General features: G+C 50.4%; 106 protein-coding genes and 4 pseudogenes (2 of these 110 cut by a window edge). 49 read left to right on the forward strand and 61 right to left on the reverse strand.

Features of this window, described 5'->3' with window-relative positions:
* A protein-coding gene (locus tag H8K38_RS05940) for an alpha/beta fold hydrolase (RefSeq protein WP_370587071.1) crosses the window boundary here: on the reverse strand, positions 1–265 show its beginning. 614 nt of this gene lie to the left of the window's left edge; 265 of the gene's 879 nt are visible here — the first part of the coding sequence; the start codon lies at positions 263–265; its stop codon lies off the left edge, out of view.
* Positions 266–922: 657 nt separating this feature from the next.
* Here H8K38_RS05940 and H8K38_RS18395 point away from each other — a divergent pair.
* Positions 923–1042: pseudogene (locus tag H8K38_RS18395) on the forward strand (ATP-binding protein); the annotation flags it as partial.
* A gap of 88 nt (positions 1043–1130) precedes the next feature.
* On the opposite strand, the gene H8K38_RS05945 reads toward H8K38_RS18395, so the two are convergent.
* From H8K38_RS05945 to glmS, 3 genes and pseudogenes are all read right to left on the reverse strand, one after another.
* Positions 1131–2087 (reverse strand): hypothetical protein, encoded by a 957-nt coding sequence (locus H8K38_RS05945; RefSeq protein ID WP_186883889.1) that lies wholly within the window; start codon positions 2085–2087, stop codon positions 1131–1133.
* Between the two features lie 208 nt (positions 2088–2295).
* Positions 2296–2634, reverse strand: a pseudogene (locus H8K38_RS05955) (transposase domain-containing protein); the annotation flags it as partial.
* Between the two features lie 142 nt (positions 2635–2776).
* Positions 2777–4594 (reverse strand): glutamine--fructose-6-phosphate transaminase (isomerizing), encoded by a 1818-nt coding sequence (gene glmS / locus H8K38_RS05960; protein WP_186883890.1) that lies wholly within the window; start codon positions 4592–4594, stop codon positions 2777–2779.
* 159 nt (positions 4595–4753) lie between these two features.
* Here glmS and H8K38_RS05965 point away from each other — a divergent pair, with 159 nt between their 5' ends.
* The gene (locus H8K38_RS05965; protein ID WP_186883891.1) at positions 4754–5215 is read left to right on the forward strand and encodes an Lrp/AsnC family transcriptional regulator; all 462 of its coding nucleotides are present in this window, start codon (positions 4754–4756) and stop codon (positions 5213–5215) included.
* On the opposite strand, the gene H8K38_RS05970 is transcribed toward H8K38_RS05965, so the two are convergent.
* Together H8K38_RS05970 and H8K38_RS05975 are read right to left on the reverse strand one after the other, a co-directional pair.
* Positions 5212–5973: an ABC transporter substrate-binding protein gene (locus H8K38_RS05970; protein ID WP_186883892.1), complete on the reverse strand. Its 762-nt coding sequence runs from the start codon at positions 5971–5973 to the stop codon at positions 5212–5214. The two genes, H8K38_RS05965 and H8K38_RS05970, sit on opposite strands and share 4 nt — an antisense overlap.
* Positions 5974–6237: 264 nt before the next feature.
* Positions 6238–6927: a Crp/Fnr family transcriptional regulator gene (locus H8K38_RS05975; RefSeq protein WP_186883893.1), complete on the reverse strand. Its 690-nt coding sequence runs from the start codon at positions 6925–6927 to the stop codon at positions 6238–6240.
* A 117-nt stretch (positions 6928–7044) separates the two neighbouring features.
* Here H8K38_RS05975 and H8K38_RS05980 point away from each other — a divergent pair, with 117 nt between their 5' ends.
* The 3 genes from H8K38_RS05980 to H8K38_RS05990 are packed head-to-tail and all read left to right on the forward strand — an operon-like array spanning position 7045 to position 9224.
* On the forward strand, positions 7045–7632 hold the full coding sequence (locus H8K38_RS05980) for an HD domain-containing protein (RefSeq protein WP_186883894.1): 588 nt from the start codon (positions 7045–7047) through the stop codon (positions 7630–7632).
* A gap of 18 nt (positions 7633–7650) precedes the next feature.
* On the forward strand, positions 7651–8406 hold the full coding sequence (locus H8K38_RS05985; RefSeq protein ID WP_186883895.1) for a class II aldolase/adducin family protein: 756 nt from the start codon (positions 7651–7653) through the stop codon (positions 8404–8406).
* On the forward strand, positions 8403–9224 hold the full coding sequence (locus H8K38_RS05990) for an SDR family oxidoreductase (protein WP_186883896.1): 822 nt from the start codon (positions 8403–8405) through the stop codon (positions 9222–9224). The genes H8K38_RS05985 and H8K38_RS05990 overlap by 4 nt, the downstream gene beginning before the upstream one ends.
* A 114-nt stretch (positions 9225–9338) precedes the next feature.
* Here H8K38_RS05990 and H8K38_RS05995 read toward each other — a convergent pair whose 3' ends face one another.
* From H8K38_RS05995 to glmU, 3 genes are all read right to left on the reverse strand, one after another.
* Entirely contained in the window at positions 9339–9662 is a 324-nt protein-coding gene (locus H8K38_RS05995; RefSeq protein WP_186883897.1) for an AzlD domain-containing protein, read from the reverse strand.
* Positions 9659–10402, reverse strand: coding sequence for an AzlC family ABC transporter permease (locus H8K38_RS06000; RefSeq protein WP_186884191.1), 744 nt, complete (start codon positions 10400–10402; stop codon positions 9659–9661). The genes H8K38_RS05995 and H8K38_RS06000 overlap by 4 nt, the downstream gene beginning before the upstream one ends.
* Positions 10403–10610: 208 nt before the next feature.
* Positions 10611–11969 carry a bifunctional UDP-N-acetylglucosamine diphosphorylase/glucosamine-1-phosphate N-acetyltransferase GlmU gene (gene glmU / locus H8K38_RS06005; protein WP_186883898.1) on the reverse strand — a complete coding sequence of 453 codons (1359 nt, stop codon included), beginning with the start codon at positions 11967–11969 and terminating at the stop codon, positions 10611–10613.
* Positions 11970–12117: 148 nt separating this feature from the next.
* Here glmU and H8K38_RS06010 point away from each other — a divergent pair, with 148 nt between their 5' ends.
* Positions 12118–13548: a tetratricopeptide repeat protein gene (locus H8K38_RS06010; RefSeq protein WP_255422843.1), complete on the forward strand. Its 1431-nt coding sequence runs from the start codon at positions 12118–12120 to the stop codon at positions 13546–13548.
* A 39-nt stretch (positions 13549–13587) separates the two neighbouring features.
* Here the strand turns inward: H8K38_RS06010 and H8K38_RS06015 are convergent, their stop codons facing one another.
* The 4 genes from H8K38_RS06015 to H8K38_RS06030 all read right to left on the reverse strand — a co-directional run bounded on the left by H8K38_RS06015 (position 13588) and on the right by H8K38_RS06030 (position 16216).
* Positions 13588–13929: a zinc ribbon domain-containing protein YjdM gene (locus tag H8K38_RS06015; RefSeq protein ID WP_186883899.1), complete on the reverse strand. Its 342-nt coding sequence runs from the start codon at positions 13927–13929 to the stop codon at positions 13588–13590.
* Positions 13930–13993: 64 nt separating this feature from the next.
* Entirely contained in the window at positions 13994–14953 is a 960-nt protein-coding gene (locus H8K38_RS06020; RefSeq protein WP_186883900.1) for a hypothetical protein, read from the reverse strand.
* A gap of 44 nt (positions 14954–14997) precedes the next feature.
* Positions 14998–15261 (reverse strand): DUF2164 domain-containing protein, encoded by a 264-nt coding sequence (locus tag H8K38_RS06025; RefSeq protein ID WP_186884193.1) that lies wholly within the window; start codon positions 15259–15261, stop codon positions 14998–15000.
* A gap of 100 nt (positions 15262–15361) precedes the next feature.
* Positions 15362–16216 carry a DUF4062 domain-containing protein gene (locus H8K38_RS06030; RefSeq protein WP_186883901.1) on the reverse strand — a complete coding sequence of 285 codons (855 nt, stop codon included), beginning with the start codon at positions 16214–16216 and terminating at the stop codon, positions 15362–15364.
* 620 nt (positions 16217–16836) lie between these two features.
* On the opposite strand from H8K38_RS06030, the gene H8K38_RS06035 reads away from it, so the two are divergent.
* On the forward strand, positions 16837–17481 hold the full coding sequence (locus H8K38_RS06035) for a 2OG-Fe(II) oxygenase (RefSeq protein WP_370587066.1): 645 nt from the start codon (positions 16837–16839) through the stop codon (positions 17479–17481).
* Between the two features lie 81 nt (positions 17482–17562).
* On the opposite strand, the gene H8K38_RS06040 is transcribed toward H8K38_RS06035, so the two are convergent.
* The 10 genes from H8K38_RS06040 to H8K38_RS06085 form a co-directional block, all read right to left on the reverse strand.
* Positions 17563–18072 (reverse strand): energy transducer TonB, encoded by a 510-nt coding sequence (locus H8K38_RS06040; RefSeq protein WP_186883902.1) that lies wholly within the window; start codon positions 18070–18072, stop codon positions 17563–17565.
* A 126-nt stretch (positions 18073–18198) separates the two neighbouring features.
* Positions 18199–18579 carry a hypothetical protein gene (locus H8K38_RS06045; protein ID WP_186883903.1) on the reverse strand — a complete coding sequence of 127 codons (381 nt, stop codon included), beginning with the start codon at positions 18577–18579 and terminating at the stop codon, positions 18199–18201.
* Positions 18580–18623: 44 nt separating this feature from the next.
* The gene (locus tag H8K38_RS06050) at positions 18624–19064 is read right to left on the reverse strand and encodes a hypothetical protein (protein ID WP_186883904.1); all 441 of its coding nucleotides are present in this window, start codon (positions 19062–19064) and stop codon (positions 18624–18626) included.
* Between the two features lie 314 nt (positions 19065–19378).
* The gene (locus H8K38_RS18675; protein WP_186883905.1) at positions 19379–20683 is read right to left on the reverse strand and encodes a glycosyltransferase; all 1305 of its coding nucleotides are present in this window, start codon (positions 20681–20683) and stop codon (positions 19379–19381) included.
* Positions 20684–20819: 136 nt separating this feature from the next.
* Entirely contained in the window at positions 20820–21239 is a 420-nt protein-coding gene (locus H8K38_RS06060; RefSeq protein ID WP_186883906.1) for a DUF4019 domain-containing protein, read from the reverse strand.
* Positions 21236–21655 (reverse strand): DUF6404 family protein, encoded by a 420-nt coding sequence (locus tag H8K38_RS06065; protein WP_186883907.1) that lies wholly within the window; start codon positions 21653–21655, stop codon positions 21236–21238. The genes H8K38_RS06060 and H8K38_RS06065 overlap by 4 nt, the downstream gene beginning before the upstream one ends.
* Before the next feature lie 150 nt (positions 21656–21805).
* Positions 21806–22186: a VOC family protein gene (locus H8K38_RS06070; RefSeq protein ID WP_186883908.1), complete on the reverse strand. Its 381-nt coding sequence runs from the start codon at positions 22184–22186 to the stop codon at positions 21806–21808.
* A 91-nt stretch (positions 22187–22277) separates the two neighbouring features.
* Entirely contained in the window at positions 22278–22493 is a 216-nt protein-coding gene (locus tag H8K38_RS06075) for a hypothetical protein (protein WP_186883909.1), read from the reverse strand.
* The gene (locus H8K38_RS06080) at positions 22490–22825 is read right to left on the reverse strand and encodes a YbjQ family protein (RefSeq protein ID WP_186883910.1); all 336 of its coding nucleotides are present in this window, start codon (positions 22823–22825) and stop codon (positions 22490–22492) included. The genes H8K38_RS06075 and H8K38_RS06080 overlap by 4 nt, the downstream gene beginning before the upstream one ends.
* A gap of 30 nt (positions 22826–22855) precedes the next feature.
* Positions 22856–23245: a GFA family protein gene (locus H8K38_RS06085; protein WP_186883911.1), complete on the reverse strand. Its 390-nt coding sequence runs from the start codon at positions 23243–23245 to the stop codon at positions 22856–22858.
* 402 nt (positions 23246–23647) lie between these two features.
* Between H8K38_RS06085 and H8K38_RS06090 the strand changes: the two genes are divergently transcribed.
* A complete protein-coding gene (locus tag H8K38_RS06090; RefSeq protein ID WP_186883912.1) occupies positions 23648–24358 on the forward strand; it encodes a hypothetical protein in 711 nt (236 codons plus the stop codon).
* A 91-nt stretch (positions 24359–24449) separates the two neighbouring features.
* On the opposite strand, the gene H8K38_RS06095 is transcribed toward H8K38_RS06090, so the two are convergent.
* The 5 genes from H8K38_RS06095 to H8K38_RS06115 form a co-directional block, all read right to left on the reverse strand.
* Positions 24450–24683 (reverse strand): hypothetical protein, encoded by a 234-nt coding sequence (locus tag H8K38_RS06095; protein WP_186883913.1) that lies wholly within the window; start codon positions 24681–24683, stop codon positions 24450–24452.
* 54 nt (positions 24684–24737) lie between these two features.
* Complete coding sequence (locus tag H8K38_RS06100) at positions 24738–25310, reverse strand: hypothetical protein (protein WP_186883914.1); 573 nt, start codon at positions 25308–25310, stop codon at positions 24738–24740.
* A gap of 1207 nt (positions 25311–26517) precedes the next feature.
* The gene (locus H8K38_RS06105; protein ID WP_222610776.1) at positions 26518–27075 is read right to left on the reverse strand and encodes a hypothetical protein; all 558 of its coding nucleotides are present in this window, start codon (positions 27073–27075) and stop codon (positions 26518–26520) included.
* 366 nt (positions 27076–27441) lie between these two features.
* Positions 27442–30804: a fused isobutyryl-CoA mutase/GTPase IcmF gene (gene icmF / locus H8K38_RS06110; RefSeq protein WP_186883915.1), complete on the reverse strand. Its 3363-nt coding sequence runs from the start codon at positions 30802–30804 to the stop codon at positions 27442–27444.
* Positions 30805–31091: 287 nt separating this feature from the next.
* On the reverse strand, positions 31092–34706 hold the full coding sequence (locus H8K38_RS06115; RefSeq protein WP_255422844.1) for an indolepyruvate ferredoxin oxidoreductase family protein: 3615 nt from the start codon (positions 34704–34706) through the stop codon (positions 31092–31094).
* Between the two features lie 574 nt (positions 34707–35280).
* Between H8K38_RS06115 and H8K38_RS06120 the strand changes: the two genes are divergently transcribed.
* The gene (locus H8K38_RS06120) at positions 35281–36642 is read left to right on the forward strand and encodes a cystathionine beta-synthase (RefSeq protein WP_186883916.1); all 1362 of its coding nucleotides are present in this window, start codon (positions 35281–35283) and stop codon (positions 36640–36642) included.
* A gap of 78 nt (positions 36643–36720) precedes the next feature.
* On the forward strand, positions 36721–37869 hold the full coding sequence (locus tag H8K38_RS06125; RefSeq protein ID WP_186883917.1) for a PLP-dependent aspartate aminotransferase family protein: 1149 nt from the start codon (positions 36721–36723) through the stop codon (positions 37867–37869).
* 16 nt (positions 37870–37885) lie between these two features.
* On the opposite strand, the gene H8K38_RS06130 is transcribed toward H8K38_RS06125, so the two are convergent.
* Both H8K38_RS06130 and H8K38_RS06135 read right to left on the reverse strand, forming a co-directional pair.
* Entirely contained in the window at positions 37886–38824 is a 939-nt protein-coding gene (locus tag H8K38_RS06130; protein ID WP_186883918.1) for a LysR substrate-binding domain-containing protein, read from the reverse strand.
* Between the two features lie 2 nt (positions 38825–38826).
* A complete protein-coding gene (locus tag H8K38_RS06135; protein WP_186883919.1) occupies positions 38827–39273 on the reverse strand; it encodes an Lrp/AsnC family transcriptional regulator in 447 nt (148 codons plus the stop codon).
* A 133-nt stretch (positions 39274–39406) separates the two neighbouring features.
* Between H8K38_RS06135 and yedA the strand changes: the two genes are divergently transcribed.
* Complete coding sequence (gene yedA, locus H8K38_RS06140; RefSeq protein WP_186883920.1) at positions 39407–40279, forward strand: drug/metabolite exporter YedA; 873 nt, start codon at positions 39407–39409, stop codon at positions 40277–40279.
* Positions 40280–40470: 191 nt separating this feature from the next.
* Here yedA and H8K38_RS06145 read toward each other — a convergent pair whose 3' ends face one another.
* From H8K38_RS06145 to H8K38_RS06155, 3 genes are all read right to left on the reverse strand, one after another.
* A complete protein-coding gene (locus H8K38_RS06145) occupies positions 40471–42183 on the reverse strand; it encodes a sensor domain-containing diguanylate cyclase (RefSeq protein WP_186883921.1) in 1713 nt (570 codons plus the stop codon).
* 470 nt (positions 42184–42653) lie between these two features.
* On the reverse strand, positions 42654–43163 hold the full coding sequence (locus H8K38_RS06150) for a DUF1993 family protein (RefSeq protein ID WP_186883922.1): 510 nt from the start codon (positions 43161–43163) through the stop codon (positions 42654–42656).
* A gap of 290 nt (positions 43164–43453) precedes the next feature.
* Entirely contained in the window at positions 43454–44068 is a 615-nt protein-coding gene (locus H8K38_RS06155; protein ID WP_186883923.1) for an OmpW family protein, read from the reverse strand.
* Positions 44069–44250: 182 nt separating this feature from the next.
* Here H8K38_RS06155 and ettA point away from each other — a divergent pair, with 182 nt between their 5' ends.
* The 6 genes from ettA to H8K38_RS06185 all read left to right on the forward strand — a co-directional run bounded on the left by ettA (position 44251) and on the right by H8K38_RS06185 (position 49695).
* Positions 44251–45918: an energy-dependent translational throttle protein EttA gene (gene ettA / locus H8K38_RS06160; RefSeq protein WP_186883924.1), complete on the forward strand. Its 1668-nt coding sequence runs from the start codon at positions 44251–44253 to the stop codon at positions 45916–45918.
* Between the two features lie 68 nt (positions 45919–45986).
* Positions 45987–46418 (forward strand): flagellar basal body-associated protein FliL, encoded by a 432-nt coding sequence (gene fliL, locus H8K38_RS06165; RefSeq protein WP_186883925.1) that lies wholly within the window; start codon positions 45987–45989, stop codon positions 46416–46418.
* Between the two features lie 112 nt (positions 46419–46530).
* Entirely contained in the window at positions 46531–47112 is a 582-nt protein-coding gene (locus H8K38_RS06170; protein WP_186883926.1) for a YigZ family protein, read from the forward strand.
* A gap of 127 nt (positions 47113–47239) precedes the next feature.
* Entirely contained in the window at positions 47240–47542 is a 303-nt protein-coding gene (locus H8K38_RS06175; protein ID WP_186883927.1) for a DUF2288 domain-containing protein, read from the forward strand.
* A gap of 156 nt (positions 47543–47698) precedes the next feature.
* Positions 47699–48289: a hypothetical protein gene (locus tag H8K38_RS06180; RefSeq protein WP_186883928.1), complete on the forward strand. Its 591-nt coding sequence runs from the start codon at positions 47699–47701 to the stop codon at positions 48287–48289.
* A 128-nt stretch (positions 48290–48417) separates the two neighbouring features.
* On the forward strand, positions 48418–49695 hold the full coding sequence (locus H8K38_RS06185; protein WP_186883929.1) for a lipopolysaccharide assembly protein LapB: 1278 nt from the start codon (positions 48418–48420) through the stop codon (positions 49693–49695).
* Between the two features lie 198 nt (positions 49696–49893).
* Here H8K38_RS06185 and H8K38_RS06190 read toward each other — a convergent pair whose 3' ends face one another.
* Genes H8K38_RS06190 through H8K38_RS06200 form a run of 3 tightly spaced genes read right to left on the reverse strand, consistent with a single transcriptional unit; the run spans position 49894 to position 52589 of the window.
* Positions 49894–51468 carry an ammonium transporter gene (locus tag H8K38_RS06190; RefSeq protein WP_186883930.1) on the reverse strand — a complete coding sequence of 525 codons (1575 nt, stop codon included), beginning with the start codon at positions 51466–51468 and terminating at the stop codon, positions 49894–49896.
* A gap of 21 nt (positions 51469–51489) precedes the next feature.
* Positions 51490–51828 carry a P-II family nitrogen regulator gene (locus H8K38_RS06195; protein WP_186883931.1) on the reverse strand — a complete coding sequence of 113 codons (339 nt, stop codon included), beginning with the start codon at positions 51826–51828 and terminating at the stop codon, positions 51490–51492.
* A 14-nt stretch (positions 51829–51842) separates the two neighbouring features.
* Entirely contained in the window at positions 51843–52589 is a 747-nt protein-coding gene (locus H8K38_RS06200) for a TorF family putative porin (RefSeq protein ID WP_186883932.1), read from the reverse strand.
* 434 nt (positions 52590–53023) lie between these two features.
* Here H8K38_RS06200 and H8K38_RS06205 point away from each other — a divergent pair, with 434 nt between their 5' ends.
* The 5 genes and pseudogenes from H8K38_RS06205 (at position 53024) to H8K38_RS06225 (ending at position 58782) form a co-directional block, all read left to right on the forward strand.
* A complete protein-coding gene (locus tag H8K38_RS06205) occupies positions 53024–53263 on the forward strand; it encodes an accessory factor UbiK family protein (RefSeq protein WP_186884197.1) in 240 nt (79 codons plus the stop codon).
* A 15-nt stretch (positions 53264–53278) separates the two neighbouring features.
* Positions 53279–54151: pseudogene (locus H8K38_RS06210) on the forward strand (YifB family Mg chelatase-like AAA ATPase); the annotation flags it as partial.
* A gap of 122 nt (positions 54152–54273) precedes the next feature.
* Positions 54274–56094: a hypothetical protein gene (locus tag H8K38_RS06215; RefSeq protein ID WP_186883933.1), complete on the forward strand. Its 1821-nt coding sequence runs from the start codon at positions 54274–54276 to the stop codon at positions 56092–56094.
* A 450-nt stretch (positions 56095–56544) separates the two neighbouring features.
* Entirely contained in the window at positions 56545–57792 is a 1248-nt protein-coding gene (locus H8K38_RS06220; protein WP_186883934.1) for a hypothetical protein, read from the forward strand.
* Between the two features lie 501 nt (positions 57793–58293).
* Positions 58294–58782 carry a hypothetical protein gene (locus tag H8K38_RS06225; protein WP_186883935.1) on the forward strand — a complete coding sequence of 163 codons (489 nt, stop codon included), beginning with the start codon at positions 58294–58296 and terminating at the stop codon, positions 58780–58782.
* A 45-nt stretch (positions 58783–58827) separates the two neighbouring features.
* On the opposite strand, the gene H8K38_RS06230 is transcribed toward H8K38_RS06225, so the two are convergent.
* From H8K38_RS06230 to H8K38_RS06250, 5 genes are read right to left on the reverse strand one after another with little or no spacing between them, the layout of a single operon-like run.
* Positions 58828–59793 (reverse strand): hypothetical protein, encoded by a 966-nt coding sequence (locus tag H8K38_RS06230; RefSeq protein ID WP_186883936.1) that lies wholly within the window; start codon positions 59791–59793, stop codon positions 58828–58830.
* A gap of 7 nt (positions 59794–59800) precedes the next feature.
* On the reverse strand, positions 59801–61675 hold the full coding sequence (locus H8K38_RS06235) for a hypothetical protein (RefSeq protein ID WP_186883937.1): 1875 nt from the start codon (positions 61673–61675) through the stop codon (positions 59801–59803).
* Between the two features lie 9 nt (positions 61676–61684).
* A complete protein-coding gene (locus tag H8K38_RS06240; protein WP_186883938.1) occupies positions 61685–62932 on the reverse strand; it encodes a metallophosphoesterase in 1248 nt (415 codons plus the stop codon).
* Positions 62892–63839, reverse strand: coding sequence for a Dam family site-specific DNA-(adenine-N6)-methyltransferase (locus tag H8K38_RS06245; protein WP_186883939.1), 948 nt, complete (start codon positions 63837–63839; stop codon positions 62892–62894). Before H8K38_RS06245 ends, H8K38_RS06240 begins: the two co-directional genes overlap by 41 nt.
* The gene (locus H8K38_RS06250; RefSeq protein WP_186883940.1) at positions 63839–64174 is read right to left on the reverse strand and encodes a helix-turn-helix domain-containing protein; all 336 of its coding nucleotides are present in this window, start codon (positions 64172–64174) and stop codon (positions 63839–63841) included. The genes H8K38_RS06245 and H8K38_RS06250 overlap by 1 nt, the downstream gene beginning before the upstream one ends.
* A gap of 541 nt (positions 64175–64715) precedes the next feature.
* On the opposite strand from H8K38_RS06250, the gene H8K38_RS06255 reads away from it, so the two are divergent.
* Positions 64716–65429, forward strand: coding sequence for a hypothetical protein (locus H8K38_RS06255; RefSeq protein WP_186883941.1), 714 nt, complete (start codon positions 64716–64718; stop codon positions 65427–65429).
* Between the two features lie 179 nt (positions 65430–65608).
* Here H8K38_RS06255 and H8K38_RS06260 read toward each other — a convergent pair whose 3' ends face one another.
* From H8K38_RS06260 to H8K38_RS06285, 6 genes are all read right to left on the reverse strand, one after another.
* Entirely contained in the window at positions 65609–67348 is a 1740-nt protein-coding gene (locus H8K38_RS06260; protein WP_186883942.1) for a reverse transcriptase domain-containing protein, read from the reverse strand.
* 762 nt (positions 67349–68110) lie between these two features.
* Entirely contained in the window at positions 68111–68968 is an 858-nt protein-coding gene (locus H8K38_RS06265; protein WP_186883943.1) for a hypothetical protein, read from the reverse strand.
* Between the two features lie 578 nt (positions 68969–69546).
* Positions 69547–70668, reverse strand: a complete 1122-nt coding sequence (locus H8K38_RS18680) for a TniQ family protein (RefSeq protein WP_370587067.1) — start codon at positions 70666–70668, stop codon at positions 69547–69549.
* On the reverse strand, positions 70626–71516 hold the full coding sequence (locus H8K38_RS06275; RefSeq protein WP_186883945.1) for a TniB family NTP-binding protein: 891 nt from the start codon (positions 71514–71516) through the stop codon (positions 70626–70628). Before H8K38_RS06275 ends, H8K38_RS18680 begins: the two co-directional genes overlap by 43 nt.
* Entirely contained in the window at positions 71513–73441 is a 1929-nt protein-coding gene (locus tag H8K38_RS06280; RefSeq protein ID WP_186883946.1) for a Mu transposase C-terminal domain-containing protein, read from the reverse strand. The genes H8K38_RS06275 and H8K38_RS06280 overlap by 4 nt, the downstream gene beginning before the upstream one ends.
* On the reverse strand, positions 73434–74177 hold the full coding sequence (locus H8K38_RS06285; RefSeq protein ID WP_255422847.1) for a TnsA endonuclease N-terminal domain-containing protein: 744 nt from the start codon (positions 74175–74177) through the stop codon (positions 73434–73436). Before H8K38_RS06285 ends, H8K38_RS06280 begins: the two co-directional genes overlap by 8 nt.
* Positions 74178–74238: 61 nt before the next feature.
* On the opposite strand from H8K38_RS06285, the pseudogene H8K38_RS06290 reads away from it, so the two are divergent.
* From H8K38_RS06290 to H8K38_RS06305, 4 genes and pseudogenes are all read left to right on the forward strand, one after another.
* Positions 74239–74895, forward strand: a pseudogene (locus tag H8K38_RS06290) (ATP-binding protein); the annotation flags it as partial.
* A 72-nt stretch (positions 74896–74967) separates the two neighbouring features.
* On the forward strand, positions 74968–75657 hold the full coding sequence (locus H8K38_RS06295) for a DUF2076 domain-containing protein (RefSeq protein ID WP_186883947.1): 690 nt from the start codon (positions 74968–74970) through the stop codon (positions 75655–75657).
* Positions 75658–75780: 123 nt separating this feature from the next.
* Positions 75781–77373 carry a DUF1800 domain-containing protein gene (locus tag H8K38_RS06300; protein ID WP_186883948.1) on the forward strand — a complete coding sequence of 531 codons (1593 nt, stop codon included), beginning with the start codon at positions 75781–75783 and terminating at the stop codon, positions 77371–77373.
* A gap of 69 nt (positions 77374–77442) precedes the next feature.
* Complete coding sequence (locus H8K38_RS06305) at positions 77443–78657, forward strand: DUF1501 domain-containing protein (RefSeq protein WP_186884200.1); 1215 nt, start codon at positions 77443–77445, stop codon at positions 78655–78657.
* Here the strand turns inward: H8K38_RS06305 and H8K38_RS06310 are convergent.
* Positions 78629–80821 (reverse strand): ATP-binding protein, encoded by a 2193-nt coding sequence (locus H8K38_RS06310; protein ID WP_186883949.1) that lies wholly within the window; start codon positions 80819–80821, stop codon positions 78629–78631. The genes H8K38_RS06305 and H8K38_RS06310 overlap by 29 nt on opposite strands.
* 188 nt (positions 80822–81009) lie before the next feature.
* Here H8K38_RS06310 and H8K38_RS06315 point away from each other — a divergent pair, with 188 nt between their 5' ends.
* Together H8K38_RS06315 and H8K38_RS06320 are read left to right on the forward strand one after the other, a co-directional pair.
* Positions 81010–82491, forward strand: coding sequence for a M20 family peptidase (locus H8K38_RS06315; RefSeq protein ID WP_186883950.1), 1482 nt, complete (start codon positions 81010–81012; stop codon positions 82489–82491).
* Positions 82488–82748, forward strand: coding sequence for a DUF1161 domain-containing protein (locus H8K38_RS06320; protein WP_186883951.1), 261 nt, complete (start codon positions 82488–82490; stop codon positions 82746–82748). The genes H8K38_RS06315 and H8K38_RS06320 overlap by 4 nt, the downstream gene beginning before the upstream one ends.
* A gap of 111 nt (positions 82749–82859) precedes the next feature.
* On the opposite strand, the gene H8K38_RS06325 is transcribed toward H8K38_RS06320, so the two are convergent.
* The gene (locus tag H8K38_RS06325; protein WP_186883952.1) at positions 82860–83363 is read right to left on the reverse strand and encodes a GNAT family N-acetyltransferase; all 504 of its coding nucleotides are present in this window, start codon (positions 83361–83363) and stop codon (positions 82860–82862) included.
* 11 nt (positions 83364–83374) lie between these two features.
* A complete protein-coding gene (locus H8K38_RS06330; RefSeq protein WP_223826780.1) occupies positions 83375–83776 on the reverse strand; it encodes a hypothetical protein in 402 nt (133 codons plus the stop codon).
* A 188-nt stretch (positions 83777–83964) separates the two neighbouring features.
* Between H8K38_RS06330 and H8K38_RS06335 the strand changes: the two genes are divergently transcribed.
* From H8K38_RS06335 to H8K38_RS06380, 10 genes are all read left to right on the forward strand, one after another.
* Positions 83965–84912, forward strand: a complete 948-nt coding sequence (locus tag H8K38_RS06335; protein WP_186883953.1) for a DMT family transporter — start codon at positions 83965–83967, stop codon at positions 84910–84912.
* Positions 84913–84947: 35 nt separating this feature from the next.
* Positions 84948–85445, forward strand: a complete 498-nt coding sequence (locus H8K38_RS06340; RefSeq protein WP_186883954.1) for a hypothetical protein — start codon at positions 84948–84950, stop codon at positions 85443–85445.
* A gap of 162 nt (positions 85446–85607) precedes the next feature.
* On the forward strand, positions 85608–85946 hold the full coding sequence (locus H8K38_RS06345; protein ID WP_186883955.1) for a DUF1840 domain-containing protein: 339 nt from the start codon (positions 85608–85610) through the stop codon (positions 85944–85946).
* Between the two features lie 3 nt (positions 85947–85949).
* Positions 85950–86837, forward strand: coding sequence for an alpha/beta hydrolase (locus tag H8K38_RS06350; protein WP_186883956.1), 888 nt, complete (start codon positions 85950–85952; stop codon positions 86835–86837).
* A gap of 29 nt (positions 86838–86866) precedes the next feature.
* A complete protein-coding gene (locus tag H8K38_RS06355; protein ID WP_186883957.1) occupies positions 86867–87505 on the forward strand; it encodes a LysE family translocator in 639 nt (212 codons plus the stop codon).
* Position 87506: 1 nt separating this feature from the next.
* Positions 87507–88919: a 16S rRNA (cytosine(967)-C(5))-methyltransferase RsmB gene (gene rsmB, locus H8K38_RS06360; protein ID WP_186883958.1), complete on the forward strand. Its 1413-nt coding sequence runs from the start codon at positions 87507–87509 to the stop codon at positions 88917–88919.
* A 56-nt stretch (positions 88920–88975) separates the two neighbouring features.
* The gene (locus tag H8K38_RS06365; protein ID WP_186883959.1) at positions 88976–89563 is read left to right on the forward strand and encodes a DUF4390 domain-containing protein; all 588 of its coding nucleotides are present in this window, start codon (positions 88976–88978) and stop codon (positions 89561–89563) included.
* A complete protein-coding gene (locus H8K38_RS06370) occupies positions 89560–91914 on the forward strand; it encodes a PAS domain-containing sensor histidine kinase (protein WP_186883960.1) in 2355 nt (784 codons plus the stop codon). The genes H8K38_RS06365 and H8K38_RS06370 overlap by 4 nt, the downstream gene beginning before the upstream one ends.
* Before the next feature lie 99 nt (positions 91915–92013).
* Positions 92014–92736 carry a response regulator gene (locus tag H8K38_RS06375; RefSeq protein ID WP_186883961.1) on the forward strand — a complete coding sequence of 241 codons (723 nt, stop codon included), beginning with the start codon at positions 92014–92016 and terminating at the stop codon, positions 92734–92736.
* A 13-nt stretch (positions 92737–92749) separates the two neighbouring features.
* Positions 92750–93118: a GTPase gene (locus H8K38_RS06380; protein WP_186883962.1), complete on the forward strand. Its 369-nt coding sequence runs from the start codon at positions 92750–92752 to the stop codon at positions 93116–93118.
* Between the two features lie 58 nt (positions 93119–93176).
* Here the strand turns inward: H8K38_RS06380 and H8K38_RS06385 are convergent, their stop codons facing one another.
* Entirely contained in the window at positions 93177–93359 is a 183-nt protein-coding gene (locus H8K38_RS06385; RefSeq protein WP_186883963.1) for a hypothetical protein, read from the reverse strand.
* A 24-nt stretch (positions 93360–93383) separates the two neighbouring features.
* On the opposite strand from H8K38_RS06385, the gene H8K38_RS06390 reads away from it, so the two are divergent.
* The 4 genes from H8K38_RS06390 (at position 93384) to H8K38_RS06405 (ending at position 96577) form a co-directional block, all read left to right on the forward strand.
* Positions 93384–93641, forward strand: coding sequence for a DUF3567 domain-containing protein (locus H8K38_RS06390; RefSeq protein WP_186883964.1), 258 nt, complete (start codon positions 93384–93386; stop codon positions 93639–93641).
* Between the two features lie 121 nt (positions 93642–93762).
* A complete protein-coding gene (gene xdhC / locus H8K38_RS06395; RefSeq protein WP_186883965.1) occupies positions 93763–94647 on the forward strand; it encodes a xanthine dehydrogenase accessory protein XdhC in 885 nt (294 codons plus the stop codon).
* 5 nt (positions 94648–94652) lie between these two features.
* A complete protein-coding gene (locus tag H8K38_RS06400) occupies positions 94653–95681 on the forward strand; it encodes an adenosine deaminase (RefSeq protein ID WP_186883966.1) in 1029 nt (342 codons plus the stop codon).
* 365 nt (positions 95682–96046) lie between these two features.
* Positions 96047–96577, forward strand: a complete 531-nt coding sequence (locus H8K38_RS06405; RefSeq protein WP_186883967.1) for a hypothetical protein — start codon at positions 96047–96049, stop codon at positions 96575–96577.
* A 96-nt stretch (positions 96578–96673) separates the two neighbouring features.
* Here H8K38_RS06405 and H8K38_RS06410 read toward each other — a convergent pair whose 3' ends face one another.
* From H8K38_RS06410 to H8K38_RS06425, 4 genes are all read right to left on the reverse strand, one after another.
* A complete protein-coding gene (locus H8K38_RS06410) occupies positions 96674–97765 on the reverse strand; it encodes a porin (RefSeq protein ID WP_186883968.1) in 1092 nt (363 codons plus the stop codon).
* 91 nt (positions 97766–97856) lie between these two features.
* A complete protein-coding gene (gene uraD, locus H8K38_RS06415) occupies positions 97857–98375 on the reverse strand; it encodes a 2-oxo-4-hydroxy-4-carboxy-5-ureidoimidazoline decarboxylase (RefSeq protein WP_186883969.1) in 519 nt (172 codons plus the stop codon).
* Complete coding sequence (gene puuE / locus H8K38_RS06420) at positions 98372–99352, reverse strand: allantoinase PuuE (RefSeq protein ID WP_255422848.1); 981 nt, start codon at positions 99350–99352, stop codon at positions 98372–98374. Before puuE ends, uraD begins: the two co-directional genes overlap by 4 nt.
* A 3-nt stretch (positions 99353–99355) precedes the next feature.
* Positions 99356–100063, reverse strand: coding sequence for a GntR family transcriptional regulator (locus H8K38_RS06425; protein WP_186883970.1), 708 nt, complete (start codon positions 100061–100063; stop codon positions 99356–99358).
* A 269-nt stretch (positions 100064–100332) separates the two neighbouring features.
* On the opposite strand from H8K38_RS06425, the gene uraH reads away from it, so the two are divergent.
* The 6 genes from uraH to H8K38_RS06455 all read left to right on the forward strand — a co-directional run bounded on the left by uraH (position 100333) and on the right by H8K38_RS06455 (position 106162).
* Positions 100333–100686, forward strand: a complete 354-nt coding sequence (gene uraH, locus H8K38_RS06430) for a hydroxyisourate hydrolase (RefSeq protein WP_186883971.1) — start codon at positions 100333–100335, stop codon at positions 100684–100686.
* A 73-nt stretch (positions 100687–100759) separates the two neighbouring features.
* Complete coding sequence (locus H8K38_RS06435; protein ID WP_186883972.1) at positions 100760–101965, forward strand: urate hydroxylase PuuD; 1206 nt, start codon at positions 100760–100762, stop codon at positions 101963–101965.
* Positions 101966–101993: 28 nt separating this feature from the next.
* Entirely contained in the window at positions 101994–103004 is a 1011-nt protein-coding gene (gene alc / locus H8K38_RS06440; protein WP_186883973.1) for an allantoicase, read from the forward strand.
* A 30-nt stretch (positions 103005–103034) separates the two neighbouring features.
* Positions 103035–103529 (forward strand): ureidoglycolate lyase, encoded by a 495-nt coding sequence (locus H8K38_RS06445; protein WP_186883974.1) that lies wholly within the window; start codon positions 103035–103037, stop codon positions 103527–103529.
* A 795-nt stretch (positions 103530–104324) separates the two neighbouring features.
* On the forward strand, positions 104325–105533 hold the full coding sequence (locus tag H8K38_RS06450; RefSeq protein WP_186883975.1) for a M20 aminoacylase family protein: 1209 nt from the start codon (positions 104325–104327) through the stop codon (positions 105531–105533).
* A 50-nt stretch (positions 105534–105583) separates the two neighbouring features.
* Complete coding sequence (locus H8K38_RS06455) at positions 105584–106162, forward strand: ATP-dependent Clp protease proteolytic subunit (protein ID WP_186883976.1); 579 nt, start codon at positions 105584–105586, stop codon at positions 106160–106162.
* A gap of 190 nt (positions 106163–106352) precedes the next feature.
* Here H8K38_RS06455 and H8K38_RS18630 read toward each other — a convergent pair whose 3' ends face one another.
* The 6 genes from H8K38_RS18630 to H8K38_RS06485 all read right to left on the reverse strand — a co-directional run.
* Entirely contained in the window at positions 106353–108107 is a 1755-nt protein-coding gene (locus H8K38_RS18630) for a methyl-accepting chemotaxis protein (RefSeq protein ID WP_186883977.1), read from the reverse strand.
* A 394-nt stretch (positions 108108–108501) separates the two neighbouring features.
* Positions 108502–108915 (reverse strand): hypothetical protein, encoded by a 414-nt coding sequence (locus H8K38_RS06465; RefSeq protein WP_186883978.1) that lies wholly within the window; start codon positions 108913–108915, stop codon positions 108502–108504.
* A 10-nt stretch (positions 108916–108925) separates the two neighbouring features.
* On the reverse strand, positions 108926–110116 hold the full coding sequence (locus H8K38_RS06470) for a hypothetical protein (RefSeq protein ID WP_186883979.1): 1191 nt from the start codon (positions 110114–110116) through the stop codon (positions 108926–108928).
* 309 nt (positions 110117–110425) lie between these two features.
* Positions 110426–112681 carry a TonB-dependent receptor gene (locus tag H8K38_RS06475; protein WP_186883980.1) on the reverse strand — a complete coding sequence of 752 codons (2256 nt, stop codon included), beginning with the start codon at positions 112679–112681 and terminating at the stop codon, positions 110426–110428.
* 171 nt (positions 112682–112852) lie between these two features.
* Positions 112853–114286, reverse strand: a complete 1434-nt coding sequence (locus tag H8K38_RS06480) for a metallophosphoesterase (RefSeq protein ID WP_186883981.1) — start codon at positions 114284–114286, stop codon at positions 112853–112855.
* An 88-nt stretch (positions 114287–114374) separates the two neighbouring features.
* A protein-coding gene (locus H8K38_RS06485; protein ID WP_222610778.1) for a serine hydrolase crosses the window boundary here: on the reverse strand, positions 114375–115343 show its 3' portion. Its footprint extends 210 nt past the window's final position; 969 of the gene's 1179 nt are visible here — the last part of the coding sequence; its start codon lies beyond the right edge, outside the window — the gene reads right to left on this strand; it ends in the stop codon at positions 114375–114377.

Here is a 115343-nt window from a genome sequence, read left to right on the forward strand (position 1 = left end):
TCGCACCGCTGGACGCGCCGATACCACGGTTGTTAAATACGATAACGTGATGTTTTGCCGCGATGCCATCCACAACGCGCGGGTCCCAGTTATCGAGTACGGCAGCTAGATGGTTGAGTAGCACCACTGGTGTACCACCATGTTGCTTTCCTAACTCACGATAGGCAAACTTGATTCCGGCAGCAGATATCGTTTGCGTCGGAGTCTTAGCCCAGGCGAATGAGGCATTGGAGGCATCGATAACTGGTGCAGGGTTGTCTGCCATCACAGCAAATGGTGTCACCAATGTTCCAACAACGATGGACGCGTGTAAAAGCGCTTTTTTTAACTTCATTACATAGTGCATGAGATGACTCTCCTGGTTAAATTTTCTCTGACATTTATTGTGGCTCTCATGTGAGGCACCTGATAGATTTCCAGACGCTTATTACAGGAATATCCAACTAGCCCAGAGGCCTGGCTCGTTAGAATGGGGCCGATATGTGTGTTGCCATAAAAATCAGCCATGTTGGAACCTCCTAATCAGATGTTCAAAAATCCGGGTCGCCAGCAAATATATGACGATCATAATATATTATGATCGTCATATATTCAACCATTCAATGATGCGATCTTAAAAAAATACGATGTGGCTGAAATTTCGTGCCGGATAAGGCAACATCACGGCTTGCGAACGGACTGGCGAACCGCTCGAACCGAATGCCCTGGCTCATCAAAAGATAAGGAAAGCTGACGATCCGGATCAGGCCCTGAATCTGGATAACATCGAAGTCATAAATGCGGATCCTCACGTAGTGCACCATGCGAACGAGAGAAAGATCGACTTCAATTGATTCGGTAACGTCGTCCCAGGTATGCGCTTGCTGTTCGCACGTGATTCGTCACCTTACTCTGGACTGAAACTCCGCGCAGCCCTATAGCTCGAATCACGCATCATTGCGATATCGTGGAAACCGGCAACGACAGCTACCGTTTTAAAGAGAGTGCCCAGCAAACAAAAAAGGAGAGAAAAACATCCAAGTTATCCACATCCCAGACGTAAAATAGTAACGAAAAGGGTGGGTCAAAATTCAATGCAAAGCTGGGTCAGTTTTAAATGCAAATCAACAGCCTAACCCTTGAAAACACAACTACTTGTCAGAATTAAGTAGACATTTATATCCCGAAGCGATTGAATAAGCATGGTTGCGGCCAGCAAGTGCTATCACTGCACTCCCTTCAGATACTTTTGACAAAAGTAGTTGCGCATAGTGAAAATCTCTGAATGTCTTCTCACGTCTTATGATTTCGTTCGTAAATCGACCGCCAGTGTCTTCCGATGATAGCAAGGGATTAAACCAAGTCGCGGGCGTTTGACGCCAATCGAAGTCAGGCCAAATCTTTCTAACTGCGACAGTTAGGTCGAAAATGTTTTTAATTGAGACAACATCGTCCAATTCCCTGGCGATTTGATTCCACATCCTAAGCTTTTCGAACGTCGCATCCTCGAGTCTCTCGCCTGAGGCCCTGTGTCGATCTCTTACGAGCTGAGCCTCGCGTAGAACCAATGTGAGTATGATCTGATCCGCGGAAAAGTACTTGCGTAGATTTACATAAAGATCAATATCGCGAGGTTCCAAAGGAAGTACGGTAACCCTGCGCTCCCTCGCTATAAATCCGAGGTAGCTCGGCTCGCCGCGAGTTGCTATGACGGACTCCTTTTCTTCCGGCAACTTGCGCAAGTAGGACACGTCATTTACCTCTATGTATGACTCGCTGGGCTTTTCTTTATCGAAGGTGCTTTCGATTAAGTTGAAAAGACTGCGATCCGGCGATGTAACGTGTGGCCCGCCTAAAAATATCAATTGTCCATTCGAAAGACTAGAAATCATCCGCACTTCGTAAATGTCGTCGCGTGGCTTCTGCGCACTTAGGTTTAGTGAACGTGTCCGTGCGATCGTTCCAATAGGCGCATTAACAGCGGTAGCGTTCTGCAATTGGAAACATCTTTCGAGTGCATCCGGTGCAAGCTCATGCCCCTGACTTACTTGGGCGTGCGATGGGAGACAAAACAGCAAACTACCCAACAAGCGCATTACAAATTTCATTGCGGTACCACCTTTCCTTGAATCTCTAGTGCAATTTAATACTACCTGATTAGTCACGACTCTCAGCCCCCTTGCGAATCTGCCGCTCACGCTTTGGCGCAGTAAGTGCAGCGTGACTGAGCAGGTTACGCAGAAGTTCCGCGAGGTTGAAGCGCGAGTTGAAGCGGTATGCGAAGGCACCGAGGTACTGTCGGGCGTACGTAAGCAGTTATTTCCGCCCGATATTACCCCGCCGATCCGCGTCATACAAGTCTGAGCGCAGAGAATTGTTGGCAAACATCTGTTTCCAGACGCGTGGCGTCAGCCGATGCACCAACGACGCAGGATGTTGACTGATACGCTGGAGCACATCGACAAAGTAGTCGTACGAATTGATATCATGCATACGGCAAGTCGTGATCAGGCTTTGGACGATCCCAACTTGCTTGGCACCAAGCTCTGTCCAACAAAAAATCCAATTCTTTCTTCCCATGGGAATAGCACGTAGGGCTCGCTCAAGATGGTTGGTGTCGATTGCGACATCAGGATCATCCAGATACACCGACAATCCAACCCGGCGCTCACGGATAGCGAGCAAGTCTTATTAGGCTTTGCGGGAAGTAAGCCCCCCGGCAAATAACCTATCGATTCGACAGCGCGCTAACCTATCTTTTAAGCTCGGACAACAAGTCAAAATTCCCGATTTTTCCCTATTCGACTGTGACACTTTTTGCTAAATTTCTTGGCTTATCAACGTCGGTGCCGCGAGCAAGGGCGGTGTGATAGGCGAGTAATTGTAGTGGCACGACGTGCAGGATAGCGGATAGTTGTCCGTAATGTTCAGGCAGGCGAATCACATGCACACCTTCGCTGGAGGTGATGTGCGAATCGGCATCGGCGAATACAAACAGCTCGCCGCCACGGGCGCGAACTTCCTGCAGATTGGATTTGAGTTTTTCAATCAGTGCGTCATTCGGTGCCACTGTTACCACTGGCATTTCTTTAGTCACCAGCGCCAGCGGGCCGTGTTTCAACTCACCTGCGGGATACGCTTCTGCATGAATATAAGAAATTTCCTTGAGCTTGAGTGCGCCTTCAAGCGCGATTGGGTAATGCAAGCCGCGACCGAGGAAAAGGGCGTTTTCTTTTCTGGCGAATTCTTCAGACCAAGCAATGATTTGCGGCTCCAGTGCAAGTACGGCGCTGACAGCCAATGGCAAGTGGCGCAGCGCTTTAATATGTTCGGCCTCGTCCGCATCACTAAGCCGGCCTTTGCTTTGTGCGAGTGTCAGCGTCAGTAAAAACAGCGCTACCAGTTGCGTAGTAAATGCTTTAGTCGATGCGACGCCAACTTCAATACCGGCGCGTGTGATATACGACAAAACACACTCTCTGACCATCGCGCTGGTGGAGACATTGCAGATCGTCAGCGTGTGCTGCATCCCCAGCGAACGGGCATGTTTTAAGGCAGCCAATGTATCTGCCGTTTCACCACTCTGCGAGATAGTGACGACCAGCGAATTGGGATTCGGCACGCTGTCGCGGTAACGGTATTCGCTGGCGATTTCTACATTGACCGGAATTTTTGCAATCGACTCCAGCCAGTATTTTGCGGTAAGCCCAGCGTAATAGCTGGTGCCGCAAGCGAGTATCAGTACCGAATCAATTTGCTTGAAAACGCCGTAGGCTTTATCGCCAAATAACTCAGGCATGATGCTGGTGACGCCTTCGAGTGTGTCACCGATAGCACGTGGCTGTTCGAATATTTCTTTTTGCATGTAATGACGATACGGGCCGAGTTCAGCCGCACCGCTGTGCGCATGAACGGTACGCACTTCGCGTTCCGCCGCTTTGCCATGCACATCGACAATCCAGCAGCGCTGCAATTGCAGATCAACGACGTCGCCCTCTTCCAGATAAATGATCTGGTCGGTTGTTCCTGCCAGCGCCATTGCATCTGAGGCGAGAAAATTCTCACCTTTGCCGACGCCAACGATTAACGGCGAACCCTGACGTGCACCGATCACGCGATGCGGCTCGTCCCGGCAAAATACCGCAATCGCGTAAGCACCCGTCAAGCGTTTCACTGCTTGCTGCACTGTCTCAAATAAATCGCCCTGATATAAATGATCAACCAGATGGGCAATGACTTCGGTATCGGTCTGGCTTTCAAAAACATAGCCGAGCGCTTTTAATTCGGTGCGTAATTCTTCATGATTTTCGATGATGCCGTTATGCACGAGCGCAATCCGATCGCGTGAAAAATGTGGGTGGGCATTGGCGGAAGAAGGCACTCCGTGGGTCGCCCAGCGCGTATGCGCGATGCCGGTAAAGCCGGATAAGCCACTCTGCTCCACCTGCGCCTGTAATTCGGCAACACGGGATGTGCTGCGTGAGCGCTGCAACTGACCATTGACATGCAAGGCAATACCGCAGGAGTCATAACCACGGTATTCGAGACGCTTGAGCCCTTCAAGCAGGATAGGCGTGATGTTACGCTGAGCAACTGCACCGACGATACCGCACATAATGACCTCGTGAATGTGAAAATAGAATGTATCTATGCTAATGTAGTTTGATTGATTATTTATTTCAAAATTTGAGTTATTATGAAATTTGTCGAATGACAAATTTCAATTTGATTTTTTATTTCACAACTAAATAAAAATTAATAATTTATTTCAATCATGACGATGTTAGATGAGCTTGATAAACGCATCCTGCAGCAATTGCAGCAAGATGCATCACTGACCAATCACGAACTGGCGCAGCGCGTGCACGCATCGGCACCGACCTGCATGCGACGGGTGAAACGCCTGATTGAGGAAGGTGTGATTGCGCGTCAGGTGGCGATTCTGACACCGGAAAAAGTAGGCGCGGGATTAACTGCGGTTGTCGAAATAACGCTGGATCATCAGGCAACAGAAAAACTGATCGAGTTTGAACAGAGAGTCGCTCTCGAGCCTGCCGTCCAACAATGCTACCGGGTGTCACCGGGGCCGGATTTTATTCTTATCATTCAAGTCGCTGACATGACCGCATATCATGCGCTGGCGCATCAGTTGTTTGCGACCCAGAGCAATATCAGAAACGTCAGAAGTTTCTTTTCAATTCTGCGCAGTAAATTTGAAACCAGAATTGCAATCTAGTCAGGAATCTGACCTGATGAGCGTAAAGTATCGCGCGGACGGACACTATCTTTCAGAAATTCTTTTTTGTAATAACGCTGAAAGCCTTTCCAGATCAAACCATCACTTGCAGCACGTTCAAAAATTTCCTGTAGTGCCTGCACATCCGCAGTGCTTAATGATTTTTTAGAAAAATAGACGCCGCTTTCACCCCAGTTCAATTCTTGCAGCGGCTGATATTGCAATTTATCTTCGAGATCAGTAACGCGTTCATCAATCTGTACTGAACCGGCGAAAATCGACGGCGCCATCAGCGTGTAATCGGCCGCACCGGACTTCAACAGACGGGCAACCGAGACCGGATCAGCTTCGAAGCGGAGCCGGTTCCGCTTCTGTAATTCCTTAAGAAACGCCTGATACTTTTCTCCGTAATCAAAACCGCGTACTACCGCTATTTTTGCCGCTTTCTGCTCCAGTAGTTCCTTGAAATTTTTTACAGGAATACTTTGCTCCTGAACAGAAATCAGCATCGCCCGATTAGAAATGAGTGGGATAAAAAACCCCAGCTTATCGCGCCTGGCCGTACGCGTTGCCGGTATAAGAATATCCGCATAACCATTTTCAAACATCATTTCAAGCCGGGCACGCGGCACAATTGAAAGTTCAAAATTACATTTTTCTTTTGCAGATAAATCACTCAGTATTTCAGGATACACCCCAGAAATATTTTCTCCGCTGACGATAACACTTAAACCTGTCGCAGCCAGGGGAACCTTCATAGTGCGAGAACAATTGCCATATGCTGCAGAAGTGCCGGCAAAAATAATCGTTAAACAAAAACACACTGTCTTGTGCAGAATTCGCATAGAAGAGCCTGTGGAAAAGCGGGATAAATATCCAAATACGAAGCTATTTTTTGTGACGTGAAATGAAAACTATAGTGCTGGATTTTGCAAAGAATAACAAGGAAAACAAAACCAAAAAATATTGTATCAATTGATTAATATAGCCTTAATTACATTATCTTTCACTTATCTCCGGCTTTAATCTTTTTCACACAGCGTGCTCAGTTTATCCAGCGATGAAATCCGGATAGAGCGATACCCGAGCCGGATCAATCCTGCTTGCTCAAAAAATTTCAATTCCTTGGAAAGGCTCTGGCGACTCATTCCCAGCATCATTGCCAGCGATTCCTGCGATACCGGAATATCCATTTTTTCTGACTCGCCTTGTTCTTTCTCGCTATTCGCCAGCAATACCAGGCGTCTCGCGACCCGCGCTCTGGCTGAACGTAAATGCGCATCTTCAACGATGCCGTACAACAAACGAATACGTTTCGCCAGCATCTGCGCAACGGCCAGGGCAAAGTCTGCGCCTTGCATCAGATGATCAAAACAGGCCGGAGTCATCATCAACACTTCAGCACGCCCAATCGCCGTTGCATCATGCGTTCTCGGTTTGCCATCAATCAGGGAAATTTCACCGAACCACGTGCCAGGCTCAAGAATGGTCAGTATCGCCTCGCGCCCATCTTCACTCAAGGTCGACATTTTCAGCTTGCCGCCCAGCAAAGCATAAAAACCGGCTGGCGCATCGCCCTGACGGAACAACATTTCACCAGGTTGCAGATAATGTTTTTCGCTGCAATCCAGCATTTCCTTGCGGGTCGCTGCGGGTAATGCCGCAAACCAGTCATCACCGACAAGTGAACTGAGTACAGAAGATGGTGGCATAAGCTGGATTCGTGGATAGTGGGCGCTGGATCGATACGGGTAATTGTAAAATATTTGACAGTTTGCTGCCGGGTGCGCCTGTATGGTGAGAGTACAAAAATTAAACAGGAGACAAAAATGCCTCATCGCGCTCATTTCCAGCGTATGGAAGACAGTACGCAACAAGACTGGCAACTGATAGCCGGCGAATTTATGCAATTCGCGCAAAAATTACCTGATCGCGTCATCCAGCATCTGCAGTTACTCGAAGGTGATTACGGCGGCTTCCCGATTGATCGTTACACCCACTCATTACAAACCGCCACCCGCGCGATGCGCGATGGCCGTGATGAGGAATATATCTGTTGTGCTTTGTTGCATGACATCGGCGACACGCTTGGTAGTTTTAATCACCCGGATATCGCTGCGGCAATCCTGAAGCCGTTTGTCAGCGAAGAAAACCTATGGATGGTGCAACATCACGGCATCTTTCAGGGGCATTATTTCTTTCACCATCTGGGTATGGACAGGGATATGCGTGAACAATTCCGCGACCACCCACACTTTGAACGCACCGCGGAATTCTGCGCGCTGTATGACAACCCGTCGTTCGATCCGCACGCAGAAACTTTTCCGATGATTGAATTTGAACCCATGCTGAAGCGCTTGCTGGCACAGCCCAAAAATACGATTTACAAAGCCGCAGTTACACCTAAACACCAATAAAAATGAACAGGAGACACCATGCAAATACCTTCCCTCAAAGATAAAGTCAGCCCCGAAGAATGGCAGTTACGGGTCGATCTGGCCGCCTGCTATCGCCTCGTCGCCGCTTACGGCTGGAGCGATCTGGTGTTCACTCACATCAGCGCGCGTATACCTGGGCCGGAGCATCATTTTCTGATCAACCCTTATGGGCTGATGTTCGATGAAATCACCGCATCCTCGCTGGTGAAAGTCGATCAGCAATGCAATAAGGTGATCGACTCACCTTTCCCTGTGAATCCAGCCGGTTTTGTGATTCACAGCGCGGTACATGCCGCGCGCGAAGACGTACAGTGCGTACTGCATACCCATACCAAAGCAGGGGTTGCGGTCAGCGCCCAGCGCTGCGGCATTTTGCCGCTTTCTCAGCAATCGACATTTGTACTCGCTTCGCTCGCGTATCACGATTACGAAGGCGTGGCTTTCCGCGACGATGAAAAACCACGTCTGCAAGCGGACATGGGAAATGCGAATTTTCTGGTGCTGCGCAATCATGGTCTGCTCACTGTGGGTAAAAGTATTGCCGACGCATTTTTATCGATGTACACGTTTGAAGCCACTTGCCAGATACAACTGGCGGCGCAGGCTGGCGGCGAACTGATTCATGTCAACCCGCAGATCGTGCAAGGTGTTGCGGAATCGATGCGGGTGCAGACCGGTGGTCTTGGCGGCGCATTCGTCTGGCCATCACTGATACGCAAGCTCAACCGCATGGATGAAAGTTATCAGTCATGAGCGGACAAAATAAAGTCATCGTCATTACCGGTGCGTCTGACGGCATCGGTGCAGAAATTGCGAGGCAACTGGCGAAATCCGGCGGCAGCCAAACCTCGCTGGTACTGGCTGCGCGTAATGAAGAAGCATTGAAAAAAGTAGCCGCAGAGTGCCAGACCTATGGCAGCGTGTGTCTGGTCGTCAAAACCGATGTCGGCGTCGAAAGTGAGTGTCGCCAACTGATCACGAAAACAGCAGAAACCTTTGGTCATATTGATGCACTCATCAACAATGCAGGTAAATCCGCGCAAGCCTTATTCAGCGAAGTCGCTGATCTTGCCTGGTATCAGGAATTAATGCGGATTAATTTCTGGGGCAGCGTCTGGTGCACGCATGCTGCACTGCCTTACCTGAAGCAAACTCGCGGGCATATCGTTGCGGTGTCCTCGCTTGCCGGACTCATCGGCGTTCCGGGTCGTACCGCCTACAGCGCCAGTAAATTCGCGATGAACGGCTTTTTTGAAAGTTTGCGCAGCGAAGTCAAAGAAGCGGGCATCAAAATTACGCTCGCCTATCCCGGTGTAGTGGCCACCCGCATCCGCTATCACGGCTATAACGCGGACGGAAATGTAGCAGGCAGCAGCGGTCTGAAAGAAGACGATGCGATGTCGATTGAAGAATGCGCACACCTGATCATTCAGGGCATGGAACATGGCAAGCGCGAAGTCGTCATGACAGGTAAAGGGAAACTCGGCCGCTGGCTCAAACTGATCGCTCCCGGTCTGGTGGAAAAGCTGGCCATGGCGGCACTGAAAAAAGAAGTACGTCCGCCGCAATAAAATAGCTTTCAACCGTCTCGCGACACCATAAAAAATGCCGGACAATATTCCGGCACTTTTTTATTCTGAAACTAATTTCCGCATCTGTTTTCTACGTCTGTCAGCCAGCACAGATTACATAGAAAACTGCCACTGAAAAAAGAAAAAACTCAGAAGCCCAACGACGATCGTCAGTAATTGTCTGCGGCTCAGCACGCAAACAATAACGGCAATCAGCGATGCCAGTAATTGCGGATTCCGCCAATGCAGCTCCAGTCCGTTGCCATGCGGTGCCAGTATCATCGGCGTGATAATTGCTATCAGCACGGTTACCGGTACAAAGCTCAGTGCCAGATTCAGCCATGGTGGAAAAACCAGTCTGTCACCAAGAATAAAAAACAGGGCTTTAATCAGCACCGTCACCACCGCCATACCGCCTATCATCAGCACGTAATTCATACTGCCACCTTCGTTCTGGCAGCGATGCGTGTCAAGGCCATGCCGACCGCGACACCAATCATTACAGCACTCAGCAAGCCTAGCTTATACGGCAATCCCTGCAACAGATAAGCACAACTACCGGCGGCCAGTGCGGCGGAAAATTGTGGAAACCGGTTCAGCTGCGGCACGATAATCGCAATAAAGGTTGCCACCATCGCATAGTCCAGACCCAGGGTTTGCAAAGCAGGAAACAAGGTGCCGAACAGTAAACCGACCAGCGTCCACAACTGCCAGTTCGCATACATCGCCAGACCGGAACCGAGAAAATACCAGTGCGAATAGCGGCGTTCTTCGCTGCTCAATGCTTGCTGATGGTAACCAGCAACGACGGCGAATGTTTCGTCCGTCAGCAAAAAGCCCAGACACCAGCGCCAGCGGGCAGATAAATGAGCAACATGCGGCAGCAACGTTGCGGCATACAGCATGTGGCGCAGATTGACGATGAATGTCGTCAACCAGATCACCAACATACCTGTATGACTAGCCACCAGGCCGGTTGCAATGAACTGACTTGATCCGGCAAACACCGACATCGACATCAATTGCCCATGCCACGGCAGCATAGGGCTGGTGGAAATCAGCGCGCCAAAGATCATGCCAAACGGCGCGGCACCGATCAGCATCGGTATCGTGTCACGCGCACCGCGCATCAGGCTGCGGCGCTTCTGGTCGCGTATATCGGGTAAATCAAACTGCATATCAGGCATCGTCATGCTTACTCCTTTGCCGCGAAGTATACATGGTGAGTGCAAGCTTCCGGTTTGGCATACGGTGAAATAAGGTCAAATGCGCGCGACATCAATGCAGGCAGAAATTCTAAGGAATAAAAAAAGCCAGCCTGGTATCAGACTGGCTTCAGGCTGGCTGCATATTCAACTCTTGCGACCCTTGCGACGCAGGTGCAGCTTATTTCTTTTGCTTCACTGGCCGCTGCCAGTTTTCTATCGTGATTTGTTTCGCTCTTGAGACGGTCAGCTTTCCTTCCGGCGCATCTTTCGTCAGCGTGGTACCAGCACCCAGCGTTGCGCCTTTGCCTACGCGCACCGGCGCCACCAGTTGGGTGTCGCTGCCGATGAAGGCATCGTCTTCGATAATCGTGCGGAATTTATTCGCGCCATCGTAATTACAAGTAATCGTACCCGCACCGATATTCACGCGGCTGCCAACGGTCGCATCACCAACATACGCCAGATGATTGGCTTTGCTATGCGCCGCGATCTGGCTGTTTTTGATTTCAACAAAATTCCCCACGTGCACGTCTTCAGCCAGCTCAGTTCCGGGACGCAAGCGCGCGTAAGGACCGATCTGCGATTGCGCGCCCACTTTGGCCTCTTCGATGTGGCAAAACGCCTTAATCGTTGCGCCGGCGCCAATATGCGCGTCTTTGATCACGCAATTCGCAGCAATCGCGACGCCATCTTCGAGTGTGACATTGCCCTCAAACACACAACCGACATCAATGCTGACGTCGCGCCCGCAGACCAGCTTGCCACGCACATCGATACGCGCCGGATCAAGCAGGGTTACTCCTTGTTCCAACAACTGCCTTGCGATATTCGCCTGATGTACACGTTCGAGTTCAGCCAGTTGCACTTTGCTGTTCACGCCCAGGGTTTCCCAGATCGCATCAGGCTGCGCTGATACCACCGCCACACCATCCGCCACTGCACGGGCAACGATATCGGTCAGATAGTATTCGCCCTGCGCATTGTTATTCGACAGAGTTGCCAGCCATTCCTTCAGCTTCACGGTCGGAACGATCATGATGCCGGTATTAATTTCAGTGATCTGACGCTCGGCTTCGGTCGCATCTTTTTGTTCGACGATACGACGGATCTCACCGTTTTCACGGACGATACGCCCCAGCCCGGTCGGATCGCTCATTTCCGCGGTCAGTATCGCCAGTTTGTCGTTGCCAGCAACGCTGATCAGACGTTGCAGGGTAGCTGCCGTCGTCAGTGGCACATCTCCATACAGCACCAGCGTAGGCTGACTATCATCAAGTACAGGAATAGCCTGTGCCACCGCATGACCGGTGCCGAGTTGCGGCTCTTGTCTGGCAAAACGCAAATCATCTGCTGCGACCGCTGTCAACACCTGATCACCGCCGTGACCGTATATAACGCAGATAGCTCCCGCATTCAGGCTGCGCGCAGTATCGATCACATGCTTCAGCAAAGGCTTTCCGGCCACAGAGTGCAATACTTTAGGCAAGGACGATTGCATGCGTTTGCCCATACCGGCAGCGAGAATAACGACGTTCATAAGTAAGCGTGTTTGAAAAAAAGGTGAATGAAGAAACCGCGCCAGGGACGCACTAAAGCGGCGAAATTTTAACATGCGCATGATCCCGCATTCGTTGAAAACGGGCGATACCAGCAAACAGACAGGCTGAATTAATCCGCTGCGGACGATGCACGGCGCTATGATGTCGGTTATCGACGCTCATTACTTTGCACTTATGTCTGCTGACTATCTTTCCGCCGAACAGTATTTCGTGGCAGCAAATCAGGCGATGGCGGCCGGTGAGCTATCACAGGCAGAGCATTTATTTCAAGAAGCGCTGCAAGCTGATCCTGCCTGCGCCGAAGCGATGGCGAACCTCGCTTATCTGAAAACGCAGCTCAGACAATACGATCTCGCTGACCAATACTACCGACAGGCACTCAGTTTATTGCCTGATAATGTACAGATCCATCTGAACTATGGCGCTTTGCTGATGTTGCAGTATCGCTTTGATAAAGCCGAAAAACACTACCGGCAAGCCTTACAGATCGCACCGGCATCAGCGGCGGCTTGGTCAAATCTCGGCGTGCTGCTGGCGAGCACGCAGCGTGAAGCTGAGGCCGAAGAATGTTATCGCAACGCATTGCTATGCGATCCGGCGTATCAAAAAGCCAGTTTCAATCTGAGTTATATCCTGCTGAAACAAGGGCGTTATGAAGAAGGCTGGCAAAGGCTGGAAGCGCGTGCGCAGGATGCGGTGCTGAATACGTATTTTCACTTTCCGCGCTGGCAGGGTGAAGCGCTCAGTGGCAAGCGCATACTGATTGCCTATGAAGGCGGCTTTGGCGACATGATGCAATTCTGCCGCTATGCCAGTCTGCTCAAAGCAGCCGGTGCGACCAGTGTCAGTCTGGTTTGCCACCCACCGCTGACGCGCTTGATGCGCAGTCTGCACGATATCGATGAAATTTATTCTTATGAGGATGACGTGCCTCACAGCGGCTGGGATTATTGGGTGCTGCCCATGAGTCTGCCATTTTTGTGTCAGACCCGTTTGCATAATATTCCCGCCAGTCTGCCGTATCTTTATGCCGATCCGACACGCTCAGTGTCATTACCCGGGCTTGCACCTGATGCTCGTTTGCGTGTCGGCCTGGTGTGGCAGGGAAATCATTTATTCGATAACGATGCGGCGCGCTCCATCGTCACGCCGGAAATATTGCACCCACTGTCAGCTATCAGCAATGTGCAATTCATCAGCCTGCAAAAAGGAGCGACGGACGAACAACTGCGCGCGCTGCAGGCGCAACTGCCCGTCGTTGACGCGGCACCTTTGCTACATGACTTTGCTGATACGGCGGCGCTGATACAGCAGCTTGATCTGGTCATCAGCGTCGATACTGCGGTGGCCCATCTGACAGCCGCAATGGCGAAACCATGCTGGGTGCTGCTGCCGCATTATCAGCCAGACTGGCGCTGGCTCAGCAAGCGCACTGACAGCCCGTGGTATCCGGAAGTGATGCGCTTATTCCGCCAGCCAGCGATGCATGACTGGGCGTCTGTGATTGCTGAAGTTGTTACCGCGCTCAACAGCTTACAAAAACAAAACCCGGCGTGATCTGCGTCAACGCCGGGTTTTGTTTGTGGTCTGAAAAAATCAGACTTTTTTCAGGTAACAAGCTTTCAGCATATAGCTGCCGCTATCGGTTTTGCAATCGACTTCATGGTCGCCACCAACGATGCGTATGCTCTTGATTTTGGTTCCCATTTTCAGTGTTGTGGAAGAACCTTTCACTTTCAAATCCTTGATCACCACCACGGCATCGCCATCAGACAAGACATTACCGTTTGAATCTTTGACGATACGTTCATCATTATCATCGGCGCTGGCTGCGGCGACCATAGGCCATTCGTGACCACAATCGGCACACACATAGTTTTCGCCGTCAGGGTAAGTATTTTCCATGCCACATTGTGGGCAGGCAGGTAAGCTGGACATAATTTCTTTCAACAATTGCGGATAAGTGTCCGTATTATATCCGATCAACCCCGTAAAATCGGCGTTATTGAGGTACAACAATCTCCCGTACCGAAGGATAAGCGAAGTCCACATCATGAAAACCATCGGTACGGAACGTCGTTTCCCAGCCGCCCCAGTTCACCAGTTTGCCGTACTGACCCGTGCGTTTTCCTTCTACATCAATGTATTCGCTGAATAAGCGCCAATTGTTTTTTGGCAGGCCGGTGCTGAGATCGAAAGGGTCGGTATCAAGATACAAGCGATGAATCACGCGCTGAGTATCGTGCGGGTCATTCCAGCTGATCAGCTTCATGCCTATCCAGACATTCTCCTGCAAGGCAGCGGTAAACTCGGGTTTGAGTGTCACGTAATCGTAGCGCGGATGCCGCAGCTCTTTACCGAAACGCGTTACGCTGCCGTGTCCCTCAGGTGATAAAGTCAGCATGACACAGGAAGCCGCATCCGGATTTTTATCGCTATGTGCGCCGCCTCTGATTTTCAGCGAAATCTGCGCGCGTGCCGGATCAAGGATCTGATGCACCCGCATAAAGATCGTCATTTCCTGATTTTTCAACTCGGCCGGATGGCTCAGAAAACCGCGCTGGTTTTTCCAGTTAAATTTTTGCTGGCCGCCGCTGGCGTAGATATGCAAACGGCTGCTCCAGCCTTCTCCGCCGCTGGCGTAACTGAGCGGGTGCGACGGCAGATTCCAGAATTCGAGCGCACCATCCTTGCCTGCGGTCGCTTTGGTTTTTTTCTCAATAACGAAACCACGCGTGCTGTTAGGATTCCGTTTACCGAGCCGGAATTGTGCACCCGGTGCCGACGGGTAAAACATCAACACATGGTCGTCATCAAACAATTCAGCAATCGAGGGAACCTGCGCGCCATCCGGCTTTTTATCTTCGGCCTGAATCGCAAACGGCAAAGCAAATGTCGCCGCCAGTAATAAAGAAAGAGAGCGGCGGCGATGATGATGTTGAAGCGGATGAAGCAGAGACATGTCTTTTCCTTGTGACGATGATGCCGGTACGGCGACAGAATATATCAGCGGCGTCTGCCTTGTTTTGGCCAGTATTGAAACGCTTCTTCATGAACCTCGATATCGACTTCCATCACCCGCGCCTGCAAACGTTCCTGCACATCAGCGACTGCTTTGTTATACACCAGAGGGCCGATTTCTTCGAGAAAAAAACTCAGCAAACCATCCGCTTCCAGACCGCTGACAGGTTCGGGGAAATTTTCGCGGCAATAGCGCTCTATTGAGGCAATCGCTTCTTTGCGCGATTCTTTAGCAATCTGGATAGTCATGGCAGAAAAAGAAAGAATAAAGGCAGGCAGCATACTATGCGGCCTGCCTTGCAATCAACAGCGGAGGATATCAGCGTAACACCCATATCCAGCCATCAAGTTATTTAACGGCACCTGTCTGCGCCTGATGGCGCTGTACCGTATCGACAATCACGAGTTCAGTTTTCCTGACTTCTTCAATTGCGTCTTCGAGTGAAATTCCGGCGCCACGACGTAGTGCCGAGGCGGCCGACATCGTATTTCCCGCCAGCAGATATTCAATCACATCCTGCAACACCGCGTCCGGCATTTCACGCTGAAACAGGTGCGCGACTTTCTCTTTAAAGAAGGCAAATCGCGGCGGCGTCAGCGCATAACGTTTCGATGCCGCCGTACCGGTCAGACCTGAGGGCATTTCATTTGCTTCAACGACCGGCTCTACTACTGCATCTGCTTTCGTGCTCTCAGCAACCGCCGCAGGAGCGACTGGCGCGGGCACTGGTGCAGGTGCAGGTGCAAAGACACGTAATAAATCGTTTTCTAATTTGGCGACCAGATCGTCTGCAGACTCATAAAAACGCACATCCTGCGTCTGACTCAGGTGTGACTTTAATTCACTCAGAGACAGCGCCGGTGTTCTGGTATCCACATGTTTAGGCAATACCAGATGCTCATCTTCATCCATGATGTAAATCAGTATCGGCAAGCCCGCAGCCAGCGCCGCTTCGTATTCAAGCTGCACCAGCGACTTGCCGGTGGTCGCATCCACGTTGCCATACACCATGCCGAACACGCCCACATACGCGGATGCCTGACGCACCAAGCGCAGCCGCTCAGCAAGACCGGTTTCCGGCGCTGCCAGCACAACTCTCAACGCAGGCGAACCTGATTTCGCCTGTGACAACGCGTCAGCTATTTTATTTCTGTGTAACGCCAGGTCAAACGGCGTCGAGCTGATAAACAGAGATGCGCTCATACAATTTCTCACGAAAAAATTAATCCACAACGAAGGCAGACCATTGCATATAAAAATGGTCAGTAACAGCCTCGCCACCGAAACCGACACCGGCACTTGATACTAGCACGAAGGGAGAAGTGGATGAAGACAGTCCGGTTGAATTCCGCTTGTAACAGCGACGGTGCAACAGACATCTGGCACCACATCCAGCGCAGTCAAACTGTCTCAGATACGCGCCGAAATCAGAAATTACCCAGAAATTTCAATGAATTGGGGGAGTATGTGTATTTTTGTGCCTGATGTCCTTATAAACAAAGGCTGTTAAAAAATACTCCCCCCAGTATTTTTTGGGTCAAAAACATGCCTGACCAGGCTGGCTGGCCTCATGCTGCAGCCCACTGTGGGCCTGAGTAACAAAATTGATCACGGCAAAAAACACCAAAGTGCGACCTCACAGCAAAGAGCCGGGATCAGCCCGCGTTTGTCTGACGAGCCGCGTAATGTAATCAATTCTGGTCAGGCTGCACGTTTATAGCGTACATTGAGTCACGCAATTGAATCACGCAAAATTCCAGCCACATTCCCTGTCGGTCCCGGGTTAATGCCTTGCCACGCAGTATTCACCCCGAAAGACATCTGTGATTGCCCTTGCACCGTACACATCCTCTTCAACGCCAGACCAGCTCAACGATACTGTTCATGCCAGCCTCTGTGACAATCTGGCGCAACACGGCTGGTCACAGCACAATCTCTTTTTAACGCCAGCGCTGGCGCTGACACTGGCAACAGAATGTGTGGCATTACGACACAACGATCATTTGCATTCTGCGCGGGTGGGGCGTGGTGACACGCCGACACTGCAAACGACGATACGCAGTGATCAGATCGCGTGGCTGCAAGCCGGACAATCCGTCGCCTGCGATGCCTATCTGCTGCTGATGGAACAACTGCGCATGTCGCTGAATCAGAAACTGTATTTAGGGCTGGAAGAATACGAAAGCCATTTTTCTTTTTATCAGCCCGGCGCTTCGTACAGCAAACACTTGGACCGCTTTCATGACGACGACGCACGTACTATTTCCGTGGTCATTTATCTCAATCAAGACTGGCAAGCAGAACATGGCGGCGCGTTGCGCCTGCATCCGCAAAATTTACCGACACAAGATATCTCGCCCATCGCTTGCCGCATGGTCGTTTTTCTATCCGCAGAAATACTGCACGAAGTGTTGCCCACCACCCGCAACCGCATGTCGCTGACCGGATGGTTCCGGCGGCGTGACTGATGTTGGATAGACAGATTTTATGTTTTCCACCTGCATGGTTGCTTGCTTATTGTTTCTGAGCTGATAGCAATCGAGAGCACATCACTCAAACGACAACCGGACAGGAAAATCCATGACACAGGCTTTCCCTCCGCATTTTGCTGGTTTAAAACGTATCAGGTACAAGAGATTTGCCGCGAATCTGGTCATTTCCGGGCTAGGCGACTGCAAAAGCTTAACTTCTTGAACCGCTCCCTCGGCATCCACGGTCGCCAACATGCTGAGCTGTCCGCGGTCATACAACTTATTATTTGCTTCCCGCAAGGGTTCATAGATCATCTGCAGGCCTTTCAGCGGGAACGGAGGTTCATCACCCTCTGCAATGTGCTCATACAAAGAATTCAGTTGTGCTCTGTCGGCTGCGGGTAGCTTCTCAAACGGCAAATTCATCGCGACCTTAAAACCAGTGACCTGGTCACGCCGGATATTAGAGCCTGTACGCACCTCATCTTTAATGGAGTATTGAGGTTTCACTTCCTGCGCCAATCCAAGAGAAGATGCCAGTAGCATAGGCAACAGCGCAAAGATTGCGTGTCTGGAATTGTGGCTCATATGAACTCTGATTAGTCTAAAGTATTAAATTATAACTATTATCAGAATGAAAATATGAGCGCATGGTATTTTTTCATGCATTTACTACAACCTATGCAGCAGTAAAATGCATCGGTATATCGATGCTCAGCGTAACATTGAATAAGAAAGCACGGAAGCGAACGCCTTACCCAAAAGGCCTCCGATCAGACTTCCGGCAATCAAACTGCCACTGAAGGCTGCGGCAATCCCAAGCGCTAAGCCAACCGGAACAATACCTTCCCCCCATCCCACAGCCGATCCCGCGATATCGCCCAAGGCACCGCCAAGATTGCCGCCGACCACCAATGCAAAAAAAGCTGATGGTAATAAAATTATCAATGCTCCGATGACTGCCCCCGCCATTACAAAATGGGGTGGAGTGAATAACTGAGGCCAAACAAGAACGAGTGACTTGCAGGCCATATAAGCACACAAGCCACCACCAACGATACCCAGCGCTGTCGCCAACATCATGATGTTTTCCATATCTGCTTCCTTCCTTGTTTTACATATGTAAAAACTCAAGCCGCTCAATTGTTCTGGCTGTTCGCAGCAACTGCCGCTTTTTGTAACTCGTCCTCGATATTGCAGCCTGGTACTGCCTCAGTCTTATCCACGACGAGCGACCAATCAGCATCCATAGCTAATTGTCGTCTGGCCGCGAGGAAGTAGCGAGTACATGGCTCAACCTTCAATGCAAACGACTTCTGTACACCGTTTCTCGCACCGGAACCTGGCGCAGCCTCGAACACGATAGAGCGTGATCCCGGAGATATCTGAATCGGCTTGCTGGGGCGGGCGAACTGAATGCTCCCGTCCACTGAAACGATGCGCACGGGGTAAAGCGTAAAATCTGTCAGAGTTTGCGGCGTTCCCTGGATAAAAGAAAGTGGAGCAGAAACGCAAGCGGTCAAATTAGTCACTGCGACAAATACTAACGGCAGTAACCCTGTATGAAAATGTCTGCTCATGTGATTCTTCCAATGACTAAAATATCGTTTGTCGGACACAGTAAAAAGTCAATTACTCAAGACAACTCTTTATCATTTCCCCATGTCCACCATGATCTTGTCGATTCAGATCATTTACAAAGAATGCATTCCCAGTTAATTCTGAGTAAGGATTTTAAAAGAAAAAAAATGAAATTTCGTCGCATACAAAAATAGGCGTCACGCCGACGATGGGATCGAACAGCTTCAAAAATTGCCTCACTGAAAATATAAAAAAATTAATATTACATTTTTTTAAGCTACAGGCTACTTTTTTTAATTCACGACGAAAAATGTCAGTCATTCTTTTTCAGAGAACGACCACCATTACCGATAGCAAGTAACTGGCGTTCAATTTCTTTGCAAAAAGCGAAGGCATCAAATGCGGGGGTAAAACGTGAGGCAACGGTGGCGCACTGCGTCCGCACGGTGTCAGAGGTGCATAGATGGTGCAGGCTGCGGGCCAATTTGCGAGGTCGTAAGCGTTTCGCAGGAATCACCTGGCCAACGCCGATCGCGGCAATGCGGGCACCGTTATCAAACTGATCCCAGGCAAACGGAACAATGAGTTGCGGGATACCTGCGCGCAGCGCTTCAGCGGTAGTGCCAATGCCTCCATGATGTACAAGTGCGGCGACATGCGGCAACAACGCCTTCAGCGGCACATACGGCTGCCAGATGACAGAGGCAGGCAGCTTCGATGGTATTTGTGCCTGCTCGCGCGTCAGAAAAATCGCACGCCAACCAGCGCTTTGTGTCGCCGCCAGTGCATACCTGAAAAAATCCACCGCATGGAGATTGCCCGTGCCCGGTGTAAACACTACCGGTTTTTCACCTGCGGCAAGAAAGGCCGATAAATCCGACGACAAAGCATCTTGTTTGCTGCTTTCAAATAATTGGAAATCGCCTTCAAGCAAGGGACGCGGCCAATCAGGCATCGTTGGCGCAAACCACGACGGAAAAAGCGTTACCGCCAGATCCGGCGTCTGGCTGATATGCGTCAGAAAAGAATCAACTGCTGGTAAACCCAAAGGCAGGCGCACCGCATTGATGTGACCCAATGCAACCGGGTCTACCCATTTCTTTTCTACCAGATGCCAGAGCGCACGTCGCCAGCTCATCGGTACCCAGCGTGGCACAGAGACGTCACCGATATGCAGTGGGTCGTGGCAAGTCCGCAAATTCGACGGTGCCAGATAAGCAGCAGCCACAGACGTCACCAAACCCAACTCGCGAGCGATGATGGCGCCGGGAACTGCGAATGGATGAGCGATCACCATTTTCGGTGCGGTGGTGGAAATCGATCGTATGCTGGCGATAGTCTGCTGCAGACCTTCACCATAATTCGCCATCAATGCCGCAAGACCTTTGCGCGGATTCCAGATATCCGGATTGCGGAGAATACGCAGAAATTCCTCGTCTGTGCCAACGCCGATAAACGCCAGCCCCGCATCCCGCACCATGTTCTCATAATAAGAATGGCTGACGAACGTCACCTGCCGCCCAAGCGATTGCAAGGTTTGCGCAATGCGCATCATCGGATGCAGATCACCGTTGGTGCCCACAGTGATGACGATGTAGTGTGGCGTGGTTTCAGACACAGCGGCAGACTTTCAGGTAAATGCCGACAAACAGCAAACAATTTTTTACGGCACAATCACTCTTTTGCCGTACACGGAAAATGAATACGTCAGACAGCGCCCAACTGGTTCACGACTGTCGTGTTATCAATGAAGCTTAATGAACGAAATAGCCTGTGACGCGCCAGGTGCCATCTTTGTCTTTCATCGGCGTCACGACCTCAATGGCCCCATTCTTATTCTCGAATGTGGTTTCAAATTGCACGGTCACATACTCACCCTCAGGTGCACCTTGAATATTTTTTTTATAATCAGCCGATTTGACTTTGCGAAATTTCGCCGCACCCAAAGGGCTGCGGAGACCTTGTATCGCATCAAGCCACTTCGATTTCTCGACCATTCCCTTAAACACGCTGCCGGCCTGATCCCAACTCGCGGCGTAATCACCGGCATCGACCACCTCAAGCCACTGCGTTGCTGCTGTCTGAGCCAGAGCAACGCTATCGGTCTTCTGCGCATACACCGACGACAAGGACAACATGCCGACAGCAAAAGCGGCAACAGTAATGAATTTCATAACGACTCCTGAGATTGAAAAAACGATCTGACGTGTGCTGGTGTGTGCTGATCAGTTTCCTGAGGTGACACCAATTTCTTCCCATCTTGGCAGTTGGTATTTACGGCGCCCGATTGCGTAATAGCTTGCCATAAAAAACCAAAGCAACACCCGGCAATTACTGCACCAAACGGAACAGACGATAATAAAAAGAGCGGTCGATATAACGTTGCTAGCCACATAAACAGCCCCAGCATCACACCAAAATAGACTCCGGAAATAAAAAATACTGGCCAGAATCGCGCAAAATGTGGCGGCGAACAATCAATACCCATGCGCCACAGGAGCCGGACTGCCGGAGGCGAGTAATTCGACACCTGCATCCCCGTTTTACTCAGTATCTGCAGCGCCAGCTCCCGGCGGGATAATGTACTCATTGAACTCTCCTGCTTCTATCGAAATTCAAGCGAACAAGCTAACAGAACGGTGCGTCATCAGCAATCATGCCAAACACAAGCACACTTCTTGCGCTGTGTATGTCTGATAAACGAAAACATCCATTCCAATATCAGTTCAGATGGCAGTTCTCAAAAATAGTTCGAGACTTCGATCAGATTTTGATCCGGGTCACGGAAATACACAGAAACGATAGACCCCGTTGCACCGGTTCTTTGTATCGGCCCCTCGGTCACTTTTACTCCGGCAGCCTCAAGTTCGCTGACAACTTGATTGACCGGCGTTTCACTGATCAGACAAAGATCGACGGAACCCGGTGTCGGCCTCGATGCTTTCGGCTCAAATTCTTTCCCGGCCTGATGCAGATTCAATTTTTGCTGACCAAACGTGAGCGCTTTCCGGCCTTCGCCAAACGTCACCACGTCCATACCAAGCACCTGCGAATAAAACTGACACGTGACATCAATGTCAGCAACCGTCAAAACGATATGATCAATGCGGGAAATTTTCATGTCAGACAAGCTTGAAATAAAAAAACAAACATACTACCTGATTGATATGCGAGCGAATAATGAGTCAGCACCGCAAACTCACGCTGTCATCTCAATCGTCGAGACGATCACCACTGAGCTGGCGTTTGTAATCCTTATATTCTTTGCGCGTAAACCAGATCGCAAACAGCACGACAAATACCGCCAACAGGGTAATTTCAAATTTCAGGAACAATTCATGGCTCCAGGGTGCAAACCACATTTGCAGCAAAGCGAGAAAAACACCAGCAATAAACAGCACCATACCGGCCAGAATAAGTCTTTTCATTTTTGCTTGCGCTCCACAATCACCGCTGTACCGTAGCACAAAACCTCGGTCACACCGCGCATCACTTCGGTGGCGTCATATTTCATACCAACAATGGCGTTGGCACCATTTTTTTCCGCCTGCGTACACATAATCCGGTAAGCGTCTTTGCGCGCCTGCTCGCACATATTCGTATAAATCGTGATGTTGCCACCGACGATCGTCTGCAAACCGCCGAAGAAAGAGCCGACGATAGAGCGTGAACGCACGACGATGCCACGCACGATGCCTACGTTTTCCTTAATCTCATAACCGGGCAATTCCAGCGTCGAGGTAATCATTTTTGCGTCCATATTTTCCTTTTATTAAATTCGTTGTTGCAATCAAAACCAGTAGTCGCCGACGCAGCGTCCGTCTCGCGGCAAATCATCGAAAGTATCCAGGCCATCAAAGTGATCAATCGGAATGTTAGCGATCGGTACTGGTTCAGTCAGACGTAAATTGACAGCGACACGGCGGCGGCCATCTTCTTCAGGAATACGCGCCAGCCAGTATGCGACGCAGCCACAATGAGCGCAAAAGTGAAATTCAATCGCCCGCCCGCGGATATATGCGGTGGTTGGTCCGTGAACACGTATGCCCTCATCAATAAAATCATATGCCCACAAAGCACCATACCGCCGGCATACAGTGCAATTGCATGTGGTCGCCCCTTCCGGCATACCGCGAAATTCCCAACTGACAGCACCACAATGACAGTTACCTTTTAACATGGAGTCATCCTTTCAGAGCTTGCGGATTAAGGCGATTAAGGCGGTTACGATAGTTACGGTGGTCAGATTAGCTGACCCAAGCTTAATACATACTCCCCCGTGTATATTTTAAAGCCCTTTAAATTCAATGACATCAGCGCCTTTTATGTTAAAAGTGGGGGGAGTATGTATATTTCTGGTGGTATTTCCGGCGCTATTTCTTTTACGTATAAGCAGGTACAGCGTCTATGGTAAATCAATATTCCCCGGTAACGCCAACAGCATTTTTAAGACGTTTCCCGATGATATGCGTCGTTGAATGTATGCGTCTGCTGCAATGCGCTGTGCCGTACGTGGCTATAATCGGCCTCCGTTCATGCTGACGCCCGCCCTGACATTTCTACACCCCACAAAGATGATTTTATGAGTAATACCGAATTAGCCTATCGAGCGACACTTGCCGAAGCCTGCGACTGGTTGCAACAGCAAACTGGCAACGCATGGAATTTGCCAGCCTTAATCACCCACGGCGTCACGCCTTATGTCTGGCTTGATTACTCAGATCAATATCCTGAACTATTTGGCGACGCCACAGGTGGTTATGCCGCGCCGATATTTTTCCAGGACGATACCCAACGCCTGGCGGCGGGCAGTGCCGATGTGCTGATCACCATGACCAAAGACGCCGACAAGATTGCGATTCAATTACCACCACCGGGCATACGCGCACCACTGCACGACTTGCGTTTTTTGCGTAAAGACTTAAGTCGTCTGGTGGCACAATTAAAAACCGCTGCCTTGCCTGTCAAAGAAGAAAAAGTAATGGCGTTTGAATCACAATCAGGCATAGATAAAGCGCAGGTCTTGCTGGCTTTTGGTCATCTGGTCAAAATCAATATGGAAAAAGCCCTGCTCAGCGGCGAAGCGATTTTTGGTGATGAGGGTGCGCGCGTCAAAAGCAGCGCCAAAGGTGCTAAAAACAAATGGCGCTGGAATCCAGTCACTCTGGCATTGGGTTTGAATGATGTCTATCGCGTTCCTATGCCGCGCCTGAAACGCACATTTGCAGAGCACGATTTCTTAATACCATGGATAGCACAGTGGAATGAAACCTTAGCGATTTTAGGTGAATGAGGACACAGAAAAATCTACATTCTTTTGCGGCAAAATTCTGATGCAAGGCAAATGAGCGGGCAATCGCAACCTGAACTTTTCAGCGCATCCGTCATTCCACAAAATAGCGGATCAGGCGCTTGATCACACCTATTGCGACTACGCCCATCCCCAGCATGATTCCCATCACCATTAGCAGCCCCAGACCAATAGGATTGCCATCAGCCGGCCCGAAAATAATATACAACTGCAGCGGCAGATAGCCCGCCACTGCAATGAGAATGCCAACAATCAGAAATTTCGATAAAGGCCAGCGTCCGTCATCGGTCATTTTTTTATCCGCCATCTGAGAGACTCCCGGAATCTATTCACGACAAGCAGCCAGCCTGCTATCGCGCCGTTAATGTGCCGCCGTTGGATCAGCTTGCGTGGCAGAATGGAATAACAATGCAGAAAGAGCGCTAGCCCAAAGAATCAAACCCGCGCCCAGACAACCGACCGGATCAGCAGCACCCGCCCGGGTAAGCTGCGGATACGCCAATGCCCAAGCCATCATCGCAACACCAATCACAGTATGTCGCCTGCTGTGAAACACTTTGGCCAGTGGGATGAAATGCGCCCCGACAATAAAGATGAAGGCAGGCACAAACCATTCAGGGTGCCCGATATTCTTCGCAATATTCGCCGCCAAAAAAATGGCAACGCCCTGAACAATATTGACGATGTTAAAAATGCGCTGCTCTTTTTTATTTTCAGGCGACTCAGCAGCGGCCGCATGCGCCTCACGATTGCGCCGGTACTGCCAGAAAGCCGCAAAAAACAAAGCCAGCCCCAAGCCACCAATCAACACCCACAACACAGCAGCCTGTGCAAAACTTCTGGCAGCCCAGAAAAACAACCAGCCTGAGCCGAAGACCGAAAAAATCATGGCACCGATAGCAGCGCCAGCGCGAGAAGCAGATTGTTTTTCCATGACTTTCATCCTGTTGAATATCCAGACACTGCCAGCATTATTTCCCCCTGGCCTTTGCCACAGTGCCATCTTTTATCAGCGGGATCAAGCCATACACGGTGCGCTTACTAACCTACGATGTCAGGAGCCTGGTGAAGAATGGTTCCCTTGCCGTTTAGGTTAGAGGACTGCACGGCTCAGCACTCGTTAGGATTGATGCTGATCGGTTGGCTTGCTTCTCGTGTAGCCTAGGTCGTTTCCGTCGCACTCATAGATATCGATCTTAGTATCGAGAAGCACCAGCTGGTCGATGAACTCGACACGATATTTTCCTGATTGACCACGCCAGACGGCACTATCACCTGCTTGAGCGAGATTGCAGCAAAGAGCCAGAGAACTCTAACGACAGTTGACCGTGAGAGCACACTTGGAGACCTCGAACGTATCAGTAAGTAGCACGGAGAGAATCAATCAGCGAAGCTTGCTAGTGTCGGCTTGCCCAAGTAGTTAGGCGAGTGACAGATGCTGCTGAATTTGAGTTACTTATAGAGAATTTTCATTTTTAACTTAAAGCTAGGCACGTATTTTTTCACAAAGCTACCTTATGCCCGCATACGCAGAAACAACCTCTTGCACTTCTGTGAAGTTTGTATGGCGCCGCCAGTTCCAAACACTCGGACTATTCGTACATTGAGCGTACATATACCTTAAAAACTGCGATGGAAGTAGCGGCTTATTGCAAATATAGCAGTTTCCATTACTATCTCTAAACCATATATATCCGTGCCCTGTGTCTGCGTTGGAGAAATCCATTTTCCCCGCAGGCGAGAGAGATACTTCGGCTGAAAGGCGATTAAAAAACTCTGGTGACTCGGCGATGCAATGTATGTGAGCATGTGTTATGCACCCCCCTGAGTGACTGGTTAGTTGACCTGCACCACTCTCAAAAAAGAAGAGCTTTTTTCCAAGCTTCTTAACGCTATGTTCTTGCATCTTGTCCAGCAAGCTAGCTGCTTCATTGAGGGAGCTCGACGGCAATTCTGCAAAACTATTTACATGTATAAATGGTACGAGCATGGCATGCGTTTTACTCAATGGGCCAACGCTTGGAATTATTGCGAAATTACCACTGGAGAGTAGTATATTTTTTCCTCGCAGAATAAGTTCTTGATAATCGCGCCCGCACTCATCCGCACCGGTGCCAGCGAGCTCGTTGCAAATATTGCAGTCAATCTTTGTTGTCATTTTTTGTCTTTGGAATTATTTTTTCTGCCCAAGCAGCCAGCCGACTAAGAACCAAATCGGAGAAGTAACCGAGCAAGAAACATATCGCAAATGCCGCGCGGGCTGATTCTTTGTTTTTGATCGCGATGGGTAAAAAATCTGTTGTGCCAAGCAGAAATGTGGCGAGAGCAACGATGCCTGATAGGAATGGTGTAAGAATTCGCCAATAAAATTTGTGTGGTTGCCATGGAAAGTCGTATTGGTTATTTTTTCCCCTGGCGGTGACGCGGTAAAACCATTTTGCGTCGTAGACCCAACCACCTAAGAATCCCCCAAGTGCGGCGAATAGCACCAGTTTGTCAGAATGGCGAAGGCCTAAGCAGTCGCTAAACAATTGAAGCAATATTAAGGTGGTACATGCAAGAACGAATAAGGCGACAAGGTACCAAAATTCAAAAACAATTTGTGATTTGTCCGATTTGAAAAATGGAACGCAGTCACGCCCCTCAAGCCCAGATAAGCTTGTTGATGGGCTGTTTATGTTGTTATTCTGGCTTGTCATTTCGATTCTATTTGAATGTAACTAAGATGGACTGAAAGCCCTAACGAATTGGTCAGTGGACCACAACCAAAAGCCAAACGTAATTTACTTTTGCAAGATTGTATCTTAACTCCGTGTTAAAAATTTAACCATCCGCTTGTTATGCCTTGCTCTTCCTATCCAGTCTGACTATATTTGGATACACGGATTTAAGACACTCCATCGCCAAACAACTAAAAGCGTCTCATCGCCGCCTCGATTAATCGATCAGATCCGTGAGCGTTTGCATAAAAAAATCCCGGAACTCGTCCGGGATTTTTTATGTGCAGTTGCTGTTGACGGTGCACACATCTATGCGACAGCGCATTGGATTGATGAGCGGGTCAACTACATATTGCGGCGGTACTGCCCGCCCACTTCAAACAAGGCGGTGGTGATCTGGCCGAGCGAACAGACCCGTGCTGCGTCCATCAGTTTTGCAAACACGTTTTCATTGTTGATCGCGGCTTGCTGCAACGCTGCCAGTGCTTGCGGTGCCACGTCGGCATGGCGTTGATGGAAATCCGCCAGGCGCGTCAGTTGCGACTGTTTTTCCTCTTCGGTTGAACGTGCCAGTTCTATCTTTTGCGGTACGTCGTTTGCCTTAGGATTACGGAAGGTGTTCACGCCTATGATAGGCAGGGTGCCGTCATGCTTCAGGTGTTCATAATGCATGGACTCTTCCTGTATCTTGCCGCGTTGGTAGCCGGTTTCCATCGCACCCAGCACGCCGCCGCGTTCGGCGATACGTTCAAACTCTTGCAGCACCGCTTCTTCCACCAGGTCGGTGAGTTCTTCGATGATGAAGCTGCCCTGAATCGGGTTTTCGTTTTTCGCCAGACCCCATTCACGGTTGATGATCAACTGTATCGCCAGTGCGCGACGGACTGATTCATCAGTCGGTGTGGTGATCGCTTCGTCATAAGCATTGGTATGCAAGCTGTTGCAGTTGTCGTAAATCGCGATCAGCGCTTGTAGCGTGGTGCGGATATCGTTAAAGTCGATTTCTTGCGCATGCAGACTGCGGCCCGAAGTCTGAATGTGATATTTCAGTTTCTGACTCCGATCATTCGCGGCGTATTTGTCACGCATCGCGACTGCCCAGATACGGCGCGCCACCCTACCCAGCACGGTGTATTCGGGGTCCATACCATTGCTGAAGAAAAAGGACAGATTCGCGGCGAAATCATCGATGTGCATGCCACGGGCGAGATAGGCTTCGACAAACGTGAAACCGTTCGACAGCGTGAATGCGAGCTGCGAAATCGGATTCGCACCGGCTTCAGCGATGTGGTAACCGGAGATCGACACCGAGTAGAAATTACGTACCTGATGATGCACAAAATATTCCTGAATATCACCCATCACCTTGAGCGAAAATTCAGTCGAGAAGATGCAAGTGTTCTGCCCCTGATCTTCTTTCAGAATATCGGCCTGTACCGTACCGCGTACATTCATCAGCACCCATGCGCGGATTTTGGCGGCTTCGTCGGCAGTCGGTTCGCGCTTGTTATCAACGCGGAATTTATCCATTTGCTGATCAATCGCGGTGTTCATGAAGAAGGCCAGTATCGTCGGTGCCGGGCCATTAATCGTCATCGACACTGAGGTCGCCGGATCGCACAGATCGAAACCGTCGTACAGCACTTTCATATCATCCAGCGTCGCCACCGACACGCCTGAGTTACCGATTTTGCCGTAGATATCAGGGCGAATCGCTGGGTCAGCGCCATACAGCGTGACCGAGTCAAACGCGGTCGACAGACGCTTGGCATCCATGCCTTGCGACACCAGTTTAAAGCGGCGGTTAGTACGGTAAGGATCGCCTTCACCGGCGAACATACGGGTCGGGTCTTCGCCTTCGCGTTTAAACGCAAACACACCGGCGGTATAGGGGAAAGAGCCGGGCACATTTTCCAGCATCAGCCAGCGCAGGATTTCTCCGTGATCGACAAAGCGTGGCAAAGACACTTTGCGTATCGTCGTGCCAGACAAGGATTTGTAAGTCAGGCGGGTACGAATTTCCTTGTCGCGGATTTTGACGACATATTCATCACCGGAATACGCCTGCTGCATATCAGGCCACATGCTGATCAGTTTTTTGGATTCGACATCGAGCTGGGCGTCTTTATCGCTGGCAAGCTGATTCAGTTCAAACGAAATATCGTTTTCGCGCAGGCGGGATTGCAATTCCCCGGCCTGCGCTGCCTGCGGGCGAACGAGCACCGGAGCGCGGCCGCTTGCATGCAGATGCTCATGCAGCATGCGCGCCGATTCGTGCAGTTGCTGGCGTTCGCGTGCCAGCACCACTTGCTTGGCGGTATGCTTATGATAGCCACGCACGGTGTCGGCGATTTCCGCCAGATAACGGCTACGGGCTGGCGGCACGATCACGTTTTTAGCGCTGGAAAATTTCACTGTCACCGGTGCCAGTTTGCCTGGAATAGCTTTCAGGCCACGCGCGGTCAGCGCTGGCAGCAAGCCCTGATACAGCGCCGTGACGCCATCATCATTAAAGCGCGAAGCCTGCGTGCCATAGACTGGCATCTCGTCAGGCTTTTTGCTCCACAGTTCGCGGTTGCGCTGATATTGTTTAGCGACGTCGCGCAAGGCATCCTGCGCGCCTTTGCGGTCGAATTTATTGATCGCCACGAAATCGGCGAAATCCAGCATATCGATTTTTTCGAGTTGCGAAGCAGCGCCGAATTCCGGTGTCATCACATACATCGATACATCGACATGCGGCACGATCGCCGCATCGCCCTGACCGATGCCGGAGGTTTCCACGATCACCAGATCGAAGCCAGCCACTTTGCAAGCCGCGATCACGTCGGGTAAGGCCTGAGAAATTTCTGAACCGGCTTCGCGCGTAGCGAGCGAGCGCATGAACACGCGCACCTGCCCGGCCCAAGGGTTAATCGCATTCATGCGGATGCGGTCACCGAGCAAGGCACCGCCCGATTTGCGACGCGAAGGGTCTATCGAGATCAACGCGATATTCAGTTGATCGTCCTGATCGAGGCGGATACGGCGGATCAGCTCATCGGTCAGCGAGGATTTACCTGCGCCACCAGTGCCGGTAATGCCGAATGCTGGCACAGTGATTTGCTCTGCGGCTTTCAATAATTCGGCGCGCAATTCTGGTTTGACGCTGTCGTTTTCCAGCGCGGTAATCAACTGCGCCAGCGGGCGGTGCTTGGTCGTGATGTCGCCTTCCGTCAGCACATCGAGCGAGGTCGGTGCGTAGCTGGATAAGTCGATGTCGCACGCCTGTATCATCGACAGAATCATGCCGACCAGCCCCATACGCTGACCATCTTCCGGGCTGAAAATACGCGTCACACCGTAAGCATGCAGATCGGCAATTTCTTCCGGCACGATGACACCACCGCCACCGCCGAACACTTTGATATGCGCGCCGCCACGTTGTTTCAGCAGGTCTATCATGTATTTGAAATATTCAACGTGACCGCCCTGATAGCTGGAAATCGCAATGCCTTGTGCATCTTCCTGCAAGGCAGCGGTGACGATTTCTTCGACCGAGCGGTTATGGCCCAGATGAATTACTTCGGCACCATTCGCCATCAGGATGCGGCGCATGATGTTGATCGAGGCATCATGGCCGTCGAACAGGGATGCGGCAGTAACAAAGCGCACTTTATTCGCAGGTTTATATTCGGTCAGATTCTGGGCTACGGACAGGTCAGTCATGTCTTCCTCAACAAGGTATGGCAAAGGTTTGCGCTCTGGGCGGCGGATTTCCTTTGCTGATTAATTATGCAGCTAAGTTATATGACGTTAACGTAAACGTCAATGAGTATATGTAAGCAGGTAAAAAACGCGACACTCAATACTGACGCGGCTTACAGGCCAAAAATGGCTCAGCATGCCCATGCAGATTGAGTACCTGAAAAATATTCACGCTTCCGGTCATTACTTCCTGATCACAAGCGAGCCCCTGCCATCAAAAAGCAGCGGCAGGAGCACGCTCGCCAGCATCAGGCGACGCGGGAAAGTTCGGTTACCGTCGTTTTTTGCTGATCGAGCAAGGCGGCTTTTTCAGCATAGTAGGTTTGTAGCGACTTTTCCTTCACGTGACCGAAACCACGGATATGTTCCGGCAGATTGGCCAGCGCCACCGCCTGTTCCAGATTGTCCTGATTCAGACCTGACGTCAGGTTCAGGATCAGATCACGGTAATCGGTAATCAGGGCGCGTTCGGATTGACGTTCCGCGGTATATCCAAAGATATCCAGCGCCGTGCCGCGCACACTTTTGCATTTCGCCAGCAGTTTAAATGCCTGCCAGACCCATGAGCCGTATTGCGCTTTGACCAGATGACCTTGCCCATCCTTCTTCGAGAAAATGGGAGGCGCCAGATTGAATTTGAGACTGAAATCGCCTTCAAACTGTTGTTTGAGTTTGTCAGTAAATTCACCATTGGTGTACAGACGCGCGACTTCGTATTCATCTTTGTACGCCATCAGTTTGAAATAGTATTTCGCCACCGCCGTACTCAGACGATTACCCTGACCCAAGGCGCTTTCCGCACTGCGCACACGGCTGACCAGATCGCTGTATTGCGCGGCATAGGCGGCATTCTGATAAGCCGTCAGATAGTCAACGCGGCGCTGGATCAGCTTGTCCAGACTTTGCGGCATGCTCACAACGACGCTCTGAGCAGGAATCGCAATTTTTTCGACTTTCGGCAGATCGACGGCAGCGCGACGGCCCCACAGGAAAGCCTTTTTATTGGAGTCTATCGCTACGCCATTGAGTTCTATGGCTCGCATCAGCGCGGCTTCCGATACCGGAATTGCGCCTTTCTGATAAGCGAAACCCAGCATGAACAGATTGGTCGCAATCGAGTCCCCCATCAGCGCGGTGGCCAGGCGGGTCGCATTGATGAAATCAACCTTGCCAGCTACCGATTCATCGATCAGATGTTCAACCGACTCCAGCGGGAACTGCCAGTCTGCATTTTTAGCAAACGCGCCGGTAGGCTGCTCATGAGTATTCACCACCGCACGGGTACGGCCTGCACGCATTTTGGAAATCGCATCATGCGCGCCAGCGGTCAGGATGTCGCACCCCAGGATCAGATCGGCTTCACCGGTGGCGATGCGTTGCGCACGCAGTTTGTCAGCCTGTTCGATGATGCGGATATGCGAAGTCACCGAGCCGTTTTTCTGCGACATACCGGTCATATCCAGCACCGATGCGCCCTTGCCCTCCAGATGCGCCGCCATACCCAGCAAGGCACCGACGGTAATCACACCGGTACCACCGATACCATTGAGCAGTATGTTATAAGCGCTGCTACAAGCCGGCAGTTGTGGCTCAGGCAAAGCACCGAAATCATCATTCTTTGCGGTGCCGGTTTTTGATTTGCGCAGTTTGCCGCCTTCTACTGTGACAAAGCTGGGGCAAAAACCTTTGACGCAGGAATAATCCTTATTGCAGGACGACTGATCGATCACGCGTTTGCGGCCAAATTCTGTTTCCAGCGGCATCAGCGAGGTACAGTTGGATTGCACGCCGCAATCGCCACAGCCTTCGCATACTGCGTCGTTAATGAACAGACGCTGATTCGGGTCAGGGAATTCGCCTTTTTTGCGGCGACGACGTTTTTCGGCGGCACAGGTCTGATCGTAAATCAGCACGCTGCAACCAGCGATTTCGCGCAATTCGCGCTGTACCGCATCCATGTCTTTACGGTCGTGCAGCGTAACCATCTCCGGTAATTGCGAGCGGTCGCTGTAACGCAACAAATCTTCTGTCACCAAGGCGATACGCTTGACGCCTTCGGCCGCCATTTGCTGCGCCATCATAGGCACGGTAATGGTGCCGTCGACGGGCTGGCCACCGGTCATCGCGACTGCATCGTTATACAAAATTTTGTAGGTGATATTCACTTTCGCCGCCACCGCCGCACGGATCGCCAGATAGCCGGAATGGAAATAGGTGCCGTCACCGAGATTCTGAAACACATGCGGTAATGTGGAAAACGCCGCCTGACCTATCCACGGTGCGCCCTCGCCGCCCATGTGAGTCGTGAGCTTATTGTGTTCAGGATAAATTGCGGTCGCCATCACATGGCAACCGATACCAGCCAGCGCCAGGCTGCCTTCCGGTACCTTGGTCGAGGTATTGTGCGGACAACCCGAGCAATAGTAAGCCGGACGCGCCGGGGTATTCACCTGCTTGGTCAGCACCACGTCTTTCGCTTCCAAAAAAGCCAGACGCGCTTTGATCAGGTCGCTAGTATGGAAGCGTGCAATCCGTGACGAAATCACACGGGCAATCTGCGCCACAGAAAAATCAGCCTTGGAAGTCAGCAGCCATTCACCGCGCGGATGTACCCATTCACCTTTTTCATCAAACTTACCAATCACACGTGGACGCACATCGTCGCGCCAGTTATACAACTGTTCTTTGAGCTGGTATTCCACCATCTGGCGTTTTTCTTCGACGACCAGAATCTCATCCAGCCCTTGTGCAAATTCGCGTATGCCATCCGGTTCCAGCGGCCACGGCATCGCGACTTTATACAGGCGGATACCGATCTCGGCGGCGAACTGTTCATCAATGCCCAGTTCTTCCAGTGCTTCCAGCACATCCAGATAAGATTTACCAGACGCGACAATACCCAGTCTGGCATGCGGGCTGTCTATCGTTACGTGATTGAGCTTATTGGCACGCGCATACGCCAGTGCGGCATAGATTTTGTAATCCTGCATCAGCGCTTCCTGCTTACGCGCCTGTATGCCCAGCGTGTCCAGCGATAAACGCGTATTGAGACCGCCTTCCGGCATCACAAAGTCGTCCGGTATCTTGATCTGCAAACGGAAGGGATCAGCATCGACCGAGGCGGTGGATTCCACCGTATCGGCCAGTGCCTTAAAGCCTACGGCGCAGCCGGAAAAACGCGACATCGCCCAGGCATGTAAGCCCAGATCCAGGTATTCCTGCACATTGCAGGGATACAGCATAGGGATCATGCAGGCAGAAAAAATATGGTCAGACTGATGCGGCAAGGTTGACGAATAGGCACCATGGTCATCACCGGCCACCAGCAAGACGCCGCCATGTTTGGCGGTACCGGCATGGTTCATGTGTTTGAACACATCGCCGCAGCGATCTACACCCGGGCCTTTGCCATACCACATAGAAAACACACCATCGTATTTGGCAGGGCCGATCAGATCGACAGTCTGGGTGCCCCACACGGCAGTTGCGGCCAGATCTTCATTCACACCCGGTACGAACTGTACGTGATTTTGTTCTAATAATTTTTTGGTTTTCCACAAAGTCTCATCGAGACCACCGAGCGGGGAACCGCGATAACCGGAAATAAAACCGGCCGTATTCAGACCCGCAGCCAGATCGCGCTGGCGTTGTATCATCGGCAGACGGACTAGTGCCTGTATGCCTGAGAGAAAAATCGTTCCGCTGTTGGACGTGTATTTATCGTCGAGCTGCACATCGTGCAAAACCGGTGAAGTCGCAGGATTAACTGAAGTTGCAGACGGGATTGTTGCTGCTGAGGTGGACGGGCTTGCGCCTGAGGCGGACGAAGGTCCAGCAGACCCCATCGTGGTGTCGGTTGACATAGTGGCTCCAAAATTTGTGATTTTTGATCGCAAAGAACATGCAGAGCGTCCGGTAAGACACACATTTGTTCGTCACCTGTAGCGAGGTATCGGGTACAGGTTCATTGCGTTGGCTGAGATAGCAGCCATTTTATTCGAATCCGGGACAAAACTCGATAGTCAGAGCAGCCATTACCATTGCAATGCTAAATACGTCGCCACCGGGAATACGATTGATGACTCAGTTATTTTCAGTACGGCCTTTTGTCCAGATCCGGAAAGAGTTCAAAGAAAGCTTTCGAAATTATCGCTGCAGCGCTTTCCCGACTTCCTTTGAAATCTGCTGTGTTCACAGTGTAGATCGCCCGATGGATTATAGAAAATACGGAATTCAAATACGGGTATCATAAAAATTGATAGCTAAATTCTGCGCCTGCTATTAGTTCAAAAATAAGCGTCTCACTTCCGACGGTATGCATTTTTTGCATTTGTTAGTACGAATTCATTCTTTCTTTGAATTCCAGCGGCACTGCTAAGATTTCACGCCTCAGATTGCCAAATTGCAATCTTCTACCTTATTGCACATTCCCCAAATATGTCTTTTGATCCTGTACTCACACTCATAGGTAATACGCCAGTTGTCCGCATCCAATCACTGGATACCGGTCTGTGCGAACTGTATGTCAAACTGGAAAACCAGAATCCCGGCGGCTCTATTAAAGATAGGATCGCTCTTTCCATGATAGAAGCGGCCGAGCGCAGCGGTGACCTGCAACCCGGCGGCACGATCATTGAAGCTACCGCAGGCAATACCGGGCTGGGGCTGGCGTTGGTGGCAATCCGCAAAGGCTACAAAATCAAGCTGGTGGTGCCGGATAAAATGAGCACAGAAAAAATCCAGCAACTCAAAGCGATGGGTGTGGAAGTCTTGCTGACACGTTCGGATGTCAACAAAGGCCATCCGCTTTATTATCAGGATTATGCCCGCCGCATCGCTGATGAAACGCCGGGATCGTATTACATCGATCAGTTCAATAACCCGGCCAATCCGCTTGCACATCAAACCAGTACCGGACCGGAAATATGGCAGCAGATGGAAAACAGACTCGATGCGATTGCGGTCGGTGTCGGCTCCAGCGGTACCTTATCCGGACTCAGTGCCTATTTTTCGACCACAGCACCAGAACTGGAATTTGTACTCGCCGATCCGCAAGGATCGATTCTCGCTGATTATGTAGAAACCGGCAGCTACGGCACTGCTGGCAGTTGGCGCGTCGAAGGCATCGGTGAAGACTTCATCCCGCCACTTGCGGATTTTTCTATGGTGAAAAGTGCGTATCGGATCAGCGATGAAGAAAGTCTGTTCACCGCCCGCGCCCTGTTAGAAAAAGAGGGTTTGCTGGCGGGTTCTTCGAGCGGCACACTGATTGCCGCCGCGCTGCGTTACTGCCTTGCGCAAACCGAACCTAAACGGGTACTGACTTTCATCTGCGACAGCGGCAATAAATACCTCTCCAAGCAATTCAACGATAACTGGCTGGTTGATCAGGGTTTGCTGCAACAACCGCAACACGACAATCTGACTGACCTGATTACACGGCCTCATCAGCGTGGTGCCACTGTCTTTGCACGCCAGGAAGACACACTGGCAGATGCGTATCAGAAAATGCGCCGTCACGACATTTCGCAAATGCCAGTCATAGAAGGCAATGCACAGCTGGTCGGCATCATTGATGAGTGGGATATTTTGCTGGCACTGCGCACCGATAAAGCCAACTTTACGCAGCCAGTACGCCAGGTGATGAGTAAGGATCTGGTGACGCTGCATCCGCACGACCCACTGGAAAACCTGCTCGGTATCTTCCGCGAAAACAAGGTGGCACCCGTCATCGATGGCGACAATTTTCTCGGCCTGATTACACAAACCGATGTGATCAACTACTGGCAACGCCATTAACCCGGCCACCGTCGAAAACCAACTGGCACCGCGACGTACCGCCATCTGACAGTCTTCATTCATTTTTAGGAAATAAACATGTCTCACCCCGATACCCTGAGCGTACACGCAGGCTACCAGCCAGATAGCACTGGCGCGGTCATGCCACCAATTTATCTGAGCTCCACCTACGCGCAACGCGCTCCGGGCGAGCACAGTGGCTTTGAATATGGGCGCAGCGGCAATCCCAGTCGTCAGGCTTTCGAGCGGGCGCTGGCAGAATTGGAAGGCGGCACTGCCGGTTTCGCCTTCGCTTCCGGTCTGGGAGCTATGACGACAGTACTGGAATTACTAGAAGCAGGCAGCGAAATCGTTGCAGTGGACGATTTATACGGCGGTGCATGGCGCTTATTTGAACAGGTCAAAGCACGTAGTGCTGGTTTAAAAGTACGCTATGTCGCGCCCGATGATCTGACCGCTTTGCGATCAGCAATCACACCTGCCACAAAACTGGTCTGGCTGGAAGTGCCGACCAATCCGTTGCTGAAATTTCCGGATATCGCTGCCATCACGGAAATCGCGCGCGGCGTTGGCGCGTTGACGGTTGTTGATGCGACCTTCGTCACACCTTACCTGTTGAAACCACTGGAATTCGGTGCCGATATCGTACTGCATTCGATCACTAAATATCTGAATGGACATTCTGACGTGATCGGCGGTGCTGTCATCGTCAAAGATCAGGCGCTGGCAGATAAGCTGCGCTGGTTGCAAAATGCAGTTGGCGCAGTATTGGCACCGTTCGACAGCTTTCTCGCGCTGCGTGGCTTACGTACCTTAGCTTTGCGCATGCAAAGACACAGCAGCAATGCGCTGACACTGGCAAGATGGTTGCAACAGCAAAGCGGAATCAGCGATGTGATTTATCCCGGCCTCGCCTCGCATCCACAGCACGCACTCGCGCAACGTCTGCTACCCAAAGGGCAAAGTGGCATCATCTCCATCAGACTCAACACCGATACCGCTGGCTTGCGACGCTTCGTCGCGGCACTGAAATTATTTACGCTGGCGGAAAGTCTTGGCGGCGTAGAAAGTCTGATTAACCATCCGTGGTCGATGACACATGCAGCAATACCGGAAGCATTGCGTATTGAAAGAGGCATAGGTGAAAATTTACTGCGCCTGTCGGTCGGTATCGAGCATCCTGCTGATTTGCAAGCGGATCTGGCGCAGGCTTTAGCGGCGATCTGAACACCAACGGCGGGGCTTACGACATCAGACTGCGCGTATGTGGCCAGACCCGGTGCTGACAAAGTTGCCGGGTAACGTCGAGTACCAGCTTTTCGACGGCCATGGCCGCATTTGTCAGCGGGATATTTTTCGACGAACACAGCGTCACAGTACGCGATAACTTCACATCGCTGACAGGCCACGCCAGCAACTCTCCGCGTTCGATTTCCGCCAGCATCGGTGCGACCGGCAAAATGGTCGCGCCCATGTCGGCCAGCAATGCTGATTTCAGAATGGCAATTGAGGTGATATCAATCACCTGCTCGATTTCCAACCCATGTTCACGTGCCACTTTTTCTATTCCTGGCCGCACACCATGTTGAATACTCGGCAGGATCAACGGCGTCTGCAATGCCTTTTTCAGACTGATGCTTTTGCGTTTACAGGCAAACTGCGAATCGGCGCGGGTGATATACATCATTTCTTCTTCGACCAACGGTGTGCATGCGAAATGATTTTGCAGTTGTCCATCATTAAACAGAATAGCGAGATTCAGGCGGCCTGATTTCAACTGCTCGGTCAGATTGCCGGTCAGCTCTTCTGTGAGCTGAAATACGATATCCGGAAACGCCGCACGCACCGCCGTTAACAATGGGAAAGCGAGCGCTCCGGAAACGCTTTGCGGTATGCCAAGCGCCACAGTACCACTGGGCTTGTCGGTTGATTGGGTGACAGCTGATTTGGCGTCACTAACCTGTTTCAGTATGGCTTGCGCATGTTCATAAAACAGCTTGCCGGCATCGGTCGCCTGCATACCCTGCGCTGACCGATGCAGCAAGGTGGCACCCAATTCTTCTTCGAGATGTTGTAATTGTTGTGTCAATGCAGGCTGTACGATATGCAGCACTTTCGCCGCACGTGACAAGGAACCATGATCCACAATCGCGATGAAATAACGTAACTGGCGCAGTTCCATATTTACTCCACGGGTTTGATCGCACGCCGCTCGATTGATGAAGACAAAATCAGTGAAGTCGATGTCACGCCACAGCGGGCAAGGCTGGCAATGACCCGTTCCAATTCGCGGACAGATGAAGCGACTACTTTAACGATCACGCAATCTTCACCAGTAATAGCGTGACATTCGACCACTTCTGGTACCTGCTCAGCAATTTTGACGACGGGCATGTCACTGGAACGACTTGCTATCCGTACAAATGCGGTGATGCCATAACCTAAGGCTTCCGGATTGACGTGTGCGTGGTAGCCGGTAATCACCTTGGCGGCTTCCATGCGCTTGATGCGCTCCGCCACTGCTGGCTGACTCAGATGTATGCGACGGCCAATTTCGGCCAGCGTCACCCTGGCATCTGCCTGCAAAATATCTAAGATACGGGCGTCCATCATGTCTAATTCAATCTTCATGGTGAAATCGTCTTTTTTTAATTAATTTAAAAGAAATGTACCTGATTTACCTTGAACTATCCATTTAAAAACAAGGCAGAGTTCCCTACACTATTCCACATTCAGCTCTTTCTCCTCATTCTCGTCTATTTGCATGCGCCACCTGCCCCGTTCCGTTTTAACTGCCCTGCTGACCGTCTATGTTGTCTGGGGCTCTACCTATTTCGCCATCCAAGTTGCCTTGCAAGCGTTTCCACCGTTCATGATGATAGGCACGCGCTTTCTGGTCGCTGGCGCGATTTTATTTGCCTGGCAAAAATGGCGTGGCGCAGCGAATCCGACACTCAGCGAGTGGCGTGACGGTGGCATCGTCGGCATATTAATGCTGGGCGGCGGCACAGGTCTGACCGCCTGTGCGCAGCAATATGTGTCTTCCGGGCTGACTGCGGTATTTATCGCCTGCTCTCCGATGATTTTATCGGGTTTGTCTGGACTGTTCGGCGACTGGCCGAAACGGCGCGAATGGATAGGGATATTCGCTGGGTTCATTGGCGCCATGTTGCTGGCGTCCGATGGTGATTTCGCCGCGAAACCTATCGGTGTACTGTTCCTGCTTGGTGCGATATTGTGCTGGGATGTCGGCTCTATCCTGTCGCAGAAAAAACTCAAAATGGCGGCTGGCGGTATGGGCTTTGCGAGTGAAATGCTGATCGGCGGTTTGTTTCTGGTGATCGTCAGTCTGTTGAAAGGGGAAAGCATGACAGGGCCAGTCACTGTTGAAGCACTGGCGGCCTGGGCCTATCTGGTGATCGCAGGTTCCTTACTGGCATTCACCGCGTATATGTATTTATTATCGAAAGTATCCACCGGACTGGCTGCCAGTTATGCGTATGTGAATCCTGTCATCGCCGTCGCTCTCGGCGTACTGTTTGGCGGCGAACATTTGTCCTTCAAAGCCATACTGGCGATGGCAGTCATACTCGGCAGCGTGGTTTTGCTGACTACGGCACGTCAGGCCAGCAAATAGCAGAAAAAATGGCGGGCTCCTTACTTATAACTTAGGCGGAAGCCCTGCGCAGTTGCAGCCAAAGACATAGAAAATGTGGAAGTGGCGAACTTATATATAGAACTGGGATGCGATCAAGAGCAAAGCTATCACGTCATCAATCCCATGCCGACCAGCGAGTTACAGCCACGGCTGCTGATCCAGCAACCACGTCAGACGATATGAATCAACTGTCCTGACTTGCGGTCGCGCTTGGAATTGTACATACGGCTATCGGCAATCTTGATCAGTTGCACATACTCATCACCATCCTCGGGGAAACAGGCCCAGCCTATTGATGCGCCAATTTCGACGACCGCATTATCCAACGCGATAGGCTCTTCAACCAGAGAAGAAATTTTCTCCACCATGTTATGAATATCAATAGAATTTTTGGTGTCTCTCAACAGCAATACAAATTCATCACCGCCATAACGGGCAACATCATCGGTATCGCGGATCGCGGACAAAAGTCGTGCAGCGGTAATCATCAGCACCTGATCGCCAGCATCATGACCATGGCTATCGTTAACCTGTTTAAAACGATCGAGATCAACGAACAGTAAAGTAAAGCCGTTTTCCTCGTCCGGGTTTTCTTTCGAGTTTTTTTGCAGGTAAGTGATTTTTGCAAATAATGATTCGCGATTGGCGACTTGCGTCAGTTTGTCAAATCGCAGCTTTTTTTCCATGTCAACAAAGGTCTGCGTCAGTATCCCTATCTCATCCTGACGACGGATATGTAGCTTAGGCATAGGTTCGCCATTACCGAATTTTTCTGCCGCTGCGGTGAGTTTTCGTATATCTCGAACCACTCGTTCAACAATTGTTAGCCCTATCGTCAGCGCAAAAATAATACATGCGATAGCAATCACAACACTTTGCATAAACCCTTTATTAATTTCGCGCATGAAATCGGCGCGTGGCACCGCCACAATCGTCTGCCAGTTCAATCCTTGTCTGACGCCAAGTGGAGATATTGCGACATCCACTGCGCCACCGCTGAGGTCCATAGCCAATACCTCGGGCTCCACCGTTTTTGACTTACCAATATTCGAGAAAGTGTCTCTGATCAACGCCGTCTTCATATCGACCGCACGCATGCGTTCGGGTACGCCATTGACGGTACGCTGTGGCACCTCCTCGCCCGAAGTCGCAACGATATAACCATCTGCGTCAACAATGTAGGCAACGCTGTTTTTGCTGATTTCCAGCTTTCGTAAAAAATTCGATAGCTCCATCAGAGTCATATCAGTCGCCAACACGCCTGCAAACTCATGATTTTTCTGGAATACAGCCTTCGCCAGCGTTATTGTCGGGAAATTAAACGAAAAATTGTTGTAAATCTTGGACCACACTGGTTTTTCAGAACGCATCGCCGTCTGATACCAGGGTCTCTTGCGGGGATCAAATTCATCGCTGCGTATCAGTTCCGAACGGTCACCGATACCCGTCACATGATAGACGTCCCGGCGGCTGGCTTCCGGTTCGCGCCAGAATAACTGGACATCCCGCTTGGAGATACGATAGACACCGACAAAACGCCCGTCTTTGCCACCAAAATAGACGTAATTATTCACATCCATAAACAAGCCGCTGGCGGCCCAGAACTTGTCTTCCAAGGTATGCATATCCGTGGAAAATACATGTTCTTTCGGCATACGATCCGCACTGGGTGCCACCGATTCCAGTGCTATCAATGCACCCTCTATATGTCTTTCAGTAGAGAGGTTGATGCGATTGACCATATCAACCAGCATACGTTGCGTAAGCGTATGCACCGCATCTGTACCTGCCTTCATGGATACCCAGCCGATCGCAGCCGAAACACCGATCACCAATAAGGTAATCGGAATCACAAGTTGGCGGCGCAGAGACGAATGACTCATATCAGATTCAGGCTAAACAACAAAAGTAGGGAAAAGCGATGTGCGGTGGCGCGATCTGTTCTCGTTCACTCTTCTACGCCACTGCTATATTCCAAAGACGCAATTAAAAAAATACCGTATTTGTGCAGCATACTATGAACTGCATGCGTGTCGATAGAGCGCTTACTCTGTTATCAAAAATCAGTGTAGAGAAATTTATTCTTGCAGTTGGCACAACGCAGAAGATCAGCTATTTGTAAAACTGACTGCGGAAATTTTAAGACTAGCATCGCCACGAAATGCGCAAAAATTGTTATCCAAAATGCGTAGCATGGTTCTGCCAGACCGCATAAAGAATGTTGGCAACATGTTTGCCGTCCACCAATGCGTATGGGTGTCATGAACTTTCAGCTTTGGAAAAAAACAACACCGGTCTGCGCTTAACCTCGTCATCAGACCTGCGTGTTGTTGAAATTCAACTTACTGCTTAATTAATAAGTGCCCATGAAGTCCTTTTTACCTAGCGCGACACCGTTATGACGCAAAATCGCATAAGTCGTTGTGACGTGAAAAAAGAACTGCGGCAAACCGTATTGCAGCAAATAAGTTTGGCCGTTCAGTTTTTTTTCTTTAGGCGTACCAGGACGCAAAATAATTTCACGCTCTTCGCTATCGGCAAATTTCGCCGCATCTAAAGAACTAATAAATGCTTTAGTTTTCGCGATCCGTGTCTGCAAATCGGCGAAAGTCTGCTCATTGTCTTCATACGCAGGCAATTCGCTCTCTGCCAGACGACCCGCAACGCCTTTCGCAAAATCAGCAGCAATCTGCACCTGACGTATCAGCGCGAACATGTCAGGAAATAAACGTGCTTGCAATAAAATTTCCGGCGCGATATTTTTTTCTACCGCGTGCTCTTCGGCTTTCTTTAAAACTTCGCTGATACTGTCCAGCATTTGGGTGAATACGGGCACTGATGCTGCATACATAGAAATCGTCATGGTGGGGTTCTCCGTTAATGGCTGACAAAAGTCACATAAAATCAAAGCTGATCAAGCGCGCTGATTATAGGCCGGGTTGATTTTCCACGTATGCGGGCAACACAATTGCTGCGAAATCCATGCATAGATATCGATAGATCTGTCAGCACCACTTCTGGTCTGCGCATGAGCAGCTTGTCCGCGAACCAGCAAAGCATGTCTGAAACCCCAGACACTACGAACAAAACGTCAGCAAATAAAAAAGCCGGTCGACCGACCGGCTTTTTTTAACAAGATAAACTTGCTGTTGCTTAGAAGCGATAGCCTACACCTACGCCTACCAACCATGGATCAACCTTAACATTACTGATTTTTGCGCCACCCGAAGTAACGTCGCTACGAATCTGTACTTTTTTCACATCCAGATTCAGAGACCAGTTTTTATCCAGTTTGAAATCAACACCAGCTTGAATCGCGAAACCAAAGCTGTTGCTGTCCAGATCAGCAGTACCTTTTAACAGATTCACGTCAGAAATACGTGTGTAATTCACACCAGCACCCAGATATGGGCTTACTTGTGCGTCAGGAGCGAAGTGGTATTGCGCTGTCAGTGTTGGTGGCAGATGTTTAAATGTACCGATGTTAGTACCATTCAATGTCACATCATGCTTTTGTGGGTAAGTCAGGATCAGCTCTGCAGACCAGTTTGGTGTAACGAAGTAAGTGATATCGACTTCAGCAATAGTTTTGTTGCTGACGTGGATAGCATCTGCGGGAACTCCCAAAGCAGCGATAGCATCAGATTTATTATCTGGGCTGATGTTCACTGCGCGGGCACGTACTTGCCATGGGCTTTGTTGAGCCATAGCTTGCGTTGCTGTTAAACCCATTGCAGCTAAAGAGAGAGCGATAACGATCTTTTTCATTTTGTTTTCCTCGGTTGTCTAAGTTGATGGATGAAGTGTAGTTCTGCGATACGCCTTGCAATTTGCGCTAAATCAAATTTGATGCGAGGCACAAATTTATGTGAAATTTGGCAAAATACGTTTGTCTCGGCGCGCATGAGGTATCCTTGCGGGCATTGTCTACATTTAACAACAAAGAAATAATGGCTAATTACGTTTACACCATGAATCGTGTCGGAAAAATCGTTCCGCCGAAACGTCAAATCCTGAAAGATATTTCACTTTCCTTCTTTCCTGGCGCCAAAATTGGCGTGCTTGGTCTGAATGGTTCAGGTAAATCCTCGCTGCTGAAAATCATGGCGGGGATTGATAAAGACATTCAGGGCGAAGCCGTACCGATGCCTAACCTGAACATCGGTTATTTGCCACAGGAGCCACAGCTCGATCCTGAGCAAACCGTACGTGAGGCGGTCGAATCTGCACTCGGCGAGGTATTTGAAGCAAAAGCAAAGCTGGAAGAAGTGTATGCAGCTTACGCTGAAGAAAATGCCGATTTCGATGCTTTAGCGGAAGAACAGGCGCGCCTGGAAGCCATCATCTCGGCTTCTGCAGGCGACAATGTTGAACTGCAACTGGAAATGGCCGCGGATGCACTGCGTCTGCCGCCGTGGGATGCCAAAATCGGCGTGCTGTCAGGCGGTGAAAAACGCCGCGTTGCTTTATGTCGTTTACTGTTGTCAAAACCCGACATGTTGCTGCTTGATGAACCAACCAACCATCTGGATGCAGAATCTGTTGACTGGCTGGAGCAATTCCTGTTGCGCTTCCCCGGCACCGTGGTGGCAATCACGCATGACCGCTACTTCCTTGATAACGCTGCGGAATGGATATTGGAGCTGGATCGTGGTGCCGGTATTCCATGGAAAGGCAATTACTCTTCCTGGCTGGATCAGAAGCAAGCCCGTCTGAAACAGGAAGAAGCGACCGAATCGGCACGCCAGAAAGCACTGCAGAAAGAGCTGGAATGGTCACGTCAGAATCCGAAAGCACGTCAGGCCAAGAGCAAGGCACGTCTGGCCCGCTTCAACGAAATGAGCGAACACGAATACCAGAAACGCAATGAAACCCAGGAGATATTTATCCCTGTCGCTGAGCGTCTGGGAAATGAAGTCATCGAGTTCAAGAATGTCTCGAAAGCTTTCGGTGACCGTCTGCTGATCGACAATCTGAGCTTCAGAATTCCACCTGGCGCAATCGTCGGTATCATCGGCCCTAACGGCGCCGGTAAATCGACGCTGTTTAAAATGATCAAAGGGCTGGAACAACCAGACAGCGGCGAAGTGGTGCTCGGTCAGACTGCCAAAATCTCGCTGGTTGATCAGTCACGCGAAGATCTCGGCAATACCAAAACCGTGTTTGAAGACGTCGCCAATGGTGCCGATATTCTGACGGTTGGCCGTTTTGAAATGCCATCGCGCGCGTATCTTGGTCGTTTCAATTTTAAAGGTGGTGATCAGCAAAAAATCGTCGGTAATTTGTCCGGTGGTGAGCGTGGTCGTCTGCATCTGGCGAAAACTCTGCTGCAAGGCGGTAATGTCTTGTTGCTGGATGAACCATCGAATGATCTGGACGTGGAAACCCTGCGTGCTTTAGAAGACGCCTTGCTGGAATTTGCTGGCAGCGTGATGGTGATCTCGCATGACCGCTGGTTCCTCGATCGTATCGCTACACACATCCTGGCATTTGAAGGTAACTCGCAAGTCACGTTCTTCGATGGCAACTACCAGGAATATGAAGCCGACAAGAAAAAACGTCTGGGTGAAGAAGGTGCCAAACCTAAGCGTATTCGCTACAAACCACTGACGGTGTAACAGCACCAGAGGACAGCAGACACCGCATTGCTGTCCTCTTATAAAAACAAGATTTCCGGAATTTCATTATGACCAATAGCAGACGCTCCATTTCTTTATCAAAAGCGATTTTCACCAGCATTTTTTGTATTTTCACGCTGTTATCCGGTCATGCGATAGCCAATTCCGGCGGCAAGGAAGCCAGTGCGTCTGCCGGCGCCCCAACCGCTGCACTGGAACCTATCATCGTCAATCTGTCGAGCTTTGACCGTTATCTGCAAATCGGCATTACTCTGCAGTTAGCGAAACCTGAAATCGCTGACAAAGTTAAATTAATGATGCCAGTCGTGCGTCATTCGTTGATCATGTTACTCAGTGGAAAAGAATCGACACAGATTCAAACTGCTGAAGGTAAAAATGAGCTGATCGATGAAATAAAAGAAAGAATTAATCGTGTACTCGACGTCAAAGAACATGATGGCGTAACAGATATTTTCTTTGTTAATTTTGTGATTCAATAAACGAAAACAGCTTATCTCTGCTGCGCTTCTACGCATAGTAAGCACTGACAAAAGCTGCTGTCTGATGTAACTTCTGCCTGCAGTTTCTGTCTTCATTTTCTTCGTCAATTCCATGTACCAACTGGCAGCACCCGCTTTCGCGGAGATAGAAATAAAAAAAAGCCGCTTTCTGGGCCAGTTGTATCCACTGCACACCCGTGCTGAGGCGCGCGCCCGTCTGGCGGATATCCGTGCGCAGCATCCGGGTGCCGTGCATGTCTGCTGGGCCCTGGTTTGTACAGGCGACTCAGGTCTGGATGACGATGGCGAACCATCGGGTACGGCCGCCAAACCGATGTACAACGTATTGGTACACAAAGATGTGACCAACGTTCTTGCGGTGGTTGTCCGTTACTGGGGCGGCACCAAATTAGGCGCAGGCGGATTGACCCGCGCCTATGGGCAGGCCATTTCCGATGCGTTTAAAACTGCCCAGTTGATCGCCGTCGAAACGATGGCGGATATCATGTTCAGCATTGCATTTGCAGATGAATCTCAGGTCAGGCGCTTGATTGAAAAATATCAGGCGCAAGTGATAGCAGTAAGCTACACCGAATCCACCCAGATGCAGCTCAGCATGAAAGAAAAACAGATTACCTCGTTTATCGATGAGCTGACCGAAATGCTGAAAGGCCAGGTTCAAATCTCCTCCTGATATGATCAGCCGGACGACGATGCCAGCGCAACGATGCTTTAGGTATCATGACCGACGAGCTGAACCGTACTTTTGAATCGCATTTCTGGACCGCATTTCTCAATAATTTTTACCGTTCTCCATTCTTATGTCTTCTACTACCGACCCTCTGCGCACGAAAATCAATCAGGAAACAGCGCTTTTTCCCTGGAGCGAACTGCTCAAACATTTTGCCTCCGGTAATGTGCTTGCCATTGCACCGGATCTCGATCTGGTCGAAATTGCACTGCACATGGCAAACGATAATGCAGCAGAAATTCAGTCATTACTGAGTACAGGCCGCTTGTATAAAGTCAGCGATGAGCAGGCCAAAGTCTGGCTGGAAAATGAACTGGAATTATGGACGGTAGTGGTCAAACCCTGGATACTGGTGCAACATCGGCCATCTTAAAAATGGGGGAGTATCTCCAATGAACAGTGAATTCCCCTTATTTTAATTAGACTTCAGGGATGATTTTATAGATACTCCCTCCCAGTATATGAGGCTGTTGAACTTTTATTAAAAACCGTTGGTCTGAGTGCCATGTTCAATGCAACAGGAAATGCCATGCAATTTCAGCTGCACAAACCCCTGAGCTTCACCCGCCGCACAGTAGCGTTGGTGCTGATGTTATTTGTACATGGCGTCTTGTGGCTCGGCTGGCAGAATCAGCACTGGATAAGAGTGCGCACCGAAGCAAACGAAATGCGCTATCTGCAATTGATTGATATACAAACGCCGCGCATTCCCGAAGTAAGTTTAGTGCCGCCAGAAAAAAATCTGCCGACAACACCGAAACGCAACAATCCCACACCGCTCAATAACAAGCCCGAAAAGGCCAACGCGATCACGTTGAATCCTGTCGCGGAGAGTAATGCTAGCGTCATCACGCCAGCCGTCAACAGCCCAGAAGAGCCGCGCCTGAATCTGGACGATTTGAAGCGATCGGCATTGGCGATCGATAAACAGCGCCAGCCCGGAACCATAGAAAAAATCCAGCAAAGTCATCGGCGTGACGAGGGTTTTGAACAGAAACTGGCCGATGGCACCAAAAAAGCTGAGCGTAAAGACTGTCTGAAAGCCTATTCAGGTATAGGTTTGCTGGCGGTCATCCCACTAGCAGTCAGCACTGTTGTCGATACCGGCTGCAAGTGGTGAACGCAGTCACGGGCTCAGTTATAATTCGCTGTTCGCCCCATACACAGCCAGACAAAATGAATGGCTGAATGTGATGCTAAGTAATAACCGTGTCCATGCGGTCATGTTCATTTTTTACCGGATATTTCATGAAAAAAATCTCTTTTCTGTTCGCTGCGATGATGTTTGCAGCACTCGGCACAGGCATTGCCCCAGTCACCGCTGGCGTAGCGCATGCAGATGAAGCAGCCGACAAAGCTGCGGAACTGGCCAAAAAGTCTGTTGTTCGTAAAGAAATGGTTAGGCCATTAACTGAAATTCAGGAATTACTTGAGAAAAAGCAGTACAAAGAAGCACAGGATAAAGTGAATGAACTCAATGCCTTTGAGAACAAAACTGCCTATGAAACCTTTGCTCTGCATCGCCTGAACGCAGTCATTGCTTCCGGTACCAACAATACCGATCAGCTGGCGACAGCATTTGAAGGCATGGTCAGTTCAGAATTTCTGAAAGATGCTGAAAAACTGCGGCTGATCGAAGGCCTTGCCGGTACGTATTACAACGAGAAAAAATATGATCAGGCCATCCTGTGGGCAAAACGCTATCTGGAAAAAGATAACAGCAATGCTCAGGTCAAAAATATGGTTGCCCGCGGCTACTACCTGAAAAATGATTTCAACAGCGCCATCAAGCAACTGAACATCATGCTGGCCGAAGATGAAAGTGCGAAACGCATTCCTTCAGAAGAAAATTTGCGTTTGCTGGCCAGCAGCTATCAGCAACTGAAAGACAACGCTGGTTACGCCGCGGTATTAGAGCGCGTGGTTCAGCATTATCCGACCAGAGAATACTGGGGTGATCTGATTTACCGCACTGAACACAAACCCGGTTTTTCTGACCGTCTGCGTCTGGACTTGTACCGCCTGCTGTTGGTCACAAAAAATATCGATGATGCCGGACAATATGTAGAAATGGCCGAGTTGGCCTTACTCGCCGGTTTGCCGGCAGAAGCAAAAACGACGATAGACGCAGGCTACGCCTCTGGTTTGCTGGGAACAGGAAAAGAAGCGGCTAAACATAAGCAATTGCGTGATCGCGTGTACAAGCAAGCGGCGGAAGATATTAAAACGCTGGATGCTGGTGAGACTTCTGCTAAAAATGCCAAAACAGGCACAGGTCTGGTGAACATTGGTTACAACTACGTCATCAATGCACAGGCAGAAAAAGGCATTGCACTGATGGAGCAAGGAATTGCCAAGGGTGGTCTGAAATCGATGGAAGAAGCAAAACTTCACCTCGGTATGGCTTACTTACAATCAGGCAATCGCGATAAAGCTTTGGAAGTGTTCAAATCCATTCAGGGTACAGATGGCGCCGCTGACCTTGCCCGCCTGTGGACTTACGTTCGTCCTGCTGAAGCAAAATAAAATACAGACTTCATTCGAATCAAAAACACCGGCACATTTGCCGGTGTTTCTTTTCGCTTCCAATTCGTCATTCACTGTCTCTTGCAAGCAAAAAAAAAGCGGTCTGGCTGTGTGGCCAAACCGCTTGTAAATCAGTCGCATGCGCTCTGTTTCATGCACTGAGGATACTAGCTTTACTACAACAATTTCATTCCTGTATTAAGAGTGGTAGGCAGACTCACCATGGCTGGTGATATCGAGACCTTCACGTTCTTCATCTTCAGGGACACGCAAACCAACTACCAGATCAACCAGTTTGTACGCGATCACGGAAACCACAGCCGACCACAGAATTGTGACGCCGACCGCTGTTGCCTGTGTCGTTACCTGATCGATAATGGAGTAAGGATCAGCAGACATTTTGTTAGCGACGTAATCAAAAATACCCTGACCGCCTAAGGATGGCGAAGCAAAGACGCCAGTCAGCAGAGCACCGAGAATACCGCCAACGCCGTGTACACCGAAGACATCCAGAGAATCATCCGCACCGATCAGACGTTTCAGGCCATTCACGCCCCACAAGCAGACAATACCTGCCAGCAAACCAATAATTAATGCACCCATCGGTCCGACAAAGCCACATGCTGGTGTAATAGCAACCAGACCCGCAACTGCACCGGATGCGCCGCCCAGCATGGATGGCTTGCCTTTAGACATCCATTCACCAAAGACCCAGGATACTGTCGCTGCTGCGGTTGCCAGTAAGGTATTGATGAATGCCAGCGCTGCGATATCGCCAGCTTCCAATGCTGAACCAGCATTGAAACCAAACCAGCCCACCCACAACAAAGACGCACCGATCATGGTCATCGTCAGAGAATGCGGCGCCATCGATTCCTTACCGTAACCAACACGTTTGCCAATCAGGAAAGCACCGACCAGACCTGCTACTGCGGCATTAATATGAACCACTGTGCCGCCAGCAAAATCGAGTGCACCTTTCTGGAACAGGAAACCTGCTTTAGCAGTTTCAGTTGCCAGCGTTGCTGCATCTTTAATCGCATCAGGGCCAGTCCAGAACCAGACCATGTGGGCGACAGGCAGATAACTGAAGGTGAACCACAACACCACGAACAACAATACCGCAGTGAATTTTGCACGTTCAGCAAATGCACCAATGATCAGCGCGCAAGTGATAGCTGCAAAAGTTGCCTGGAACGCGACGTACACAAACTCAGGGATCACCACACCTTTGCTGAATGTTGCGGCAGTGGAGAATGTCGCCTTAGCAGGATCCCAGATACCTTTCAGGAACAGACGGTCGAACGAGCCGATAAACTTACCGCCTTCGGTAAAGGTCAGCGAATAACCATAGATGCACCATAAAACGATGATCACGGCAAAGATCATGAAAACCTGCACCAAAATCGATAACATGTTTTTAGAACGAACCAGACCACCGTAGAACAATGCCAGACCTGGCAAGGTCATCAGAATCACCAGCAAGGTAGCAACCAGCATCCATGCGGTGTCGCCTTTATTTGGCACAGGTGCAGCAGCCACCGGTGCGGCATCTGCCGCAGAAGCGACCGCCGCGGCTGGTGCTGCCGTTGGTGCCGCCACCGAAGCAGCCGCAGCCTCCGTCACTGCTGCTGCCGAGGCACTGGTGGCGACCGCAGATGCGGCAATGGCATCCGCTTTGGCTGGTGCATCGTCAGCCCACGCACCCGCTGTCATTCCTATGGAAGCGAGAAATGCTCCCGCAACCAGCATGCTCTTCAGTACTTTTTTCATATGAACTCCCTAGTGTGCGGATCAGAGTGCGTCGTTGCCGGTTTCACCGGTACGAATACGCACAACCTGTTGCAAGTCATAGACGAAAATCTTGCCGTCACCGATTTTTCCAGTGCGTGCAGCGCTTTCAATCGCTTCAATTGCACGATCCACAATCGCATCGTCCACGGCTGCTTCAATCTTTGTTTTTGGCAGAAAATCGACGACATACTCGGCACCGCGATACAACTCGGTATGCCCTTTCTGACGGCCGAAACCTTTCACCTCAGTCACAGTAATTCCTTGCACACCCATTTCTGATAAAGCTTCGCGGACTTCGTCGAGCTTAAACGGTTTAATAATGGCAGTAATCAGTTTCATGTTGTTCTCTCATTTCAGAAAGTTTTTACAGCGGTCAACAACAGGGTAGTCTTACCGGTAAATTTGCCTGCTGGGGTGACATACAGTTTTTTGTCAGCATTAGTACCGACTGCGGCCAGACTGAAATTCACACCAAAGAATTCTTTCGTGACGCCCACTTTCCAGTCGTTATACGAAGACGCCGAATTATTTTTAATCATCTGGCGACCGACATGCAAGTTCAGGGTATAGGCATCCGGTAACTCAATGTTTGCCCCCAGATCAAGGTAGCCGCTGTTTTTGCTATTCACAAAGCCGAACAGATTTGTAACGGAGTGAGAATACTTCGCGTACACAGGGCCAGTGCCGATCTGTCCATAGATTTCAGTCGTGTTCGCATCAACAAAGCCCGGAACCTTATCCAGACCGTTAGAAAGATAAACGTAGGTCAGGACACCGGCGTCGTAGCTGACATCTTTAGTGATTTCGCCTTTCTTACCGGCGTAAATGTCCCACTCAACATCACCGCTGCCACCGGCATCTTTTACCCATTTAATGGTCGATAACCATGTACCAGCGTAAAAGCCGCTAGGATTGTGAGTGTAGTCAGCGCCGCCTTGTAACGCTGGATCCAGACGTGTCTGCGCGATACCACGATAACGATATTCACTGGCAACACCAACGTTAAAACTCAATTCATTGTCTGGTTTTGGCTCATCTGCGTAAGCGAAACTGCTTAACAATGTTGCGGTCACTGCAGCGGCGAGTACTGATTTTTTCATTATGCTTCCCCTTGTTTATATATAGTAAACATCGATTTGTATAAGAAACTGGACTGAACTCACTTCATCAACCACCGGTACGCAAAGCCAGAAGATCGTTCGTGGCCATGCAGGAAATGAACTTCGAAAAGTTACGAACGCTTCACTATTAGCAGAAGTCGTGCCAACTGTACTTTTTCACATACAGCCCGCCTGTAGTGCAGTCATAGAGGTATAACAATCAGGTATAGGAATACAATCAAATGAATACGCTGGTGGGCACATCCGCGGCTTTACGCTATGATTTCTGTTTAATAGCGAAGTGGTAAATAAAATACTGGCGCTCCATCTCGCACCGTTTTGACGCGGGATGCGCAATGTGTTTTATGGCTGCACTTTTTTCGCACTAGTAATGTGCAATCGCAAACTCACTTACAAATACAGGCAGGTATATGATGGATAAGCAAAATTTCTTCAGTGATGTACAGGCAAAAATCAGTCAGGCGCTGGAAAACTCTCCTGCCAAAGACATAGAAAAAAACGTCAAAGCCATCATGACTCAGGGTTTCTCTAAACTGGATCTGGTAACCCGGGAAGAATTTGATATACAGGCACAAGTACTGGCCAAGACGCGCAGTAAGCTCGAAGCACTGGAAGCGCGTGTCGCGGCTTTAGAAGCGCAGATAACGGAATAACAGGGCGTTCCGGATATGTCGCTGGCGGTTCTTAAAAGTCGCGCACTCAATGGGATGGACGCTCCGCAAGTGACGGTGGAAGTCCATCTGGCCAACGGTTTGCCTGCTTTTACTATCGTTGGTCTCCCAGAAACAGAAGTAAAAGAGTCCAAAGACCGCGTCAGGGCAGCACTACAAAATGCCCGTTTTGAATTTCCGGCAAAAAGAATCACTGTCAATCTGGCGCCGGCAGATTTGCCAAAAGAATCCGGTCGTTTCGATTTGCCTATCGCCCTTGGTATCCTGGCCGCATCCGGACAGATACCCGCAGATGCACTCGCACAATACGAATTCGCCGGTGAATTATCACTGTCCGGTGAATTACGGCCCATCCGTGGCGCACTGGCGATGACCTTCGCGATCTGCAAAAGTACGGCTGACGGACATACAAAACCCGCATTTATTTTACCCAGAGCGAATGCCGATGAGGCGGCTTTGGTGACGGAAGCGGCTATTTATCCGGCAGATTCATTGCTTCAGGTTTGCGCTCACTTCGCCGCCATTGACGAAGAAAACAAGCTGCAACGGCATCGCCCGCAGGCTGAAATTCAACGTCGCACCTATCCTGATTTTTCCGAAGTCAAAGGTCAGTTACAGGCAAAACGTGCGCTTGAAGTTGCCGCAGCAGGAAATCATTCTGTGCTCATGGTAGGGCCGCCAGGAACGGGGAAATCTATGCTGGCTGCCCGCTTCCCCGGAATACTGCCGTCAATGACGGATCAGGAAGCGCTGGAATCAGCCGCAGTACAATCCCTGACTTCGGGTTTTTCTATCGATAAATGGAAATCGCGCCCTTTTCGTGCACCTCACCATACAGCCTCTGCCGTGGCACTGGTTGGCGGCGGTGGTGTGACTTTCCGAAATAAATGCGACATTTCTGAAATAGCTGCGATAATTGCCTTATGGAAAACTATAGTCATCCAAGTCAACCTGCATGTACGTTCGCAGGAAGCCCAACATGACGCATACCTATGGCGATTCAATTCAAACAGAAATTCAAACGTGTTAATAAAGCAATACGGCTAAAGGAATCCTTGTTGGCCGGGAACGATACTTTAATTGCATGGTGGTATTCCGGTTTCTATAAGAATAGGATGGACTCGTCGCAACCACACGTGCTTGTGATATTCAGAAGATTGGTTGCGGGCATTGTCTCTGACGAGGTGATCCCACGTCGAATTCCGCTCACCGCCCTTGGTCAAGTACGTATCGGTTCAGTCTGGAAGGGAGACGTCTGCCAAGCCGAAACTCAATGGACGAAAGACCGGTTCCAGGTCGACTTCACGGCAGGCGCATGGCGTTTCACATCTTTAGAGCATGCCAGAAGAATGCGTCAGGCACCGCCTTTTGAGCCTGAGACCTTTAAACTTCAATATGAAAACGACCAAAATTGGCTTATCGAGTTTGACTTGGCAAATGGCGGGAAGCTGCTAATCCCATGCGTTGAGTTTTTCTCTCGATGCTACGGACGGTCTGGCGAAGTCAAACGCATTTTGGCGACATATAGATGGCAGGGGCAGGCCGACAGTGTTATGGAAAGACTCTATGCCCCACTCGATACGCCGGATGAGCCTGGAAAATGGCAAGTGCGCCTGCGCAAACGATTAGTAAAGGGGGACGTGGTTTTTCTCGCACATACAAAATACGACCCGTACACGCAGAGAGAAGCAAAGGGTATATACGCCCAAATTGAGGCAATGCATGATCCCCAACAGAAGTATCCTGCATTTATTAAGGTGGCTCCTTGGTTTGAAGGACCAGCGGAGCTAAGCGTAGCTGGCATCCCTTTTGATAATGGGAAATCATTCTTAGCACTGCAAGTTGTTGGAATGAGCGACCCGCAAGGCTTGCTCATTTTGCGTTCGCGCGAGAATAGCCGTGATGCGGAGAAACCAGCACCCGAAGGAAGCCCTGAAGCTTGGGCTGGAGTGCCTGATCGTGTGCTCGTAAAATATCCAGACATTGTTGATCTCACCGGAGACTTGGAACCAGACCATGAGGCAGGCGCAATGGAGATCCAAGACCCAGACTTCGAAATCCTTGGGGAGTCCCGTGCAGTAATTGATGTAAGAGCTGAACAAGCAACCACAGTTGCGGGGCCGAAAAGTGATACTCCCATGCCATCCACAGTATCTGGTGGTGAAACACATAGTAGCGGAAAAGGAGTGGGATACGCATCAATTCATGCTAGGCCAGTCTTTGAATCACATGGGATGGTGCGAGATATGTGGGAGGCCATGTTGCGGTTGCAAACTACCCGGCCTGATTTGATTCAAGCATTGTCATGGTTCACTTTCAAAGATGGATTTAGTTCAGACCCAACACCAGGAATGATTGCACTAGAACCATTCGACGAAGATGCTGACGCTACAGCTACTGCGCGTCGATTCCCTTACTTGGATCCAACAATTCCATCGCTACGAGGCGTTCTAGTCGCTCGACTCACGCAATCTGACGGCCCAACATATATTATGGAGATAATGCGCCGCCCAAAAAAAATCACGGCCGATGATGGTGAGCTAAAAGATGCGGAAGAATCTTTCCAAGGATTAATTTTTCGCCTAACTCACGAAAATCAACTTATTCCTTGGTTACGCGAAATCCTGTCTAGAATCCGTCACGAAAATGGTGTCTTTAAACGATTAACTGGAAGCTGCCCAGGTATAGCCGACTCATTCTCGCACCGCCTTTCAAGCAACCTAGCTTCTGATTGCCTACCATGTGAGCCAATAGTACTCGGGGCAATAGCGAAATTAAAAGGACGAACATCGCCGGCTGATCTGGGGGCATGAGTATCGACAAGGCGGATATACAACAAATCCCGGCAAAGCTGAGGCACTTGCTTGTCGGTTTAAATTTTTCTCCACGGTCATTCCGAAGGACGACCATTTGAGGATCTATAGTCGATAGAATCAAATAAAAAAAGTCATGCTATTCATAACGCAGTCTTGGTAGTTTGGGGCAGTGTTGCGTGAAGGTGACCTATGTTCGAAAAATTAAAACTTCATCTAATCCGCCATTTTATGTTGCGCTATTGTTAGCCGATCGAGTGTTTCGCGTATCTCGCCTCGGCACGCACGATCTCTCCAAATTGCGATCCAAGAACAGCTACTGTTGCGTTACTCGAAGCTAAGCCATTGATCGTTTCCTTGATGCTACTTGACTTACCCCTTGAAAATTAATTATAACTGTATATATATACAGTTATAATTAAGATTCTCGTCATGTTCAAGGAGTCAGGTATGGATGGAAATCGCCTTAAAGCAATAGAATTGATGCAACGTGCAAAAATGGCAATAGTCAGCAGTCGTCCGGAAATGCCCCTTAACGAAATAATAGGGCAAGATCGGGAAGCTTTCTCTGGTATCAGGATGCTATACGCATCTGACATAGCTGGAACCCCGCTCCAATCGCTGATCAAGTCGGACGATAAGAGTGTCGCTGTCCACAACATTTTTTGCGGCAGTGGCTTTCTCGCGTTCTCCGACGAAATTGAACACCAAATGCATGCGAGTCAGGCGAAAATTACCTATCCAGTCAGGGTATTGCTCGATACAAATTTTCTGACTGATATGCCCAAGCTCTTGCGAGGTGAAGACTTCACCACCCGAGAAAGCATGATCGCCACCCTGAATTGTCTGAGCGTGAATCTTAATAAGAGCTTCGACTGGACATTTGCTGCACTAGAAAATGTGCGCGAAGTGGTACGCGCGGAGAACCCTTGGCCGTACCAGAAAGTCATGGCTGCCAAATTATTCGATTCAAGTCCCACGATAGAAGAAGCAATTGAACTCTGTGCTAAAGAGCCAGGATTGAATTCTGCTAGCTTGATCGATAGCGCCGAAGAACATTGGGATGTCTTCTTACAAAACCGTGAAACCTGGAAAGCCTTAAGCCGCCGCGATGTCATGTATTGTGTGATGCTTCGCACGATGCTTGAATCTTGGGCTGGATCATCGGTCGAGCAAACCCTACGTGTTTTAATTGAATTTTGTCTGAATTCGTTCAAGGTGCTTCCTTTGAAAGAACTTTATTTCGGTTGGAAAGCGGCGCAAGGGTTTGCGCTCCCCGAATCCCGGCTGAAAATCTTTGACGAGCCCGCTTTGAAGAGCCCAAAAGAAAAATCGATTAAACGGATTGGAGCTCTCGCATGGGACTTCTTCTTTTTTAGATGGTGCGAAACTCTGCTAAGTGAATTTAAGAAGGAATCGTTCTTCGTTCCAGCAGTGACTTCCTTTGATCAGGGTTTGCTAAACGCGATCGAGGCGTGTCCGCTACGGGCTGTGCTAATCAATGATGAAGCTCAACTCATCGAGGCTATCTTTGACGATGAGTATGAGTTTCAAATCTGTATGAACAGGGCGATAACGCCTGCTTTGCATAAAATCATTATCGATCCAGTTCGGCGCTCGAAAAAACCGAATATTTCGCGCTATAAATTAAGTTTCGAAATTAATCGTTTAGAGACTGCAATTCGCTCATTGATCTAAGCATAAAGGGCTCCTTGGTTGCTGGGGGTTGCAGTTCGCGTGATCAAAGCACCCCCTCCAGTGGGGATAGATCGTCTAGAAGGGCGCAAAGCCACTGGCTCGCTTGCCTGGCTTCGCGTAAAGGGCAGTTGACATCCAGCTGCCTTGCATCTCGACAATACGGTAACTCTAGAAGAAAGCAAACCATCTATCTGTGCGTTTAAGCAGCCCAAGGGGGTACACAGAACGGATGTTATGTCTAATCCACCTCACTTTAAATTGATTGTGTTTCACAATATGCATAATATTGCATGTCAAAACCGCCGCCGCAAAAACACTGATCAAGTCGAGTGCAGTGATTCAGTCTGTCACTGGTTCGTTCTGGGCAATCGTGCTGCGCGGCAGTACAGAATTCGTATTGAAGTCGGAGTGTAAGAACCCGAAACCTTTTAGAAAAATAGAAATGGCTTTGGCTGAGTTGCGGTCGCTCGGCCTGCGTTATGCGGAGATTGATTTCATCAAATGGAAACCAGTACAGAAGGCATTCAAAGAGTGAGCCATGTCAGCGCAGACATTAGCCAGATGATCGAGCAGCGCTGTCACGAACTGGGGCTGACCTTGGAGCAAGCGCAGCGGCTTGCCGTCGAAAACGATCGGAGCGACCCGAACTCGCTTTATCGACTGCTATGTTTGGAATTCGATACGCTTGAGCCGGTTAAAACACGTAATCCGAAAAAATGGCTCTGGATGGCAGCGAACACTAGCAATGTAAGCTATCGAAGCCAGCTAACCGAAGATGAGTTGAAGATGATCCTTTTGACTGGCCAAGTGCCAAACAACCGGATAGCGAATGCTTTACATCTGTTGGACGAGGCCCCGATGGTAATGATCATTATGGCGGCACATGAGGTTGCAATGACAAGTCAGAGACCAGCAAATGAGATCGTGGCGAATGTTGGACAGATTGCCGAGAAAATGCATTGTAAACGTTGGCAGACGTTAGCTGGTTAATAAATACATGTGCCTCAAGTCAGCGCGAGGAACCTCGAACAAAACTTATGATCGAATGAAATCAAATTGCATGCACATGACATAAGGCGACGGAGTCACATCTGTACGAACTGGTTCATTGTCGCCGGAAACATCCCAAACTGCACACCGCTTATGTACTAACGCCGTTAGCAGCGCGCAGAAGAAAAATATTTTCGGACCAAACGGTAACAGAACTGGTTTGTGCGTCCTCACCAGACTGGCGACTAACGACTCTAGGAGAGTAAGTACATTGAGCGGAGAGTGCACGGAATATTCGAACCGCTGTTGGTCTCTCACGCCATTCAATATAGTGGCATTGTGCATTTCAACCTTACGCAAGTACTTTGCTTCTTCAGAGGTTGGCACAAATACCCACCAATCTGCGCTTTGAAGATACTCAACGGCACCAAGTGCTTTTCCCTTTTCATATCCCAAGCCAACGATCGAGGCCACCGGCAATCCAGGATCAGTTGCAAAGCCCGTGAAATTTGCATGCACTGGTTTGGCGACTTTGTTTGATACATGATTGCTTGGAGGCGGTACATACTTTGCCAAACAGTAAGCCACAGTAATTTCAATTGAAGTATACGATGACGGTAAATCCTCGAAAGCTGCGATTAGAGCCGCCATAACGCACCGCGGCATGCTGGAAATGTCAAGCAACACCCTTAGGGGTTCGTTGGAGGTGCATGTTTTCAGGAGATTATGGACATGTAACTCAAGGCTGTCATCAGCCAGTGCACCATCTTTGATTGGCAGGCTTACGGTAAGGGCTTTCCTTGCCCATGTTTGATGGGGTGTCTGTGTTGCGGGCGCATCGTTACTTGACTCGATGAACATTACCCTCTTGCTACATTTATCATGGGTGCGTTTAAGAATATGGATGCTGCGGCTCTCGTGACAGAGAAAGCCGAAGAACAAATCGTAGTCTTTTGACGCCACGATCTCACTTAAGGTAAGCTCGCTGAGGTTTCGAATGGTGATCGTCATTGACACCTCATAGTAAATTCATCTGGTTAGATGTTGGAATGACGTTATCCGCCTTCGCGTTTTTGACGTATGCCAGAATCGAGCTCAATGCGGCATACTTTGTTGCTCGTAGCGGTAACTTAAAGCGCGGGGCCAGAAGATAAGCAAGCCGGAAACGCTTCCCGATGAGGTCATCAAAGCTGGCGTTTTTCTCACCCGTATCCGGTATGTGAATCAAGGCGCCGTGATTGATAGCGATACGGATAGCCGCTTGAACGTCGATAGAGACCTTCTCATCAATGCGGAACGACAACGGAGGCTCCTCCACAAATTCGTCCTGTACCAAGCGCGTAAAGAAATACTCGCCGATATGGCGCAGCAGCTGATCGATGGGCTGTTGCGTCTGAATACCTCGGGATGCCAAGGGGGCCAATGCCAGCATGGATGTAAAGGACTCCGTGGCTTCCTTGATTTTGTCGACCTGAGTACTTGGTTTAACCGAAAAAGTATTCAACGATTCGGCCGAAAGCATCATGTTCATGATGCCAATAAGCCAACGTGGATTACCTTCGCAAATAGCGGAAATCGCTTCCCAACCGGAGTAAGCAAAATTGAGTTTTTTACGCCCTCGTTTTGTGGCATTGACTCCCTCACGCCGGAATGCATCACGAAACGCCACAAGTGGTGCAATCTTCCTAACCGTGTTGCCTGTTAGGCTGGTCGGAGATGTGTCCAGACAATCTGGATCAATTCCTTTATTTTCGAGAAAACTCCTGAAACTCTCATCCTTTATCTGTAGGGATTTGAAGACCGCTTTCCACTCATCCCCTTTACCATAAGGCTGAGGGACTGCGCCGAGATCATCCTCGTCGTCAACTACAAATGCATTTGTGCCGAAGATCGCAATCGGGTCAGCATCACTCTCATGTGCACTACGACCACAGATGGATCTGAATAGATTCACCGAGAATGCCAGCGCGGCTTTTTTTTCAGGATACCAAAGCTTAACTTCCACGTAATCATTTGTCGAAGTAGCTTCCGACACTCTGGCCAGGCTGGTCATTGTGTGTGCGGTACAGGGAGCTAGTCCAACTTTGTAAACTATTTTGTTGCCAGCAGAACGAAAACGGCGAAACACCATATCCTGCATTTCAGCTGGAGCGATTTCGAACTCATCGAATAACAATGCCCACTTGCCTGCGGCGTCATTGATAGCAGTATCGAATTGGTTGACTGCCGTTTCTACAGCCGTGATCGCATGCAAATATAGGAACGGTAACGCGTCTTCAAGTTGAACTGAATCAGCATCGTCTCTTTTAATATATTTCGTCACCTCTGCCTGGATGAGCAGTAGGCGAGACTGCAACGCCGCCTTCATCCCACTGAGAGAAATGAGCTTTGGTTTTAGTCCCCAAAACTCGCAGATGGTTGATAGCGCCGCTCGCAGAGCCTGAGGATCATATTCGGCAACGCGATAGTTCTGAGCCTTGGCACCTAGAGTAGGTGTAATTCGTGCTTCGAACGCCTCCACTAAGGCGAGCAGCACATTGGTGCAGAAGACACTTTGGACGATCGATTCGCGCAGCTTGGCCGCCAATTTTCTCCGTCCCAAGGCTTCTATCATTTCGGACCAGGTGATATCAGCTGGTACGAATATACCTGTAAATTTGATGGCGGTCCGATAGGCATCGGCTTTTTCGTGATCCCAAAGTCGGAGTGCTGATAGTCTAAGCATCTTCAGCAAGGTGGTCTTTCCACTTCCTCTTGGACCGAGCAGAAGTGAATTCCAGTCGCCAGCAAGCTCGGAAAACTTGGTTGACGGGACGAAAGAGCGAGCCACTTCTTGATCTGGCATTTCCTTCGCGTTGAAAGCACGTAGAAAAGATATTTCGTGGTCTTTCATTCTATGTTCCTAGCCAATCTCGATAATCTGCCCAGAATCTGGGTCGCGCAGGACAACCAGAGAGTGCCTACGCTCCAAGCTTTGGAGTACTTTGCGTAAGGCGTCCGGGGTTAGATACTGCAGGAAATTAAGCTGACCAACAAGTTGAGCCCAAGTGCCAGTATTACCTTCCAGTTCCTTAGCAATCATATCCGCTAGAACATCGGGATGTTCTCTTTCACCAAAACCTACACCGTCGGAAAGACCTGTTTTAGTGTCGACAGCCTTTGCCCAGCCTCGACCAACATGCCAGTTCCATACTTGCGCAGTACCGCGCGGACATCCGGTTGCTGGCAGTTCAATATCGATCATATAGAACTGATTGCGGTATTTGTTCAACTCTTCGGTGGAGAGTAATGCTCCTACGCTTGCAGCAGAAAAAATTACAGGCGATGAGCCGGCCGAGCCAGGGGCGTAACGTATTTTCCCATCATGTTTGTGTCCGTGAATGACGATCCAATCACCGTGGTCGGCCAATCGTTCAAGTAACAAGTCACCGTTGTGAATAAAGTCATAGGTACCGACACCGTCTTGAGTGTGGACAATGGGATGATGATGGCTGAGGAAAATATTGATTTTCGTTGCCGTCATTTCCTTTAGCTGGATTTCCAGTTCGGCGAGCGTGGAGTGTGCGATACTGCCTCGCTCGTAGCTTGTATTTTCGGTAATGTGTCTGGCACAGCTGTTGAAAACAACGAGTCGCACCGTGTCGTCTTCGTATACGACAAAATCAGCACCAAAATAATGCACACGGCGATTCCGCCCGGCAGGTGACGTGGTTTGTTCGCCAGTTATGTGCAGGGGATAATCTGGTTTGAGCATTTTTAGATTCTCGAACAGGTCGTGCGGATTATCTAAATCATGGATAGGATTTAGATTGTCGTCCTTGTAACGAGAGCTAACATCATGGTTTCCCGTAGCGCACGCTGTGCTTTTTACATTAAGTTTTTCCCCGAGATCGATGAGCTCACTCCAAGCTGCTTTCAATGGGCCGTGTGCTGCATGGGTAGTGATGTCACCCGGACAGAGCAACAGGTCTGCCCGAAGATTCTCACCGCGAACCAGATCTTGTAAATCTGCCCAAGGATTTTTGCCGCCTGTTTCCTTGATACGTTGAAGAACAATGTGCGAGTGTTCTGAGCCAGTGCCTACTGCGCGTTGATTGCAAAAATGAAGGTCACTTACGACTGCGATTTTTACACGTTGAGGCTGAGACATTGTCTGTCCATTCGTAATTCGAAATCAAAACTTCGCGCGCCGTACGACGCGCCCCAGTGAAGCCTGCTACATTTCGCATCACTGAAAGTTCATGCACGTGCCACTCCTTTAAGCGTTTTAAATCCAACTGATCTGCACTGTAGGATAACAATACTTTCACACCGCGGTCATTAGCCCGGTGCATTGCCTTAATCAACCTGTCTACGTCATCACGCTTAAACGTTCCTGCACCATACTCACCACGGTCCCTTTTTCCTAACTCAGCATATGGTGGGTCTAGGTATAAGAAATCGTTTTTCTCAGCCTTATCAATCGTTTTTTCGAAATCGCAATTTATTATTTGTGCTTTTCGTATTCTAGCAGCGAAACCTTTGAAAATACTCAAGTCAGGAATACCCAAATTCCCCTGTCCACGCGAAACATTGAATAAGCCTTGGCGATTAGTGCGATACACGCCGTTAAAACAGTACCGGTTCAGATAAATAAATCTGGCTGCTCTTGCATATGAGTCGAGACCGAGCGGATTAATCTCCCGCAATTCGTAATAAAACCGTTCTGTTGCTGGCCAAGTCATTACCGTATTCCAAACCATCTCAGCATCAGCTTTTATGGTTTTGTAGGTTTGAACTAGATGCAGATTAAGGTCAGACAGAATAGCTCGCTTCGGATTGATAAGAAGGAATAACACTCCCGACCCAACGAAGGGTTCAATGTACCGCTCAAAATGTGTTGGTGTGGCCGCACACAATTTTGGCAGTAGTTTCTTTTTACTCCCAGCCCAACGCAATAGTGGTGAGCTTCCTGGGACGCCACTGATAATGGAATGATTCACTAGGCCACTGGTATTAATTCCTGTGACTGGTATGACGGTGCAAGCCACGTCGTATTCGCGTTCTGTTCGATCCATTAGCTCTCCGCCAAGATAAACATCAATCGTTCAATCTGCCGCGCTCGTGCAACACTGCTTTGTACCGCAGCACGAAGTGCACCCATCAATCTAGCATCCGACGCTGGATCGTAATTGCCATCTAAATGCATAGGAATTGATGCATAAATGCATAAACTATGCATTCCCTTGGTGAGCCTTTTCGACTTTCCATCCAGCAATCTGGACACCTGTGACTGATTGAGATTACAGGCTTTAGCAAGGAATTCTTGAGTAATTCCTTGTTCTTCACAGAAAGCGCGAAGGTCGCGAGCGATGTCGCTGATTGGCCGTATTTTCTTTAATTCATAATGCATAAATGCATATTATTATGCATAAGCTATCTAGTCAAGCCGTTTTACCTTGGTCAGAAGTCGAAGTCGTGTCGTCGCGACTAAAGCTTTACATTTGTTGTCAATGCACTTTATAAATTGATAATGCCTCGGTAGGCATCAAGTAGATCACGTGACCTTGCTATCCCTGCCCGTTGAGTAATAGCACCGAAGCCGCCACCTTTTAGCATCGCATATGATTGTTGAGTTTCGCCACCAGTGACACGGACTTTCAATCCGTTGGTCGCAGGTTAGAATCCCGCACGGCCTACCAATAATTATCAAGGAAGCCCACGAATTTCGGTTCGTGGGCTTTTTTGTTTCTGGTCGCTATCTGACCGCTTCGGACGGTATTCGCCTAACCCCTAATATCCAGAGCCTTGCCCGCGCCAAGCAATAGTTGTCACGTATAACTTTCTTGGTTTACCATACACCTGCTGAGTTAGTTTAATTTGGTAAAACGTCTTTCTCCGGAAAGAAGATTGGGGTTCGATTCCCCGACTCAAATACGAATTAAGGAGCAAGTGTGAGCTTTGAGAAGACTCTAAAAATATATCAGGCTCAAGTTGAAAATCTCCAGGTTTTGGAGAAAGCATGGAAATTCCAAGTACGCACGATCAATAAAAGCCTAATAAAAGATCAAAAATACGAAGTTGAGCTAGCAACGAAACAGCTTATGCTTCTACATTGCGCGTACACAGAGTGCGCTTTTTCGAAACTAATCCATACGCCGTATGGATTTTCCCCATCGCAAATTCTTCAAATAAAGCAATCCATTAAGAACGGCAGTGCAGCCGAAGGATGGAAAAAAGCTTTAGAACTCGGGCTAAAGCGTTTGGTTACAAAACGTGCCGACAAGCAAGTGGTAGACATTCGAAGCCAAATATTAAAAATATTGGAACAGTATGTGGCAGACCCGAGTATTCTTCGCAATAAGGTCGCGCATGGACAGTGGATGGTAGCAATAAATCGCTCCGGCGATGGTATCAATTACGAAGTTAGCCAACAATTAAAAAATCTAGATGTTGTTGTACTAACTCGCTGGCACATCGCGGTAGTTGAGCTCTGTTCCATATTACGACTCTTAATCGAATCACCAAACAAGGCATTCCGACCAAACTATTATTTTGTAATTGAGTCCCATATAAAAAACGTGAAAAAAACTAAGGAATGGACCCTTGCAAAGAGAGTGGCTCAGCTAAAACTGAAGCAACAACATAAGCCAAATAAGGTCGATTAACCCTACGTGCTCTGCGAGTTCGGCCGACGTTCGAGGCATCACCATCCGTTCAATCGTTGCTCGCAGGACCCGCATGGACTACCAAGAGTTATCAAAAAATCCCACGAATTTCGGTTCGTGGGATTTCTTGTTTCTTGTCGCTTTCTGGTCTACTCTGGAGTAGACTCATAGCCTATCCGTCAATCAAGCCACTTATCCAACTCTTCCACACACAGGCACTCATCATTGCCATCGGCTTGCGTTGCACCCTCTTGCGCAACTCCTGCGACACGGAATAACTCGTCCACGTATGGGCCGCCGCTATTGCCCCTTCGGATATTTGTTGATATCTCAATCCGCTGAAGTCCTCGGCGAGGAAAGCGATTCAACACATTAGCCGCCGCTTGATTAGCGATTCGGCCTGGATTCCAGTTTGGATAGCCCACGAGAATTCCATGCTCATTTCGCTTGATTAATGAATCCCGACCCACAAAATGTCTAATATTGGCAGGGGGCGGATTAACAAATTCCAGAACAGCAAGATCTCGATCTTGATCCCGGTGAACTACCCGAACTGGCACACTAAAGCCGAGAGTGGGACTGTGCGCAGTCATTTCCCCATTTCTCATTTGCGCATCTTGAAAATCTACCATCAAGACTTGACCATTAACCTCAAGCTCACAGCGCAGGACGTGCTCGCAAGTAATCAATTTGTTAGCGGACATGTAGGCAAATGCTGTACCTTGGCTTGCGCAGAATTCACTGGCACCACCCTCCAATTGATAGTCCCCCATCCAACTAACCACAAATACGGCCCGCTCAACATCTGCGGCATTTCGTACAATATTTTCAATCGGTAGCAACAGGGCAGCCCCCCCCATATCCCTTTGATAGAGCCCATTAAAGCGCTCGGCAAAACGAGTGTATAAAGCATCGTTAGGGCCTCGGACCATTCGCAAGTAAAGCAACTTTCCCCACAAAATCTTGTAAAAGGATGGAAACCCTTTACACCTACGTTGGCGTCGCCAAGGCTTCTTCTCGTAAGGAGACGTCTTCGCCGCCTCCATCTTCCTTTCCCACTCAACCTGCGTGGCAGCCAATCCATACTTATCCCAAGCATGGAGCGTACCTCGAACCCAGTCCACGAAATTCCTTTTCACGTTCGGGAACTCGTTAATGGTCAACCCTGTGACCTCCATTCGATGCAAAGGCGTACTGATCCTGCTTTTAACAGGGTTGATATTAAAACTGTTATGTTCAATCGTAGAAATTAGTTCCTTGCCTAAGGTCAAGACACCGCTGTCGTATGAGCATATATTTTCCGGCAAGCTAGAAGCTTTTCGAACCGAAAAAGAGAACGTCAAGTCGTCCGCATAGCGTGTGTAGGACGCTCGATGTCGCTTGGCCAGATCCATTAGTTCAGTGTCGAGACGCCGCGAAGCAAGATTTGCCAAAAACGGCGACGTAGGCGCGCCTTGGGGGAGCTCGTTATTGTGAGTGCAAATCTGCGCCAATACCGTAGCGACAGCATGGGAGCACGAAAAGGGTTTCTTCATAAAGATACCCCTCACCCGATAAAAATTAATCGATGGGAAATAGTTCTTCAGATCAACGTTGAGCAAGAACTTGGTTTGTGGTGAACAATGCTTTTTTGCATTAGTTACAATACTTCTTCCTATTATAAAGCCGTGAACACAAGGTTTTACAGGTGCAGCATTTTCTTCCAAGAATAGTAAAACCTTATCCTGCAAGGCCTTTAGCTTGGCACGAGGTTCATGAATCACTCTCGGCGATCCATTACGTTTATTTATTATGAAGGACTTGTAACGAGGGGAAGGGTAAATGATTTTCTGCAAATCGGAATAAGGCATACCGAACAAGTTCGCCGACAGCGACTCCACAAAATTGCGGGTCAAAATTCCAAGTGGAAATGTACTCATGCGCTCTGCTTCACACAAGATGAATAAAACGAGGTCGCTCCCCTTTTCGCTCTTTCACCTATACATCACGGCGACATCAGGATACTTTCGACATCGTATAGCGTCGGGGCTACCTCACTGCAAGGTCTACGTTAACGCGGACCAAATTAAGACTCGGAACAGGGGAACGACAAGCCATTGTAATTCCAGCACTAGCCTCATGGCAATAAAGTTCTCCGATGCAAGGAAGCCGAGTTGGGCTTTGCAATTGTGAGACAGTGGCAAACCAATGCAAAGTTGAAAACGGCATGACCTATTCAACGTAAAGGCCGTAGCTGATGCGCTGATGGATCGAGTGATCCATCGTTCGTATAATCTTAAACTGACCGGTGAGTCCATGCGTGCCGGTACCGGGCCTAATGGGATAAAGAAGACCACCAAGCCTAAGAAGTAACGGTTCGATGCCATGTCGATGGTCACATTGCCGACATACCGGGGTGACCGCCACCCGTACTTTGGGTGGCGGTTCACTTTTAGAGGCATTGGTTACCAGCGCGTGTTGGCGGCCGACTTTATGTTGACGGGGTGGTGGTTGACTATGTAGCTGAAGAGTTTGACCGCACTTGGTTGAGCTAAGTGTCACAGGTGGTTGAATGCGAGGCAAATCAGTGGTTGATTCTGAAGGCGAAACGGTAGTGGCGTCCCAATGCTAAAGAGTGGCGGCTTGGATGCTAATACTCAGCTCGTCTCGAAAGAATCACTTGAAGCTCTCCAAGACAAGGCCTAAACCGCTGTAAAATCAGGCACTGACCCCGAGCGATAGTCCCAGTGGGGTAACCAATAGGTCTGCCCATTCAAGACAACGGAGAAATTGCCCTCGACATCAGTCGAGAACGAAAAACGTTTCGATTTCTTGCCAACACGTCGTGGCAAGCCGTGGAAATACGCTAGCGAAATTGAGATCCACTCCGCCTCGAATGCATCGTCGCGCTGCCCTTTTTCAAGGAGCTTGACCATTTTCGCTTCGAGCTGCTTATGGCGCATGGACCGCGTCTTCTGATTATCTACTCTAACGACAAGGTTTAATCCATAGCGGCTATTTATAAATGAAACAAAGCCAAAGGTTGAAGCCTTTTGGCCAGGGGAATTGAGCAAATAACTGTCCAGCGCGTCCTGCCCGGGCAATTGGAATCCGCTCTTCTCGCAAGTGGCCAACAGGGATGCCGCGGGACGCAACGCCAAGCGTGCTGTTCTGATCGAGATACTACCGGCAGCTATCCTCAACTGTAGTTCGCTATTGTAGGCAATCAAAACTTGTGCAGCTGGCGTTCCCTCTGGAAGAGACGCAACGATAACGGCAATGCGGCGAAGATCGGATTCATCCTCCCGTTCCTGGGCATCGACGACCACTTGCGCAGTCTCAGATAACCAGCGCATCGGAAGTCGCACGCGCCGCAATCCCTCCGCCGTAAAATGAATGAGCAGCTGCGCGTAAGAGGGAACTTTGCCCCAACACTTTTCCATTTCATAGAAAAATGGAAAATAGCGATGGATCGTTAAAGCAGCTCTTTGCGCTGGAATTTTTTCAATGAGCCACAGCCCAAATCGGTGAAAGCTTTGAACAAACTGCGGACTCGACAAACCCGCCTCATCAAGCCTCAGCCGCTTCAGATAGGTATCCCTCCAATAGCAATCCTCACAGGAATTTCTCCTTCCAGCTGGCATATCAGTACCACAGCATGGGCAAGGAACGAGGCCGTCTCGCAAGCAGACTGAGCATAGTTTCCGACCTTCCGGTGAAATTAAAAGGCTACGGTGACGTCTGCAATCTTGGCAAGTGCCACGTTCAGAAACGTTCTGATCCTGGGATTCCACTGACCGGTGTGCATCGGCACCTATTAATGCCTGACTTGGCAAACTCGGGGGACGAAAATAGACTGAACAACTATTGCACACCGGTCCGAATAGCGTGACCTTTCCGATCTTGTATTCGGTCTTTCCACAGCGTGCACAGGGTGCATCCTTCACACATTGGCGGCATATCGCATTCGGATCATTTTTCGGGAGCCGCCGTAGAACGGTGCACCTCGGGCATTGGCGAGACTCAAAGACGCGCTGGTAGCATGTCCCGCAAAATCGTCGGCCAGATTGGATGCGATGCGCCTTCAGCATGTCCCTGCCACATTCGTCGCATTGCTGCTGGAGCGATGTGTTGTTGTTCATGAAATTCGTCGCATCTTTCGTTGTAGGCGCGCCCATTTGTACAATACAGTCTGCCTCGATACCGGAGCTGGGTCTGAATTTTTCCTTGCATTGCGTGAGCGCATCAGCTGCGGCATCTCGCGCACAATATCATCAATGCATGGCGGCAGAGATCTCCATCCCTGCCGCAGCGACGTATCTTTCAGGGAATTGGCTACCGCAGCACTTCGAAGTTGTTCAGGACCGGCTTGCATCAGCACACCGACACTTTCGAGAAAGCTCGAGCGCTCCGATGTCGGTAGCATTTCAAAACCCAGGCCGGTAATGGGTGGCCGCAAATAGCACGAACCAGGAACCAGACCAGCAAGGCATTTACCGAGGCAGGATATCTGACGCCTAGCGGCACAGCGCAGGAGCATCAGAAAATAGCGTGCAAGATGAAACCATTCCTTCACTTGCAGTTGATGGACCCCGTAGGAACCCGATCCGGTGATCACCACACGGTCAGCACGCTCCTGAAACGCAAGCGCTGCCTTTGAGGCCGGCAGCATCACGCCTTGTCGCAGATCTCGCTTGCAAGTGGAACAAGTGCTCATCGTATCGAACGCACATAGTCGATTCGGCTCGATAGGCAATTGGCAGTGGCAGCAGCGATCGCGTAGGCCAACATGATGAACAGCGCAGCACGTGTGCCATGCCAGACGCCATTGCAAGCGGAAGTATGGTTGAGCGTCGGTGGCCAAGCAAAGGGAACAGTACTGCAATCCGCCATGTCGTTTCCGGTTACGGGACCCCAGGGCAAGAATCCAGTGCCAGATCGCGCTAGCGGCCCCGCTCTCCAATCCAATAGCTGATGCGATCGGCAATAGAGAGGCCATACTAAGCTTCCCAGCCTCAATCCCGGAATCACGAGCAAGCCGGCTAATACGTTCATCGCTTATGCCTCGGTCAAAATCGATCGTCCAGACCCGCCATCGCGGCCAGAGGTGACTAGCCAGCACCAGAGGGTCTGTACCCTGCGATAAAGCAACGCGCACTAGCCACGTCGACAACAGCTCGTCTGGCGCCATCGCCACTGGAACAGGCCATCGGCTCACTACCCGACCAGTTCCCGGATGCCACGTGTAGGCCGCAACCATGCTTTACTTTCGATTATGGACTTGTCGATATGCTCTTTTCCTGACTTGATCGCTTCGCCGGCGCACTCTACCAACAGCCGATGAAGATTCCCGGTATTTCCCTCACAAATTGTATGGAGCAATTTTGCTGTCTCGGGCGAATGCAGATTTGAGCGCTGTTGCAAGGGCAAGACTTTTTCAAATCCCGCTAGGAGGCGCTGGAAGTCAGCATTGAGTTCCCACAGGGGCAAACTAAGAACATCGAACCTGCTTGCGTGCTGAGGATCGCTATGCAGCACTCGTACCGCTTCACGTGTCCCTACGCCTACGATTGGTATGGCGAGTTCGTTACACATGAGTTTAATCGCATTCATCACCTCACGTTGCTTGACGGGAGATCCTGTCAGCAGCGAATGAAATTCATCAATGATTAGCATGCGCACGTGGCATGAACGAAAAAGATGGATAACCTGGTACCGAAGTTTTGACGTGGGATCTGTCGCCCTGTAAGGTGCAAAGAATTGCTCCAAAACGGAAATATACAAACCCTTTTCGTCCGCACTGGGCGGTGCCTCGGCAACAATGATCGGCTTCACCGGTTCAGCCTCCTCATTCACATATCCTTGCCCGCACAGGTGCCGAAACCGACCGATGATTGTAGTCTTTCCATTGTTAGAGTCGCCAACGATCAGTAAATTCGGCATACGGGGCCTGGTCGGCTTGAGAAGAAGACCCTGCAAGGTATCCAAAATGTGTTGGGCAACCTTGTGGCCGATCCAGCGAGGTTGATCCAGAAAGCTCAGTCGCTCCGCATTCGTCAGTGCCATCACATGGCGAAAATCGGGATGAATGTGTTCGTACTCGTTCATGCGATATCTCCGAAATCTTGAATGTCACCATCGAGCAGACCATCTGTCACCGGCATTGCCGAAGGTTTAGGCAACGCCGAAGAAGCAGGCAAAGGCTGAGCCGGTGAAATATTCTTAGCATGTTCCTTCCTGCGTTGCGCTTGGCGTCGTGCAGTCTTAGTCTTTTCCATCGCGTCATCTACTCGACTGCGTAATTCCGTGATCGCCCGGAGAATCTGGTGCTCGTCGACACTTGCGATCCCTTCTTTCCGAAGCTGTTCCCGCGCCTGCTGATACTCCCAGATGCTCATCGACGGCAGCGCCAAATCAGCGAGCGGGATTTTGTAGTAATGCTTTAGCAGCGGATCAAAAAACCATATGGAGCTGATATCGCGCGGATCGCGTCGGAAGATCAAATCCTTTTTTTTCTTCGTCTCAGGGTCTTGAGCATTGATCCACGGCCGCAACGCCTCAGCATAGTAAGAGAGTCCGTCAATGGTCACACCGAACGTCTGTACCGTGCGTCGAAAGAAAGGCAGAAAATCTAATAAGATTGTCAGGCTGTTGGTCGGTCGTGGCGGGACACCCACGCCATGAATCTCAGCATTGCCGAAAATCCCGATTTCCCATTTGCGTGTCGGCGACAAGCCAATTGCCGAATGAAGGCGCCGGTGATAGACCTTGCAGATGAGGGCTACCAGCCATTCTTCGAATTCCGATTTCGTCATGGTCGCGTGTTTTTCCGAGTCGTACCCGTCGCGCGCCTTAACTGACGAGAATGTTGTGCCCGGCAAGTCGTGGATCTCGCGTAACAACGTGCCCAACATGCGCTCGATATGGCCACCGTATCGGGGTTGTTTCACTGGTCGGAACTCCAGGCTGATGCCGTACATCAGACACGACTGCTGAAAATTATTCGAACGGAAATCTGCGCCGTTGTCGACGTGAATGGTTTTTGGTATTCCCCATACTGGCCATTCCGCATCTACCTTATGGAGCAGCATCCAATCGTCTTTCGGAAGGATGGAATGCGCTACGCACATCGCAACAGATGTTTCCGATGGAGGATCGAAGGATAGGTAGTAACCCGTTACCATGCGGGAATGAACGTCAATGGCAAGCGTAATCCACGGCCGACCTATCGGTTTTCTAAAAACGTCATCGACCAGAATGATGTCGGCAGGAGTGTGATCGATCTGCATCACGGCCAACGGAAAGTCGGCATTCGGAAAGCTTCCCGATGCTGGAAGAAACTTATTCTTTGCTTGTTCCCTGTAACCGCGCCCCCGCAGTTTCTCCTTCTCCGCGATCCGGGAAATCCGTGCCCTGATCGTGGAAGCGCCTGGAGCCTTGATTCCTTTAGCCTGGCATGCGCGCAGAACCTCAATTACTGTTTTTTGAGCCGTGGGCCGCTGGGGCGTTAGGTAGAAGTCCCGGATGACCTGTTCGATCAACGCGTCCGCTTCCGCTCCGATTCGACTATTCCCAGCCTTCCAGCCGCGCTTCTGCGGAATTAGTGCCGATGCGACTCCGTATGCGTTGTACCGCTGAAGCCAGCGATATAGAGTGGCCGGATCCACACCGATCTCCGTGCCGCGCAGCTCAACATCTTCCCTCCCGATATGCATTCTGTCGAGCAGCGGTTTAATTGCAGCAAGGCGTTTTTGAGCAATTCGCCAATCTTCATCGGCAATCTCGGCCATGTCCACATTGGACGACTGCGGAACTTTCCCATCGCGTGCCAACGGGCGCAAGTCCCCCAAGCGTAAGGAAGCGCTACGTCCGGTCGAGACATCCACCCCGATCACGGATTCGAAATCGAGGACCTGTGCAATGCGATAAACATCGTCCCCACGTCGAACTAACATGCCAACGCCGATATCTACACGGTCACGGACGGGCTCAAAGACCTCGTTGGGCATCGAAACATCGGCGTCGTTAGGCATGAGGGATCCACACTTGAGTAATTTCATTAAGCGGTTGGGAGATGTCGCAATCGAGGCGCCGTGAGGCAATCAATGACCAGAGGTGTGCGACCCCTTCACCACGATACAAACCCATGAAGTGCCTAGCGAGAAGATAGTGGATGGGTGTCGCCCCCATGTCCCGCACGCTGGAAATAACAGCCTCGCTATCTTCGAGTGCAAACGTCATACGTTTGTATCGTTCCAGGAACCTCACGTTCTCGAAGACCTTGTCGCGAATCCGCGATTCGTCGGCCACGTGAAAAATCCATCCCTGGGTAAGTGCATAGCGGCGGGCGGCCTTCCATTTCGGCAGCCACTCGCGCCAGTGCTTGCGCCAGTCAGCCTCAGGCTTCACCTCCACCAGCACCGGCTTGGGATAGTTGCAGTAATTTTTGCTGCCAAGCTTGTAGTACACAAGAAAGTCAGGTGTATAGATATAGCGCTGTCCATTGTTCCCAATAAACGGCACTTGAACTGGCTGAGGGATTACGTCAAGGACATCTGTGAGGAACTCCGCTCGCAGTAAGAAGTCTCTTTCGAGCGTCGATTCGAACGGAATTGACGCCTCCCCCCGAAAAGGATGAACACCCGAGACACTGCGCCGCGTTGGCTTGATCTTCCGCGTCTGACGGGGGAGCGCTTCGTCGCAGCTATTTCTATCTACTTTGGAGTCAGTCGCATCTAATTTACCAAATATCGTCGCAGAAATTTCCAAAATTATGTCCTAAGTAATTGAAATTCGAGACAAAGTGTCGCAACTATTTAAGAATATCACAGGTGGCACGCCTCGTCCCGGCGAAATTTCACTGGCTCATCAGGGGGTTTTATTTCTTGATGAACTTCCCGAGTTCGATCGGCGCGTTCTGGAAGTATTGCGTGAACCGCTGGAATCTGGGCACATTACTATTTCCCGCGCTGCCCGGCAAGCGGATTTTCCGGCCCGCTTTCAGCTGATCGCCGCCATGAATCCTTGTCCCTGCGGCTACTTCGGCCACAGTAATGGCAAATGCCGTTGCACGCCGGACAGTATTGCTCGTTATCAGGATAAAATTTCCGGCCCTTTGCTGGACCGCATTGATTTACAGATTCAGGTCGCAGCATTACCGCACGAGGATCTGTTGAAACAAGCGACAGGAGAATCCAGCCCGGTGGTGGCGCAACGTGTTGAAGCCGCATTTGAGCGCCAGCAACGACGTCAGGGCAAGGTCAACAATTTACTCACCACGACAGAAATCGATACTTACTGCCGCCCGGACAGCAGTGCAGATCAGTTACTGAAAAATGCCATGAGTAAATTTAACTGGTCAGCCCGCGCCTATCATCGCGTATTGAAAGTAGCGCGTACCATCGCCGATCTGGCCGGTGCGGATCACATCAGTTCGGCCCATGTCGCGGAAGCAATACAGTACCGGCGGGCATTACGCGAGCATTGACTATAAACATGCATTGAAAAAGCCGAGGCCATGACCAGATAGTGCCCATATCGCTTATTTCAGGAGAAAACGATGTCACCACAAGAAATGCAGGTTCTGCAAAATTTTCTCGCCCAGCTGGTTCAGGTACAAGGCGTCGCCAAAGACCCGCAAGCCGCAAGCCTGATCAGCGAGGCAATCAGCAAGCAGCCGGATGCAAGCTACTTATTAGTACAACGGGCCTTATTACTGGAACAGGCGCTGGCAAATGCAAACAGTCAGATTGCCAGCCTGCAGGCAGATTTGCGTGAGCAACAAGCACTCAATGCCACACAAAATCCGACGACACCCACACAATTTCTCGATCCTGCCGCAAGTAACTGGGGCAACAGTGCCAGCAGTCGCCCGCTAAATATTCCCTCCAATACCGGCACCTCAGTCACTGGCGCACCTTTAGCGGCCTATCCGGCGACGGCAGCCGTGCCTGTCAGCCAGCCAGGCGCCGCTGCCACAGCGCCTGCAAGCAGTTTTTTCGGTAACACGGGTGGCAGCATGCTGGGGACCGTCGCCGCAACAGCCGCGAGTGTCGCTGCCGGTGCCTTTTTGTTTCAGGGCATCAGCCATCTGATGAATGGCAATTCGCATCAGACAATGGCAGACAACTCCTCAACGGCCAATCTCAGCAATGCTGACGGCGGCCTGCTCCCCGGCTATTTTGATCAGGATCAGACCGACAGCTCGCCACTGGAAAGTCTGTCCGACGAGAGTGACGACGTCATCTGACCTGTTACTCTTAATGAGGTAACGCTCACACTCGGTTGCATTTCGTCACTCGCAGGTCATCCAATTGCCGGACAATCCGTTGTATGCTGATGGCCATCGATAGTGCCCGGAGAAGTGACTTCCATGTTGAGCGACTCACCTTTACAGCGTCTGCTGACTTTAAGCCCGGTTTTCATCCTCATTTTCGCAATGTCAGGATGTACGACGTCACCCGCGCCAAACAAGGTAACGGATGCCGGGCCATCCAGATTTCTTCCTCCCAGCAGCAATACTTTTGCGAAAGCGAACGTCCAGCCAGAGCTGCTGCTCAATCGGCTGACCTGGGGTAGTAACTTCTCTACTTATCAACAATTGCAAGCGGTTGGCATGGACAAGTTCCTTGACCAGCAACTGCGTGGACGGGCCAGCGTCGTGCCGCCAACAGTGCAGGCGCAAATCAGCGCGATGACAATTTCTCAGCAACCAATAGAGAATATCGTCAGGGAGCTGGAGCATAAACGCGTCGTCGCCGAACAGCAAAAGGGCACCGATGACAGTCTGCGAAAAGAGTATCAGCAAGAGTTGAACCGTCTGGCCAAAGAAGCTGCAACACGCTCGCTTTTACGCGATATCTATTCACCGAATCAGTTGCAGGAACAAATGACATGGTTCTGGATGAATCATTTCAACATCCATGCGGGCAAACATAATCTGAGGGCCATGGTCGGCGATTTTGAGGAACACGCGATACGCCCGCATGCTCTGGGTAATTTCCGCGAATTACTCAAAGCCACCGTGTATCACCCGGCGATGTTGCGCTATCTCGATAACGAACATAATGCAAATGGTCGCATTAACGAAAACTATGCCCGTGAATTAATGGAGTTACACACGATGGGGGTCAATAGTAGCTATACCCAGAAAGACGTGCAAGAACTGGCGCGGGTGCTTACTGGCGTCGGTGTTAATCTGGGCACAGACACACCAAGACTTAAAGCCGAATTAAGTAAATTTTATCTGCGTAAGGGTTTGTTTGAATTCAATCCGCAGCGACACGATTTTGGCAACAAGCAGATATTAGGTAACAACATCAAAGGTCGCGGTATCAATGAAGTTGAGGAAACACTGACATTGCTGAGCAGGCAACCAGCTACGGCGCGCTTTATCAGCCGGAAACTGGCGACGTATTTCGTCTCTGACACGCCGTCAGAAAATCTGATACAAGCGATGGCTAACAGCTTTCTGCAAAGCGATGGCGATATTCCTGTCACCTTGCGTACGATGTTTGACTCGCAGGAATTTATTGCTTCCTTAGGACGCAAATTCAAAGATCCCGTGCACTACGCTGTTTCCTCCATGCGGCTTGCGTACGACGGGAGTTGCATCGTCAATGCCGCTCCGATCATCAACTGGCTCAACATGATGGGGCAGCCATTCAACGGCAGGCAGACGCCGGACGGATACACCATGACAGAAAGTGCCTGGGCGAGCCCCGGACAAATGACAGTCCGCTTTGATGTCGCCCGCAGTATCGCCTATGGCACGCCTGCACTCTTCAAAACAGATCAGCAGATTTCAGCAGAAAAACCGCGTACACCGGCCATTGCAAGCTCGCTGTATGTCAAAAACTGGGTGCAGACATTCAGCAAGGACACACAACAGACATTACAACAGGCAGCCACACCCGCGGAGTGGAGTACCTTATTTCTCGCCTCGCCGGACATGATGCGCCGTTAGTAAATAAACGCGGGTACAGCGATCGACAACTGACCATATGATGAACAAGCAGACCGGATGAAAATCAACATGAACCGTCGCCAATTATTGCAGTGCCTGGTTAGTATGGCTGCGTTGCCGGGTATCACTTACAGTAGTCAGTTACTTGCAGCACCGGCTACGCAAAACCGTCTGTTGCTGGTATTTTTACGTGGCGCTTACGATGCCAGCAATTTTCTGGTGCCGACGGCCAGCGATTTTTATTATGAATCCCGTCCGACTATTGCAATCAGACGTCCCGGCAACGAACCAGGCGCTGCTATCGCATTGAATGCCGACTGGGGCTTACATCCGGCATTGCGCGACACGCTCTACCCTATGTATCAGAGTAAGGAAATCGCCTTTATTCCTTTTGCTGGTATCGACGATGTATCGCGCAGTCATTTTGAAACGCAGGACAGTATAGAACTCGGGCAAGCACTCAATACCACCCGGAATTTTCATTCTGGCTTTTTAAACCGCCTGGCAGCCGTAATAAATGGCGGGAAAAATGACGGAAAATCTGCACCGGCAATGGCATTTACTGATCAACTGCCACTTATTCTGCAAGGTAATGTACAAGTCGGGAATACAGCATTAAAAAGCATTGCAAAATCTGGCCTGAACGAACATCAGAATCAACTGATAGAACAAATGTATCGCAAGACCGCGCTGGCGCAGCAAGTCAATGAAGGCTTCGCTGTTCGTCAGGAAGTGGTGAAAGAGATGCAGGAAGAAATGAACGCCGCCAACCGCAATGCGATCAGCACCAAAGGATTTGAGCTGGAAGCGCAGCGCATTGCCAGAATGATGCGGGAAAAATATGCACTAGGATTTATTGATGTCGGTGGCTGGGATACCCACGTGAATCAGGGTGCAGAAACAGGCGTGCTGGCAAATAAGTTCGAGGAACTCGGGCGCGGTCTGCTCGCCTACAAAAATGCCATGGGCGACCAGTGGCGTAACACGACTGTCGTTGTGATCAGCGAATTCGGACGTACGTTCCGTGAAAATGGAAAACGTGGCACTGACCACGGGCATGGCAGCGTTTATTGGGTGCTCGGTGGAAGCGTACGCGGTGGTCAGATTTACGGGGAACAGGTCACACTGACGCCTAGCCAATTATTTCAAAATCGCGACTATCCGGTATTAAATGAATATCGTGCCGTACTTGGCGGTCTGTTCAGTCGTATATATGGACTCAATCCCCGGCAACTCGACACCGTTTTCAATGGAATCAAAGGACGGGACTTAGGTTTGATATAAGCGATTGCGACGCCGCCACAATCGGCAAATCAATGTAAAAATGAGCACCGCCGCCCTGCTCAGGGGGCAAATTATAAAAACCTATTTCACCGTGCATTTGCTGAATAATCACTTTGGAAATCGCCAATCCAAGACCGGTTCCGCCTTTGGCTCTCGTATCAGACGAATCTGCCTGAGAAAATTTCTTAAAAATTCTGTCTCTGAAGTTTTCCGGCACGCCGCCGCCCTGATCGGTGACCAATACACGTACCGAACAAGCGCTGACGACTAACGCAATAACACGCACGACACCACCTTCCGGTGAGTATTTGCAGGCATTCGAGATCAGATTGGCGAGTACCTGCTGGAAACGTCCCTGATCAACATTAATTTCAATGGGCCGTATTCTTGGCAAATCCACATCAATTTCCAGCCGGACGCCGCGCCCCTCTGCAATACTTTGATTTTGTTGCACAGCAAGTTCGAGCAAGCTGAGTAAATGCAGGCGTTCAAATGCGAAATCCATTTTCCCGGCCTCAATTTTCTGGATGTCCAGCAAATCATTGATCAGGCGCGTCAGACTTTCACTATTTTTATGCGCCATCAAAATCAAAGGCTGCAGTTTTTCTGGTATTGATCCTGCCGCCCCTCCGACCAATAATCCGAGAGCGCCGCGTATCGCTGTCAAAGGCGTGCGTAATTCATGGCTGACCGTAGAAATGAATTCATTCTTCATGCGATCTATTTTGCGACGCTCAGAAATGTCACGCACGATGGTGATCAGCTTACGTTTTCCAGCCAGACTATATTCACTGATCGACAGTTCAGCCGGAAACAAGCTGCCATCTCTGCGCAGGCGTTCCGTTTCTATACGCAAACGCCTTGTTTGCTGGAAATCGTCGTTATTGATCGCAATTTCCAGCATATCGAGCTTGCCATCCGGTGAGAACAAATGATTTGCCTTGCCCACCACCTCCTCGGATGAATACCCGTAGATGGCAACAGCAGCAGGATTAATGGCTTCGACAATGCCGGTATCATCCGTCATCACAATACCATCAGCAGCATTCTGAAAAATCGCCTGCAAGCGGTCGGATGATTCTTTTAGTGCTTTCTGCTGTTCCGTTAGATTCTGCAACAGTCTGGTCTGGTTCCGGTTAATGACATCAGCCTCACGTTTCAGCTCCGTCATCACCTGCATATCACTTTCTTTTTGTATGAATAACTGTATCAATACACGAAATGCAGCGATCACGGCGGCAATGGCAGCAACGGTCACTATAGCAACCGCCAGGCTGATCGCATGCCAGTCAGATAAATACAGATTTTCATCCACAGAAAAATAAACAATCAATGGATATTTCTCAAGATATTGGATAGCCGTTATGCTGGGCTTCCCATATTCAAGAGCGGAAGTATCGGAGGTGATCACAAGCGATTTTCTATCGTCTGCATCAATACTGCGATGGTGAATGCTGGCCGCAGCGTGCCTCGTTCCCATGACTGCTTCAGTGTCCGGCCAGCGAGCCAGGTAAGTAAAATCGTCTCTCAGCAGTGAAATGGAAACATGACCATCAACGTTCAGTTTTTCATAAAATTTGGTGTAAAACTTCGGTGAGATGCCGATGATGGCAACACCAATAAACTCACCATCACTGCCAGTCAGGCGATGGCTGAGAAAAAATATCCAGTCGCCAGTCGTTTTGCTGCGCACCGGATTACTGAGATAAATTCCTTGCGTAGGATGATCGCGCTGCACCTGAAAATAGTCGCGATCAGCAAGGTTATAGGCGGGTGACGGAAAATTTCTGGACGTACTGATAACATTCCCATTGACGTCGAGAATAGAAATGACCTCAATCGCCGGAAACAGGGCAACCTTTTCTTTCAGAAATTGATGGAAATCGTAGGTGCCAAGTTTGGATGACAGGTATTCTGCGCTGATACTCCAACGGTCTTGTATTCGTTCAGCGATATTACCCAGGGCAGTGTAAGCAAAATCCATCTGCTGACTGGTGTTTTCTGCCAGCACAACGCTGAAGGTTTCAGTCTGCTTTTCCCACTTATGTATTTCTTGCAAACGCAGCGTCCAGACAAATACGCCGGCAGCAAGCACAATTGCCACCACCAGACTGATTGCAAATGTTTTAGCAATACGACTGGTGTGTAGTCCCGTTGGTATCATGTTGAAAATCAGTCTTAATCATGTTGGAAATTCAAAAATCGAATCTCAGCTCGGGCAAATTCAGCTCTGCAATGCGCATTAAAACAAAAACGTTCATCCATACCTTGCGTAACTCACCTGGAATCTGAAATTTGTAAAATGATAGGCTGTCTAAATTGGCAATTTATCCTATTCAATGGGAAAGTACCATGATCAAGCGAATTTTTTTATTTCTCGTCATTGCCCTGCTAAGTTTAGTTCTGGTCATTGGCGCAAATACGCTGCGTCAGTCTTCCAGACAAATACCAGTACAACCAGCCGCCATAGTCAAGCTTGACGAACAGGCGGCAGCGCAACGTCTGGCGAGCGCCTTGCGTCTGCCAACGATAGCAAATGCCGACAAAGTGCAAACGCAATCAGCGGCGTTTACTGCGTTACATACCTTACTGGAAAAGTCCTTTCCTTTGATTCATTCAAAATTACAACGCGATATTGTCGCGGAACATAGCCTGCTGTATCGCTGGCAAGGCACGGATACCAATGCCAGACCGATATTGCTGATGGCGCATCAGGATGTCGTACCAGTGGCACCCGGCACAGAGCACTTGTGGCAACAGCCGCCATTTGCCGGCGAGATAAAAGATGGTTTCATCTGGGGACGCGGTGCGTGGGACGATAAGGGTAATTTATTCGCCATGATGGAAGCGATAGAAACGGCGCTCGCTTCCGGCTTTCAGCCTCGCCAGACAATTTATCTGGCCTTCGGGCATGACGAAGAAGTCGGCGGTCTGCATGGTGCGAAAGCAATTGCGGCATTGTTAGAAAGCCGGAACATCCGCTTCGAGTTCATACTGGATGAAGGAATGCTGGTCACCGAAGGTATATTAAAAGGTCTGGACCAGTCTGCTGCACTGATAGGCGTTGCCGAAAAAGGCTATGCCAGCATGCAGCTGAGTCTGGATGCCACGCCCGGTCATTCATCTATGCCGCCGCAAAAAACAGCCATAGGTATGATGAGCAACGCGCTGAGCAAACTCGAACAACATCAGTTGCCAGCCAATATTCGTGGCATCGCACTCGATATGTTTGAAACGATAGCGCCTGAAATGCACGGTCTGAACCGCGTCTTATTATCTAATTTGTGGTTATTCGCACCGCTGGTACAACATGAACTTGAAAAAAGCGCCAGCACGAACGCAACACTGAGAACGACCACCGCACTGACGATGGTTCATGCCGGGAACAAAGATAATGTCCTGCCCGGACAAATTCAGGCAACCGTGAATTTCCGTACCTTACCGGGTGATACTCAGACCAGCGTGATGGAACACATCAAAACCACCATCGGCAATGATGCTATCCGCATCCACTCGCTCAACGGAAATTCTGAACCATCCAGAGTGTCACCAGTAAATTCTGACGCATACCGGATGCTGCACAAGACCATACGTGAAGTCTTCGCCAATACCATCGTCGCGCCAGGCTTAATGCTGGGCGCAACCGACTCACGTCATTTTGAAAAACTGAGTCCGAATATATTTAAATTTTCACCAGTCAGGGCAACTAGTGAGGATTTACCACGTTTTCATGGAACAAATGAACGCATCTCTGTTAAAAATTACCTAGAAATGGTACGGTTTTATCACCAGCTTTTAATTAAATCATCCATGGAAAAGGAGAAGACAAAATGAGGAATCCCATTTTTACTAAGAGTCTGGTATCTGGCTTACTGCTATGCAGCGCATCCAGCTGGGCGGCAGTCACACCATGCGAAGCGATCATGGACAAAATCAATGCCAAGTTAGAAGGCAAAGGGGTCAGTGATTACGCTCTCAAAGTCGTACCAAAAGATACAGAAACCAAGTTACGCGTCGTCGGTGTCTGTGAAGGTGGGAGCAAAAAAATCATTTACCAAAAACAGAAAGCCAAGAAAAAAACTGATGAATAAACCGTCTCTTCTATTTAGGACTTACGCAATTTGCCCCGGAAGACAGTACAAATAGTACGGCTAGGAGCCATAACGCCGCTGGGGCAGTTTTGCGTCAGTCCTACTATTCCTCTATAGCTGCTTCACACAGTAATGAGCTAAGCCAGAGTATGTCATCAATGCTGATGTCTGCTCTGGCGATAAAACCGTCACTTCAACAAAACCCTGCTTTTGCCAGAACGCTTTCGTACTTTGCACTGAGACCAGATGCATTGTCGTCCAACCCGCACTGAGAGCGTATGCTTGCGCATGTTCGACCAGCCGCACGCCTACGCCGCATCCATGCATCGCCGTACCAACGGCAAGATCGTGCAGATACAGACTATCGGCTTCCCTTGCAGGGTCAAAATCACTGCCCAGAGATGAAATCTTCCCGCTGCTGGAGGGATAAGCCATCAGATACGCACAGACGCCCACTGCCGCATCCTCTGCAACCCAGCAGGTAGCCGGTGCCGCTCTCAGTCGCGCATGAAAAATGCTCTCGGCCTCGACCATCGCACTCACATAGGCCTGCGTCTGTACCCCGAATACCGCAGCGATATCCTGCTCACGCATCAAACGAATTTGTAATGACATACGACGCCAAGCTATTTTTTTGATTTGGCAGACGCGGATTCCGAAGCAGATGCAGACTCTGAGGCACTGGCATCGTCTTTAACCGGCGGCGCGTTTGACGCAATTTCTGGTTTGACGTTGTCTATCTTGTTTTCACGCATATAGTCGTTCATCTCTTTCCATCCGGCATACACGGACGATCGGGCGGCATCGGGATTGAGCGCATAGCAGTCTTCAATCGCGCGCCCGGCATGGCGACAGGCGCTGCCGGTAGCTCGCGCATCAGATTCCTTCTGCGCCGCTTCTTTCGCCGGATCTGCAATGCCCAGACGTTCGCATGCACTCAACAAAAATAAAGGAAACAAAGCCAACAGGACGGAATGACGAAGCGACATCGCAGCACCAATGAAGAAGGAGAAAATCGTAAGCTTCATCACCATCAGACGAAGCAGTTTTATCGTTTCCTATGATACCCCACTGTTATCACAAAACCATAGAGATCTATCCGATGGTAAAAGCATACACTTTGTTGTGTTTCTGCCGATATGTCCTTTAACAATATCAAAGCTACTATGATGTCAGCTTGATTGAATAAGCGAGATCTTTTGATGAGTGTGGCAAGATGGTAGGCGGCGTCCTCGCTGCGCTGGGTGCAGGTTTATTGTGGGGTCTGGTCTTTATCACGCCCTTGTTATTGCCGGATTATCCAGGCGTGGTGCTTTCATTTGGCCGCTATCTGGCATTTGGCCTGATCGCACTGATTCCGGCATGGTTTGACCGCCAGCGTATTCTTGCCCTCAGCAAAACTGACTGGTACAGCGCGCTGAAACTGGCGGCAGTCGGCAATATCATTTATTACGCTGCGCTGGCCAGTGCGATTCAGCTTGCCGATGCGCCGCTGCCAACCATGCTCATCAGCACCTTGCCAGTCATGATCGCGGTCTTTGCAAACTGGTCTCCACATCATCCTTCCGAATCCATCGCCTGGAAAAAACTCCTGCTGCCGCTGTTGCTGATTTTTTGCGGCATCATGCTGGTCAACAGCGAAGAATTGCGTCATCTTGATGCCCAACGCTCGATCAGCGATTACGTGAAAGGTGCAGGCCTGGCATTGATTGCCGTCGCTGCATGGACCTGGTATCCGATCATGAACAGCCGGTATTTGAAGAATCATCCACAAATTCAATCCGGCACCTGGGCAACTGCACAAGGATTAGCAACCCTGCCGCTCGCCCTGTGTGGTTTTCTGCTCTACGGAATAGTTCAGACGATGCAGCCAGCGCCAGTCTATGATTTTCCATTCGGCAGCAGCCCCGGTAAATTTATCGTCGGTATGCTGACACTGGGATTACTGGCATCCTGGCTGGGCACGCTGTTATGGAATCGGGCGAGCCAGAAATTAGCCACCAGCCTCAGCGGTCAGTTGATTGTGTTTGAGACTCTGGCGGCGCTGTTGTACGCATTCATTCTGCGTCAGACTCTGCCTGCACCTCAGATACTCATGGGAGTATTATTACTTTGCCTTGGTGTCGCCTTTGCTTTACGCGGGTTTCAGAGTAAACAGGAGTGATACTCCCCCTATTTCTACTATCTGCCAGTGAAACTATGTTGACTAAAAAAATCCTGAGCACTGCCGCGATACTGATGCTCCTGGCATGCAGCCCGCAGTTTGACTGGCGCGAAGTCCGCGGCAACGATGCACCTTTCCGTGTCCTGATGCCAGCGAAACCGGCGAGTTTCAGCCGGGACATGCAACTCGCCGGGCTGACGCTGAACATGCAGATGACCGCCGCCGATGCAGCAGGCGTCAATTTTGCAGTCGGCAGTGTCAGACTGGATGATCCCGGCAAAGCTGGTGTCGTGGCAGAAGCAATGAAAGATGGGATGCTGAAAAACATACATGGGCAGATCACGCAAGCGGCCAGCAGCCCCGACGGTATCGTTGAAATGCAAGGAAAATTGCCCGATGGCGAAGTAGTCACTATGGCCGCTCGCTTCATCATACGCGGACCACGGGTATATCAGGTGATTGCGATTGGTCCGGCAAAAAAACTGAAACAGGACGTTATCGATACTTACATGAGCTCATTCAAAACCGACTGAAGCACAAACCACAAAAATCAGGCAATTGCGATTATGATAGCTTCAGCAACGTTCCCTATCATCCGCCATTGTTTTGCGGCGCTGTTTTACACTGCAATACCACGCCATACGTGAACACCGTGTTCGACAAAACCGCCCTGACACCCAAAAAAAGGAGACCCCATGCTGATCACATTCAAATCAAAAGCGGCCGCAGAAATCGTCATGTATAAGGAACATGCACGGCGTATTCTCGATCTGCTGCACAAGGATGTCGAACAAGGCATCATCACAACCGCTGAATTACCAGCAGCGATCGCCAGCATCGAAGCCGCCATTGCTGAGAGCAAAATCCACTCCGTTTCCACTGAAGTCGCGCATGATGTCAACGCGCATCAAAATGAGAACGACGACGAACATGAAAAGCCTGCAACGGTATCGTTCGCCACACGGGCATTTCCTGTGCTTGAAATGCTGCAGGCTGCACAAAAAATGCAAAAAGACGTGGTGTGGGGTGTCTGATTCATGACGGCTCATATCGAAAACACCCGGGAATTTGATTTAACGACGCAAGATGGCACCCGCCTGTTCATCCGCGACTGGCCGCTCGCTCCCAACGGCGATCAGCTGCCGCCAGGCGTGCTGCTGATGCACGGCCTGGGCGAACACTGCGGCCGCTATGCGCACATTGCCCGTTTTTTTAATGCCCTCGGTTTTGCTGTCCGCACTTATGACCATCGTGGTCACGGTAAATCCTCTGGCAATGCCGGAGATGTCCCTGACGACGACGCGATATTGAGAGATGCACAAACCATCATTCAGGATTTCAGTCAGCAACTGGCAGCACCGCCTATTTTGCTGGGACACAGCATGGGTGGCTTGTTCGCTGCCCGTTTTGTCGCCGCGAATCTGGCACCGGTCAGGGCGCTGATACTTTCATCTCCGGCTCTGGCAATACGTATGTCAGGTTTTGAGCAACAACTCGCCAAAGTGGCGCTGACCCTGTTTCCCGGAACAGGGCTGCCGAATGGACTGAAAACCCGCTATCTGTCACACGATGCCGAAGTGGTTCAGGCATATCAGAATGATGCGCTGGTACACCCAAAAATCAGTGCCCGTCTGCTGCGCAGCATGCAGGCATCAATCGCTTTTACTCATCAGCATGTCAGCAATATTGCTATTCCGGTGTTGTTATTGGTCGCCGAAGACGACCATCTGGTTGATCCGGATGGCAGCCGCCGTTTCGAAAAGGGCGTCGCCCCAGCGCTGATGACAGCGCATTATTACGACGGCTTTTACCACGAAATTTTTAACGAGCTTGATGCAACGCCGGTCTTTGACGATCTGCGTACATGGCTGGAACAACAACATCTGACGCCGCTCACAGCAACGTCCCATGTAACAGGAACCTGAGCCACCAACTGAATCACCAGGAAATAAATATGGAACAATTTGGCATCATTCATTTTGGGTTATTTTGTCTGGCAGTGATGTTGCTCAATGCAACGCCCGGGCCTGATACCGCCTATATCGTCGGGCGCAGCATCGCTCAGGGTCGCACTGCCGGTCTCATTTCCGCACTCGGCATCTCGGTTGGCTGTCTGTTTCACGCATTCGCATCTGCATTCGGGCTGACCGCAATCATTGCCACCTCGGCGCTGGCATTCACCAGCATTAAACTGGCGGGTGGCGCCTATCTGATTTACCTGGGTGTCAGAATGTTGTTCAGCAAACCGGCCGTCTTGATTGCACGTTCAACCGAACCGGAACGCCGCCCGCTGCAGAAAATTTTCTGGCAAGCGGTACTCACCAATATTCTCAACCCGAAAGTAGTGCTGTTTTTTCTGTCGTTTTTCCCGCAATTTGTCTCAACCGATGCAAATCACAAAACCTCTGCATTTCTGCTGCTCGGCACAACCTTCGTCCTGATGAGTACGCTCTGGAATAGCGGCACTGCCTTTCTGGCTGGTACACTAGCGCGCCGCGCAAGTCAGAATCCCCGCTACAAACTCTGGCTGGAGCGCTTTGTCGGAACAGCATTTGTCGGTCTGGGAATCAAATTGCTACTCACCAAACATTAATATGCAAGAACAACCAAGAAAAATCCTCGGCAAACCTGCCATCAAACCGGCTCGTACAGTCGCTGCGGCACCTGAAGCTCAGCCACCAGCACCACTGCTGGAGCTGAAGCCGGATTCACTGGCTTTCAGCCTTTCCGGTGCAGCGCAGGCGGTGGCCTATGTACTCGAAGGCATGGCGTTACCACAAGCATTGGCAAAAGTTTTTTTACAAACCAATGCATTGCCGCAAGCGCGGGGCGCGATACAGGATATTTCTTACCGGACGATGCGTCAGGTCGGACGGGTTGACGCGCTGCTGAAAGCCATGACAAATAAAGCGCCAGAACCAGCATTGTTGTACGGCTTGCTCTGCTGCGCCCTGACTTTGCTGGTGAAAAATGAAGGCGAAGATGCGCCCTACGAGGATTTTGTCGTGGTTGATCAGGCCGTCACCGCCGCCAGCGCCAACGCTCACATGGTCTTTGCCAAAGGCATGGTGAACGCTGTATTGCGCCGCTATCTGCGTGAAAAAGAAGAATTACTCAAGCTCGTCATGAAGCAACCGGCGGCAGTCTGGAACTATCCGCAGTGGTGGGTAGACCAAACCAAAGCAGCCTATCCGGATGACTGGCAAGCGATTTTAACGACCGGCAACCATGCACCGCCGCTGACCTTACGTGTGAATCGTCGACTCACCAGCACAGCAGCGTATTTGCAGCTATTGGCGGAACAGCAAATTGAAGCCTCACAAATCGGGCCGTTTGCGGTACGTCTGGCCAAGCCTTTGCCGGTCAACAGCATTCCAGGCTTCGAAGATGGCATGGTATCGGTACAGGATGCGGCGGCACAACTCGCCGCGCCGCTGCTAGACGTACAAGACGGGATGCGGGTGCTCGATGCCTGCGCGGCGCCGGGCGGTAAAACCTGCCACGTGCTGGAACTGGCCGACGTCAATTTGCTGGCGCTGGATATCGATCCTTTGCGCGTCAAACGCATTCAGGAAAATCTGAGCAGACTTAAGTTATCTGCGACCATCAAAGAAGGCGATGCCAGCCGTTCTGGATGGTGGGATAACAAAGCGTTTGACCGGATACTTGCCGATGTACCCTGCACCGCCTCAGGCGTAGTACGCCGTCATCCGGATAGCCGCTGGTTACGCCGCAAAACCGATACCGCACAGCTCGCTGCCTTATCATCGCGCATACTCGACAATCTGTGGCGTATGCTGGCACCCGGCGGCAAAATGCTGATGGTCACCTGCTCTATCTGGCCTGCTGAGTCGGAGGCGCAAGCTGTCGCATTTGCTGCCCGGCATGGTGCCATCCGTCTCGATGCACCAGGTCAATTATTGCCAACCATGGCGAATCCGTCCGATGCAAACAACGAACACGACGGTTTGTTCTATGCCTTGTTTCAAAAACCCGGGCAAAGCTAACGGAAAACACGAGCTTCAAGTTATCATTGGGGCTACGATTTTTATTTCCTGATTGCATGCTCCTTCGTCTGAACGATCACCTACGCCGCTTAGCGCTGACACTTGTGTTAGCGCTATTGGCGTTGCTCATCGTTCCGACTGTGCATGCGGCGGAAGCTGAAGTCACCTCAGCCAGAATCGAAGCAAGCGATGAGGGCTACCGTCTGGCAGCCAGCTTTTCGTTTGAACTCAGCCATGCGCTGACCGATGCGATCGCCAAAGAAATCCCCATCTCATTCACCACCGAAGTCGAGCTGACCCGTCCCCGCTGGTACTGGTTTGATGAAAAGACCATACGCGCAGTACAGACTGTCCGCATCGGCTACAACCCCTGGACACGGCAATACACCGCCACCATCAATCAGGGTTTACAGCAAAATTTTGCGACGCTCGAAGATGCACTCGCGCTGGTATTGCGGCCACGACGCTGGATCGTCGCCGATAAAGGCACGCTGACTGCCGGAGCGATCTATAACGTTGCCGTCAAACTGAAACTCGATCTGAGTTATCTGCCCAAGACTTTCCTGATTACCTCGCTCAATAACAGCGACTGGCGTTTCTCCTCAGACTGGAAACGCTTTACCTTCAAGGCTGAAGACAAGTGACAAGATTTTTGCGGTATGCCTTGATTATCGGCGGTGCTCTAATGAGTATCCTGCTGTTTTTACTGACGACCGCTTCTGAAAATTCCGCTAATTTTGAGCCCTACTATGGCTGGCTGCTTGGTGCCAATGCCGTCGTCGCCTCCGCTTTATTGCTGCTGATTTCCGCTTTGGTATGGCGTTTATTCAGTCGTTTCCGCAGCCGTGAATTCGGTTCCAAACTGATGACGAGGCTGGTATTACTGTTTGCGCTGGTAGGCATATTGCCGGGCTCAGTCATCTATGCGGTGTCCGTCACCTTCGTGTCGCGCTCGATAGAATCCTGGTTTGACGTCAAAGTGGAGTCTGCTCTGGATTCCGGCAAGAATCTCGGTCTGGCGGCGCTCGATTTTCTGCTGGCCGATCTGCAGGCAAAAGCGCGTGAAATGGCGAGCGAGTTATCAACGCCGTCAGACACGCCTTTATCCATCAAGTTATCGCGTCTGCGCGAACGGGCGCTGGTGCAGGAAGCTACGATCGTTAACAGCCGCGGCAGGCTGGTTGCCACCGCCAGCCAGAACTTTGGGCGTCTGGTGCCGGAACTCCCGACCGCCGACATGCTGAGGCAAGCACGTAATTCGCGCATCTTTGCCGCCATCGACGAAAAAATTAATACGCCGGACCCCGCCGAGGTGAATAAAAATGCCGGGTTGAGCGACGCAAAACGTCCGATTCTTCCGCAAGAAAACAATAAAACCCTGCGTTCGCGTGTTGTCATACAGTTGCAGGCAAGTGATATGGCGCTGTCCTTGCAGCGGGAAACCTATTTTCTGCAACTGATACAACCGGTTCCGACAAATCTGGCAGCGCACGCCGAAGCGCTGCGCAATGCATCGACCGAATATCAGTTGCGTTCGCTGGGCCGGGGCAGCCTGAAAACCATGTATATTTTTACGCTGACACTGACCCTGTTACTGGCTATTTTTGCTGCTATTGCCAGTGCCTTCCTGATTTCTGGTGAGCTCGCGCGTCCCTTGCTGTTGCTGGCGGAAGGAACGAAAGCAGTCACTGAAGGTGATTTTTCACCGCGCCCTATCGTCACCAGTACGGATGAACTGGGCAGCCTGACGAAATCGTTTAACACCATGACGCGCCAGTTATTCGATGCCCGTGCCGCCGTCGAAAAAAACCGCAGTGAACTGGAAAATGCCAAGGCCTATCTGGAATCGGTGCTGGCCAATATGTCGGCAGGCGTGATGGTATTGGATCAGACTGGCCATCTGGTGACGTGCAACGAATCTGTCGAACGCATACTGCAACGGCCATTAGAAGCGGAGATTGGTCAGCCACTGGCGGATATCAATGGTATGCATGATTTTGCCGATGCCATCGACAAAGCCTTTTCAGAACAACATGCGCAATCAGCAGCCGGTGGTAAAGAGCAGCAGGAACACTGGCAACAACAAATTGAAGTGCCCCGTCCTGATGCAGTCAAAACAGCAGAGCCCGCTTCAGGTGCAATGCCAAATGACGATAAACAGACGATTACTTTGCTCGCCCGTGGCTCACATTTGCCGGTCGGCGCGGGCAACGGTTATGTCATCGTGTTTGATGACATCAGCAATATTATCTCCGCCCAGCGTTCGATCGCCTGGGGCGAAGTGGCGCGACGGCTGGCGCACGAAATTAAAAATCCGCTGACGCCAATACAACTATCTGCAGAACGTCTGCAAATGAAATTGCAGGACAAGCTCAACGAAGCCGATGTCGCCATTCTGAATAAGAGCACGACAACGATAGTGAATCAGGTGTCATCGATGAAGCGCATGGTCGATGATTTCCGCGATTATGCAAAAACCCCGCCCGCAGTATTGTCGCAGCTTGATCTCGGTGAACTGATCGATGAAGTGCTGCATCTGTATCTGGCGGGCGATGACCGCGATATCATCCGCCTGCATCTGGCACCAGATTTACCGAAAATTATGGGCGATGCTACGCAACTGCGCCAAGTCATCCATAACCTGCTGCAAAATGCACAGGACGCCGTTGCCGATCAACCGCAGTCCGACGTGCCACCACGCATTGATGTGATCACCGAAGTCGTTCATTACAACAGCAAAGCGCAGGATGTCTGCAGCGCAGTGAAGCTGTCAATTATCGATAACGGCCCCGGATTTTCCAGCAAAATTCTGGCGCGCGCATTCGAACCTTATGCGACATCGAAACCACGCGGAACCGGATTAGGACTTGCCATGGTGAAAAAAATCATCGACGAACACGGCGGTCGTATCGATATTCAGAATCGCAGTGACACAAACGGTGCAAAAGTAGCGATTTTGCTGTTAAAGTTAGCACCGGACTCAAAAACAGCATGAACAGGCTGATTTCCATTCGACATTAACGAAGATTAATGCGGAAGAGTAATGCGGAAATAAGAAAGAAAAAAACCACAAGGGCAGTAATAGGGTAGATTTATGGCAAATATTCTGGTCGTAGATGATGAAATGGGTATCCGGGAATTACTCTCGGAAATTCTGGGAGATGAGGGACACGTGGTGCAACTCGCGGAAAACGCGCAGCAGGCACGACTGGCCCGACAGGAAGCAAAACCCGATCTGGTGTTGTTGGATATCTGGATGCCGGATACCGACGGCGTCACCTTACTTAAAGAGTGGCAGCGCGACGGTTTGCTGACCATGCCGGTGATCATGATGTCGGGTCACGCGACCATTGATACTGCTGTCGAGGCAACCCGTATCGGTGCGCTGAACTTTCTGGAAAAACCAATTGCTCTGCAAAAACTGCTCAAAGCCGTGCAACAAGGGCTGACCCGTACACCTGAGCCTGTACGTCCGGCAGCGCCAGCGTTGCGCGTCATCAGCAGCGATCACAACCATCCCAGCCTGACTCAGGGTGGGATGCAGGCAAGCAGCGGCACCTTTGAATCGCGCCAGTTCAATACCGCTCCTGCCGCAGCAAGTGCGCCGGCAAATCAATTCGCTAGCCTGTCGTTTGATTTACCTTTACGCGAAGCCAGAGATGCGTTTGAACGGATTTATTTTGAATATCATTTAAATCGTGAAGGCGGCAGCATGACGCGGGTTGCCGAAAAAACCGGTCTTGAACGCACTCACCTTTACCGCAAACTCAAACAACTCGGTGTCGAGTCCGTCAAATACGCCAAACGCGGCGAATAATCTGCAAACTGCCGTGCCGCTGACCCTCGTCAGCGGTGGCAGCTATCGCCAGCGGGAAGCTCAGATCGCTGCCTGTATCGACCATGATCAGAAACATGCTAAAAGCATCGGCCGCGTCGCCGTCCTGCTGGAAGGTTTACCTGAGGGCGATCTGCTGCTGAGCGATACCCAACAACTCCATTTACAAAGAATTGCCCCCGGCTGTTTTTGCTGTATCGGCAATCTGACCATGCGGGTCAGCCTCAACCGGGCGCTCCGGCAACGGCCACAACACGTTTATCTCGGCGTCGCCAGTAGTGAACATCTCGACAATCTCAGGCTGACTTTACAACAAGCACCCTACGACCAGTTGCTGAAAACAGACGAATCTGTCTCCCTGTAAATTTGCGGAATAAACTAAAAATAAACTAAAGCTATTCATCGCGGCACCGTAACCTCTATCAGGCAGCACGTTTTTTGCTTACTTGTGGGACTTGCGCAAAGTTGTCCCGGCAAGGCGTGGCGACGAAGGCAGTACGAATAGTACGGCTAGGAGCCATAACACCGCTGGGGCGACTTTGCGCAAGTCCTAACTTGAAATTTGCTGCTAACAGCACCATGTCCGGTTTATATGAGGAAGTCATTTCTCCAGCCAGAAAGGATGCAAAATGAATCTTATTTATAACAGTGAAAATTACAGCGTCGTTGAATACAGTGAAGATGCGGAGCACGAAGCTCTGCGTTTTGGCGGCTACGAAATTACCGACAAAGCAGTACGTCGTGAATGGTTTATCGGTGGTCCGCAGGCGCTGAATTTCCGGCATGGTGTCACCGAGCTGATCGCGAGCGAACCCAGCATAGAAGAGATCGACGATTTTCTAGGTCAGTTTGATGGCTATATGCGGCAAAGCGTTCTGCTGCACTGACCCACCGTAATATCCACCCACCAATACACGGCATCAGTTGCCGTGTATATCCATACTACGGCAAGCTGCTATCTTGCTGTTTTGCTGTTTTTGCTGTTCAGCGCCACTCAATAACCTGGTCATGCCTATTAACTCTCATACAAGCTGGCTGGAAAGTCTGCAAGCTCTGCCAGAGAATGCGCCTGCGATCCTGATCACGGTCACTGCTGCCAAAGGCTCGACACCGCGTAGCACTGGCACGCGCATGCTGGTCACGGCGCAGCACCAGTACGACACGATAGGCGGCGGTCATCTCGAATGGAAAGCCATTGCGCATGCCCGTCTGTGGCTGGCGGAAAGCGCTGAGCATAACGCCGCAGCCCGGCATCTCGATCTGGCGCTTGGCCCCAGTCTCGGTCAATGTTGTGGCGGCGCAGTCAGCATCATGCTCGAACGCACCGATAGCTGGACTACCGAACAAAAGCTGGCGCGCTATGCCGAATTTCAACAACAGCAAGCGCAATTACCGCATCTGTACCTGTTCGGTGCTGGTCATGTCGGTAGCGCGCTGGTGAATGTATTACAGCAAACCCCTTGCCGCATCACCTGGGTCGATGAGCGCGACCATTTGTTTCCAGCGCATTTACCACTATCGGTGCAAACGGAAGCCACTGACTGCCCCGAAGCTGTCGTGGTTCACGCCGAAGCAGGCGCTTACTTTCTCGTTATGACCCATCACCACGGTCTGGATCTTCTGCTGACCGAACATGTCCTGCGTAAGAATGATGTCGCGTGGTTCGGTCTGATCGGCTCGCAAACCAAACGCGCCCGCTTTGAACACCGTTTGCGCGAGCGCCAGATAAGCGCCGCCCGGCTGGCGACGATGGTCTGTCCGGTCGGTATTGACGGCATCACTGGCAAAGAACCCGGCGTCATCGCCATTGCCATTGCGGCACAGTTATTGCAACTCTGGGCGAAGACACCTACACTGCCGGACTTCGCCTCTATCACTCACACAGCGGAATAAACAGCATGAGTAACTCTTTACACGACTTTATCCGCGGCTTGCCGAAAGCCGAACTCCATTTACACATCGAAGGCTCGCTGGAGCCGGAAATGATGTTCGAGCTTGCCCGGAAAAACGGTGTCAGCCTGCCGTATGCCAGCGTCGAAGAAGTCCGTGCCGCCTACGACTTTGAAGACCTGCAATCATTTCTGAACTTGTATTACGCCGGTGCCGCAGTCTTGCAGACCGAACAGGATTTCTTCGATCTGACCCATGCTTACATACAGCGCGCCCGCGCCGATCATGTCTGCCACGTCGAATTATTCTTCGACCCACAAACCCACACCGAACGCGGCATCGCGATAGCAACCGTGTTTGCCGGCATTGCCCGTGCCTTGCGCGAAGCGAAAGCGGCGGACGGTTTTTCCGGCAGCATGATACTGTGTTTCCTGCGTCATCTGAGTGAAGAAAGCGCGCTGGCGACGCTGGAAGCCGCATTACCTCTGCGTGAAGCCTATGCCGACGTGTGGACCGGTGTCGGTCTCGATTCGGCCGAAGTCGGTAATCCGCCGGAAAAATTCGCCCATGTGTTCACGATCGCCCAGGCGATGGGTTTCCGGCTGGTCGCCCATGCCGGTGAAGAAGGCCCGCCAGCTTACATCCACAGCGCGCTGGATGTGCTGGAAGTCGAACGTATCGACCACGGCGTACGGGCAGAAGAAGACCCGGCGCTGATGCAGCGTTTAAAAGCCAGCCGCATTCCGCTGACGGTCTGCCCGCTGTCGAATCTCAAATTATGCGTCGTGAAGGATTTGCGCGAACACAATCTGGCGCGCATGTTGCGTGATGGCTTATGTGTGACGATCAATTCGGATGACCCGGCCTATTTCGGCGGCTATATGAACGCGAATTTCATCGCCACCGCCGATGCGCTGGCATTGAGTCGCGAAGAACTGGTGCAACTGGCGCGGAATAGTTTTGAAGCATCCTTCGTATCTGACGCACAGAAACAAATCTGGTATGACGCGCTCGATACCTATCTGGAAAATGCTTGAACAACGCCTGAAAACGCCAAAATTCAGTAAAAAATGGGGAGTATGTGCAAAAACTGCCTCTATCTCCTTATAAACAAAGGGCTTTTAAATATACTGGTGGGAGTATATTTAGAGCCCTGAACGCCTCCAAATCATTATTTCCAACTCGCATTGCGTGCCCGGACAAATAATTTTAGCTAGCAAAAGCGGTGTTCTCCTTTCAGTCCGACAAGGCTGGCCTGCATCAACACCACGCTAATTAGCTCACCGTCCGGGTGGATATATTGATAAAATGCTTCGCCCGGACCGATGTCCGCATGCTTTTCTGAGACAGCGCCACGGCATCTGTGGACGCTGCACCTCACGCCTGTTTTTATGGAATCCCTATGCAAATCCCCCCACTCGGCACGTTGATCAAAGATGAAGAAAATGACTGGCTGATCAGCGACGCGTTCAACATCGCCGCTTTCAACAATACGCCATGTGAATTTCTGATCGAAGGCTATGAAACCGATCCGCACCCGCAAGATTTTTCCGACGCGATCAGCAATTTCATCACACTCAGCAGCAGCGCGCTGAAGGCTGCAGAAGCCCCGGTTTTCAACTATTACCTCGATTGGGCACGCCTGGCAAAAGCCGAAGGCCAGCCCTGCGTAGAGATTGCCGAACCAGCGGATATCTGGCAGCACATTCAGTTCGGCAATGAGGCGCTGGTTTGCCGCCGCAGCAATGGCGATCAGGCGGTTTATGTGTTGTTTGAATGTGATTGCGACTGGAATCAGGAAGATGGTCTGCAGATCGTTTTCAAACACGGCAATCAGGTCAGCAAGGTCGGCCCGTTTGATGATTTTTTAAGCAATGAAGATGTGTACGGCTTGCCGGAACTCGATAAAGTGATCTATCAAAGCCCGGGTTAAATAGGGCACGCAGCAGGCTTGCTGCAAAATCGCGTCACCATAAAAAAAACCGCATGATTCATGCGGTTTTTTTGTTTCATGTCTGACGACTGAACATCAGAAACGGTGACGGATACCGGCAGCAACGCTGGTTGCACGGTCAGCCGTGTTGAGTTTGTCGCTCATCACTAATGCATAGACATCAGTGCGTTTCGACAAATTGTAGTCATAACCTGCGGAGAAAGTATCACGCTTCAGATCCGCACCAACCAGGCTGCCTGTACGTTTAGTATTCGCAAACGCCAGCAAAATGTCGCCGCCGCCAGCCGGTGCTTTCACGCCCAGACTGTAAGTTTTGTCATCCAGTGATTTCGGGCTGGTCGTGTCATCTTTGCTGGAAGAATACGTCGCAAACAGTTTTGCTACTGTCAGGTCATAGCTACCGGCAACAAAGTAAGTTTTCTGATTATTGATCGAAGCGTAATTCACAGGCGCTGCTGTTGCATCCACAATCGCGCCACCACTGAGCGGATTGCTGACCTGCACCTGATGATAGTAAGCACCCAGAGCAAGTGGGCCATTGAAATACAAGGCATTGATACCGACGTTTTTAGTACCTGTACTGCCTGCTTTTTCACCGAACTGGTAATGCACATTCGCACTCAGACCATCAAAATTCGGTGTCGTGTAAACGATCTCGTTACTCCAGCCAGAGTCACCTGCGGCGGAATTGGCCCAGGTGCGGGCAGCATAATTACCGCTGGAAACCCAAGTGTGCAATACCAATGGAGAGAAGCTGAAAGAATCACCGAACGGATTGAAAATCACGGTAGGTAAAAAGCTTGGTGCCAGACCGCGACCCAGCGACACTTTACCGAAAGAGCCGGACAAACCAACGTTCGCATCGCGCGAAAACATGGTGTCGCCGCTGAAACGGCCAGAGGCGCCGGTATCTGCCTGCAAGAAACTGGTCAATGCAAAATCAGCTTTCAAACCGCCGCCCAGATCTTCAACGCCTTTGAAACCGACCCACGATGTCGTCATACCGCCGCTGTTAACGACAGCCTGACGACCACTGTCGCCACTGTATTTAACGGACCCCAGAGTCACGTCGAGCAAACCTTCGACGGACACCTGTGATTGTGCAGATGCACCGCCAGCAAGCAGACAAGACACTGCCAACACCATACTTTTCAATTGAAATTTCATCGGTTTTCCTTGATTGATGTGATAAAAAATTGTTTCGTATGCGGTTACCGGCAATCAGCGTCGCGTCCTGTACAGTGAGTCTGCTGTGTATTCAGGTGCTGATGAGATCAGCCAGCCGGAATTCCCCGATACGGATAATCTGTTCTATGCATTCCCGCATTTCGTCGGCGCGACTGGCAGCCAGACGTTGCGTGAAGTTGCGGATAATACTTTGCCGGTCATGATTGCGTACAGCGATGATGAACGGAAAACCGAATTTTTCCTTATATTCGGCATTTAAACGTTGTAACTGCGCAAATTCTTCCGCGCTGCACTGGGTCAGACCTGCGCCACTTTGTTCACGACTGGACTCTGCCGTCAGCTCGCCACGTATCGCTGCTTTTCCCGCTAATTCAGGATGGGCGCGGATCAGTTTCAGCTGCGCACTTTCCGCCGCAGTTCTGACGGCATCCGCCATCGCCTGGTGTAAGGCCGCCCTGCTGGCAAATGGCCGCTGCGCGACAACCGCTTCAGCCACCCACGGCGAGTGTTCAAAAATACCGCCAAGAACATCGACAAACGCCTGCGCAGAACAAAGGTTCAATTCATCTAAACTGTAAGTCTTGCTCATGCTGCGGCTCCCTCTGTTCCTACAGCTCCTGCAGCTTGTGGCTGGTAAGGATGCGTCTTCATCCAGTGCTGCGCGATGTCGATGCGACGGCAAATCCAGACCTTGTCGTGTGCCTGTATGTAATCCAGAAAACGCTGCAAAGCACGGAACCGCCCAGGTCTGCCCAGCAAGCGGCAATGCATGCCCACCGACAGCATTTTCGGCGCATTGTCGCCATCCGGATCACCCTCTGCATACAGCACATCAAAACTATCTTTTAAATACGTATAAAAATGATCGGCAGTATTGAACCCCTGCGGCGTGGCAAAACGCATGTCATTACTGTCCAGCGTATACGGCACCACCAGATGCGGTTGCTGCTCGCCCGCGCTGGTGCTGACTTCAGTCCAGAATGGCAAATCATCGCCGTAGTAATCGGCGTCATAAGTAAAGCCGCCATGCTCAACCAGCAAGCGCCGCGTATTCGGCGAATCACGCCCGGTGTACCATCCCAGCGGCGCGGTGCCTGTCAGATCACGCATGATCTGCACTGCCTGCTGCATATGTTCGCGCTCGATTGCCTCATCCAGATTCTGGTAATGTATCCAGCGCAAACCATGACAGGCAATTTCATGTCCGAGCGCACCAAATGCCTGCGTCAGCTCAGGATGCCGCTGCAACGCCATCGCCACACCAAACACCGTCAGCGGTAAGCCGCGTTTTTCAAATTCGCGCAAAATCCGCCAGACGCCAGCGCGCGAACCATATTCGTAAATCGACTCCATCGACATGTGCCGCGCTTCATATGCTGCCGCACCGACGATTTCTGATAAAAACTGTTCCGATGCCTTGTCGCCATGCAGCACGCAGTTTTCACCGCCTTCTTCGTAATTCAGAACAAATTGCACCGCAATTCTTGCCTGACCCGGCCATTGCGCATGCGGTACCTGCGCTCCGTAGCCAATCAGGTCGCGTGGATAAGCTGCTGTCATACTCATAAATTAGTTGCTCCGTGAATGCCCGAGAACGGCTTTTAAATCAAAACCCTTGCCAGCATTTTTCGGCGTGGGACAGGCACACTGATGCAAATGTTGTGCCATTGCGTGCAAGGCTGCTTTTTTATCCTGACGCTCCAATGCCGCCAACACCTGAAAATGCTCATCAAATGAACAGGGGCGCGTCGTTGCCACTTCCTTATTCGAAATCATCAGCGTTGTGCGCGAAACGAGGCGGCGCAGCATATCGACCAGTAAATCATTGCCGCTCAGACGCGCGAGTGCGATATGAAAATCGGCCGACAGACGTATCCATTGTGGCCGATCGCCACTTTCATAGGCGTCCCGTTCACGCTCGACCATGCGCCGCAGTTCAGCAATCGCGCTGGCATCAGCGTGCTGCAAAACTTTTTCCAGCGCCATCTGTTCCAGCGTCTGGCGCAATTCAAACATGTCGTGCGCCTCTTTTTCGCCCGGGCTGGCAATAAACGCACCACGGTTGGGCTCCAGATCGACCAGCCCGTCAGCAGCCAGTTGGCTTAATACTTTGCGTACCCCGTGTCTGGCCATCTGATAAATCTGGCTCAGAGATTGCTCAGTCAATTTAGTCCGCGCCGGTAAACGGTGATCCATGATCGCATCATAAATATCGCGATACATGTGCTCTTCCTTCTCTGCCAGTGTCGATGTGCGGCGTGTTTCAGATGAATTCATGCTGAGTGAAGAATAAAAATAGTGAGGCATATTTAATCACGATTGTCGACAATATTAAATATGCCGCAGTATTCTTTACGAAATCACTTACATAAATAGCTGTTTTTATTCGATTTTATTTATTTTTATTTGACAGGCTTAAATTATGGCAATTAAGATTGTCGACAATATTTTCAAATCAATGAAACAAGACTGACGCAATTTGTCCCGGCAAGACATAGCAACGAAGCCGGGGTGGCTCTGCGTAAGTCCTATGAAATAAGGATCACATGGGACGCATTACCACACATGTACTCGACACCGCCCACGGCAAGCCCGGGCGAGGCATCAGCATTGCGCTATATCGTGTCAGCCCACAGCAACGCAGTTTGCTGTGTGAGCGCGTCACCAATGCCGACGGCCGCTGCGATCAGCCGTTGCTCGATGGCGATGCGATGGAAGTCGGCACCTATGAGCTTGATTTCGACATCGGCACTTATTTCGCTGGTTTGGTACCTGATCTGCCGCAACCACCATTTCTGAGTATCGTGACTTTGCGGTTTTCTATCGCCGATGCCAATGCGCATTATCACGTGCCACTGGTCGCAACGCCGTGGAGTTATTCAACCTATCGCGGCAGTTGAGGTAGAAGACGCAACAAACTTCTGGCAATGCAGACCTTGCCTCTGCATCTGGAAAAAATAATCTGGAAAAAAAATGGAAGCATATTTATTTGACTGGGCCAATCTGTTGCTGCGTTGGCTGCATGTCATCGTCGCAATTGCCTGGATAGGTTCATCTTTTTATTTCGTCTGGCTGGATAACCATCTGACTGCGCCAAGTGATCCGCAACTCAAGGCACAAGGCGTCGGCGGTGAATTATGGGCGGTACATGGCGGCGGCTTTTACAATCCGCAAAAATATCTGGGTGCCCCACCGAAATTGCCGGAACATCTGCACTGGTTTTACTGGGAGTCTTACAGCACCTGGCTATCGGGGTTCAGCCTGTTTTTGCTGGTATATATTTTTAATGCCCGCACTTATCTGATCGACCCGTCTGTTGCCAACCTCACGCCTGCAATTGCAATCGCGGCGGCCTTAGGTTTTCTGGCACTCGGCTGGCTGGTGTATGACTTGTTGTGTCGCTTATTAGGTAAGAATGAAAAACTGTTGTCAGCATTGATTGTCGCTTACGTCATCGCCGCCGCCTGGGCTGCCTGCCATTTATTTTCCGGTCGTGCTGCCTTTCTGATTACTGGCGCGATGATCGCGACCATCATGAGTGCAAACGTGTTTTTCTGGATTATTCCGGGACAGCGTAAAGTCGTGGCGGCCATGAAAGCGGGAGCCCCGGTTGACCCGGTGCACGGTCAGCGCGGCAAACAACGCAGTGTGCACAATACTTACTTTACGCTGCCGGTCTTGTTTGCAATGCTCTCGAATCATTACAGTATGACGTATAACCACGCACAGAACTGGCTGGTGCTGGTATTAATCATGGTCGTGGGCGTTCTGGTACGACAGTTTTTTATCCTGCGCCATAAAGGTAAAACCAGCCCTATTTATCCGCTGCTGGCGATCGTCATCCTCGCTGCGCTGGCTGCGTGGATGGCACCCATAGCTGCGTCTGTCAGCGCGACAAAGGAATCACCGGCAGCGCAGTTTGCCCAGGTTCAGCAAGTGGTGCAGGCACGCTGCATACAATGTCATGCGGAACACCCGACGCTGATGGAATTTCCCGCCAAAGGACTCATGCTGGATAAACCTGAGCAGATCAAGGCGGCATCGCAACTAATTTATCAACAAGTGGTGCAACAAAAGCTGATGCCGCTGGGGAATCTGACGCATATCACTGACGAAGAACGCGCTGTCATTGCGCGCTGGGTAGAAAACGATACGGCCAATATGGCTGGCACAAAATAATCAAGAAAGTAATCGAGAAAGACATACTATGGCCATCATCACGCTCGACCCGAATGCTCCTGAATTTACCCGCCGCTATCCGAATCTCGCTGACCCGCGGCTGGGCGCAAAAACACTGGCCTGCAGCGACGATTTTTTTGCCAAGATGGCGCGCATGTTGAATCCTGAACCCGCTGTCTTCATTCCCGGCAAGTACGATACCAATGGTAAGTGGATGGATGGCTGGGAATCCCGTCGCAAGCGTGTCAATGGCCATGACTGGTGCGTGTTGAAACTTGGTCGCGCCGGGATACTTAAAGGTGTCGATATTGATACCAGCCATTTCACCGGCAATTACCCGCCAGCCGCCGCAATTGAAGGCGCATTTCTCGCCAGCGGCGAACCGGATGACCAGACCGTTTGGCAAGAAGTGCTGCCATCCGTGAACCTGCAAGGCAACAGCCATCATTATCACGAGATCAGCAGTACGCAAGTTTTTACACACTTGCGCCTGAACATTTATCCGGATGGCGGCGTCGCCCGTTTGCGCGTGTATGCACAACCGGCAAACGACTGGACCAACGCTGATCCGCATGCGCTGCACGATCTGATTGCGATGGAAAATGGCGGCTATATTGTGGCAACGAACAACCAGCATTTCGGGCTGGCATCCAATCTGCTGATGCCGGGACGCGGCGTGAATATGGGCGATGGCTGGGAAACCCGACGCCGCCGCGAGCCTGGTAATGACTGGTGCATCATCGCACTGGCACACGCCGGTATCGTGCAAAAAATCGAAGTCGATACCTGCCATTTCAAAGGCAACTATCCAGACAGCTGTTCGATACAGGCCGCATCCATGGCGGGCGGCACGGACACTTCGCTGATCACGCAATCGATGTTCTGGCCTACGCTGTTACCGCAACAAAAGCTGCAAATGGATCATCAACATTATTTTGCAGAAGAGCTGCAATCGCTGGGGCCTATCACGCATATTCGTCTGAATATTTTCCCGGACGGCGGCGTCTCACGCTTGCGTCTGTTGAGTAAAATCGCCTGACAATCTTCACCAAATCACAATGTCCGCGACATGAAAACACTCACTATCTCTCCTCTGACACGAGCGGCGTTTGCGCCGTTTGGCGAAGTGATCATGACGGATGGCGCGCGCCATTACCCGATTAATCAAGGTACTACCGAGCGTTTTCATGCCCTCGCCTGCGCTGACACGCACAGTGAAAATGGACAAACTATACTCAGCCTGTTTCGCGCGCAGCCACGCCAACTGCCGCTGCCAATCACCATTATGGAAAGGCATCCGCTAGGCAGTCAGGCATTTGTCCCGCTGACACAAAATGAGGAAGACGAATATCTGGTCGTTGTCGCACCGGCGGGGGAATTTGATGAAAACAAGATGCAGGCTTTTTTGTGCAAAGGCTTGCAAGGCGTGAATTACGCTAAAGGCGTCTGGCATCATCCGCTGATCGCCCTGCATAAAGTCAGCGACTTCATCGTCATGGATCGCATCGGCCACGGTCACAACTGCGATGAAATCACGCTGGATGGCAGTTGGGTACTCGCCTGAACATTTCACACACCGCGCATTAAATCAACATTCGCAAGCGCCCTGCACTATTCTTTTCGCATATCAGATGGAAGGTACAAACAAAAACGCAGGCAAAAAAATAGCCCGCTAAGAGCGGGCTTAAATCCAAACCTTAGGAGGTGTTGGAGGAGACAGGTGTAACTATATCGCACCGCAACAAATACGCAAACGACTATTTTTGCATATCAAACATTCACAAATCAGATATCTGAAAACGATAACAAATTACCTAGAAGAAATCTTATTTCAAATTTTTATCGTTTCTATTGAATTTTTTAGTGCTTACCGGAAAAAGGACAAAAAAAACCCGCGACCTTGCGGTTGCGGGTTAAATCCAAACCTTAGGAGGTGTTGGAGGAGACAGGTGTAACTTTACTGCAGTGCAGCAAACATGTCTGCTTTATTTTCGATATATCAATCATCACCGCAAAGAATATCTGCGCACCATGCTCTGCGAATGTCTGTTGAAGATGTTTTCTTATACCGACTATGCATGCGGGTGAATGAAAAAATCAGCACAACACGACCTTCCGCGGCTCAAGATCAGACAGTGGCCTTGGCGTCTGAACGACTCAGGAACACTTTCCTTATTTTTATTCACATTCCGCGTCGGTGCTGATGCCCGCCTCTGTGGAATCTGGTATCGTTCTCTCTGATATGCTTGCTGCAGACGATGCAGCGACTTCACGTCGAAAAAATAAATTGCGTCCTGCTGCGGCTCACTATCCATCCCGATACCAGCCAGCACATCTGCAACGCAATCCGGAGACTCGTATGAAACTAATAGATCCTATTGTTCAATTCCAGGCAGAAATTCAACAAATTCGCCGTGATATTCACGCTCACCCTGAGCTTTGTTACGAAGAACACCGCACCGCAGACGTCATTACGCGCCAGTTGCAACAGTGGGGCATTCCTGTTGTTTCGGGTTTAGGCGGCACTGGCGTCCTGGGCATCATTAAGAACGGTAACAGCACGCGGGCGCTTGGTTTGCGCGCCGACATGGATGCCTTGCCTATGCAGGAAATCAACAGCTTCCCGCACCGCTCGCAGCACGAAGGAAAAATGCACGCCTGTGGCCATGACGGGCATACGGCAATGCTGCTAGGTGCCGCGCATTATCTGGCGCAACACCGCAATTTCGACGGCACGGTATATCTGATTTTCCAACCGGCGGAAGAAGGTGGCGGTGGCGCTTCGGCGATGATCAACGACGGTCTGTTTGAAAAATATCCTATGGAAGCGGTGTTCGGCATGCATAACTGGCCGGGCATTCCGGCGGGCTCATTCGGGCTGACACCGGGGCCGATGATGGCCTCATCGAACGAATTTTATGTCACAGTCAAAGGTAAAGGCGCGCATGCAGCGCAGCCACATAAGGGTATTGACCCTATCATGATCGCGATACAGATTGCGCAAAGCTGGCAAACCATTGTCAGCCGCAATGCCAGCCCGCTGGAATCAGTGGTGCTGTCGGTCACGCAGATTCACGCGGGCAGCGCCACCAATGTGATTCCCGACGATGCGCAGCTGGTCGGCACCGTGCGGGCTTTCAGCAATGACATGATTGATCTGGTTGAACAACGCATGCGGGCAATTGCCACACACACGGCGGCGGCGTTTGATGCCGAGATTGATTTTGAATTCCGGCGCAATTATCCGCCACTGATTAACCATCCGGTGGAAACTGCATTTGCTGCGGAAGTGTTACGTTCTGTGGTCGGCGACGAGCGCGTGAATGCGCAGGCCGAACCGACCATGGGCGCGGAAGATTTCGCGTTCATGCTGCAAGCGAAACCGGGCTGCTATGTCTTCATCGGCAACGGCGAAGGTGATCATCGCGATGCCGGTCATGGTCTGGGCCCCTGTAATCTGCATAATCCCAGTTACGACTTCAATGATGATTTGCTGCCCATCGGCGCGACTTACTGGGTCAGGCTGGCAGAAACTTACTTGAAAAAAGCCACCGACGCAGCCATCTGAGACAACAGACAAGCTACAATTTCAACCTTCATAACCGGACACGATTTCACATGGCAGACGAAAAAGACAATAACGACGTACAACGCAGCCCCTTCCTCGAAGAGAAAGCATTTAAATCCCGCACCGTGCTGGTTTTCGGCACCATCAACGATAAACTCGCAGCCGATGTCAGCAAACGCCTGATCGCGCTGGCGGCAGAGTCGAAAGACCCAATTACTTTGCTGGTTTCTTCGCCAGGCGGTCATGTTGAATCCGGCGACGTGATTCATGACATGATCAAATTCATCGATGTACCGGTGAATATGGTTGGTACTGGTTGGGTAGGCAGCGCTGCCGTCAGCGTTTTCCTGTCGGTGCCAAAAGAACGTCGTGTCTGTTTGCCGAACACACGTTTCCTGATTCATCAACCTAGCGGCGGCTGCGGTGGTCAGGCAACGGATATCGCGATCCAGGCGCGCGAAATCGTCAAAGTGCGTGAACGTATCTCGGCATTGATTGCGCGCGAATCCGGTCAGACACTGGAGCGCGTGACGAATGATATTGACCGCGATTACTGGATGAGCGCAGAAGAAGCGCTGGAATATGGTCTGATTTCACGCACCATCATCAAACAGAGCGACATCGCTTAATTGCCATTCATCCTGATTCCTGTATTTCAGGGCTTAATTCGGGGGGTAAATATACTCCCTCCCAGTATATTTTGAAGCCCTTTAAATATAAGGACATGAGCGGTGAATACTAAAAAAGCAGGGGGAGTATATGCTCCGCCCTGCTTTTTTTACGCCACGGCTGTGCCTGCCAGTACAAGACTAAGCAACATCAAAACTCTTCCCAGTCTGCGGTGTCGCCCGCTTTTTCAACTGCTTTCGCTGCTCGCTGCGGACTTTGCCGGACACTGGATGACGCAGATTTGATTGCCGTGCTGTTCGTTTCCTTTTTGCCCGGCTTTGCCATCGTTTTTTTTGTCGCGTCAGCAGTATTGCGATTCACCAGCATTGCAGATGCGTTCGGCGCCGCCGTCTGGCTCTGATCTAATTTGAACACGCTGACGACGCTGCTGAGTTTTTCTGCCTGCCCTTGCAATCCGGCAGCGGCAGCGGCGGCTTCTTCGACCAGAGCTGCATTTTGCTGCGTCAGCGTGTCCATATTAGTAATCGCATCATTGATCTGCGCGATACCAGCGCTTTGCTCCTGACCGGCGGCCGTAATCTCGTTGATCATGTCGCTGACGCGCCGCACGCTGGCCACCACTTCGCTCATCGTGTCGCCCGCCTGATCCACCAGCCGCGTGCCTTGTGCGACTTTATCGACAGAATCGTTGATCAGCTCTTTGATTTCTTTCGCCGCACTGGCAGACCGTTGCGCCAGATTGCGCACTTCCGACGCGACCACCGCAAAGCCGCGACCCTGCTCACCGGCGCGCGCCGCCTCCACCGCAGCATTGAGCGCCAGAATATTCGTCTGGAATGCGATACCATCAATCACGCCGATGATGTCAACGATCTTGCGTGAAGATTCATTGATCGAGCCCATCGTCTGCACCACTTGCGAAACCACGTCGCCACCTCTTTGCGCCACTGCCGAAGCAGAATCCGATAACTGATTCGCCTGGCGCGCATTGTCTGCATTGTGATGAATCGTCGAAGTGATTTCTTCCATCGAGGACGCGGTTTCTTCGAGCGAACTTGCCTGACTTTCAGTGCGCCCCGACAGATCAAGATTACCTTGCGCGATTTCTGTCGCCGCAATGGTGATGTGATCCGTCCCCTGCCGCACTTCGCTGACCACCTTCAGCAAGTTATCGTTCATGTCTTTTAAGGCTTGCAACAGCATGCCGGTTTCGTCTTTACTGCTGGCTTCAATGTGACTGGTCAGATCACCGGACGCTACTGTCTGCGCGACTTTTACCGCATTCATCAGTGGCCGTGATACCAGACGGGCAATCCAGAAAGACAATGCCAGTCCCAGCACAACACAGATTGCCAGCGCCACTAAAATCAGCGAACGCGCCGTTTCATAAACCTGCGTGCTATGTTCATAGGCAGCGATCCCGCCATCAGACTGAATTTTCACCATCTTATCGACATGGTCGCGCAACCGCGTATTCACTTTTGACGAGGTGGTGCGTAGCAGGCTGACGGCTTCCGTCGAATTACCGGCTTTGGCGGCGGTAATCATCTTATCGGTGATCTGCAAATAGTCCGCCATCAGCTTTGCATATTCATCGTAATTCGCTTTCTCTGCCGCATTCGTCATCATGCGGCTGTAATCCGCTTCGATCTCGCGCAATCCGCTAATCGCTTCCTTTGTTCTGGTCACGTATTTTTCAACTTCCTCGGGACTTTCCGCAAACACCATTTGCGCCTCTTGCGAGCGTATGCGTGAAACACGTTCCTTGATGCCCATCGCTGCTTTGACGCTGGGCATCCAGTTCTCACCCAGATCTCTGGCTGCTGTGTTGACCTGAGCAAGTTCAGTCACAGAAAAAATGCCGATGAAAATTGTGATCAACAACAAACAGAGCGAACTGATTAAGAGCTTGACAGATATTTTCAGATCATAAAAAAACGACATAGCTTACTCCGGAAGTAATGTTGATATGGCACGCAGCAAATGCGGAATGCATCTGCTGCGATGAATCAGTACAACGGAAAATGCAGATCAGGTGCGGCAACGGCATGATGAACGGCAGACGAAAAACACAATTTTTCGCCTGGCACATCGGTGGAACATATTTGTATTGCGGGACAATTTCATGTGAAGCTCCGGAACAGGATCAGACATCACAATTGCGACAAATATTGAAAAGACTTTGTGTGAGATTTGGAAAAAATAACGATGGAATAAAAAGAACGCGATACGCTCCAGCGCTTTTTCAACACACAGAAAAGAGACTAACTGTTAGTGACTAAAAAAGCAAAAGGGGAAAAGCAACTATGCTTTTCCCCTTTTTCAGTTCAGACGACGATTATTGCAAGGTAGTAATAACCTTGACAGTGGAATCGACCGCCGATTTTTCGATATAGCCAATTCCGGTAGGATTAGCCGCAATCGCTTTTTTCACTTCAGCCGCAGACTGGTACTCTTTTGGTGCAGCGGCCTTACCCGTAAACACCAGCTTGGACCAAATCGATTTCACTTCAGATAAATCTTTACCGGCTACTTTTTTATAAAATTCAGCACGTACCGGTGAATTTTCTGGCAGGTCAACCGGTGTAAACATCGGTGATTTTCCCAGAAAGAACTGTGATGCCTGTGCTGCCGTCATCGCTGTCGCCGGGTTCGCAGGATTCACGATCACGACGATATCGGAGGCACTCGCACTCGCTGCAACAGAGGAAAACGCTGCGGCGAGCATGACTTTTTTCAAAAATGTTGTCATCGCCATCTCCTCAGAATACAAAATCAACCGCAGCAGCAAACACGTTTACCGGGCCTTTAAAGCCAGGTTTGGCGTTGATAAATACGCCATTGCCGTTATCTGGAGACATACGATCAAATTGCACTTTTAATGCAGCCGATTTATGGAAGTCCCAGCGTACGCCTATGCTATTGCTGGTCTGAATCGGAGAAGCTGAAGCCAGTGCATTGGCACCTGCTGTGTAAGCCAGCAAAGGACCGGATGTCGGTGTTCCGGCAACCGTTCTGGCGCTATCCTGTTTTGCAGAAGCATGCACAAAATACGGCAGGAAACTGCCTGTACGGTAACCAAACATGGTGTACCACGAAGTCGTGTCAGCAACAGCCAGACTACCGGATTTACGCTTACCGTATTCCGCCTGCACAACGACGTTTTTCCAATCTACGCCTAAGCCCAGAGAAGTAAACGACGCTTTAGTGTCCTGCACCGCAATCGCATTCGCGGCACTGGTGTAGCCATATTTATTCAGGCCGCTGACCAGTGTGTTCAGATTGACAGAATTATCAACAGACACGTTGGTATCAACACGACCAAAACGCACCGTGAACGGGCCGTTTTCCAATGTCACGTTGAAGCTGGAGAGTTTTTTAAATTTCGCTTTGTAGCCCGGGCTTTCATTCTCGGTCACACCGTAGGCCAGTTGCGAAGAAATGTTAGTTTCGCCGACAGCAGTCTGATAAGTCGCATCGACACCATCAATGCTTTCCAGCAAAACCTGGGTGTACATCTCGACTGGTGGACGCAACATCGTGTTGGCATAACCAACATTGCGATAATCAGAAATCATGTACACAGGCAAGCCCATGCGGCCAACGCGCACGCTTAACTGATCGTTCACTTTGGCTTTGGCAAATGCCCATGCCAGCTCTGCGCCAAAATTATCAGTGACGTTTTTACGTACCAGCCCCTGGCCAGTAAAAGACAACCAGTCAGTTGCTTTTGCAGTCACCTGAATCCCAAAATTGGAATCCACGCCTGTTTTTGCGCCTGTTGTCACACCGGCTAATTGATTCGGGCGTGCAAATTCTGCATCCGATGTATTAGTGCGTGTCAGAGCCGCAGTACCAAAGCCGCTGATCGTCACATTAGAACTGTCGTCAGCCCATGCAGCGGATGCTGCGACTGACATTGCCACTAAGGCAGTTAAAGTTTTTAATTTCATGTTTCCTCCTCGTAATGAAATAATTCTAGCCTTCAGAATTATTTCCACAAAGAAGCAAAAATGATAGAAATTAGCTAATAATCGCACCAATTTAGCGCCGCGATTTATCACAAACATCGAAAATATAGATTTTTTCCCTATGGTGAAGAACGGTTCAGATGGCTTGAACAGGGATGCTGGAAAATCAAAAAAACCGATTAGAGCGATATTTCCATTTCACGATTTCTTACAAATCCGTTGCTTATTCTCTACACAGAAAACGAGAAATAAGCCACGGATTTGAAAGTAAAAACATTGAGCGAATGTTGGTCAGAAATCAGCGCTGACAGACAAGCTCCAGCTGCGTGCAGGCTGGAAAGTATATTGATCGAAAGCGACGCCTTTGCTATTGGCTGAGACAGCAGTCACATCCTGTTGATCAAACAGATTATTGATTCCTAACTGCGCCTTGACGTTTTTGACCAATGAGCCAACGGCTTTCCAGCGATAACCTATCGTCAGATCGGTCGTCAGGTAAGACGGTATTTTGTAAGCAGCTGGCTCGCCGTCTTTTGCATATTGCGTGCCGACATTTTTAGCAATCAGCGAACCATACAAACCGTTCGCTTTGTACAAAAGACCAAATGCACTGGTGCTCTCTGGCGCTTTCGCTACTTGCAGACCCGTGTCTTTAGCTTTTGCACTATTCAAGGAAGCATTGGCATGAACAGAGAAGCCATTACCGACGTAATACGTGGCTGCTGCCTCGATACCTTTGTAAACGACGCCGCCCTGGTTGTAATACACCAGATCGTTACCACTGCCGGTGGAGGCGATCTTATTATCAAAGTCGATGTAATAAATATCGGCATCCAGCGTCAGATTGTGCGACTGATGCACAGTCCCAAGCTGATAATTCGTTGATGTCTGCGCTTTCGGCGTGCTCAGATTCGGGTTGTTCACATAAAACATGGACAGATCAGGCACCAGAAAACCTTTGGCAATCTGCGCATACGCAGACCATTCTTTATTCACACTGTAATTCGCGGTCAGGAATGGCAACGTCGATGTGTAGGTCTGTTCCGCATTCGTCGCGATACGTGTGCCCTGATTCACAGAGGCATCAAGTTCGCGTTTGAAATGCATGTATTTCACCCCCGGTGTAATCGTTAAATCAGGTGCGGCACTCCATTCAAATTCAACGAAGGGTTGATATTGCTTCCAGGAGGAACGCTGTTCGTAAGACACACTTTTCGGTGCGCTTGATTCTTTAGGATTCGGCAAGCCCAGAGTCCAGTCCAGATCATAGGTATGACGGTTGGTATTTGAACTTTCCAGCCAGACACCGGCGCGCAATAAACCAGCATCAAATTGATTGGTGGCTTTGAAAATATCGCCGTTCACACGATACGCATTGAGCTTGTTGTAACCCGGAACATTCTTATTTCCGGCAGCACCGGCTTTGGTGCCATTCGCTGTTGCACCACTGGCATCCTGACCAGAATAAGTATCGTTATTGTACGAATAGGTATAGAGCGTATTGTCGATATTCCAGCCAGCAAACTTCGATTGCAGACGGATATAGTCAAAATCCGTCGTTTTGTAGTTGAAGTTATAGCCGTAATAATTCTGGCTCGTCGGATCGTTGTTCAGGGCGTAGTTTTTACCGAACTGGGCCACCTGATTCAAAGTCACACCGCCTTTATCCGGGACATAGCTGTTGATCTTGTTATAAGTGGAAAACACAGTCAGCACGGTATCCTGAGCAAGATTGCGCTGGAATTTGAACTGATAATTGTCTTCGGTGACGCTGCTGTAAGTCAGGTAACCGTCGGATGTCAGGCGCGAAGCATTAAACATCATCTGCGCATTGCCAAAACCCGACAACATACCGCTGTCGATCTGCGCACCATACATGCGGGTATTCCAAGAGCCAAATGTCGAATACGGTGTGAAATTAAAATCCGCCGACAATTCTTTAGAGAACAAATTAATAGAACCGCCGAAAGTGGCTTGCCCCAGATTGCTGGCGTTGCCCGGGCCGCGCTCGATCACCATGCCGCCGATGATGCGTGCCGGGAAATAAGACGTGGAATGATGCGTAGGATTATTCGTATCACCAAAAGGGATACCGTCATACGTCATGTTGTATTCGCCATCCTGAAAACCACGTAACGTGACTTTGGATTCGGCAAGACCAGGGCCATTGGCAGACACGCCGGAACCCACACTCGGCGCAATCCGCGCAACGGCATTGAAATCAGCCAGATCAGTCACCGACTGTTCAATAAAAGTCGCGGTGATAATTGATTGCGGTTGCGTCGCTTTCAGTGAGCTTTGTACCGGAGCACGATTGCCGACACTCGAACCACTGATCACAACCCTTGATTTGATCGCTTCCGCGTCCAGCGCTGAATCAGATTCAACAGTACTTTCAGCCTTAACCACTGACTGCGCCTGAGCGTGGTGCGCAACCATCAGCGTGATGGCGAACACGACCTGGGCTGACATCCGTTTGCGTGTCAATTGTGGTCGGGATTGCTGCTGGGATTGCTGCTTAATTTGTTGCGATTTCCGGGACATCATCTTGCCTTCCATTGAACTTGGTGGGTAGAAAACTCACAAGTCTAGGCAGGCGGTATGACGTCAGGATGAATTTAGCTGACAGTCAGATGACATGACAACAGAATGACGGTATCCGGCTTTATATTCCGTTTTTATTGATACCGTCTTTTCCCGATGCGCTGAATGGTGGCGTTATTGAAAAGATTGGCACTGGGTTTTCTTGCCCTGAGTGCGGCATTCGGTCATCAGCTTACCGTTCTTATTCCATGCCTGCATTTTCCAGGATTGCGGTTCACGTTCCATCACCATGAAACCAACGTCATTGGAATTACTGAAATGTGCAATTTCAGCTGCGGCATAAGGTGTGGTTCCCGCGGGTAAAACAGCTGGCAGTGGCGAATCAAGCGAGGAACCGCCATTGCCTGAAACAAACTGCACCGGATGATCAGTGTTAAATGTCAGTGCCTCGAACAAATGAACATGCCCTGCCAGAGTTGCCTGTACTTTGGAAGGAAACAGACGCGTCGAATTAACCTCATGCATCACCCCCTGCAAGGCGGCGTTGCCGGGCCAGATCGTTAATCCACCCTCTTTATTCCTTCCCGCACCCAGACCAAGAATCGGATGGTGATTGATGAAAATATTGAAATCGGCTGCGTCAGACAACTGATTCACCGTCTTGAATTGCTCCATGTAAACCTGATACGGCACATCATTTTTGCCTAGCGCTTTGTTCGGTACTTTAGACGAATCAAACACGATCAGTTGCGCAGCTTCTTGCCCGACGCGCCCTAACGGTACCGCGTAAGGTGGGCTGTAATCACCACTGGCATCGTCGCGTTCAGCATTACAATCACGTCCGCTTTGCAAAGGACGAGGGTCGAGGAAGCGCCACCAGCCTTGCCCGGCGCGGGTGCAGGTTTCATGGTTGCCACGCACCATCACCCACGGCGCAACTTTCAATAAAGCCTGTGCCGGATCGAAAAAATCCGCTTTCCAGGTATCCCAGCCATAACCCCAGGGGCTGCCAGCGCAGTCTTTATTCCCTTCCGGGCAGGCATTCTCGCGGTAATGATAATCACCGACGTGAATCACCAGATCCGGCTTTGTTTTGGCGGCAGCTTCCACCATCGATCTGAATGCCCATTTCTCGCTGTCGCTACATGACTGAAAATAGTTATCCGCCAGTTTCAGACGGCAACCGGTATCGCCAATCACGACAATCTTCTTCGCGATCGCCTGAGGCAATGGCAACGCTCTCCCACCAACGCTGGCGGAGCTGGTCGTCGGTGACAATGTCGCCTCGCAAGTCAGTACCGGAAATGCGGACGGTTTAGAATCGTTCGCACTACTTGCGGTCTTGCGTTGCGGGATAGTCGCGGAGTCGGCTCGCGCGGTCATCATTTGCGCTTTACCATCTTGCGTCAACACCGGACAAACCGTATCCGTGGTCACCACACGTGCCACTGCTTGCCCCTGTTCACCAAGCACAGTCCATGCTTGTTGCAGGCCATCTTGTTGCGCAGACAGTTGGGGTGACGTACTACAAGCGGATAAAGTCAGAACAGTTGCGACTGGCAATAGCAACACAGACGACAATACAGAACGAATGGAACAGGTAGTCATTTTTCCTCACACTATTTTTAATCTGGGGCCATGCTAATCATTGGATGTGTCGGCAATATGAATTGCTTTTTCTATGTGCAACAACTATTTATTTCACGCCCACTGCGGCATACGCGAGACGCTTGAAATCGAATGAAAACGGATGCCAGAAACTCATTAATCTTTGCGTCATCAGTATTCCCGCAATATTGTGGCGCGGGTTGATCCACCAGTGCGTACCGGCGATACCGCCCCATTCAAATTCACTTTCCGAACCGACCGGGTCGATGGACGAGGGGCGCAACGTCACCGCACCGCCGAATCCAAAACCCTTGCCCGGCACATCACCAACACCCGGAAAACCTATGCCTGCGCCCGCTGGCAACTGATTCTGCATCATCAGGTGCATGGTTTCCGGTTTCAGTAAATGATCACCGTCCGGCATAAAACTACGCATCAGCACCAGCATATCGTGCATGCTCGATACCAGCCCACCGCCGCCGGACAAACGCGGCACCGGCTTGGTAAACGCACCGGGATACGGCGATTTATCCAGTCGGCGCAAACCGCGCTGCAACACATTTGCAGGATCAGCACCGCCGTAATAAGCGGTCAGTCTGTGCAGTTTATTTTCCGGAACATAGAAACTGGTTTCATCCATACCCAGCGGATTGAGTATTCGCAAACGCAGGAACTGATCGAAATTTCTGCCACTGACCACTTCGACCACACGTGATAACACGTCGGTGGCAATCGAGTACTGCCAGGCTTCACCGGGATGAAAACTCAGAGGCAATTCCTCCAGAATATCGATCATTTCCGCCAGCGTCTGGAAAGCATTCAACACTTTGCGTTCGTTATAGGCTTTGTACATCAGGCTGCCGTGATCCAGCAGCCCATAGCTCAACCCGGACGTATGGTTCAGCAAATGACGGATAGTGATCGATGAACGTGCCGGTTCGGTATCGTCAAGACTGTTCGCGCCAGCCTTCAACACGCGACGATTGCCTAACTGCGGCAAGTAATTTTCCAGCGGATCATCGAGTGCGATTTTGCCATCCTCGATTAACAGCATGAT

This window comes from Undibacterium sp. FT79W, assembly GCF_014284215.1.
GTDB classification, from domain to species: Bacteria; Pseudomonadota; Gammaproteobacteria; order Burkholderiales; family Burkholderiaceae_D; genus Undibacterium; species Undibacterium aquatile.

Bases quoted from the DNA above. Each gene is read 5' to 3' on its own strand.
- H8K38_RS05965 (WP_186883891.1), top strand. From the start codon at position 4,754: ATGACGATGTTAGATGAGCTTGATAAACGCATCCTGCAGCAATTGCAG.
- H8K38_RS06480 (WP_186883981.1), bottom strand. From the start codon at position 114,286: ATGACTACCTGTTCCATTCGTTCTGTATTGTCGTCTGTGTTGCTATTG.
- H8K38_RS06015 (WP_186883899.1), bottom strand. From the start codon at position 13,929: ATGTCCAGCTTACCTGCCTGCCCACAATGTGGCATGGAAAATACTTAC.
- H8K38_RS06200 (WP_186883932.1), bottom strand. From the start codon at position 52,589: ATGAAAAAATCAGTACTCGCCGCTGCAGTGACCGCAACATTGTTAAGC.
- H8K38_RS06020 (WP_186883900.1), bottom strand. From the start codon at position 14,953: ATGTCTCTGCTTCATCCGCTTCAACATCATCATCGCCGCCGCTCTCTT.
- H8K38_RS18680 (WP_370587067.1), bottom strand. From the start codon at position 70,668: ATGGTTGCGGCCTACACGTGGCATCCGGGAACTGGTCGGGTAGTGAGC.
- H8K38_RS06410 (WP_186883968.1), bottom strand. From the start codon at position 97,765: ATGAAATTTCAATTGAAAAGTATGGTGTTGGCAGTGTCTTGTCTGCTT.
- H8K38_RS05990 (WP_186883896.1), top strand. From the start codon at position 8,403: ATGAGCGGACAAAATAAAGTCATCGTCATTACCGGTGCGTCTGACGGC.
- H8K38_RS06235 (WP_186883937.1), bottom strand. From the start codon at position 61,675: ATGAAAGACCACGAAATATCTTTTCTACGTGCTTTCAACGCGAAGGAA.
- H8K38_RS06215 (WP_186883933.1), top strand. From the start codon at position 54,274: ATGGCGATTCAATTCAAACAGAAATTCAAACGTGTTAATAAAGCAATA.
- H8K38_RS06320 (WP_186883951.1), top strand. From the start codon at position 82,488: ATGAGGAATCCCATTTTTACTAAGAGTCTGGTATCTGGCTTACTGCTA.
- H8K38_RS06350 (WP_186883956.1), top strand. From the start codon at position 85,950: ATGACGGCTCATATCGAAAACACCCGGGAATTTGATTTAACGACGCAA.
- icmF (WP_186883915.1), bottom strand. From the start codon at position 30,804: ATGACTGACCTGTCCGTAGCCCAGAATCTGACCGAATATAAACCTGCG.
- H8K38_RS06030 (WP_186883901.1), bottom strand. From the start codon at position 16,216: ATGAGCGCATCTCTGTTTATCAGCTCGACGCCGTTTGACCTGGCGTTA.
- H8K38_RS06135 (WP_186883919.1), bottom strand. From the start codon at position 39,273: ATGAAGATTGAATTAGACATGATGGACGCCCGTATCTTAGATATTTTG.
- H8K38_RS06130 (WP_186883918.1), bottom strand. From the start codon at position 38,824: ATGGAACTGCGCCAGTTACGTTATTTCATCGCGATTGTGGATCATGGT.
- H8K38_RS18630 (WP_186883977.1), bottom strand. From the start codon at position 108,107: ATGTCGTTTTTTTATGATCTGAAAATATCTGTCAAGCTCTTAATCAGT.
- yedA (WP_186883920.1), top strand. From the start codon at position 39,407: ATGCGCCACCTGCCCCGTTCCGTTTTAACTGCCCTGCTGACCGTCTAT.
- H8K38_RS06145 (WP_186883921.1), bottom strand. From the start codon at position 42,183: ATGAGTCATTCGTCTCTGCGCCGCCAACTTGTGATTCCGATTACCTTA.
- H8K38_RS06120 (WP_186883916.1), top strand. From the start codon at position 35,281: ATGTCTTTTGATCCTGTACTCACACTCATAGGTAATACGCCAGTTGTC.
- H8K38_RS05980 (WP_186883894.1), top strand. From the start codon at position 7,045: ATGCCTCATCGCGCTCATTTCCAGCGTATGGAAGACAGTACGCAACAA.
- H8K38_RS06155 (WP_186883923.1), bottom strand. From the start codon at position 44,068: ATGAAAAAGATCGTTATCGCTCTCTCTTTAGCTGCAATGGGTTTAACA.
- H8K38_RS06260 (WP_186883942.1), bottom strand. From the start codon at position 67,348: ATGAGTACATTTCCACTTGGAATTTTGACCCGCAATTTTGTGGAGTCG.
- H8K38_RS06075 (WP_186883909.1), bottom strand. From the start codon at position 22,493: ATGAAAAGACTTATTCTGGCCGGTATGGTGCTGTTTATTGCTGGTGTT.
- glmS (WP_186883890.1), bottom strand. From the start codon at position 4,594: ATGTGCGGTATCGTCGGTGCAGTTGCTCAGCGTAACATCACGCCTATC.
- H8K38_RS06175 (WP_186883927.1), top strand. From the start codon at position 47,240: ATGTCTTCTACTACCGACCCTCTGCGCACGAAAATCAATCAGGAAACA.
- H8K38_RS06085 (WP_186883911.1), bottom strand. From the start codon at position 23,245: ATGTTAAAAGGTAACTGTCATTGTGGTGCTGTCAGTTGGGAATTTCGC.
- H8K38_RS06125 (WP_186883917.1), top strand. From the start codon at position 36,721: ATGTCTCACCCCGATACCCTGAGCGTACACGCAGGCTACCAGCCAGAT.
- H8K38_RS06245 (WP_186883939.1), bottom strand. From the start codon at position 63,839: ATGGATCGAACAGAACGCGAATACGACGTGGCTTGCACCGTCATACCA.
- H8K38_RS06280 (WP_186883946.1), bottom strand. From the start codon at position 73,441: ATGCCTAACGACGCCGATGTTTCGATGCCCAACGAGGTCTTTGAGCCC.
- glmU (WP_186883898.1), bottom strand. From the start codon at position 11,969: ATGAACGTCGTTATTCTCGCTGCCGGTATGGGCAAACGCATGCAATCG.
- H8K38_RS06340 (WP_186883954.1), top strand. From the start codon at position 84,948: ATGTTGACTAAAAAAATCCTGAGCACTGCCGCGATACTGATGCTCCTG.
- H8K38_RS06295 (WP_186883947.1), top strand. From the start codon at position 74,968: ATGTCACCACAAGAAATGCAGGTTCTGCAAAATTTTCTCGCCCAGCTG.
- H8K38_RS06095 (WP_186883913.1), bottom strand. From the start codon at position 24,683: ATGGCGGATAAAAAAATGACCGATGACGGACGCTGGCCTTTATCGAAA.
- H8K38_RS06300 (WP_186883948.1), top strand. From the start codon at position 75,781: ATGTTGAGCGACTCACCTTTACAGCGTCTGCTGACTTTAAGCCCGGTT.
- H8K38_RS06390 (WP_186883964.1), top strand. From the start codon at position 93,384: ATGAATCTTATTTATAACAGTGAAAATTACAGCGTCGTTGAATACAGT.
- H8K38_RS06435 (WP_186883972.1), top strand. From the start codon at position 100,760: ATGGAAGCATATTTATTTGACTGGGCCAATCTGTTGCTGCGTTGGCTG.
- alc (WP_186883973.1), top strand. From the start codon at position 101,994: ATGGCCATCATCACGCTCGACCCGAATGCTCCTGAATTTACCCGCCGC.
- H8K38_RS05975 (WP_186883893.1), bottom strand. From the start codon at position 6,927: ATGCCACCATCTTCTGTACTCAGTTCACTTGTCGGTGATGACTGGTTT.
- H8K38_RS05970 (WP_186883892.1), bottom strand. From the start codon at position 5,973: ATGAAGGTTCCCCTGGCTGCGACAGGTTTAAGTGTTATCGTCAGCGGA.
- H8K38_RS06185 (WP_186883929.1), top strand. From the start codon at position 48,418: ATGAAAAAAATCTCTTTTCTGTTCGCTGCGATGATGTTTGCAGCACTC.
- H8K38_RS06195 (WP_186883931.1), bottom strand. From the start codon at position 51,828: ATGAAACTGATTACTGCCATTATTAAACCGTTTAAGCTCGACGAAGTC.
- H8K38_RS06315 (WP_186883950.1), top strand. From the start codon at position 81,010: ATGATCAAGCGAATTTTTTTATTTCTCGTCATTGCCCTGCTAAGTTTA.
- H8K38_RS06385 (WP_186883963.1), bottom strand. From the start codon at position 93,359: ATGACTTCCTCATATAAACCGGACATGGTGCTGTTAGCAGCAAATTTC.
- H8K38_RS06445 (WP_186883974.1), top strand. From the start codon at position 103,035: ATGAAAACACTCACTATCTCTCCTCTGACACGAGCGGCGTTTGCGCCG.
- H8K38_RS06170 (WP_186883926.1), top strand. From the start codon at position 46,531: ATGTACCAACTGGCAGCACCCGCTTTCGCGGAGATAGAAATAAAAAAA.
- H8K38_RS06305 (WP_186884200.1), top strand. From the start codon at position 77,443: ATGAACCGTCGCCAATTATTGCAGTGCCTGGTTAGTATGGCTGCGTTG.
- H8K38_RS06240 (WP_186883938.1), bottom strand. From the start codon at position 62,932: ATGTCTCAGCCTCAACGTGTAAAAATCGCAGTCGTAAGTGACCTTCAT.
- H8K38_RS06425 (WP_186883970.1), bottom strand. From the start codon at position 100,063: ATGAATTCATCTGAAACACGCCGCACATCGACACTGGCAGAGAAGGAA.
- H8K38_RS06225 (WP_186883935.1), top strand. From the start codon at position 58,294: ATGGAAACCAGTACAGAAGGCATTCAAAGAGTGAGCCATGTCAGCGCA.
- H8K38_RS05985 (WP_186883895.1), top strand. From the start codon at position 7,651: ATGCAAATACCTTCCCTCAAAGATAAAGTCAGCCCCGAAGAATGGCAG.
- H8K38_RS06365 (WP_186883959.1), top strand. From the start codon at position 88,976: ATGCTCCTTCGTCTGAACGATCACCTACGCCGCTTAGCGCTGACACTT.
- H8K38_RS06060 (WP_186883906.1), bottom strand. From the start codon at position 21,239: ATGAAATTCATTACTGTTGCCGCTTTTGCTGTCGGCATGTTGTCCTTG.
- H8K38_RS06455 (WP_186883976.1), top strand. From the start codon at position 105,584: ATGGCAGACGAAAAAGACAATAACGACGTACAACGCAGCCCCTTCCTC.
- H8K38_RS06190 (WP_186883930.1), bottom strand. From the start codon at position 51,468: ATGAAAAAAGTACTGAAGAGCATGCTGGTTGCGGGAGCATTTCTCGCT.
- H8K38_RS06335 (WP_186883953.1), top strand. From the start codon at position 83,965: ATGGTAGGCGGCGTCCTCGCTGCGCTGGGTGCAGGTTTATTGTGGGGT.
- xdhC (WP_186883965.1), top strand. From the start codon at position 93,763: ATGCCTATTAACTCTCATACAAGCTGGCTGGAAAGTCTGCAAGCTCTG.
- H8K38_RS06205 (WP_186884197.1), top strand. From the start codon at position 53,024: ATGGATAAGCAAAATTTCTTCAGTGATGTACAGGCAAAAATCAGTCAG.
- H8K38_RS06065 (WP_186883907.1), bottom strand. From the start codon at position 21,655: ATGAGTACATTATCCCGCCGGGAGCTGGCGCTGCAGATACTGAGTAAA.
- H8K38_RS06230 (WP_186883936.1), bottom strand. From the start codon at position 59,793: ATGACGATCACCATTCGAAACCTCAGCGAGCTTACCTTAAGTGAGATC.
- H8K38_RS06450 (WP_186883975.1), top strand. From the start codon at position 104,325: ATGAAACTAATAGATCCTATTGTTCAATTCCAGGCAGAAATTCAACAA.
- H8K38_RS05945 (WP_186883889.1), bottom strand. From the start codon at position 2,087: ATGAAATTTGTAATGCGCTTGTTGGGTAGTTTGCTGTTTTGTCTCCCA.
- H8K38_RS06220 (WP_186883934.1), top strand. From the start codon at position 56,545: ATGGATGGAAATCGCCTTAAAGCAATAGAATTGATGCAACGTGCAAAA.
- H8K38_RS06115 (WP_255422844.1), bottom strand. From the start codon at position 34,706: ATGTCAACCGACACCACGATGGGGTCTGCTGGACCTTCGTCCGCCTCA.
- H8K38_RS06470 (WP_186883979.1), bottom strand. From the start codon at position 110,116: ATGAAATTAAAAACTTTAACTGCCTTAGTGGCAATGTCAGTCGCAGCA.
- H8K38_RS06025 (WP_186884193.1), bottom strand. From the start codon at position 15,261: ATGACTATCCAGATTGCTAAAGAATCGCGCAAAGAAGCGATTGCCTCA.
- H8K38_RS06405 (WP_186883967.1), top strand. From the start codon at position 96,047: ATGCAAATCCCCCCACTCGGCACGTTGATCAAAGATGAAGAAAATGAC.
- H8K38_RS06010 (WP_255422843.1), top strand. From the start codon at position 12,118: ATGCACGGCGCTATGATGTCGGTTATCGACGCTCATTACTTTGCACTT.
- fliL (WP_186883925.1), top strand. From the start codon at position 45,987: ATGACCAATAGCAGACGCTCCATTTCTTTATCAAAAGCGATTTTCACC.
- H8K38_RS06105 (WP_222610776.1), bottom strand. From the start codon at position 27,075: ATGACAAGCCAGAATAACAACATAAACAGCCCATCAACAAGCTTATCT.
- H8K38_RS06000 (WP_186884191.1), bottom strand. From the start codon at position 10,402: ATGCAGTTTGATTTACCCGATATACGCGACCAGAAGCGCCGCAGCCTG.
- H8K38_RS06045 (WP_186883903.1), bottom strand. From the start codon at position 18,579: ATGGAAAACATCATGATGTTGGCGACAGCGCTGGGTATCGTTGGTGGT.
- H8K38_RS06090 (WP_186883912.1), top strand. From the start codon at position 23,648: ATGAGTAATACCGAATTAGCCTATCGAGCGACACTTGCCGAAGCCTGC.
- H8K38_RS06475 (WP_186883980.1), bottom strand. From the start codon at position 112,681: ATGATGTCCCGGAAATCGCAACAAATTAAGCAGCAATCCCAGCAGCAA.
- H8K38_RS06080 (WP_186883910.1), bottom strand. From the start codon at position 22,825: ATGGACGCAAAAATGATTACCTCGACGCTGGAATTGCCCGGTTATGAG.
- ettA (WP_186883924.1), top strand. From the start codon at position 44,251: ATGGCTAATTACGTTTACACCATGAATCGTGTCGGAAAAATCGTTCCG.
- H8K38_RS06375 (WP_186883961.1), top strand. From the start codon at position 92,014: ATGGCAAATATTCTGGTCGTAGATGATGAAATGGGTATCCGGGAATTA.
- H8K38_RS06050 (WP_186883904.1), bottom strand. From the start codon at position 19,064: ATGAGCAGACATTTTCATACAGGGTTACTGCCGTTAGTATTTGTCGCA.
- H8K38_RS06400 (WP_186883966.1), top strand. From the start codon at position 94,653: ATGAGTAACTCTTTACACGACTTTATCCGCGGCTTGCCGAAAGCCGAA.
- H8K38_RS06465 (WP_186883978.1), bottom strand. From the start codon at position 108,915: ATGACAACATTTTTGAAAAAAGTCATGCTCGCCGCAGCGTTTTCCTCT.
- uraH (WP_186883971.1), top strand. From the start codon at position 100,333: ATGGGACGCATTACCACACATGTACTCGACACCGCCCACGGCAAGCCC.
- H8K38_RS06250 (WP_186883940.1), bottom strand. From the start codon at position 64,174: ATGCATTATGAATTAAAGAAAATACGGCCAATCAGCGACATCGCTCGC.
- H8K38_RS06310 (WP_186883949.1), bottom strand. From the start codon at position 80,821: ATGATACCAACGGGACTACACACCAGTCGTATTGCTAAAACATTTGCA.
- H8K38_RS06325 (WP_186883952.1), bottom strand. From the start codon at position 83,363: ATGTCATTACAAATTCGTTTGATGCGTGAGCAGGATATCGCTGCGGTA.
- H8K38_RS06275 (WP_186883945.1), bottom strand. From the start codon at position 71,516: ATGAACGAGTACGAACACATTCATCCCGATTTTCGCCATGTGATGGCA.
- H8K38_RS06345 (WP_186883955.1), top strand. From the start codon at position 85,608: ATGCTGATCACATTCAAATCAAAAGCGGCCGCAGAAATCGTCATGTAT.
- uraD (WP_186883969.1), bottom strand. From the start codon at position 98,375: ATGAGCAAGACTTACAGTTTAGATGAATTGAACCTTTGTTCTGCGCAG.
- H8K38_RS06040 (WP_186883902.1), bottom strand. From the start codon at position 18,072: ATGAGCCACAATTCCAGACACGCAATCTTTGCGCTGTTGCCTATGCTA.
- puuE (WP_255422848.1), bottom strand. From the start codon at position 99,352: ATGAGTATGACAGCAGCTTATCCACGCGACCTGATTGGCTACGGAGCG.
- rsmB (WP_186883958.1), top strand. From the start codon at position 87,507: ATGCAAGAACAACCAAGAAAAATCCTCGGCAAACCTGCCATCAAACCG.
- H8K38_RS05995 (WP_186883897.1), bottom strand. From the start codon at position 9,662: ATGAATTACGTGCTGATGATAGGCGGTATGGCGGTGGTGACGGTGCTG.
- H8K38_RS06330 (WP_223826780.1), bottom strand. From the start codon at position 83,776: ATGAAGCTTACGATTTTCTCCTTCTTCATTGGTGCTGCGATGTCGCTT.
- H8K38_RS06180 (WP_186883928.1), top strand. From the start codon at position 47,699: ATGCAATTTCAGCTGCACAAACCCCTGAGCTTCACCCGCCGCACAGTA.
- H8K38_RS06150 (WP_186883922.1), bottom strand. From the start codon at position 43,163: ATGACGATTTCTATGTATGCAGCATCAGTGCCCGTATTCACCCAAATG.
- H8K38_RS06355 (WP_186883957.1), top strand. From the start codon at position 86,867: ATGGAACAATTTGGCATCATTCATTTTGGGTTATTTTGTCTGGCAGTG.
- H8K38_RS06100 (WP_186883914.1), bottom strand. From the start codon at position 25,310: ATGGAAAAACAATCTGCTTCTCGCGCTGGCGCTGCTATCGGTGCCATG.
- H8K38_RS06070 (WP_186883908.1), bottom strand. From the start codon at position 22,186: ATGAAAATTTCCCGCATTGATCATATCGTTTTGACGGTTGCTGACATT.